102 protein-coding genes and 3 pseudogenes (1 of these 105 only partly in view) are annotated in these 112,425 nt (G+C 70.0%); 48 read left to right on the top strand and 57 right to left on the bottom strand.

Annotation, left to right across the window (positions count from 1 at the left end; genetic code table 11):
* The 5 genes from EEJ31_RS04760 to EEJ31_RS13955 all read right to left on the bottom strand — a co-directional run.
* A protein-coding gene (locus tag EEJ31_RS04760) for an ABC transporter permease (protein ID WP_123045135.1) crosses the window boundary here: on the bottom strand, positions 1-859 show its 5' portion. The gene continues 146 nt to the left of window position 1, outside the view; only the first 859 of its 1,005 coding nucleotides appear in the window; its start codon is at positions 857-859; its stop codon lies beyond the left edge, outside the window.
* Positions 856-2,505: an ABC transporter substrate-binding protein gene (locus EEJ31_RS04755; RefSeq protein ID WP_123045134.1), complete on the bottom strand. Its 1,650-nt coding sequence runs from the start codon at positions 2,503-2,505 to the stop codon at positions 856-858. Before EEJ31_RS04755 ends, EEJ31_RS04760 begins: the two co-directional genes overlap by 4 nt.
* Positions 2,506-2,850: 345 nt before the next feature.
* Positions 2,851-4,212, bottom strand: a complete 1,362-nt coding sequence (locus tag EEJ31_RS04750; protein ID WP_233563736.1) for an MFS transporter — start codon at positions 4,210-4,212, stop codon at positions 2,851-2,853.
* Positions 4,193-6,637 carry an alpha/beta fold hydrolase gene (locus EEJ31_RS14100; protein WP_158603898.1) on the bottom strand — a complete coding sequence of 815 codons (2,445 nt, stop codon included), beginning with the start codon at positions 6,635-6,637 and terminating at the stop codon, positions 4,193-4,195. Before EEJ31_RS14100 ends, EEJ31_RS04750 begins: the two co-directional genes overlap by 20 nt.
* Positions 6,634-6,792, bottom strand: coding sequence for a hypothetical protein (locus EEJ31_RS13955; RefSeq protein WP_199727275.1), 159 nt, complete (start codon positions 6,790-6,792; stop codon positions 6,634-6,636). Before EEJ31_RS13955 ends, EEJ31_RS14100 begins: the two co-directional genes overlap by 4 nt.
* 93 nt (positions 6,793-6,885) lie before the next feature.
* Between EEJ31_RS13955 and EEJ31_RS04740 the strand changes: the two genes are divergently transcribed.
* The 4 genes from EEJ31_RS04740 to EEJ31_RS04725 all read left to right on the top strand — a co-directional run bounded on the left by EEJ31_RS04740 (position 6,886) and on the right by EEJ31_RS04725 (position 11,488).
* On the top strand, positions 6,886-7,971 hold the full coding sequence (locus EEJ31_RS04740; protein ID WP_123045133.1) for an NAD(P)H-dependent flavin oxidoreductase: 1,086 nt from the start codon (positions 6,886-6,888) through the stop codon (positions 7,969-7,971).
* 204 nt (positions 7,972-8,175) lie between these two features.
* On the top strand, positions 8,176-9,741 hold the full coding sequence (locus tag EEJ31_RS04735; protein ID WP_199727274.1) for an FGGY-family carbohydrate kinase: 1,566 nt from the start codon (positions 8,176-8,178) through the stop codon (positions 9,739-9,741).
* Positions 9,742-9,743: 2 nt separating this feature from the next.
* On the top strand, positions 9,744-10,913 hold the full coding sequence (locus EEJ31_RS04730; RefSeq protein ID WP_123045132.1) for an aminopeptidase: 1,170 nt from the start codon (positions 9,744-9,746) through the stop codon (positions 10,911-10,913).
* Positions 10,910-11,488 (top strand): histidine phosphatase family protein, encoded by a 579-nt coding sequence (locus tag EEJ31_RS04725; RefSeq protein ID WP_123045131.1) that lies wholly within the window; start codon positions 10,910-10,912, stop codon positions 11,486-11,488. The genes EEJ31_RS04730 and EEJ31_RS04725 overlap by 4 nt, the downstream gene beginning before the upstream one ends.
* Positions 11,489-11,636: 148 nt before the next feature.
* Here the strand turns inward: EEJ31_RS04725 and EEJ31_RS04720 are convergent, their stop codons facing one another.
* From EEJ31_RS04720 to EEJ31_RS04695, 6 genes are all read right to left on the bottom strand, one after another.
* Positions 11,637-12,245, bottom strand: a complete 609-nt coding sequence (locus EEJ31_RS04720) for a DAK2 domain-containing protein (protein WP_233563735.1) — start codon at positions 12,243-12,245, stop codon at positions 11,637-11,639.
* A 1-nt stretch (position 12,246) separates the two neighbouring features.
* A complete protein-coding gene (locus tag EEJ31_RS04715) occupies positions 12,247-13,248 on the bottom strand; it encodes a dihydroxyacetone kinase subunit DhaK (protein ID WP_123045130.1) in 1,002 nt (333 codons plus the stop codon).
* A gap of 8 nt (positions 13,249-13,256) precedes the next feature.
* Complete coding sequence (locus EEJ31_RS04710) at positions 13,257-14,360, bottom strand: ABC transporter permease (RefSeq protein ID WP_233563734.1); 1,104 nt, start codon at positions 14,358-14,360, stop codon at positions 13,257-13,259.
* On the bottom strand, positions 14,357-15,394 hold the full coding sequence (locus EEJ31_RS04705) for an ABC transporter permease (protein WP_123045129.1): 1,038 nt from the start codon (positions 15,392-15,394) through the stop codon (positions 14,357-14,359). The genes EEJ31_RS04710 and EEJ31_RS04705 overlap by 4 nt, the downstream gene beginning before the upstream one ends.
* Entirely contained in the window at positions 15,391-16,917 is a 1,527-nt protein-coding gene (locus EEJ31_RS04700; RefSeq protein WP_123045128.1) for a sugar ABC transporter ATP-binding protein, read from the bottom strand. Before EEJ31_RS04700 ends, EEJ31_RS04705 begins: the two co-directional genes overlap by 4 nt.
* Before the next feature lie 63 nt (positions 16,918-16,980).
* A complete protein-coding gene (locus EEJ31_RS04695; protein WP_123045127.1) occupies positions 16,981-18,021 on the bottom strand; it encodes an autoinducer 2 ABC transporter substrate-binding protein in 1,041 nt (346 codons plus the stop codon).
* A 175-nt stretch (positions 18,022-18,196) separates the two neighbouring features.
* Between EEJ31_RS04695 and EEJ31_RS04690 the strand changes: the two genes are divergently transcribed.
* From EEJ31_RS04690 to EEJ31_RS04675, 4 genes are all read left to right on the top strand, one after another.
* Positions 18,197-18,973, top strand: a complete 777-nt coding sequence (locus EEJ31_RS04690) for a DeoR/GlpR family DNA-binding transcription regulator (protein ID WP_325049333.1) — start codon at positions 18,197-18,199, stop codon at positions 18,971-18,973.
* Positions 18,974-19,034: 61 nt separating this feature from the next.
* Positions 19,035-19,922 (top strand): NAD(P)-dependent oxidoreductase, encoded by an 888-nt coding sequence (locus EEJ31_RS04685; RefSeq protein ID WP_123045126.1) that lies wholly within the window; start codon positions 19,035-19,037, stop codon positions 19,920-19,922.
* Between the two features lie 151 nt (positions 19,923-20,073).
* On the top strand, positions 20,074-21,336 hold the full coding sequence (locus tag EEJ31_RS04680; protein WP_199727273.1) for an APC family permease: 1,263 nt from the start codon (positions 20,074-20,076) through the stop codon (positions 21,334-21,336).
* Positions 21,337-21,539: 203 nt separating this feature from the next.
* Positions 21,540-22,859 (top strand): HNH endonuclease family protein, encoded by a 1,320-nt coding sequence (locus EEJ31_RS04675; protein WP_233563732.1) that lies wholly within the window; start codon positions 21,540-21,542, stop codon positions 22,857-22,859.
* Between the two features lie 9 nt (positions 22,860-22,868).
* Here the strand turns inward: EEJ31_RS04675 and EEJ31_RS04670 are convergent, their stop codons facing one another.
* The 5 genes from EEJ31_RS04670 to EEJ31_RS04655 form a co-directional block, all read right to left on the bottom strand.
* The gene (locus EEJ31_RS04670) at positions 22,869-24,341 is read right to left on the bottom strand and encodes a bifunctional phosphatase PAP2/diacylglycerol kinase family protein (protein ID WP_233563731.1); all 1,473 of its coding nucleotides are present in this window, start codon (positions 24,339-24,341) and stop codon (positions 22,869-22,871) included.
* An 89-nt stretch (positions 24,342-24,430) separates the two neighbouring features.
* Positions 24,431-24,601, bottom strand: coding sequence for a hypothetical protein (locus tag EEJ31_RS13835; protein ID WP_158603897.1), 171 nt, complete (start codon positions 24,599-24,601; stop codon positions 24,431-24,433).
* Between the two features lie 64 nt (positions 24,602-24,665).
* A complete protein-coding gene (locus tag EEJ31_RS04665) occupies positions 24,666-25,754 on the bottom strand; it encodes a Gfo/Idh/MocA family protein (protein WP_123045125.1) in 1,089 nt (362 codons plus the stop codon).
* A gap of 7 nt (positions 25,755-25,761) precedes the next feature.
* Positions 25,762-26,625, bottom strand: a complete 864-nt coding sequence (locus EEJ31_RS04660; RefSeq protein ID WP_123045124.1) for an ABC transporter permease subunit — start codon at positions 26,623-26,625, stop codon at positions 25,762-25,764.
* Positions 26,622-27,554: an ABC transporter ATP-binding protein gene (locus EEJ31_RS04655; protein ID WP_123045123.1), complete on the bottom strand. Its 933-nt coding sequence runs from the start codon at positions 27,552-27,554 to the stop codon at positions 26,622-26,624. The genes EEJ31_RS04660 and EEJ31_RS04655 overlap by 4 nt, the downstream gene beginning before the upstream one ends.
* A 332-nt stretch (positions 27,555-27,886) precedes the next feature.
* Between EEJ31_RS04655 and EEJ31_RS04650 the strand changes: the two genes are divergently transcribed.
* Positions 27,887-28,891, top strand: coding sequence for an aldo/keto reductase family protein (locus EEJ31_RS04650; protein WP_123045122.1), 1,005 nt, complete (start codon positions 27,887-27,889; stop codon positions 28,889-28,891).
* 145 nt (positions 28,892-29,036) lie between these two features.
* Here the strand turns inward: EEJ31_RS04650 and EEJ31_RS04645 are convergent, their stop codons facing one another.
* Together EEJ31_RS04645 and EEJ31_RS04640 are read right to left on the bottom strand one after the other, a co-directional pair.
* On the bottom strand, positions 29,037-29,843 hold the full coding sequence (locus EEJ31_RS04645) for a nuclease-related domain-containing protein (protein ID WP_158603896.1): 807 nt from the start codon (positions 29,841-29,843) through the stop codon (positions 29,037-29,039).
* Between the two features lie 124 nt (positions 29,844-29,967).
* Positions 29,968-30,621, bottom strand: coding sequence for a cob(I)yrinic acid a,c-diamide adenosyltransferase (locus EEJ31_RS04640; RefSeq protein ID WP_123045120.1), 654 nt, complete (start codon positions 30,619-30,621; stop codon positions 29,968-29,970).
* Between the two features lie 121 nt (positions 30,622-30,742).
* Here EEJ31_RS04640 and EEJ31_RS04635 point away from each other — a divergent pair, with 121 nt between their 5' ends.
* Positions 30,743-32,464, top strand: coding sequence for a BCCT family transporter (locus EEJ31_RS04635; RefSeq protein ID WP_123045119.1), 1,722 nt, complete (start codon positions 30,743-30,745; stop codon positions 32,462-32,464).
* On the top strand, positions 32,433-33,233 hold the full coding sequence (locus EEJ31_RS04630) for an EI24 domain-containing protein (RefSeq protein WP_123045118.1): 801 nt from the start codon (positions 32,433-32,435) through the stop codon (positions 33,231-33,233). Before EEJ31_RS04635 ends, EEJ31_RS04630 begins: the two co-directional genes overlap by 32 nt.
* Here EEJ31_RS04630 and EEJ31_RS04625 read toward each other — a convergent pair.
* From EEJ31_RS04625 to EEJ31_RS04615, 3 genes are read right to left on the bottom strand one after another with little or no spacing between them, the layout of a single operon-like run.
* A complete protein-coding gene (locus EEJ31_RS04625; protein ID WP_123045117.1) occupies positions 33,230-33,997 on the bottom strand; it encodes an SDR family NAD(P)-dependent oxidoreductase in 768 nt (255 codons plus the stop codon). The genes EEJ31_RS04630 and EEJ31_RS04625 overlap by 4 nt on opposite strands.
* On the bottom strand, positions 33,994-34,941 hold the full coding sequence (locus tag EEJ31_RS04620; protein WP_233563730.1) for a Gfo/Idh/MocA family protein: 948 nt from the start codon (positions 34,939-34,941) through the stop codon (positions 33,994-33,996). The genes EEJ31_RS04625 and EEJ31_RS04620 overlap by 4 nt, the downstream gene beginning before the upstream one ends.
* The gene (locus EEJ31_RS04615; protein WP_123045116.1) at positions 34,938-36,119 is read right to left on the bottom strand and encodes an ROK family transcriptional regulator; all 1,182 of its coding nucleotides are present in this window, start codon (positions 36,117-36,119) and stop codon (positions 34,938-34,940) included. The genes EEJ31_RS04620 and EEJ31_RS04615 overlap by 4 nt, the downstream gene beginning before the upstream one ends.
* 249 nt (positions 36,120-36,368) lie before the next feature.
* Between EEJ31_RS04615 and EEJ31_RS04610 the strand changes: the two genes are divergently transcribed.
* From EEJ31_RS04610 to EEJ31_RS04580, 7 genes are read left to right on the top strand one after another with little or no spacing between them, the layout of a single operon-like run.
* On the top strand, positions 36,369-37,097 hold the full coding sequence (locus EEJ31_RS04610) for an amino acid ABC transporter ATP-binding protein (RefSeq protein ID WP_123045185.1): 729 nt from the start codon (positions 36,369-36,371) through the stop codon (positions 37,095-37,097).
* 38 nt (positions 37,098-37,135) lie between these two features.
* The gene (locus tag EEJ31_RS04605) at positions 37,136-38,092 is read left to right on the top strand and encodes a glutamate ABC transporter substrate-binding protein (protein ID WP_123045115.1); all 957 of its coding nucleotides are present in this window, start codon (positions 37,136-37,138) and stop codon (positions 38,090-38,092) included.
* A gap of 47 nt (positions 38,093-38,139) precedes the next feature.
* On the top strand, positions 38,140-38,784 hold the full coding sequence (locus EEJ31_RS04600; protein WP_123045114.1) for an amino acid ABC transporter permease: 645 nt from the start codon (positions 38,140-38,142) through the stop codon (positions 38,782-38,784).
* Positions 38,781-39,665 (top strand): amino acid ABC transporter permease, encoded by an 885-nt coding sequence (locus EEJ31_RS04595; RefSeq protein WP_123045113.1) that lies wholly within the window; start codon positions 38,781-38,783, stop codon positions 39,663-39,665. Before EEJ31_RS04600 ends, EEJ31_RS04595 begins: the two co-directional genes overlap by 4 nt.
* Positions 39,658-40,674 carry an asparaginase gene (locus EEJ31_RS04590; protein WP_123045112.1) on the top strand — a complete coding sequence of 339 codons (1,017 nt, stop codon included), beginning with the start codon at positions 39,658-39,660 and terminating at the stop codon, positions 40,672-40,674. The genes EEJ31_RS04595 and EEJ31_RS04590 overlap by 8 nt, the downstream gene beginning before the upstream one ends.
* Positions 40,671-41,411 carry a copper homeostasis protein CutC gene (locus tag EEJ31_RS04585; protein ID WP_123045111.1) on the top strand — a complete coding sequence of 247 codons (741 nt, stop codon included), beginning with the start codon at positions 40,671-40,673 and terminating at the stop codon, positions 41,409-41,411. The genes EEJ31_RS04590 and EEJ31_RS04585 overlap by 4 nt, the downstream gene beginning before the upstream one ends.
* Positions 41,408-42,343 (top strand): ROK family protein, encoded by a 936-nt coding sequence (locus EEJ31_RS04580; protein WP_123045110.1) that lies wholly within the window; start codon positions 41,408-41,410, stop codon positions 42,341-42,343. Before EEJ31_RS04585 ends, EEJ31_RS04580 begins: the two co-directional genes overlap by 4 nt.
* A 20-nt stretch (positions 42,344-42,363) precedes the next feature.
* On the opposite strand, the gene EEJ31_RS04575 is transcribed toward EEJ31_RS04580, so the two are convergent.
* Together EEJ31_RS04575 and EEJ31_RS04570 are read right to left on the bottom strand one after the other, a co-directional pair.
* Entirely contained in the window at positions 42,364-43,917 is a 1,554-nt protein-coding gene (locus tag EEJ31_RS04575) for a deoxyguanosinetriphosphate triphosphohydrolase family protein (RefSeq protein WP_123045109.1), read from the bottom strand.
* Positions 43,918-43,942: 25 nt separating this feature from the next.
* Positions 43,943-44,410, bottom strand: a complete 468-nt coding sequence (locus EEJ31_RS04570; RefSeq protein WP_233563729.1) for a MarR family transcriptional regulator — start codon at positions 44,408-44,410, stop codon at positions 43,943-43,945.
* Between the two features lie 53 nt (positions 44,411-44,463).
* Here EEJ31_RS04570 and EEJ31_RS04565 point away from each other — a divergent pair, with 53 nt between their 5' ends.
* A complete protein-coding gene (locus EEJ31_RS04565; protein ID WP_233563728.1) occupies positions 44,464-46,635 on the top strand; it encodes an MMPL family transporter in 2,172 nt (723 codons plus the stop codon).
* Positions 46,636-46,716: 81 nt separating this feature from the next.
* Here the strand turns inward: EEJ31_RS04565 and EEJ31_RS04560 are convergent.
* Positions 46,717-47,496 (bottom strand): annotated as a pseudogene (locus EEJ31_RS04560) (LLM class flavin-dependent oxidoreductase); the annotation flags it as partial.
* A 36-nt stretch (positions 47,497-47,532) separates the two neighbouring features.
* Entirely contained in the window at positions 47,533-47,922 is a 390-nt protein-coding gene (locus EEJ31_RS04555; protein ID WP_042529932.1) for a heavy metal-responsive transcriptional regulator, read from the bottom strand.
* 106 nt (positions 47,923-48,028) lie between these two features.
* Between EEJ31_RS04555 and merA the strand changes: the two genes are divergently transcribed.
* A complete protein-coding gene (merA, locus tag EEJ31_RS04550; protein WP_061225165.1) occupies positions 48,029-49,453 on the top strand; it encodes a mercury(II) reductase in 1,425 nt (474 codons plus the stop codon).
* A 49-nt stretch (positions 49,454-49,502) separates the two neighbouring features.
* The gene (locus tag EEJ31_RS04545; RefSeq protein ID WP_081275423.1) at positions 49,503-49,805 is read left to right on the top strand and encodes a hypothetical protein; all 303 of its coding nucleotides are present in this window, start codon (positions 49,503-49,505) and stop codon (positions 49,803-49,805) included.
* A gap of 18 nt (positions 49,806-49,823) precedes the next feature.
* Here the strand turns inward: EEJ31_RS04545 and EEJ31_RS14280 are convergent, their stop codons facing one another.
* The 9 genes and pseudogenes from EEJ31_RS14280 to EEJ31_RS04495 all read right to left on the bottom strand — a co-directional run bounded on the left by EEJ31_RS14280 (position 49,824) and on the right by EEJ31_RS04495 (position 57,061).
* Positions 49,824-50,711 (bottom strand): GumC domain-containing protein, encoded by an 888-nt coding sequence (locus tag EEJ31_RS14280; protein WP_407643200.1) that lies wholly within the window; start codon positions 50,709-50,711, stop codon positions 49,824-49,826.
* A 412-nt stretch (positions 50,712-51,123) separates the two neighbouring features.
* A pseudogene (locus EEJ31_RS14275) lies at positions 51,124-51,585 on the bottom strand (relaxase/mobilization nuclease domain-containing protein); the annotation flags it as partial.
* Positions 51,585-52,172, bottom strand: coding sequence for a hypothetical protein (locus EEJ31_RS04530; protein ID WP_123045104.1), 588 nt, complete (start codon positions 52,170-52,172; stop codon positions 51,585-51,587). The pseudogene EEJ31_RS14275 and the gene EEJ31_RS04530, both read right to left, overlap by 1 nt.
* A complete protein-coding gene (locus tag EEJ31_RS04525; RefSeq protein ID WP_123045103.1) occupies positions 52,169-53,590 on the bottom strand; it encodes a Rep family protein in 1,422 nt (473 codons plus the stop codon). The genes EEJ31_RS04530 and EEJ31_RS04525 overlap by 4 nt, the downstream gene beginning before the upstream one ends.
* A 318-nt stretch (positions 53,591-53,908) precedes the next feature.
* The gene (locus EEJ31_RS04515) at positions 53,909-54,157 is read right to left on the bottom strand and encodes a helix-turn-helix domain-containing protein (RefSeq protein WP_123045102.1); all 249 of its coding nucleotides are present in this window, start codon (positions 54,155-54,157) and stop codon (positions 53,909-53,911) included.
* Positions 54,157-54,369: a hypothetical protein gene (locus EEJ31_RS04510; RefSeq protein ID WP_003780572.1), complete on the bottom strand. Its 213-nt coding sequence runs from the start codon at positions 54,367-54,369 to the stop codon at positions 54,157-54,159. Before EEJ31_RS04510 ends, EEJ31_RS04515 begins: the two co-directional genes overlap by 1 nt.
* Positions 54,370-54,550: 181 nt before the next feature.
* Positions 54,551-55,987, bottom strand: coding sequence for a recombinase family protein (locus tag EEJ31_RS04505; RefSeq protein WP_123045101.1), 1,437 nt, complete (start codon positions 55,985-55,987; stop codon positions 54,551-54,553).
* Positions 55,988-56,032: 45 nt separating this feature from the next.
* A pseudogene (locus EEJ31_RS04500) lies at positions 56,033-56,290 on the bottom strand (LLM class flavin-dependent oxidoreductase); the annotation flags it as partial.
* A 30-nt stretch (positions 56,291-56,320) separates the two neighbouring features.
* Positions 56,321-57,061 carry an endonuclease/exonuclease/phosphatase family protein gene (locus EEJ31_RS04495; protein WP_123045183.1) on the bottom strand — a complete coding sequence of 247 codons (741 nt, stop codon included), beginning with the start codon at positions 57,059-57,061 and terminating at the stop codon, positions 56,321-56,323.
* Positions 57,062-57,178: 117 nt separating this feature from the next.
* Here EEJ31_RS04495 and EEJ31_RS04490 point away from each other — a divergent pair, with 117 nt between their 5' ends.
* Positions 57,179-57,385, top strand: coding sequence for a hypothetical protein (locus EEJ31_RS04490; protein WP_123045100.1), 207 nt, complete (start codon positions 57,179-57,181; stop codon positions 57,383-57,385).
* Positions 57,386-57,387: 2 nt separating this feature from the next.
* Here EEJ31_RS04490 and EEJ31_RS04485 read toward each other — a convergent pair whose 3' ends face one another.
* Positions 57,388-57,750 (bottom strand): DUF1622 domain-containing protein, encoded by a 363-nt coding sequence (locus tag EEJ31_RS04485; RefSeq protein WP_123045182.1) that lies wholly within the window; start codon positions 57,748-57,750, stop codon positions 57,388-57,390.
* A 98-nt stretch (positions 57,751-57,848) separates the two neighbouring features.
* On the opposite strand from EEJ31_RS04485, the gene EEJ31_RS04480 reads away from it, so the two are divergent.
* Positions 57,849-59,267 carry a dihydrolipoyl dehydrogenase family protein gene (locus tag EEJ31_RS04480; protein ID WP_123045099.1) on the top strand — a complete coding sequence of 473 codons (1,419 nt, stop codon included), beginning with the start codon at positions 57,849-57,851 and terminating at the stop codon, positions 59,265-59,267.
* A complete protein-coding gene (locus tag EEJ31_RS04475) occupies positions 59,264-60,049 on the top strand; it encodes an alpha/beta fold hydrolase (protein ID WP_233563726.1) in 786 nt (261 codons plus the stop codon). The genes EEJ31_RS04480 and EEJ31_RS04475 overlap by 4 nt, the downstream gene beginning before the upstream one ends.
* Here EEJ31_RS04475 and EEJ31_RS04470 read toward each other — a convergent pair.
* The gene (locus EEJ31_RS04470; RefSeq protein WP_123045180.1) at positions 60,046-62,841 is read right to left on the bottom strand and encodes an FAD-binding and (Fe-S)-binding domain-containing protein; all 2,796 of its coding nucleotides are present in this window, start codon (positions 62,839-62,841) and stop codon (positions 60,046-60,048) included. The two genes, EEJ31_RS04475 and EEJ31_RS04470, sit on opposite strands and share 4 nt — an antisense overlap.
* 134 nt (positions 62,842-62,975) lie before the next feature.
* Entirely contained in the window at positions 62,976-63,875 is a 900-nt protein-coding gene (locus EEJ31_RS04465) for a MurR/RpiR family transcriptional regulator (RefSeq protein WP_233563725.1), read from the bottom strand.
* A gap of 167 nt (positions 63,876-64,042) precedes the next feature.
* On the opposite strand from EEJ31_RS04465, the gene EEJ31_RS04460 reads away from it, so the two are divergent.
* The 10 genes from EEJ31_RS04460 to EEJ31_RS04415 all read left to right on the top strand — a co-directional run bounded on the left by EEJ31_RS04460 (position 64,043) and on the right by EEJ31_RS04415 (position 75,311).
* A complete protein-coding gene (locus EEJ31_RS04460; protein WP_123045097.1) occupies positions 64,043-65,599 on the top strand; it encodes an ABC transporter substrate-binding protein in 1,557 nt (518 codons plus the stop codon).
* 63 nt (positions 65,600-65,662) lie between these two features.
* Positions 65,663-66,637, top strand: a complete 975-nt coding sequence (locus EEJ31_RS04455) for an ABC transporter permease (protein WP_123045096.1) — start codon at positions 65,663-65,665, stop codon at positions 66,635-66,637.
* A complete protein-coding gene (locus EEJ31_RS04450) occupies positions 66,634-67,521 on the top strand; it encodes an ABC transporter permease (protein ID WP_123045095.1) in 888 nt (295 codons plus the stop codon). Before EEJ31_RS04455 ends, EEJ31_RS04450 begins: the two co-directional genes overlap by 4 nt.
* Positions 67,518-68,441 (top strand): N-acetylmuramic acid 6-phosphate etherase, encoded by a 924-nt coding sequence (gene murQ / locus EEJ31_RS04445; protein WP_123045094.1) that lies wholly within the window; start codon positions 67,518-67,520, stop codon positions 68,439-68,441. The genes EEJ31_RS04450 and murQ overlap by 4 nt, the downstream gene beginning before the upstream one ends.
* The gene (locus EEJ31_RS04440; RefSeq protein ID WP_123045093.1) at positions 68,438-69,637 is read left to right on the top strand and encodes an anhydro-N-acetylmuramic acid kinase; all 1,200 of its coding nucleotides are present in this window, start codon (positions 68,438-68,440) and stop codon (positions 69,635-69,637) included. The genes murQ and EEJ31_RS04440 overlap by 4 nt, the downstream gene beginning before the upstream one ends.
* 8 nt (positions 69,638-69,645) lie before the next feature.
* The gene (locus EEJ31_RS04435; RefSeq protein WP_123045092.1) at positions 69,646-70,194 is read left to right on the top strand and encodes a GNAT family N-acetyltransferase; all 549 of its coding nucleotides are present in this window, start codon (positions 69,646-69,648) and stop codon (positions 70,192-70,194) included.
* Complete coding sequence (locus tag EEJ31_RS04430; RefSeq protein ID WP_123045091.1) at positions 70,191-71,393, top strand: MFS transporter; 1,203 nt, start codon at positions 70,191-70,193, stop codon at positions 71,391-71,393. Before EEJ31_RS04435 ends, EEJ31_RS04430 begins: the two co-directional genes overlap by 4 nt.
* A complete protein-coding gene (locus EEJ31_RS04425; protein ID WP_123045090.1) occupies positions 71,390-72,487 on the top strand; it encodes a dipeptide epimerase in 1,098 nt (365 codons plus the stop codon). The genes EEJ31_RS04430 and EEJ31_RS04425 overlap by 4 nt, the downstream gene beginning before the upstream one ends.
* Positions 72,484-73,635 carry a serine hydrolase domain-containing protein gene (locus EEJ31_RS04420; protein WP_148040125.1) on the top strand — a complete coding sequence of 384 codons (1,152 nt, stop codon included), beginning with the start codon at positions 72,484-72,486 and terminating at the stop codon, positions 73,633-73,635. The genes EEJ31_RS04425 and EEJ31_RS04420 overlap by 4 nt, the downstream gene beginning before the upstream one ends.
* Positions 73,632-75,311 (top strand): ABC transporter ATP-binding protein, encoded by a 1,680-nt coding sequence (locus tag EEJ31_RS04415; protein WP_233563724.1) that lies wholly within the window; start codon positions 73,632-73,634, stop codon positions 75,309-75,311. The genes EEJ31_RS04420 and EEJ31_RS04415 overlap by 4 nt, the downstream gene beginning before the upstream one ends.
* Positions 75,312-75,431: 120 nt before the next feature.
* Here the strand turns inward: EEJ31_RS04415 and EEJ31_RS04410 are convergent, their stop codons facing one another.
* Positions 75,432-77,072, bottom strand: coding sequence for a glycoside hydrolase family 53 protein (locus tag EEJ31_RS04410; protein WP_123045088.1), 1,641 nt, complete (start codon positions 77,070-77,072; stop codon positions 75,432-75,434).
* Between the two features lie 33 nt (positions 77,073-77,105).
* Positions 77,106-79,112 carry a beta-galactosidase gene (locus tag EEJ31_RS04405; protein WP_123045087.1) on the bottom strand — a complete coding sequence of 669 codons (2,007 nt, stop codon included), beginning with the start codon at positions 79,110-79,112 and terminating at the stop codon, positions 77,106-77,108.
* A gap of 202 nt (positions 79,113-79,314) precedes the next feature.
* Between EEJ31_RS04405 and EEJ31_RS04400 the strand changes: the two genes are divergently transcribed.
* The 6 genes from EEJ31_RS04400 to EEJ31_RS14085 are packed head-to-tail and all read left to right on the top strand — an operon-like array spanning position 79,315 to position 84,184.
* Positions 79,315-80,640, top strand: coding sequence for an ABC transporter substrate-binding protein (locus tag EEJ31_RS04400; RefSeq protein ID WP_123045086.1), 1,326 nt, complete (start codon positions 79,315-79,317; stop codon positions 80,638-80,640).
* A gap of 60 nt (positions 80,641-80,700) precedes the next feature.
* Positions 80,701-81,687: a carbohydrate ABC transporter permease gene (locus EEJ31_RS04395; RefSeq protein ID WP_407643199.1), complete on the top strand. Its 987-nt coding sequence runs from the start codon at positions 80,701-80,703 to the stop codon at positions 81,685-81,687.
* Positions 81,688-81,697: 10 nt separating this feature from the next.
* Positions 81,698-82,582 carry a carbohydrate ABC transporter permease gene (locus tag EEJ31_RS04390; protein ID WP_407643198.1) on the top strand — a complete coding sequence of 295 codons (885 nt, stop codon included), beginning with the start codon at positions 81,698-81,700 and terminating at the stop codon, positions 82,580-82,582.
* 26 nt (positions 82,583-82,608) lie between these two features.
* Positions 82,609-83,625: a LacI family DNA-binding transcriptional regulator gene (locus EEJ31_RS04385; protein WP_123045084.1), complete on the top strand. Its 1,017-nt coding sequence runs from the start codon at positions 82,609-82,611 to the stop codon at positions 83,623-83,625.
* 44 nt (positions 83,626-83,669) lie between these two features.
* Positions 83,670-83,879 carry a hypothetical protein gene (locus tag EEJ31_RS14090; RefSeq protein ID WP_123045083.1) on the top strand — a complete coding sequence of 70 codons (210 nt, stop codon included), beginning with the start codon at positions 83,670-83,672 and terminating at the stop codon, positions 83,877-83,879.
* Positions 83,880-83,914: 35 nt separating this feature from the next.
* Entirely contained in the window at positions 83,915-84,184 is a 270-nt protein-coding gene (locus EEJ31_RS14085; protein WP_123045082.1) for an acylphosphatase, read from the top strand.
* 77 nt (positions 84,185-84,261) lie between these two features.
* On the opposite strand, the gene EEJ31_RS04370 is transcribed toward EEJ31_RS14085, so the two are convergent.
* The 5 genes from EEJ31_RS04370 to EEJ31_RS04350 form a co-directional block, all read right to left on the bottom strand.
* On the bottom strand, positions 84,262-85,806 hold the full coding sequence (locus tag EEJ31_RS04370; protein WP_233563723.1) for a DUF7059 domain-containing protein: 1,545 nt from the start codon (positions 85,804-85,806) through the stop codon (positions 84,262-84,264).
* 152 nt (positions 85,807-85,958) lie between these two features.
* Positions 85,959-87,098 carry an FAD-dependent oxidoreductase gene (locus tag EEJ31_RS04365; protein WP_123045081.1) on the bottom strand — a complete coding sequence of 380 codons (1,140 nt, stop codon included), beginning with the start codon at positions 87,096-87,098 and terminating at the stop codon, positions 85,959-85,961.
* Positions 87,091-87,927, bottom strand: a complete 837-nt coding sequence (locus EEJ31_RS04360) for a class I SAM-dependent methyltransferase (protein WP_123045080.1) — start codon at positions 87,925-87,927, stop codon at positions 87,091-87,093. The genes EEJ31_RS04365 and EEJ31_RS04360 overlap by 8 nt, the downstream gene beginning before the upstream one ends.
* Positions 87,928-87,931: 4 nt before the next feature.
* The gene (locus EEJ31_RS04355) at positions 87,932-89,197 is read right to left on the bottom strand and encodes a type III polyketide synthase (RefSeq protein ID WP_123045079.1); all 1,266 of its coding nucleotides are present in this window, start codon (positions 89,195-89,197) and stop codon (positions 87,932-87,934) included.
* Between the two features lie 68 nt (positions 89,198-89,265).
* Positions 89,266-90,102: a phosphatase PAP2 family protein gene (locus tag EEJ31_RS04350; protein ID WP_158603895.1), complete on the bottom strand. Its 837-nt coding sequence runs from the start codon at positions 90,100-90,102 to the stop codon at positions 89,266-89,268.
* Positions 90,103-90,194: 92 nt separating this feature from the next.
* Between EEJ31_RS04350 and nagA the strand changes: the two genes are divergently transcribed.
* Positions 90,195-91,388, top strand: a complete 1,194-nt coding sequence (gene nagA, locus EEJ31_RS04345) for an N-acetylglucosamine-6-phosphate deacetylase (RefSeq protein ID WP_123045077.1) — start codon at positions 90,195-90,197, stop codon at positions 91,386-91,388.
* A gap of 30 nt (positions 91,389-91,418) precedes the next feature.
* Here the strand turns inward: nagA and nagB are convergent, their stop codons facing one another.
* The gene (nagB, locus tag EEJ31_RS04340; RefSeq protein ID WP_123045076.1) at positions 91,419-92,204 is read right to left on the bottom strand and encodes a glucosamine-6-phosphate deaminase; all 786 of its coding nucleotides are present in this window, start codon (positions 92,202-92,204) and stop codon (positions 91,419-91,421) included.
* A 72-nt stretch (positions 92,205-92,276) separates the two neighbouring features.
* Positions 92,277-93,194 (bottom strand): NADP-dependent oxidoreductase, encoded by a 918-nt coding sequence (locus EEJ31_RS04335; protein WP_123045075.1) that lies wholly within the window; start codon positions 93,192-93,194, stop codon positions 92,277-92,279.
* A gap of 185 nt (positions 93,195-93,379) precedes the next feature.
* On the opposite strand from EEJ31_RS04335, the gene EEJ31_RS04330 reads away from it, so the two are divergent.
* On the top strand, positions 93,380-93,832 hold the full coding sequence (locus EEJ31_RS04330; protein ID WP_123045074.1) for an Hsp20/alpha crystallin family protein: 453 nt from the start codon (positions 93,380-93,382) through the stop codon (positions 93,830-93,832).
* Positions 93,833-93,972: 140 nt separating this feature from the next.
* Positions 93,973-94,905 (top strand): phosphodiesterase, encoded by a 933-nt coding sequence (locus tag EEJ31_RS04325; protein ID WP_123045073.1) that lies wholly within the window; start codon positions 93,973-93,975, stop codon positions 94,903-94,905.
* Positions 94,906-95,017: 112 nt separating this feature from the next.
* Here the strand turns inward: EEJ31_RS04325 and EEJ31_RS04320 are convergent, their stop codons facing one another.
* Complete coding sequence (locus EEJ31_RS04320) at positions 95,018-96,655, bottom strand: stealth family protein (protein WP_123045176.1); 1,638 nt, start codon at positions 96,653-96,655, stop codon at positions 95,018-95,020.
* Positions 96,656-96,934: 279 nt separating this feature from the next.
* Positions 96,935-98,815 (bottom strand): thioredoxin domain-containing protein, encoded by a 1,881-nt coding sequence (locus EEJ31_RS04315; RefSeq protein WP_123045072.1) that lies wholly within the window; start codon positions 98,813-98,815, stop codon positions 96,935-96,937.
* Positions 98,816-98,888: 73 nt separating this feature from the next.
* Between EEJ31_RS04315 and EEJ31_RS04310 the strand changes: the two genes are divergently transcribed.
* Positions 98,889-99,950 (top strand): hypothetical protein, encoded by a 1,062-nt coding sequence (locus EEJ31_RS04310; protein WP_148040124.1) that lies wholly within the window; start codon positions 98,889-98,891, stop codon positions 99,948-99,950.
* A gap of 11 nt (positions 99,951-99,961) precedes the next feature.
* Here EEJ31_RS04310 and pnuC read toward each other — a convergent pair whose 3' ends face one another.
* Both pnuC and EEJ31_RS04300 read right to left on the bottom strand, forming a co-directional pair.
* The gene (pnuC, locus tag EEJ31_RS04305; RefSeq protein WP_123045070.1) at positions 99,962-100,642 is read right to left on the bottom strand and encodes a nicotinamide riboside transporter PnuC; all 681 of its coding nucleotides are present in this window, start codon (positions 100,640-100,642) and stop codon (positions 99,962-99,964) included.
* 6 nt (positions 100,643-100,648) lie between these two features.
* A complete protein-coding gene (locus EEJ31_RS04300) occupies positions 100,649-101,482 on the bottom strand; it encodes an aldo/keto reductase (RefSeq protein WP_123045069.1) in 834 nt (277 codons plus the stop codon).
* Between the two features lie 184 nt (positions 101,483-101,666).
* Here EEJ31_RS04300 and EEJ31_RS04295 point away from each other — a divergent pair, with 184 nt between their 5' ends.
* The gene (locus EEJ31_RS04295; protein WP_123045068.1) at positions 101,667-103,118 is read left to right on the top strand and encodes an HNH endonuclease signature motif containing protein; all 1,452 of its coding nucleotides are present in this window, start codon (positions 101,667-101,669) and stop codon (positions 103,116-103,118) included.
* A 64-nt stretch (positions 103,119-103,182) separates the two neighbouring features.
* Here EEJ31_RS04295 and EEJ31_RS04290 read toward each other — a convergent pair whose 3' ends face one another.
* The 4 genes from EEJ31_RS04290 to EEJ31_RS04275 are packed head-to-tail and all read right to left on the bottom strand — an operon-like array spanning position 103,183 to position 105,757.
* Complete coding sequence (locus EEJ31_RS04290) at positions 103,183-103,935, bottom strand: ABC transporter permease (protein WP_123045067.1); 753 nt, start codon at positions 103,933-103,935, stop codon at positions 103,183-103,185.
* Positions 103,932-104,831 carry an ABC transporter ATP-binding protein gene (locus EEJ31_RS04285; protein WP_123045066.1) on the bottom strand — a complete coding sequence of 300 codons (900 nt, stop codon included), beginning with the start codon at positions 104,829-104,831 and terminating at the stop codon, positions 103,932-103,934. The genes EEJ31_RS04290 and EEJ31_RS04285 overlap by 4 nt, the downstream gene beginning before the upstream one ends.
* Entirely contained in the window at positions 104,828-105,124 is a 297-nt protein-coding gene (locus EEJ31_RS04280) for a winged helix-turn-helix domain-containing protein (RefSeq protein ID WP_123045065.1), read from the bottom strand. Before EEJ31_RS04280 ends, EEJ31_RS04285 begins: the two co-directional genes overlap by 4 nt.
* A gap of 3 nt (positions 105,125-105,127) precedes the next feature.
* Entirely contained in the window at positions 105,128-105,757 is a 630-nt protein-coding gene (locus EEJ31_RS04275) for a hypothetical protein (RefSeq protein ID WP_123045064.1), read from the bottom strand.
* A 95-nt stretch (positions 105,758-105,852) separates the two neighbouring features.
* Here EEJ31_RS04275 and EEJ31_RS04270 point away from each other — a divergent pair, with 95 nt between their 5' ends.
* Positions 105,853-106,155 carry a putative quinol monooxygenase gene (locus tag EEJ31_RS04270; RefSeq protein ID WP_123045063.1) on the top strand — a complete coding sequence of 101 codons (303 nt, stop codon included), beginning with the start codon at positions 105,853-105,855 and terminating at the stop codon, positions 106,153-106,155.
* Between the two features lie 26 nt (positions 106,156-106,181).
* Here EEJ31_RS04270 and EEJ31_RS04265 read toward each other — a convergent pair whose 3' ends face one another.
* Entirely contained in the window at positions 106,182-106,670 is a 489-nt protein-coding gene (locus tag EEJ31_RS04265) for a hypothetical protein (protein ID WP_199727270.1), read from the bottom strand.
* Entirely contained in the window at positions 106,667-106,984 is a 318-nt protein-coding gene (locus EEJ31_RS04260) for a DUF2249 domain-containing protein (RefSeq protein ID WP_123045062.1), read from the bottom strand. Before EEJ31_RS04260 ends, EEJ31_RS04265 begins: the two co-directional genes overlap by 4 nt.
* Before the next feature lie 26 nt (positions 106,985-107,010).
* Here EEJ31_RS04260 and EEJ31_RS04255 point away from each other — a divergent pair, with 26 nt between their 5' ends.
* Positions 107,011-107,502 carry a group III truncated hemoglobin gene (locus EEJ31_RS04255; RefSeq protein WP_199727269.1) on the top strand — a complete coding sequence of 164 codons (492 nt, stop codon included), beginning with the start codon at positions 107,011-107,013 and terminating at the stop codon, positions 107,500-107,502.
* A 12-nt stretch (positions 107,503-107,514) separates the two neighbouring features.
* Here the strand turns inward: EEJ31_RS04255 and EEJ31_RS04250 are convergent, their stop codons facing one another.
* Complete coding sequence (locus tag EEJ31_RS04250) at positions 107,515-108,267, bottom strand: helix-turn-helix transcriptional regulator (protein ID WP_123045061.1); 753 nt, start codon at positions 108,265-108,267, stop codon at positions 107,515-107,517.
* Between the two features lie 171 nt (positions 108,268-108,438).
* On the opposite strand from EEJ31_RS04250, the gene hrpA reads away from it, so the two are divergent.
* Positions 108,439-112,284, top strand: a complete 3,846-nt coding sequence (gene hrpA, locus EEJ31_RS04245) for an ATP-dependent RNA helicase HrpA (RefSeq protein ID WP_199727268.1) — start codon at positions 108,439-108,441, stop codon at positions 112,282-112,284.
* Positions 112,285-112,425 lie beyond the last annotated feature (141 nt).

Below are 112,425 nucleotides of genomic sequence, written 5' to 3'. Positions count from 1 at the left end.
CGATGCCGGGGCGGGCGAAAATGACCTCCACCACGACCGCCCCGCTGAACAGGGAGCCGACCGCCCAGCCGGTGAGGGTGACGCCCGGCAGCAGCGCGTGCCGGAGGGCGTGCCCGAGGCGCACGCGCGCCTCCCCGGCGCCGCGGGCCCGCGCGGAGGTGACGAACGGCTGTTTCAGGGCGGTCTCGAACGATTCGCGCATCACCTGGGAGAGGAACCCGGCGATCGGGATGGCGAGGGTGAGGGCGGGCAGGAACAGGCCGGCGAGGCCGTCGCCGCCGGCCACCGGGAACCAGCCGAGCCCGATGGCCAACACCACGAGGAGCATGATGCCGATCCAGAACTGCGGGAGCGACGCCAGCACGATCTCCACCGTGCGGGCCGTGCGCTCCACGAGCGGCCGCCGCCCCGCCGTGGGCACGGTGATGGCGAGCGAGAGCGCCCAGGCGAGCACGACGGCCAGGATCACAAGCTGCACGGTGGCGAGGAGCTGCTCGCCGATCACCTGGGTGACCGGCACCTTCAGCTGGTAGGAGATGCCGAAGTCACCGTGCGCGGCGCCGGCGAGGAAGTGCAGGTACTGCACGAGCACCGGCTGGTCGAGGCCGAACGCGGCGCGGGTCGCGGCGACCACCGCGGCCGAGGGGCTGCCGGAGGTGCCGAGGATGAGCAGCACCGGGTCGCCCGGGATCAGCCGGAGCAGGAAGAAGGTGAGGGTCGCGACCGCCCAGAGCACGACGAGCGCGCCGGCGAGGGCGCCGAGCACCCGACCGGCGACGCCCGCGGCCGGCCGGGGCGCGGAATCCGTTGTCTCAGCCCGTACCGCGGCCGGCGCCGGGGCCGTCGCCTGGAGCGTCATTTCGTCTTCACCCAGGTGTCGTAGAACGAGACCTGGTTGATCGACGGGTCGACGTCGACCCCGCCGAGGCGGGTGTTGTCGAACGCGTACTGGCTCGGGTAGAGGTAGACCGGGAGGGCGACCGCCGCGTCGGAGACGATCTGCTGCGCCTGCCGGTAGAGCCCGGTGCGCTCGGTGGCGTCGGAGGAACGCAGTGCGGTGTCGACCAGCCTGTCGAGCTTCGGGTCGCTGAAGCCCGACCCGTTCGAGTGGTACCCGCCGGTGGAGGGGATGAACGCCGACGAGTACTGGTAGCGCAGCACGTCGGGAGTGTTCGTCACCCAGTACTGGCGGTCGAGGTCGTAGTCCCAGGAGTTGTAGCGGGCAGACTCGGTGCCGGAGTCGAGCTTGTTGATCTGCACGTCGAAGCCGACCTGCTTCTCGATGGCCTGCAGCTGCTCGAGCAGCGAGATCTCCGACGGCTGCACGGAGTCGGCGACGTTCAGCTGCAGGGTGAGGCGCGTGCCGGCCTTGGTGCGGTAGCCGTCGGCGTCGCGGCCGGTCCAGCCCGCGGCATCCAGCAGGCCGTTGGCCTTGGCCGGGTCGTGGGCGTAAACGTCGTCGAAGGCCTTGTCGTAGTCGACGGTGGTCGGGCTGAGCGGGCCGCCGACGGCCTTGTAGGCGCCGAAGTACACGCTGGCGAGGCCCGAGTCGATGTCGGCGCCGAAGCGGAACGCCTGCCGCACCTTCACGTCGTCGAACGGCGCCCGCGTCGTGTTGAACACGTACTGCACCGGGCCGCCGGGGCGCACCTTGTCGATGATCGTGATGTTCGGGTCGGCCTTCGCGACAGCGAAGCTCTCGGGCGGGATCGTCTCGATCACGTCGGCCTCGTGGGTCTGCAGCGCCCCGAAACGGGTCGACGGTTCGGCGATGAAGGCCCAACGGATGCCGTCGGCGTACGCCGGCCCGTCGTGCTCGGCGCTCGCGGGAGCCCAGTCGTAGTCGGGGTTGCGCACGAGCGTCACGTCCTGCTGCTTGTTCCAGCCGGTGACGATGAACGGGCCGCTTCCCACCGGGGAGGAGCAGTTCTCGGCCGCGCCGCGCTTCAAGGCGGTCGGCGACTGGATGCCGAGGAACGACTGCGACAGCACCTGGATGAACGCGGAGTACGGCTTCTTCAGATGCACGACGGCGGTGTGCGGGTCAGGGATGTCGGTGCCCGCGTAGTCGCTCACATAGAGGCTGTCGACGCTCGACTGCGTCGCCGGATCGAGCCAGTACTCGAAGTTCGCCTTCACGGCGGCGGCGTCGAACGGGGTGCCGTCGGAGAAGGTCACGTCGTCGCGCAGGTGGAACGTGTAGGTGAGGCCATCGGGCGAGATGTCCCAGGATTCCGCGAGCCACGGCTCGATGGAGCCGTCGGCCTTCTGGTGCGTGAGGGAGTCGAGGAACGCGCGGGCGATGAGGGACTGCGGCTGGTCGCCGCCGACCGCCGGGTCGAGGCATGTCGGCTCCCGGTCGGTGGCGAACTGGATGGTGCCGCCCGGTGCCGCGGTCGCCGAAGCTGCGGAGGGGCCGGTGCCGTTGGCGCACCCGGTGAGCAGGACGCCGGCCATGGCCACCGAGGCGACTGCGAGAAGACGTCTGCGGAGTGTTGGGGCCATGAGGGTGTCCTTTGCTTGGGGTGACGGTTCGGCCGCTCCCCGGCCAGGAAGAGCCCGGCGGGGAGGGGTGCCTCAACAGAACCAGCGCTGGGCGCGGGGCGCCACGGCCGAGGTAACGGAGCGTCACGGTGGGCGTCACGCGGCGTAACCGAACACCAGCACGACCGCGCGGGGGCGGCGTCATCCGCTCGACAATAAATTTTTATTTTTCGGCGCCGACGCGACATGCCTGCACCGAGGTTGACTGTTCCGGACGAGATTGACCGCCGCGCCGTGCACTCTCGTCCCGAACGGTATATCTCGTGGCAGATGGTGCGGCGCCTGGGCTGGGGCGAGCGGCGCGGGTCAGGCGGGCGCGGGCTCGGGCTCGGCGACAACGGATGCGCGCGGGCTCGCCCCGCCGGAGAGGGCCCAGAGCGCGGCGGAGAGCGCGAAGCACCCGACGAAGGGCCACACTCCCCCGAGGGGAACGAGCGCTGCGAACACGATGGCCGTCAGCGCGATCGACATGGCCGAGCCGATGGCATCCGCTATGGAGATCGCCGAACTCGTGAACCCCTGGTTCGCCGGCGACGACGACTGCAGCGCCATCACCGACGTGCGCGGGTACATGAGTCCCATGCCGCCGCCCGCGAATCCCCAGCCGATGATGAGCAGCGGGGCGGGCAGGCCGGCCGCGGCCGTGATGATCGCCGTGGCGAGCGAGACGCCGAGCAGGGCCAGGCCGATGCGGATGCAGGCGCGGTTGTCGAGCCGGTCTGCGTACCGGCCCTGCACCTGCGAGGCGCTTGCCCAGGCGACGCCGCCGAGGGTGAGCGCGAGCCCAGCCATCGACGCCGAGAGGCCGTACTGGGCGGTCAGCAGGTAGGGCACGTAGATCTCGGCGCCGAAGAACGAGCCGGCAATGAGTCCGCGCAGGAGCACCACGCTCGGCAGCCCGGAGGCCGCCCGCAGCGTGCCGGCGGGCAGCAGCGGGCGCAGCGCGAGCGCGAGCACCGCCAGCGCGGCGAGCGGGAGGACCCAGCGGAGCGCGCCGGCGGCGGTGGTCGAGAGGTTCAGCACGAGCACCGCGACTGCGGCGAGCGCGGACCAGCCGATGCGCACGAGGCTCCAGGGCGGCGCATCCGTTGCCCGCGGCTCGCCGAGCCCGCGCATGCCGGGCACGACCATGGCGAGCGCCGGAACGACGAGGGCGACAACGCCGAGGAACACCCAGCGCCAGCCGAACGCGTCGGCGACGACCCCGGCGAGGAACGGGCCGACCAGCGACGGCACGACCCACGCGGCGGCGAACCCGGCGAAGATGCGCGGCTGCAGCAGCGGCGGGTAGACGCGCGCCACGATCACGTAGAGCGCCACGGTGAGGCCGCCGCTGCCGAAGCCGTGCACGAGCCGGCCGGCGACCAGCACCTCCATGGTCGGCGCGAGGCCCGCCGTGGTGAGCCCGATGACGAACAAGAAAACGGATGCGTACAGCGCCGACCGGGGTCCCCGCCGGTCGGACCACGTGCCGGCGAGCACCATGCCCACGACGCTGACCGCGAGGGGCCCGGCGAACGCGAGCGCGTAGAGGTGCCTGCCGTGCAGGAGGGCGCTGACGCCGGGCATCACGGTGGTCACCGCGAGGGACTCGAAGGCGGCGAGCAGGATGAGCACGCACATGCCGATGCTGATCCAGCGGTAGCGCTCACTCAGCACGCCCGGCATCGCCCACCCCCTCCTGCTCGTACCGTGCCGCGGCCGTGTTCAGCCCTCTGCTCGTCTCAGGCACCGTGTGCCGCGCCAGGAAGCCCTCGACGACGGACGCGAACTCGTCGGGCTTCTCGATCTGCGGCATGTGCCCGGAGTCGCGGAACACGTGGGTCTCGGCGTTCGGGAGCGCGTCCGCGGCCGCGTCGAGGTGCAGGGCCGGCAGGATGCGGTCCCGGTCGCCCCACGCGACGAGGGTGGGGATGCCGAGCACCGCGACCGCCTCGACCAGCTCGGTGCGCCACTCCTCCCGCACGCCGCGGAAGGTGCCCAGGTCGCGAGCGACCTCGAGCATCGTCTGGGCGTGCGCCGGGCGCTGGGCGAGGGTGAACGCGATCGCGACCCGGGCATCTGTTGCCATGGCCTTGTCGTGGAAGATGCCCTGCACGATGCGCCGGGACCCCTTGAGGCCGGGGTGCAGGAGCAGGGCGCTGAGCGGCTTGATGGCGAGGAGCCGCAGCCCGAGAGTCACCTCCTGGCCGAAGCCGGCGCTGTCGGCGAGCACGAGCGCCGCGACCCGGTCGGGGTGCGCGGCGGCGAAGGTCATCGCGACGGCACCGCCGAGGGAGTTGCCGACGACGGGGATCGGCCCGGCGACCCCGACCGCGTCGAGGAAGCCCGGGAGCACACCAGCGAGGGTGGCAAGGGTGGCCGGCCCCGGCATCCGTTCGGAGTAGCCGAACCCGGGCAGGTCGACGCTGTACACGGTGTGGCGGTCGGCGAGCCTGTCGTGCTGCTCGTCCCAGTCCTCGAGGCTCTGGCCGATGCCGTGCAGGAGGAGGACCGGGGCGCCGTCGCCGGTGCGCCGGTAGCGGATGCGCCGCCCCGCCACGCAAACGATGGCCGTCCCCGGCAGCGCGAGTGCGGCATCCGGCACGCCGTCGGCGGCCTCACGCGCGTGACCGAAGCGCACGTCGTCGGTCAGCCGCCCGAAACGAAGCAACAGCGCGTCGCGCACGTAGTTCTGGTGCAACCGCCACGGGGCCTTCGCGCCCTGCTTCGGCAGCTGTGCGGCGCTCCGGCGGATGTAGCCGGACTGCAGGTCGATGAGGGGCACGAGCCCTGTCGCGGCCGCCGACGGGGGCGGCTCGGGCGAGACCGAGTCGTAGCCGTGCCGTTGCATGTGCCGCAGCAGCCGCCCGACATACCGGGCCACGAGGTCGGCCTTCAGCGTCCAGGACGCGTTCGTGTACCCGATCGTGAGGGCGAGGTTCGGCACCCCGGAGAGCATCATGCTCTTGTAGGCGAGGGTCAGGGCGGGGTCGACCGGCCGCCCGTCGACCGTGAGGGTGATGCCGCCGATCACCAGCAGGTTGAGGCCGGTGGCGGTGACGATGATGTCGGCGTCGACGGTTTCACCGGATGCGAGGCGCACGCCCCCAGGGGTCAGCCGGTCGATGCCGCCGGTCACGATGTCGGCCGCGCCCCGGCTGATCGCGCGGTAGAGGTCGGCGTCGGGGATGGCGCAGAGCCGCTGGTCCCACGGGTCGTAGGCCGGGGCGAGGTGGGTGTCGACGTCGAATCCGGCCGGAAGCTTCGCGACCGCCGCGCGGCGGAGGATCGCCTTCATGGCCGCCGGCCACCGCCGGCTGAGCCGGTAGGTGAACATCGAGTAGCCGATGTTCTTCGCCCGCACCAGCCGGTAGGCGAGCCGGGCGGGCAGGCGCTTGCGCAGCCGGTCGGCGAGCGGGTCGCGCGAGGGCACCGGCGCGATGTACGTGGGCGAGCGCTGCAGCATGGTGACGTGCGCCGCGGTCTCGGCCATCGCCGGAACGAGGGTCACAGCCGTGGCGCCGCTGCCGATGATGACGACGCGCTTGCCCGCGTGGTCGAGGTCGGCGGGCCAGTGCTGCGCGTGCACGATCGGGCCGCGGAACGAGCCGGCACCCGGGAGCGCGGGGCGGTAGCCCTCGTCGTAGCGGTAGTAGCCGGAGCAGACCCAGAGAAACGAGCAGGTGAGCGCCACGGTGTCAGCGGATGCGGCATCCGTCGCGGTGGTGACCTCGCCGCCGGTCGTGCGCTGCACGCTGACCGTCCACCGCGCGGTGTCGCTCGACCAGGCGGCGCTCACGACCCGGTGGTTCAGCCGGATGCGCGGTTCGAGGCCTTCGTCGGCGATCGTGCCGGTGATGTAGTCGCGGATGGCGGCGCCGTCGGCGATGGCTTTCGGGTCGGTCCACGGCCGGAACGAGTAGCCGAGGGTGTACATGTCGGAGTCCGACCGCACGCCGGGGTAGCGGAAGAGGTCCCAGGTGCCGCCGACGGCGCCGCGCGACTCGAGGATCAGGAAGGAGCTGCCGGGGCGCTCACGTTTCAGGTGCGCGGCGGCGCCGACGCCGCTGAGGCCCGCACCGACGATCAGCACGTCGACGTGTTCGGTCACGCGGCCACCTCGGCGCCGCAGCGCCAGCACAGGGTCGGCAGCGGCGCCTCCACGAACGCGCCGCACTCGGCGCACACCTGCGGAAGCCAGCAGGCGGGGTCGCCGCTCGGCATGTCGTCGGGTGCGTCGTCGTCGCGACCCGCGTCATCCGTCATGCTGAACCTCCTCGTTCATTATCGTCCGCACGCCGGCCGCGCATCAGCCCTCCCGCGAACGCGACCGGGCGTGAGGAGGAGGACACTGGAGGGGTGAGTACTGACACGAACACCGATTCGTCCTGGCAGCAGACCGACGTCACCCGCCTCCTCGGCCTCGACCTCCCCATCGTGCTGGCGCCGTTCGGCGGCGTCTCCTCGGTCGAGCTCGCGGCCACGGTGAGCAACCGGGGCGGGCTCGGCTCCTACGGCCTCTACGGCTACGGCGCCGACCGCATCGCCGCCACCGCGCGCGAGCTGGCGGCCGCCACCGCGAAGCCGTTCGCGCTGAACCTCTGGCTTCCCCTCGGCGACAGCGAGAACATCCACCCCAGCCAGGAGGAGTTCGACCACTACCTCGCGCCGCTCACGCGCTACTTCGAGGAGCTCGGCCTGCCGCTGCCCGAGCGCCCCGCGGCCTACCTGCCGGCGTTCGAGGAGCAGTTCGAGGCCGTGCTCGAGGCGCGGCCGGCGGTGCTGAGCCTCGTCTTCGGCGCCCCCACAACGGATGTCGTCGAGCGGGCCCATGAACGCGGCATCCGCCTGCTCGGCACCGCCACCACCGTGGAGGAGGCGGTGGCGCTCGACCAGGCGGGCGTCGACGCGATCGTCGCCACCGGGGCGGAGGCGGGCGGCCACCGGGTGTCGTTCCTGCGCTCCGCCGAGGACTCGCTCGTCGGAACGTTCGCGCTCGTTCCCCAGGTCGTCGACGCCGTGTCGGTGCCCGTGATCGCCGCCGGCGGCATCGCCGACGGGCGCGGCCTCGCTGCCGCGCTCGTACTGGGCGCGGGGGCGGCGCAGATCGGGTCGGCGTTCCTGGCGACGCGGCAGTCGGCCGCGGCATCCGTTTACCGCGACGCACTGCGCGGTGACGGCGCGGCGCACACCGTGCTCACGCGCGCCCTCAGCGGGCGGCTCGCGCGCGGCATCCCGAACCGGGTGACCACCGAGGTCGACGAGGTCGCGCCGTTCCCGGTGCAGAACTGGCTCACCGGGCGGTTCCGTCCCACGGCCGGGGAGCGCGGCATCGCCGACCTGATGTCGCTCTGGGCGGGCCAGGGCACGCCGCTCGTGCGCCACGACGACGCGAACGCGCTGATCGACGCCCTCCTCGCCGACGCCGGCGCCCGCCTGGCGTGAACCCGCTCCCCCGCCCTCCGCGTACTCCTCGCGCCCGCCACGCGCCCTCCCCGCCGAGACGTCCCGTTCCGGTCGAAACCGACCGGCGCGCCTGTCGGTCTCGTCCGCAACTGTCTACCTCGGCGGCCGGGCCGCTCAACGCCCCGAAAACGAACAGGGTTGGCTGTTAGATTTGAACATGCAATTGTTTGAAAGTCACAACGGATGAACGGAACGGAGCGCGCCATGCCCCTGCCGACGAGCGGCGCCGACCTCTTCCTCGGTATCGACATCGGCACCTTCGAGACCAAGGGCGTGCTCGTGAACGGCGAGGGCCAGGTGGTCGCGGACGCCCGCCGCCCGCACTCCATGTCCACACCGGCTCCCGGCCACGCGGAGCACGACGCCGACGAGGTGTGGTGGAAGGGCCTCGTCACCGTGGCCCGCGAGCTGATGGCGCAGGTCCCGGCGGACGGCGACGCGCCACGCCTGCGCGCCGTGGGGGTCAGCGCCATCGGGCCCTGCGTGCTGCCGACCGACGCCGACCTCACGCCGCTGCGCCCCGGCATCCTCTATGGCGTCGATACCCGAGCCAGCGAGCAGATAACCGAACTCACCGACCGCCTCGGCGAAGGCGCCATCTTCGCCCGCGGCGGCAACCACCTCACCAGCCAGTCGGCCGGTCCCAAGATCCTCTGGATCAAGCAGAACGAACCCGACGTCTACGACCGCGCCGCCTGGTTCATGACCAGCCAGTCCTACCTGGTCGCCCGGCTCACCGGCGAGGTCGTCATGGATCACGGCACCGCCGGCTACTTCCACCCGCTCTACGACCTCGCGGGCACCCGCTGGGACACGAGCGGCTGCGACGACTTCATCGACACCGCGCGGCTCCCCCGACTCGGCTGGGCAACGGATGTCGCCGGCCCGGTCACCGACGCGGCCGCCGCCGAGACCCTCATCCCGGCCGGCACGCCCGTCATCATCGGCACTGCAGACTCCCCCGCCGAGGCCGTGAGCTCCTCCGTCGTCAACGCCGGCGACATGATGCTTCAGTACGGGTCGTCGACGTACATGATCGAGATGCTCGACGCGCCCGTGCCCCACCCGGTGCTGTGGTCGGCACCCTACGTATTCCCGCAGAGCTATGTGCTCGCCGCGGGCACATCGACGGCGGGCACGCTCACCCACTGGCTGGCCGACATCCTCGACCTGCGGGAGCGGAGCGGGAGCACCGCCGAGATGTTCGGCGCGCTCGTCGCCCTCGCCGAGGAGTCCCCGCCCGGTGCCAACGGCCTCCTCGTGCTGCCGTACTTCAGCGGCGAACGCACGCCCCTGCACGACCCCGACAGCCGCGGCGTCATCGCCGGGCTCACCCTGGGCCACACCCGCGGCGACATCGCCCGCGCCATGATGGAGGCCGTCGGGCACTCCGTCGCCCACGCGCTGGACGTGTACGCGAGCGTCGGACGCCGCCCCCGGCGCATCTTCGCCGTCGGCGGCGGCACGAAGAACACTGTCTTCCTGCACAGCGTCAGCGACATCGCCGACCTCGACCAGACCGTGGCCGACACCGCCGGGGCCGCGTTCGGCGACGCCGCCCTCGCCGCCTACGCTGTCGGGTACCTCCCCACCCGCGAGAACATCCTCGACTGGTGCCGCACCGGGCGCACCGTGCGCCCCGACCCGGCCACCGCCCCGCGACTCCGCGCCGACCACGCGGACTACGTGCGGCTCTACGAGGACACCCGAGACCTGATCCACGCCCGCGCCACCCGAAACCGAGGTTAGACATGCCCGAAGCCGCATACGCACCCGCGACATCGCAGCCCGCCGGTCCCGGCACCCCTGCCGACGACCCGCGCTGGGCGGCCCTCGCCACCCAGATCGCCGACGGCACCCGGGTCGGGAACGGCTCGAAGGTCGGCATCTTCCTCACCGACCCGGAGGGCATGCCCGCCGTCGAGGCCTTCGTCGACGAGGTGTACCGCCGTGGTGGCATCCCGCAGGTCGTCCTCAGCGACGAGCGCTTCGACCGCTCGGCGGTGGCGCACGCATCCACTGAGATGCTCGCCGTCCCCGCCCCGCTGGAGGCCTGGTCGATGGAGTGGGCGGACGTGCACGTGTCGTTCCGGGCGATGGCCGTGCCCGTCGCCGGCCCGGTCGACGAGGAGCGACTCGCCCTGCAGCGAAAGGGCAAGGGCGTCGTCTCGACCCTGCGCTGGCGTGAGACCCGCTGGTGCCTCGTGCGCGTGCCCACGCGGGCGTGGGCCGACCTCATCGGCTGCGACTACGACACGCTGCTCACGCAGTTCTTCGACGGATGCCTCGGCGACTGGGCCGCCCGCCGCGCCGCCTGGGAACGGCTCGCCGCGGAGTTCAACGCCGCAGACACCGTGCGCATCCTCTCCCCCGACACCGACCTCACCCTCGGTGTGGCCGGCCGCACCTGGGTCGCCTTCGCCGGCGAGGCGAACCTCCCCGACGGCGAACTGGCCACCGCCCCCGTCGACGACGCGGTCAACGGCCACATCACCTTCCCCGGCAGGTTCTGGTTCGCGGGCGCCCCCATCGACGACCTGCGGCTCGAATTCCTGAACGGCCTGGTCACCGGCATCAGTGCCGCCACCGGCGAAGGCCTGGCCCGCAAACTGCTCACCACGGATGCCGGTGCCGGCCGGGTGGGCGAGCTCGGCATCGGCACCAACGCGGCCTTCCAGCTCTACACGGGCGACCTGCTGCTCGACGAGAAGATCCTCGGCACGGTGCACATCGCGCTCGGCCGCGCCTACCCGGAGTGCGGCGGCGTGAACCAGTCGTCGCTGCACTGGGACATCGTCAAGGACCTGCGCGACCCGGGCGGCTTTCTCTACGTGGGCGACCGGGCGGTCATCGACGACGGGGTCGCCGACCCGGCGCTGGCCGGCGGCACAGCCCCGGCCGCGACGGGAGCGGCGTCATGACCGTCATCGGACTCGTACGGCACGGGCAGACCGACTGGAACCTCGGGAACCGCATGCAGGGCTCGTCAGATATCCCGCTGAACGACACCGGCCGGGCGCAGGCCGCCGAGGCGGGCGAGCTGCTCGCCAGCGCCGACTGGGCGTTCCCGTGGACCGGCGTGCTCACCTCCCCGCTCGTTCGCGCCGTCGAGACCGGGCAGATCATCGCCGCCCACCTGGGGCTCCCCATGCTCGGCGAGCTGCCGGGCATCGTCGAGCGGCACTACGGCATCGCCGAGGGCATGCCCGTCGACGAGGCGTACGGGCGCTACCCCGACCGCGCCTTCCCCGAGTCCGAGACCGAAGAGCAGGTGACCGAGCGTGCCCTCGCCACCCTCGCCGGGTTGCACGCCGACTACCCGGGCCAGCACCTCCTCGTGGTGGCGCACGGCGGGCTGATACGCAACGTGCTGACCGAGCTGCACGACGAGCCCGTCCCCGGCATCATCAACAGCGCGGCGGCCCTCGTGCGCTGGCGGGGCGACGCCTGGCTCGTCGAGGCCATCAACAACGAGTTGCTCACCCCCGCCCGCTGACCGCCTCGCGCTGTGCGAACATCCGTTGCGCGGGTTGAACGCCAGTACGCGGGTTGAATTCAGCCCGCGGAGCGGCGTTCAACCCGCGCGACGCGATTTGGGGCAGCGGATGCTGCGGGGCGAGGTGTGCGGGGGCGCGGTGCGCGGGTCAGGGGGCCGGCCAGGACTGGAGGAACCGCAGGAACGCGGTCGCGCCCGGGTCCTGCAGGCCGACGCTCCGCTCCTGCAGCCACGAGGCGCGACCCCGCTTCGACTGCAGCTCCCGGGTCTCCCGCACGCCACGCTCGGCGGCCGCGATCGCCGCGCTCAGGCCGGCCGCGGCATCCGGTGCGTCACGCAGCGCCGACACGGCGGGCACCAGCGCGTCGAGGATCGTCTTGTCGCCGACCTCCGACTTGCCGCGCTTGCCGATGCTGTCGGCCGCCGCCTGCATGAAGTCCGCAGCGGATGCCTGGTCCACGTCGGCGCTGTCGGCCCACGTCTTCGACCCGGCCAGCAGCGCCCCGGCCACGAGCGCCGCCATCGTCGACGGGTTCGCGTTCGCGAACGCCTTCGCGCACGCCTTGGCGATGTCCGCCGGCGTCACCTCGTCGCCCAGCTTCCCGATCGCCTCGACGACGGCCTTCGACCCCGACGACACGGTGATGCCGAGGTCGCCGTCGCCGAGCGCCGCGTCGAGGTCGCGCAGTTCGTCGGCGTGCCCGGCCACGGCGGTCATCGCCGCGGTGATCGCCGCCTTCAGTTCAGCCGCGTTCACCTCACACCTCCCGGAAGAACGGCGAGTCCGCCGGGGCGTTCAGAAGGGCGAGCCGCTCGTCGTCGAGCTTCAGCACCGAGATCGACGCGCCCGCCATCTCCAGGCTGGTGGCGTACTCCCCCACGTAGTTCTTCTCGATCGTGACACCCGCGTCGGCGGCGATCTGCGCCACCCGGCGGTACAGCACGTACAGCTCCTCGAGCGGCGTTGCGCCCAGCCCGTTCACGAGCACCGCGACGCGGTCACCGGATGCGAGGCCCAGGTCCTCGAAGATCGGCCCGGTCAGCCGGTCGGCGATCTCGTCGGCGCTCTCCAGGGCCCCGCGGTGGATGCCGGGCTCCCCGTGGATGCCGATGCCGATCTCCATCTCGCCGTCCGGCAGCTCGAAGGTGGGCTTGCCGGCCGCCGGGAGGATCGTCGGCGACAGGCCGATGCCCATCGTGCCGGTGTTGTCGACGGCGGCCTGCGCGATCGCGGCTACCTCGTCGAGGCTGTCGCCGCGTTCCGCGGCGGCCCCGGCGCACTTGTAGGCGAAGAAGATGCCGGCGACACCGCGCCGGTCGGACTTGCGCTCCTTCGGCTGGCTGGCGACGTCGTCGGTGCCGAGCACCGTCTTCGTCTCGATGTCCTCGAGCTCGGCCATGTCGGCGGCGAGGTCGAAGTTCAGCACGTCGCCGCCGTAGTTGCCGTACAGGTAGAGCACGCCCGCGCCGCCGTTCACGGCCTTGGTCGCCTCGAACACCTGCTCCGACGACGGCGACGAGAACACGTTGCCGATCGCGACGCCCGAGCAGAGCCCGGTGCCCACGTAGCCCTTGAAGAGCGGAAGGTGGCCGGAGCCGCCGCCCGTGACGATGCCGACGCGGCCCGCGACCGGGGCATCCGCTCGCACCAGGATTCGGTTGTCGTCGCCCGGCGCCTTCAGCTTGTCGGGATGGGCCAGCAGGATCCCCTCGATGAACTCGTCGACGAACCGGTCGGGATCATTGATGATCTTCTTCATGCTTTTCCTCAGCTCTCAGTGGGGGTGGCCAGCGCATCGCTGATCTTCGGGACGGTCCGTCGCCGGCGCCCGCTGGTGACCTGGTCGATCACCATGATGATGATCAGGATCGCACCCTGGGCGATGGCGTAATCGTATGAGCTCAAGCGGATGATGTTGAAACCGCTCGAGACGATCTGCAGTGTCAGCGTGGCCAGGATCACCCCGAGGACCGTGCCGAACCCGCCGTTGGGGTTCGTGCCGCCGAGCACGGCGATCACGATCACGAGCAGCACGTACGACGACCCGTAGTCGGCGCTGGCGGTGGGGTTGCGGCTGACGAAGAGGATGCCGGCGAGCCCCGCGAGCAGGCCGCTCATGACGTAGGTGCTGGTGAGGGTGCGGTCGGTGCGGATGCCGGAGAACCGGGCTGCGACCGGGTTTGCGCCCTGCAGGCGGATGGTGGCCCCCAGCGCCGTCTTGTTGATCACGACGGCGAGCACGATCGCCGCCGCCACGAGCACAAGGAACAGTGCGGGGATGCCGGCGATCACGGTGCGGCCGAACGTCGTGAGCATCGCCGGGGCGCCGTAGAGCGTCTTGCCGCCGGTCCAGGTGATGGCGATGCCGTTGAAGATCTGCATCGTGCCGAGGGTGGCGAGGATCGGCGTGATCCCGACCCGGCTCACGAGCAGCCCGTTGACGTAGCCGCCCACGGCGCCGACAGCGAGGCCGACCAGCACGATCACGGGGGCCAGCGACTCGGCGAGGCCGGCATCCGTCGCCCCGATCGCCGTGTACAGCGACGAGATGGTGATCGCGGTGAGGTTCGCGATGGCGACGATCGACAGGTCGATACCGCCGGTGAGCATGGTGAGCATGATCGCGAGGGCCAGCAGGCCGATCTCGGGGGCGGCGATGGCGATGTTCTGCAGGTTCAGCGGGTTGAGGAACACCCGCGGCTTGACGGCCGTGAAGATGGCGAAGGCGAGGAGGGTGAGCACCAGCATCCGCACGACGCCGTGCTGGAGGTGGAAGCGGCTGATCGCCCCCATGACGGCGGAGTCGACGCGCCGGTTGGACTCGCGCACCGTGCTGCGGGTGACGGACTCGTCGGTCTTCTGGTCGGTCATGCCGGGGCCACCACTTCTCTGTGTGCGAATACTCGTCGGGACGACCGTCTCGCGCTGATCGCCTGCACGCCCACGCCGATCACGAGCAGGAGTCCGACGGCCGTGCGCTGCCAGGCCGATGGGATGCCCATGAGGATCAGGCTGTTGTTGATCACCTGGATGAGCAGCACGCCGAGCATGGTGCCGAGCACGGAGCCGCGGCCGCCGAAGATGGACGCGCCGCCGAGGACCACGGCCGCGATGGTGTCGAGTTCGGTGCCGAGGAGGTCCTGCGGGTTGGCGCTGCGGGTGAGCGTGACGTGGAGCACCCCGCCGAAGGCCGCGAGCACGCCGGCGACCACGTAGAGGATGACCTGGATGCGCATCACCGAGAACCCGACGCGGCGGGCCGCCTCGGTGTCGTTGCCGATCGCGTAGACGCCACGGCCGAACATGGTGTTGCGAAGCAGGAAGTTCACCAGCAGGCAGAGCACGATCGCCGGGACCACGAGCACGTGCAGCGAGGTGTTCTCGCCGCCCGCGGGCACCGTGAGAAGGCTCTGGGTGGAGAACATCCGCATGCCGAGCGGCAGTTCGGCGATATAGCGCGACCCGACGTAGGCGATCAGGATACCCTTGAAGATGCCCTGGGTGCCAAGGGTGACGATGAGTGTCGGGAGTTTGAACCGGGCGATCAGGCCGCCGTTGACGAGGCCGAGGAGCGCGCCGATGACGAGCGAGACGACCAGCACGAGCACGACGCCCGCGTCGATGCCGCTGCCGCGCATGAGCACGACCGTCGTGTAGGCCGAGAAGATCGCGATCGCCGGGAACGACACGTCGATGCCGCCCGAGATGATCACGATGAGCACGCCGAGGGCGAGCACGGTCGGGACGATCGAGGAGCGGAGGATCGCGAACAGGGTGCCGGCGCTCAGGAAGTCGGAGTTGACGATCGTCATCGCGATGACGAGCACGACGAGGATCAGCGCGAGGACGCCCTCGTTGTTGGAGCCGCGGAGGGCGGCGAGGCGCGAGGTTCCGGTGGCGCTCATGCGGCCATCCCTTCCTGGATCGCTTCGGGGGTGATGTCGTCGCCGGAGTAGGTGGCGCTGATGCGGCCCTGTTGCACCACGAGCACCCGGTTGCACACCGAGACGAGCTCGGGCACGTCGTCGGAGATGACGATGATGCCCATCCCGGCAGCGGCCTGCGCGCGAAGGATGGTGAGGATCTCCTCCTTCGAGCCGACGTCGACGCCGACGGTCGGCCCGTTCAGCATGAGGATCTTCGGGCCGTTGGCGAGCCACTTGGCCAGCACCACCCGTTGCGCGTTGCCGCCGGAGAGGCTGCGCACCGGCGCCTCGACGTTCGGGGCCTTGATGCGCAGCCGCTGGAACTGCTCGGTGATGGTCGCCGCGATCGTGCGTGCGTCGAGCAGCCCGCGGCGGCGGTGCCGCTCGAGTGAGCTCGCGATGACGTTGTCGGCGATGGACTTGTCGAGGAAGAGCCCCTGCGTGAGCCGGTCCTCGGGCACGTAGCCGATGCCGGCGTCGATGGCGTCGCGGATGCCGTGGATGGTCGTCGCCTTCCCGTCCACGATGGTGCGGCCGGACTCGGCGCGCAGCACCCCGAAGAGGGCTTCCGCAATTTCAGACCGGCCGGAGCCGAGCAGGCCCGTGAGTCCGAGGATCTCGCCGGCGTGCAGGTCGAAGCTGATGTTCTCGAAGGCGCCCGGCAGGGTGAGGTCCTGCACGCTGAGCACCGGGTCCCGGTCGTACCGGGGCGGGTTGACGAGGCGTGACTCGTCAACGTCGCGGCCGGTCATGTAGTGCGAGATCGAGCGACGGTCGAAGTCGGTCGCGGGACCGGAGATGATGAGCTCGCCATTGCGCAGGATCGTGACGTCCTGCGCCACCTGCAGCGCCTCCTCCAGTTTGTGGCTGACGAAGACCAGGGCGACACCGCGCGCACGGAGCGTGCTCACGAGCGCGAACAGGCGCTGCACCTCGGAGTGGGTGAGCGCGGTGGTCGGCTCATCCATGATGATGACGCGGGCGTCGTTGATGAGCGCGCGGCAGATCGCGGTGAGCTGCTTGTCGGCGACCGACAGCCGCTCGACCTCCTGGTCGAGGTCGAGCGAGAGTCCGAGGTCGTCGACGATCTGCTGGGCGGCGGGGCGGCTCTGCCGGCGCGAGTAGAGCGTGCGCTTCTCGGCGACCGCCGAGGTGAGCACAATGTTCTCGGCGACCGTGAGGCCGGGGAACAGCGAGAAGTCCTGGTAGATCACCTGGATGCCCTGCTGGATCGCGCCCTTCGGGGTCATGTGCGCGTGGGAAACCCCGTTGATCACGATCTCACCGGAATCGGGGCGCTCGGCACCGCTGATGATCTTGATCAGGGTGGACTTCCCGCATCCGTTTTCACCGGCCAGCGCGTGCACGTGACCCGCGGTGAGCCGCAGGGTGACGCCGTGCAGGGCGGTGACGCCGCCGTAGGTCTTGACGATGTTGCGGGCCTCGAGGATGGGGACGGCGTCACCGGTGCCGCTCGATCCGCTCGCTTCTTCCGAGCTCATGGTGCTCCCTCGCTGAAGGGGGCCCATCGCGTGTCGGCAATGGGCCCCCGATCGACAACGTGCTTAGAAGTTGAAATCGTTGACGTTGTCTTTGTCAACGATCAGGGTGGCTTCACCGCTGAAGGCGTTGGTGGTGCCCTCGATCGGGTTCAGGGACTCGTAGCCCTTCACGCCGAGGTCGGTGCCTTCCTTGATGCTGCCACCCTCGGCGATGATCTTCGCTGCCGAGAGCTGGGCCTCACCGGCGAGGGCCGGGTCCCAGAGGAACGCCTTGTCGATGGAGCCGTCTTCGAGGTACTTCTTCGCGACGGACGGGATGGAGGTTCCCATCACGCAGATGCTGTCCTGCTTGCCGGCCTCCTGCACGGCACGGGCGATACCGGCGACGTCGGTTCCGGCCGAGCCCTGGAACCCCTTGATGTCGGGGTACTTGGCGAGGATCTCCTTGGCGCGGTCGTAGGCCACGCCCTCGTCTTCCTTGGACTCGATCGGGTCGGAGACGCGGGTGATTCCCGGCGCCTTCTCCTTCATGTAGTCGAGGGCCGCGCCGACCCAGTCCATGTGGGTCTTGGCGGTGAGTCCGCCGACGAACGCGGCGTAGGTGCCCTTGCCGCCCATGCACTCGGCGAGGTTCTCACCGATGAGCCGGCCGTAGGAGGCGTTGTCGAACGCTTCGATGTCGGCATCCACATTCTTCATGCCGGCGGCCTCGTGCGAGACGACCACGATGCCCTGGTCGCGCGCCTTGCCGAGCACGTTCTCGAGCGATTCGGGCGAGTTCGGCACCACGGTGATCGCGGTGGGGTTCTGCGGGAGCAGGTCCTGGATGATCTGGATCTGCTTCTCGGGGCTGGCGTCGTCGGCGCCGACCTGGCGGGCGTCGATGCTCGTGCGGTCGGCGAAGTTCTTCACGCCCTCTTCCATGCGGTCGAACCAGCCGACGCCGGTGAGCTTGACCACGGTGACCATGGTCATGTCCTCGGGCTTCACGTCGCCGGGCTTGGCCGAGCCGGCCGAACCGCCGCCGCCCGTGGTGCTGCACGCCGACAGGGCCAGGACAGCCGCACCGGCCAGGGCCAGCGCTTGGTATCCCCTACGTTTCATCTGTGTTCACTCCTTTGTGTGTGCTGCGCCCCGCCCAGTGCCCCTGCAGCGGCCGCAAAATGGGTGCTCCAAATATGTTCCCGTTCTTGCCCGACTGTCAAGTTTTCGTGCAGCGCGGCGCGCACTCGTGCAGAAACGTGCAGTTTTGGCTGATAACTCCCTATACTTGCCAGTGATGCACGGGGAGGTGCCGATGGGGAAGCCGCGACAATCGCAGATCATGACCATGGTGCGCGAGTCGGGGTATCTCGATGTGAGCACGCTGGCCGACAGCTTCGGGGTCGACCAGTCCACCATCCGTCGTGACCTGATGAAGATGGAACGGGCCGGCCTCGTCGCCCGCAACCACGGCGGCGTCTCCGTGCCCGAGCCCGACCTCGCCGGCGACACCGCGTTCAGCGTGAAGGAGCGCCGGTACCACCGGGAGAAGGAGGCGATCGGCGCCGCAATGGCCGAGCGCATCGGCCCCGGGCAGACGGTGCTCCTCGACAGCGGCTCGACCACGCTCGAGGTCGCCCGGCACCTCGCCGGCCACCACGGGTTGACGCTCATCACCAACGACCTCAGAATCGGTGTGGAGATCGCCGGCCACCCGAACGCGCACGTCGTCGTCCTCGGCGGCGAGCTGCTCCCCAACGTCTACACGCTGTGGGGCAACAACGCCATCGCGCAGCTGGGGAAGCTCAAAGTGGATGTCGCGGTGTTCGGCTGCGACGCGGTCAACGCCGACGGCATCACCAACACCAACGGATACGAGGTGGAGTTGAAGCGCACGATGCACGAGGTCGCCGCCGCGTCGTTCCTCGTCGCCGACAGCTCCAAGTTCGAGCGGCAGGCGCTGTTCCCCGTCATTCCCCTCGAAGACATGACGGCGGGAATCACCGACGAGCTGTTCGACCCGATCGTCGCCGCGAGCTACCCCATCCCGATCATCCGGGTGGCCGTGGGCTGACGCGCCCCACCCGATTTTGCCTGACACGTTTCGCCGTTTTTCACACCTTGAGGAGCACTGTATGAGCAGCATCGCCTTTATCGGACTCGGAACCATGGGACGCGGGATGGTGTCGAACCTCCTCGCCGCCGGCCACGAGGTCACCGTCTGGAATCGCACGAAGCCGGCGGCTGACGACCCGCTGCTCGCGGGCGCCGACCACGCCGACACCGCCCAGGCGGCCGTGCAGGGCGCCGACATCGTCATGTACTGCCTGGCCGACGACGTTGCGGTGCAGGAGGTCGTGCTCGCGCCCGGTGGCCTTGCCGAAACCGTGGAGAGCCCGTCGATCGTGATCGACCTGTCGACGATCGACCCGGAGACCAGCGCGGCCGAGGCTGCGGCGTATGCCGGCCGCGGCATCCGTTTTCTCGACGCACCCGTGTTCGGGTCTAAGGGCGAGGCGGAGGGCGGCGGCCTCTGGGTGGTCGCCGGCGGTGACCGGGAGACGTTCGATGCGGTGCGCGACGTGCTCGACGCGCTCAGCGAGACCGTGCACTACATGGGCGGCTCCGGCAACGGCGCGAAGATGAAGCTCGTGGGCAACCTCGCCGTCGCCGCGCAGCTGGAGGCGCTCGGCGAGTCGCTGACGCTCGCGAAGAAGGCCGGGCTCGACCTGGAGGACGTGCTCGGTGTGTTCGCTGTCACGGACTTCAAGTCGCCGATCTTCGACGGCGTGGGCTCCTCGGTGATTCGAGGCGACTACTCCCCCAGCTTCGCACTCAAGCTGATGCGCAAGGACGGCCGCCTGGTGAAGGCCTTCGCCGAGCGCCTCGGCGTGCCGGTGCCGGGAACGGCTGCCACGGTGGCCACCATCGAGCGGGCCGTCGAGGCCGGGTGGGGCGAGGAGAACGCCTCCGCGCTGATCAAGGTACTCGCCGGCGACGCGGGCGTCGACCTGGCCGAGTAGTCCGCAGCCCGCGCCCGTCCCCCTGCGTCGCTGTTCCGTTTGCAGGAGGCGCCCGGCGTGTCGCCGCGGGGGGTGCGGCAGAGTTGGGCACGACACATCTCCGCTCCTGCAAACGGTAGGGGCTGGGGCGGGGTCGAGAGAGGGGCAGCGGATGTCGGTGACCGGTCCGGCGCTCAGCCGCCGGCTGGGCACGGTGGATGCCGTCGCGCTCGGCCTGGGGTCGATGATCGGCGCGGGCATCTTCGCCGCGTTCGCGCCCGCCGCTGCGGCCGCGGGTGCCGGCCTGCTCGTGGGACTCGTGATCGCGGCGGTCATCGCGTTCTGCAACGCCACCTCGTCGGCCCAGCTGGCCGCGCAGTACCCCACCTCCGGCGGCACCTACATCTACGGGCGCGAACAGCTGGGCGAGTGGCCGGGGTTTCTGGCCGGCTGGTGCTTCGTGATCGGCAAGACGGCGAGCTGCGCGGCGATGGCGCTCACGGCGGCCGCCTACGCGGTCCCGGAGGAGTGGGCGAAACCGGTCGGCGTGGCCGCGGTGCTCGTGCTGGCCACGGTCAACTGCTTCGGCGTGACCCGCACGGCCGCGCTCACCAAGCTGATCGTCGTCTTCGTGCTCGCCGTGCTGGTCATCGTGATCGCCGTGGGTCTGCCCACCCCCGCCGGCACCGTGGCGATCGGGAACGTGCTCTCCGGCGGCTGGTACGGCATCCTGCAGTCGGCCGGCCTGCTGTTCTTCGCGTTCGCCGGGTACGCCCGCATCGCGACGATGGGTGAGGAGGTGCGCGACCCCGGCCGCACGATCCCCCGCGCCATCATCATCGCGCTCAGCATCGTCCTGGTGCTCTACGCCCTCGTCGCCGTCGCCCTCGTGTTCACGCTCGGGCCCGTCCCGCTCGCGAGTTCCCGCGCGCCGCTCACCGATCTGCTGGCAGCCCAGGGGGTCACCGCGCCGATTCCCCTCGTGCGCGCCGGGGCAGCCGTCGCCGCGCTCGGCGCCCTGCTCGCACTCGTGGCCGGCATCGGGCGCACGACGCTGGCCATGGCGCGACACAGCGACCTTCCCGCCTGGCTGGGGGCCGTGCATCCGCGCTACCGGGTGCCGCACCACGCCGAAATCGCGCTCGCGCTCGTGGTGAGCGTGCTCGTGCTCACGATCGACCTGCGCGGAGCGATCGGCTTCTCGTCGTTCGGGGTGCTGCTGTACTACTTCGTTGCCAATGTGTCGGCGTTCACGCAGCAGCCGGGCAATCGCCGCTATCCGAAGGCGCTGCAGGTGCTGGGTGCCAGCGGATGCCTCGTGCTCGTCGCGACGCTGCCGCCGGTGTCGATCGTGGCCGGCCTCGTCGTGGTCGCCGCGGGTGTTTTCTACCGGCTCGCGCGCCTGCGCCGACGCCCCGCCCGCCGGAGGGACTGACAGTTCGACCGCGAGAGTGAGCCGTCCGGACGAGAGCGAGCGGCGTGCCGGTCACGCTCGTCCGGAACCGGCACCCTCGGCGAGCGGATGACCGTGGCGGGCTCGCGGACGTCGCCCGACGGCCGCGACTGCCCCGCGTTCTGGGTCTGGCCCCACCCCCGACGCTTCCTTAGCGTTGCAGTGAGCAACATTCAAGGAGCCCCGTGAACCACCCCGTATCCACCGGCGGCTCCCGCAGCCACTTCCGCACCATGATCGCCTGGGTGCTCGCCGCAATTGCCGTCCTGTCCGTCATCGTTGGCACATCCGCCGATGGCGTTCCCGGCTTCCTCCTCGCAGCCGGCCTGATCGGCATGGTCACCGCCGTGTACACGTTGCTGACGGGCCGCCGGTCGTGGGCGAGACTCGCCTCCCGCCGGATCGCGGCCGGAGCGATGGCCATCGGTCTCGTCGCCACCCTCGTTGGCGGATCCCTCGCCGGCTCGGCACGCGCCGCTCAATCCGACGCCGCATTCGCACCGCCCGCGCCCACCGCGAGCGCCACCAGCACGCCAACCCCAGCCACGACGCCGACGACGTCACCGACGCCATCCGTTGCGTTCACCGATGAAGCACCGGTCGACCCGGCCAGTGTCACCGAGCCGGAGCGCCGGCCCGAAGTGGCCGTCGCCGACTCCTCCGTCACCGACCGTACCGCGCTCGCGCTGCTCGCGACGATCCCGGTCAAGGGCAAGGCGCCGAAAACGGGCTATGACCGCACGGGTGACTTCGGCACCGCCTGGCTCGACGTCGACCGCAACGGATGCGACACCCGCAACGACATCCTCGCTCGCGACCTGCACGACATCGTGCGCTCCGGCCCGTGCAGGGTGCTCACCGGCAGCTTCACCGAGCCATACACCGGCAAGGCCGTCCACTTCCTCCGCGGCAACGACACGTCGGCGCTCGTTCAGATCGACCATGTCGTCGCCTTGTCGAACGCCTGGCAGACGGGCGCGCAGAAGCTCTCCGAAGCCCAGCGGATCTCGCTGGCGAACGATCCCCTCAACCTCCTCGCCGCGGACGGGCGGGCGAACATGCAGAAGGGAGACGGCGACGCGGCGACCTGGCTGCCCGCCGCGAAGTCGTTCCGTTGCGCCTATGTGGCTCGGCAGGTCTCGGTCAAGGCCACGTACGGCCTGTGGGTCGCACCGGCCGAGCACGATGCGATCGCCCGCGTGCTCTCGTCGTGCCCGAAGCAGCCGGCGCTGACCTCGGCCTTCGCGCCTGCGGTCGTCGCGCCGGCACCGGCCCCCGCGCCTGCCCCTGCCCCTGCTCCTGCTCCGAAACCGGCACCGGCACCCGCACCGGCACCCGCACCCGCACCGGCACCGGCACCGGCACCGGCACCGGCACCGAAGACGGTGCACCCGGGCTCGTTCTGCGCGCCGTCCGGGGCGACCGGCGTCACCACCAAGGGCACCGCGATGGTCTGCGGCACGACGGCCAACAGCCCCGACCGCGCCCGCTGGCACAAGCAGTAGCGACCCGGCTCAGATGAACGGCCGGTACACCTCAAGGCCGCCGGGAACCACCGTCACCCGGTACGTGTACGCGGTGCCGTGGCTGTGCACCTCCCCATCGTGGGCGAGCGGTTGCGCCTCGCGGGAATGAACACGGATCTCGGTGGCCTCCTGGGTCCGCTCCTCCAGGCCCGTCGAGCCGGGCAGGAGATCCGAGACGACGGAGCCCAGACGCCCTCCGAACGACAGCGACCACACCGCCCGAGCCCGCGACCGGACGCGCAGCACCCGCAGGTCGAGGCTGCCGCCGCCGAGTCGACGGCGGCGTAACGGCGCGGCCCCCGGGGCGTTCCGGCCCACACCGACGAACAGCGACCACACCTCGGTGTCCCGCCCATCGATCGTGACGGCGGCCGGATGCGCGTTCGTCATCACCCGCACGGCCGCGACCACCGAGCCCACCCACTTTCCGACGCGGGCCTCGACCTTCTCGCGCTCCGCGACGAAGTCCGAGTAGACGCCGAGGGATGCCTCGTTGAGCACCGTCTTCGGGTCGCCGTCACCGACGGTCAGCTCCGCAACATCCACGCGCACGCCCTCGCCGGCCAGGAGCCCATCGATGGCGGCGTCGACCGACTCGATGCCGGCGGCTCCCGCGAAGTGATTGAAGGTGCCGCTCGGCAGCACCAGGAGCGGCAGACCCGCGTCGCGCGCCACCTGCGCAATGGCCCCGACGCTGCCATCGCCCCCGGCGACCCCGAGCACCTGCGGCCTGTCGCCGGACTCCAGCGCCCGGCGGGCGACAGCGACGAGGTCCTCGCCGTCGTCGAGCCGGTGCACGGCCGCGCGCGGCAGCCGCGCGCTGAGGGCCTTCATGGGGTCCGGTCGCAGCGTGCTGTTGCCCGAGGCGGGATTCACGACGATGAACGCCCCCTCGCCGTCCGGCAGGGCGGGAAGCCCGACCGGAGTGCCGCCCTGACCGCGGTGGCGCGAGGACGACGACCGCGCAGGCACGATGGCTTTGCCAAGCGCAGCGGTGGCGACGCCGATGACCGAGCCGCCCACGACATCCGAGAACCAGTGCGCGCCGGTGTGCAGGCGCGAGTACGCGACGGCCGCGGCGACCGGCGCCACCGCGAGCCCGAGCCGGGGCGACTCGAGGGCGACACCGGTGGCGAAGGCGGCGGCGCTCGCCGAGTGGCCCGACGGGAACGAGGCCGAGGCCGGCTGCTTCTTCAGCCGCCGCCCCACCGGAATGTCCTTGAGGAGCGGGCGGTCGCCGCCGAACAGCTTCTTGCCCACGAGGTTGGCGAGAATGCTCGCGACGACCAGCGACCCGACGCCGCGCAGCGCCGGCCGGGGTCGGCCGAACAACGCCAGTCCTGCCGCGATGGACACCCAGAGCCGGCTGCGATTGGCCGCGTTCGAGAGGCGCACGTAGCCGCGATCGACCAGCGGATGCACCCGGCGGGCGTTGATTCGCCGGCCGACCACGGCATCCACTTGTCGAACCCAGGCGGGAAGGAGCCGCAGGCGTCGCGCGGCGACCACCGGCCCGGCAGTCCGCCGGTTCACAACAGCACGGCGCGCGCTCACGCGGCGGGAGGGGTGCCCGGCTCGCGCTCCGACTCGGTGATCTTCTGCAGGGGATCAACCTCGCCGGTGGCCGCCGGGTCGTCGTCGGTGCCGTGCTCGCCGTCGGTGGGGCCGTAGTCCGGCAGCGGCGGCAGTTGCTCGTTGTCGGAAGTGGATGCGTCGCTCATGGTGCCTCCTCGTCTGGCCCCACCCTAGGCACGATGCCGACGAGCGGCAAGGAGTCGCGCGGGGCTACTGCGCCCAGGGCTGCGGCTCCGACCGCACCGCTTCGCCGGTGGCGGCCGCCTGTTTCATGAGCAGCGCGAGGTAGTGGTCCTGCGCGGCCTCCGCGAGGCTGTACACCGGTGGGCCGCCTGCGACGTGCGCGTGCATGCGCACCAGGCACTCGGCGATCGCGATCTCGTCGTCGCTCAGCCGCGCCGGCAGGAACGGGTTGAGGTACACCCAGTCGCTGCCGCTGATGAGGCCCCGCAGGAACTTGCCCTCCAGGTTGCCGCCGACGCCCGTCTCGATTCGCGTGATGGTCTCGAACATCGGCGTGCGCACGTCCTTCAGGTATCGCACCCCCAGGTCGACGATCTCGCCGCGGTCGCCGCGCACCACGAGGCGGTTCGCGCGGATCCAGGAGAAATACTGTTCATCGGCGAAATCGTAGACGCCGAGCCGGTCGCCGAAGTCGAAATGCGCGATCGCCTGGTGGGCGGTCACCACCTCCTCGCGCACCGGGTCGCCGTCCCGCGACGGCCCGCGGGTGAGCGGCGACTCGAAGGCGCTCGCCGTGATCCGGGCGTCTTCGAACCCGATCCCCAGCGCACGGCGCATGATGCTCACCCCGTGGTAATCGTGGCACTGGGCCACCTGCACCTGGCTGATCTGGCCGAGCCGCCCCGACCCGGCGATCGACAGCTGCGCGTTCAGCAGCGGCGAGAGGTGGTACTGCTCCGCCACCTGAATGACAGCACCCTGCTCAACAAGCCGGTGCAGCGGCAGCATCGCCGCCACGTCCAGCCCGGGCGGGGTCTCCGTGAGCACCGGCACGCCGTGCTCCACCAGGCGCGCAACGGATGCCGGCGCCGCCTCCCGGGGAACGGACACGACCGCGAACTCCGGCCGGGTCGCCGCCACGACCGCGTCGATGTCCCGATACGTCGGGATTCCCCACTCGGCTTCGATGGCGCGACCGGTGTCGGCGCTCCGGGTGACCAGGCCCACGACCTCGAAGCGCTCCGGCAGGGCCCGGGCGACGCGCAGGAAGAAGGCGCTGCGCCATCCGCTGCCCACGACCGCGAAGCGGATGGGCGTGTCCGAGCGGCTGCGCATGGCCGGCTCAGGCGTCCCGGCGACGGAGTGCGACGGCCCCGAGGGCGAGCGCGACGAGCGCCCAGGCCAGCACGACGAGGCTCGCGACGCCGGGAGGCAGGGCCGCCCCGGGCCCGGCATCGACGCCCGGCGGCAGCTCGACCGGGACGGCGTACATGGCCTGGCCGGCGTTCGAGAGCAGGTTCGGCGTGATCCCGCGCGCCCATTCCGCCACGCTGCCGAGCATCTGCACGAGCACCGGCAGCACGAGCATCACGCCCAAGGCGACAGCGATGCCGCCCGCGCTGCTGCGCACGACCGTGCCGACACCGAGCGCGAAAACGGCGACGAGCCCGAGGTAGACGGCGCCCCCGACCAGGGCGAGCAGCAGCGCTGGGTCGCCGAGGCTGGCGTCGATGCCCCGGCCCGTGCGCACGGGCGCGGTGACCGCGAACACGAGGAACACGGTGACGAGGCCCACGAGCGTTGTGCTGACGAAGAGCACGATCGCCTTCGCCCACAGAACGGGCAGGCGCGTGGGAACGGCAGCGAGGGTCGACTTGATCATGCCTGTCGAGTACTCACCGCTCATCACCAGCACGCCGAGAACGGCGGCGATGAGCTGGCCGACCATGAGCCCGGCCGTGCAGATCGTCACCGTGATGTCCCGAGCGGATGACGCGTCCATTTGCACGGGCTGGCCGGTCGGGTCGAGGCGGCTGAACGTTGATGCCAAGAGCAGCCCGAAGCCGAGCGACAGCAGCACGATGAGCGCGAACGACCACACGGTCGAGCGCAGGCTGGTGAGCTTGATCCACTCGGAGCGCAGAATGCCCCCGAAGGTGAGCTGCGATGCCGCGCGGCGGGTCGGCGTCAGGGTGGTGGCGGTCATCGGCCGGCTCCTTCGATCGCGGGTTCGGCATCCGAACGGTATTCGACCTCGTCCTGGGTCAACGAGAGGTAGGCGTCTTCGAGCGACCCGGTCACCGGGGTCAGTTCGTGCACGGCGACGCCGAGGCTCGCGGCGGCCTCGCCGATGTCCTCGGCGGTGCGCCCGGTGACGAGCACTGACCCGTCGGCGGCCGGCGTGGCCGACACCTCGGGAGCGGCCAGCGCACCCAGCAACCGGTCCATGTCGGCGCTGCGCACCCGCACCGAGCCCGCTCCGCTCATCGCGACGATTTCAGCAACGGATGCGTCGGCCACCACGCGTCCGCGCCCCAGCACGATGATGTGGTCGGCCGTCTGCGCCATCTCGCTCATCAGGTGCGAGGAGAGCAGCACGGTGCGGCCCTCCGCCGCGAGGTGCCGCACGAGGGTGCGCACCCAGCGCACGCCCTCGGGGTCCAGACCGTTGACCGGTTCGTCGAGGATCAGGGTGGCCGGGTCGCCGAGCAGGGCGGCCGCGATGCCGAGCCGCTGCCCCATGCCGAGGGAGAACCCACCGACGCGCTTGCGCGCGACGGACTCGAGGCCGGTCATCGCGATGACCTCGTCGACGCGCTTTCGACCAATGCGGTGCGTGGCGGCCATCGCCCGCAGATGCTTCTCGGCGGTGCGCCCCGTGTGCACGGCCTTGGCGTCGAGAAGCACACCCACCTCCCGAAGCGGCGCAGCGTGGTCGCGGTAGGCGGCGCCGTTCACGGTGACAGTGCCCGCCGTCGGCCGGTCAAGGCCCACGATCATCCGCATGGTGGTGGATTTACCGGCCCCGTTGGGTCCGAGGAACCCGGTCACGAGGCCCGGTTCCACGGTGAAATCGACCCCGTCGACCGCCGTCTTCGAGCCGTACTGTTTCGTCAATGAGCGTGCTTCGATCACGTTTCCCCCGTTCTTCCGCCGGCTGCGGGGCGTTCGCCTCGTCGCAGCACCAGAGTCAGGCTAGGGCATGCGCGGGCGTTTCCGCTGGCTCTGCAGCACACATTGCCACGCGTGCAGGCCCAGGTGCGCACTTACCGATCCGTGGCCGCGCCCACCTCTCGGGCATCGAGCTGGCGCCGCAGATCCCTCAGCTTCGTGATTTGGCGATGGGCCGAGATCGGCGAGAGGACGGCGCACGCCGCGCGAAGTCCGCAGGTGAGCGGGCGTGACGCGGAATCCAGCCGCGCGCATCCGTTTTCCCTGCGTCGAAAGCCGGGCGTAACGTGAAACGCATGGAATTTCGATACCTCGGACACAGCGGACTCAAGATCTCGGAGATCACCTACGGAAACTGGCTGACCCACGGGTCACAGGTGGAGAACGACACGGCAACGAAGTGCGTGCGCGCCGCCCTCGACGCCGGCATCACCACATTCGACACAGCGGATGCCTACGCCAACACCGCGGCGGAGTCGGTGCTCGGCGAGGCACTCAAGAGTGAGCGTCGCGCCTCGCTGGAGATCTTCACCAAGGTGTACTGGCCGACCGGCCCGAAGGGCCACAACGACGTGGGGTTGTCGCGCAAGCACATCCTCGAGTCGATCGACGGGTCGCTCGAGCGGCTGCAGACCGACTACGTCGACCTGTACCAGGCGCACCGCTACGACCACGAGACCCCGCTCGAAGAGACCATGCAAGCGTTCGCCGATGTCGTGCGCTCGGGGAAGGCCCTCTATATCGGTGTGTCTGAGTGGACGGCGGACCAGCTGCGCGACGCCTCCAAGCTCGCGAAGGAGCTCGGGTTCCAGCTGATCTCCAACCAGCCGCAGTACTCCATGCTGTGGCGGGTCATCGAGCAGGAGGTGGTGCCCGCCTCGGAGGAGCTCGGCATCTCGCAGATCGTGTGGTCGCCGGTGGCGCAGGGCGTGCTCACCGGCAAGTACAAGCCGGGGGCGGAAGCACCCGAGGGATCCCGCGCCCGCGACGCGAAGGGCGGCGCCGACACGGTGAAGCGCTTCATGACCGACGGCGTGCTCTCCGCCGTGCAGAAGCTGGCCCCCGTCGCCGACGGCCTCGGACTCACCATGGCGCAACTCGCGATCGCGTGGGTGCTGCAGAACCCGAACGTGGCATCCGCCATCATGGGCGCCTCGCGCCCGGAACAGGTGGCCGACAACGTGAAGGCCAGCGGCGTCGCCCTCGATGCCGCGACCCTCTCCCGCATCGACGACGCCATCGGCGGGATCGCCGAGCGTGACCCCGCGAAGACGGTCTCACCCGAGAAGCGCCCCGCCTGAGCGGTCGCTCCTGCCCGTACGCGAGTGTGCACTTTTTGCGGTTATGACGTCGGACGTCATTCCCGCAGAAACTGCTCACTCGCGTGAGTGGGTGGGTGGGTGAGTGATTGATTGATTGGGTGAGTGACTGCGGGGCAGAGCGCGCTTAGGGGAGCAGGCCACCGGCCATCGACTGCAGCAGCAGCGGCAGCACGCTGACGGATGCCCCCACCAGCGCGAGCATGCCGGCCAGCGTCCACCCTGCGCGCAGGAACCGCGCCGACCGCACCTCGTGGTCGAGCACGGCGAACTTGTCCCACACCTCGGGGTGCACGACGACCGGCGCCGCCTGCCACGTCGACGGCTCGTCGAGGATGTCGACCAGCAGATCGAGCTCGGACTCGTTCATCACCACGACCAGGTTGGTGAGCCAGCTCACGAGGTCACCGGCCTCGATCACCCGCACCTTGCGGGGCCGGGCACGTACGATGACGTGCTTGGCTCCGACGAGGGCGATGACGGGCTGCACCGGCGGAAGCATGGGCATCCGTTCGCGGAGCATGGCGCCCACCCGGGACGCCTCCAATTCGGCGTTGCGGATGTCGTTCGTGCCTCGGCCGGAAATCAGCATGGTGTGCCCGGCGACCCAGACCTCCTGGCCGCTGTAGTGCCTGGTGTTGATCGTGAACACGCCGCCTGGCCCCACGACGAGGTGGTTGATGCCGTACCCGCCGCTGCCGACGGGGAGCGCGTGGAAAACGGTCCACTCGTGCGGCAACCCGGTGAGCAACGACGCGACAGCGAGCTCCCCCTTGGCGCCGCGGTACCACGGCTCGCTCTCGGGGCACAACGGCGAGGCGCCGAACAGCCGACCCAGGAAGGAGCGGGGCGGCCGGGATTCCTGGCAGTGCAAGAGCTCCTCGATGACCGACTGCGCCGCGAATCGTTCGCGCATGGTGATGCTGTCGGTCACGGAGCTCCTCATTGGTCCGATTGAATCTACGGCCGATCCGCCAGCCGGCGGTACTCCCCCAAACGGGTCGCTTTCGCGTGTCGCTGCCACGGATGCCGCGGCCGACACGCTAGGCGGCCCCGCGTCAGGCGATAGCGCCGTCCGAGACCTCGTCCGGCCCGCTCCCGGACTCCTCCTGTGCCATCGCCCGGGCGGATGCCTCGGGCACCCACATGACGTCGCCGTGCTCCTCGTTCGCTTCCCGCGCGAGCACGAACAGGAGGGTCGACAGCCGGTTCAGGTACGTCGCCGTCAACGGGTTGACGAGTCCCGGATACGCCTCGATCACCGCCCACACCGAGATCTCCGCGCGGCGCACGATGCAACGCGCCTGGTAGAGCAGGGAGGCTCCGATGGTTCCCCCGGGCAGCACGAGACCGCCAAGGTCGGTCGCCTCGGCGCCGTAGTGGTCGATCGCCCGCTCCAGGCGTTCGATGTGGGAGGGGTGGATGCGAGCCGGGGACGGCTCCGGATCATCCAGCGGAACGGTCAGATCCGTCACGAGGTCGAACAGGTCGTTCTGCACGCTGGCGAGCGTTGTCGTGACGTGAAGCGGCAGGCCGCCGACCGACATCGCCACGCTCACGCCGGAGTTCGCCTCGTCGCAGGTGCAGTACGCGGCCACCCGGAGATCGGTCTTTGGAACGACACCGTGCCGGCCGAAACGGGTCTCTCCCTCGTCGCCCTCACGGGTGTACCAGGTCACTCCGGCCGGTTGGGACTCCTCAAGCTCTGCCATAGGCGCAACTATAGTAATGAGCCCTGCCCCCGCGTAACGTGTGAAAAAGTCGGGAGTGAGGATCACCGACCGTATGACCCACGTGTGCGAACTAGTCACGGCTCGAACCGCAAGGAGCGATATGACGATCGACCGGCCGACCGAACCGACCGAGACGGAACCCACCGCCGCAGAGACGGGCGCGGCGGAGAACATGTCTTTCAAGGACGGCTGGTCCACCGTCGACAAGACGGTCTTCGGCGTCGCGGCCGGCATCATCATCGTCATCTGCGTGCTCGGCGTGGTCTTCACCGACGCGGTGGGAACCAGCGCCACGGCGGCACTCGGCTGGGTCACCGACAACCTCGGCTGGCTGTTCATCCTCGGCGCGTCGGGCTTCGTCGTCTTCTCGCTGGTGCTCGCCTTCGGGCGGTACGGCAGCATCCCCCTCTCCCGCGAGGGTGAGGGAACCGAGTTCTCCACCCTGTCTTGGGTGTCGATGATGTTCAGCGCCGGCATGGGCATCGGCCTGATGTTCTACGGCGTCTACGAACCCGTCACCCACCTCGCCGATCCGCCGCCGTTCGTCGAGGCCGCCGCCGGCAGCCCGGACGCCGCCCGCGCAGCCATGGCGTACACGTTCTTCCACTGGGGGCTGCACCCGTGGGCCATCTACTCAGTCGTGGGCTTGGCGCTGGCCTACTCCACCTACCGGATGGGCCGCGGCAACCTGATGAGCTCCCCGTTCCAGGCGCTGTTCGGCAAGGAACGCATCGAGGGCAAGGGCTGGGGCAAGCCCATCGACATCCTCGCGATCATCTGCACCAAGTTCGGCTCGGCGACATCCCTGGGCCTCGGCGCCCTGCAGATCGCCGCGGGCATCTCGCTGCTGCGCACCGGAAAATTCGACGAGAACCCCGGCGCCGCGCTGCCGATCATCATCATCTGCGTGCTCACCGTGGGCGTCGTCTTCTCGGCCGCCAGCGGGGTCTCCAAGGGCATCAAGTGGCTGAGCAACACCAACATGGTGCTGTCGGCGTTGCTCGTCGTCTTCGTGTTCGTGGTCGGGCCGACGGTGTTCATCCTCAACCTGCTGCCGTCGTCGATCGGCGCGTACCTCACCGACATCGTGCCGATGAGCTTCCACTCCGGCGTCTTCGGCGGCAGCGACTGGCTGGCCAGCTGGACGATCTTCTACTGGGCCTGGTGGATCTCGTGGACCCCGTTCGTCGGCACCTTCATCGCCCGCATCTCGCGGGGCCGCACCATCCGCGAGTTCGTGCTCGGCGTGCTGCTGGTGCCCACCGGTGTCAGCATTCTCTGGTTCATCGTCTTCGGCGGCGCGGGGCTCAACCTGCAGCTGAACGGCGTCGACATCGCCGGCACCGGCAGCGAGGCGGCGGGCTTCTTCGCCGCCCTGCAGCAGTACCCGTTCTTCATCGGGTCGGCCCTCGTGGTGATGGTGCTGACGGCGGTGTTCTTCATCAGCGGCGCCGACGCCGGCGCCCTCGTGCTCGGCACACTCTCCAGCAGGGGCCGCAAGGAACCCTGGAAGCCGCTCGTCGTCATGTGGGCGGTGCTCACCGGCGCCGTCGCGGCGGTGCTGCTCTACGTCGGCGGTCTCGGCGCGTTGCAGACGTTCACGATCCTCGCGGCGAGCCCGTTCGTGCTCATCATCATCGGGTTGTGCGTGTCGCTCTACGTCGACCTGCGGCGCGACCCGCTGCGACAACGCACGCTCGGCCCGGTGCGCATGGCGACGTCGTCCATCCGCACCGTGCCGTTCACGAATCCGTCGACCGACTCCGCCGACGAGGCGGTCGACGTGACGGATGCGGGTTCCCGCGCCGCTGAAGACCGCTAGCGTGGGGGCGCTGGGCCGGTTCTTCGCCGGCGTCGGCTACCTCGGGCAGGGCTTCCGCCTCTGGGCCCGCTCCCCCCGGCTGATGCTGCTCGGCGCGCTGCCCGCGCTCGTGGTGGGCGCGGTGTACACGGCGGCCCTGGTCGTGTTCGCCCTGAACCTGCCGGCGATCAGCGCGTGGCTGACGCCGTTCGCCTCCGGCTGGGACGACACCTTCCGCGTGACGACGCGGATCATCGCGGGCATCGCCGTGTCGGGGCTCGTGCTCATCGTCGCGCTGTTCACCTACACGGCGATCACCCTCATCGTGGGCGACCCGTTCTACGAGCGCATCTGGCGCCGCGTGGAGGAACGGGTCGGCGACGAGCCCGCCGGCGACCAGCCGTTCTGGGGGTCGCTGGCCCGCGGCATCCGCGACGGCCTTCGCCTGCTCGCAGCGAGCCTGGTCATCGGCCTCGTGCTGTTCGCGCTGGGGTTCATCCCCGTGGTCGGGCAGACGATCGTGCCGGTGCTCGGCGCTTTCGTGGGCGGCTGGTTCCTCGCCGTCGAGCTCACGGGCTTCGCGTTCGACGCGCGCGGGCTCGCGCTGGCCGACCGGCGACGGATGCTGGGCGCCGACCGGGCGGCCACGCTCGGTTTCGGGGTCGCGACCTACTTACTGTTCCTCGTGCCGCTCGGTGCGGTGGTGGTCATGCCGGCGGCGGTCGCGGGCGCGACGCTGCTCAGCCGGGCGGCGCTCACCCGGTCCGGGCACGGCACCGCCGCGGGCTAGAAGAGCGTGAACCCGCCGTCGACCGTGACGATGGAGCCGGTCATGAAGCTCGAGGCGTCGCTCGCGAGGAAGATCGCCACCGGGCCCAGCTCCGCCGGCATCCCGTAACGCCTCATGGCGGCCGGTTCCACGCACCACTCCTGGTACTCCGGCTGGTCAACCGGCGACATCTCGGTGAGGAAGTAGCCCGGGGCCATCGCGTTCACGCGGATGCCGTGCGGCGCCCACTCCGCGGCCAGCGCCTTCGTCAGCTGGTGCACCGCCGCCTTCGACGCCAGGTACGACGCCTGCCAGCGGGGGCGGTTCACGATCTCCGCCGACATCGACCCCACGTTCACGATCACGCCGCCGCCGCGCTCGGCCATGCGCCGGCCGACGGCGCGGCTGCAGTACCAGAGCCCGTCGACGTTGGTGGCGAAGACGTCGTGCCAGGCAGCGTCCGGGGTGTCGAACGCGGCGCCGCCGACGCCGATCCCGGCGTTGTTCAGCAGGATGTCGATGGGCCCGAACTCGGCGCTCACCGCGTCGACCGCCCGTTCGACGTCGTCGACGTCGGTGACCTCGAGCTGCACCGCGTAGGAGCGGATGCCGCGTTCGCGAAGCGCGGCGGCGGCGGCCTGCGCCGCGTCCAGCGTGCGGGCCGTCACCGCGACGGATGCGCCGGCGTCACCGAGCGCTTCCGCCATGGCGCGGCCGAGTCCCCGGCTTCCGCCGGTGACCAGGGCGACCTTGCCGTCGAGGGAGAACCTTGCGAGGGCGTTCATGCGATCCGCACCGTCCCGCCGGTCCGCAACGATTCCCGGGCGGCGAGCGACACGTCCAGGGCCGCGATGGCGGCCTCGGTCGGACAGAAGTCTGGCGGGGTCCCGGCCTGTCTGCAACGGAGGAAGTAGGCGGCCTGGGCGGCGTAGGGCGAGTCGGTCGTGTCGGCGGCCGAGGCCCGGTCGGGCGAGTAGCGGTACTCCTCACGGAGAACGTCGCCACCCTGCACCCCCTCGATCTCGAGGGAGCTCGAGAAGGGAGACCCGGCGGGCATCTCGGAACAGCACACCACCCGCCCGACACCGCCGCCGGCGTACTCGACGGTCGTCTCGATCTCGCCACGCGTGCCGCCGGACCGCGCGGCCGTAACGGCGGTCGGGGTGCCGAGGAACAGGTTCACCTGGTCGAAGTCGTGGATGGCGAAGTCGACGAGAACGCCTCCCGAGGCCGACTCATCATCGAGCCACGACCCCGACGCGCGAGCGACAGAGCGCCGCGATGCCCGGACGGCGCGCACCGAGCCGAGGTGACCGGCCTCGACACTTGCCCGGAGCATCCGGTAGCCGGCGAAGAAGCGCACAACCTGCGCGACCATGAACGTCGCGCCGCTGTCGGCGGCGGCGCGAGCGACGGCGAGGGCGTCCTCACGGGTGAGGGCGATCGGCTTTTCGAGCAGCACGCTCTTGCCCGCGGCGAGCGCGCGGATGGCGATGCCCGCGTGAGAGGGCGTGGGCGTGCAGACGGAGAGGATGTCGACCTCGTCGTCGGCCAGCACGTCGTCGAGCTCGGAGACGAACCGGGCGGCGGGCGCGCCGGCCAGCGGCGGCCGCGGGTGCGGCGTGCAGACGTAACGGATCCGCTCCCCCAATCCGAGCTCCGACCACGCCGCGGCGTGCGCTGCGGACATGGTGCCCTGACCGATAACGGCGATGGTAGGTCGGGTCACCGGAGGCTCCCGTTGACCACGCTCGCGTGGAACAGGTGGTCGAGGATCATGCGGCCCGCCCCGATCACCCCGCCCCGGGTCTTCGTCTGGCTCACCGTGATCTCGAGCTGGTCGGTCGCCAGCGGCAGGCACTCGGTGTATATGGCCGAACGCACGCCGGCCACGAAGGCCTCCGCCTCGCTGAGCGTGCCACCGAGCACGAGTCGTTGCGGGTTGAAGAAGTTGACGATGGTCGCCATGACCCCGCCGGTGCGGGTGCCGGCCTCGCGCAGCGTCTGCGTGGCCAGCGGATGCCCGTCTTCGGCCAGGCCCAACACCTCCCGGGCATCCGCCACGGGCACCCCGGCCGCCCGGAGACTCGCGAGGATGGCAGCGCCTCCGGCCACCGCGTCCAGGCACCCCCAGCGCCCGCAGGAGCAGAGTGTCTGCGGGGCGTTCGGCACCGGAACATGGCTGATGTCGCCGGCCATGCCGCGATGCCCGTGGTACAGCGAGCCGGAGGCGATCACCCCGCAGCCGATGCCGGAGCCGGCCTTGACGAACACCATGTGATCCACGTCATCGCCGAGGCTCACGTGTTCGCCGAGGGCCATCAGGTTGGCGTCGTTGTCGGCCAGAGCGGGAACGCCGCTCAGGCTCTCCAGCAGGGCGCCCGCGTCGACACCGTTCCAGCCGGGCATGCGCGAGGGGGAAACGAGCCGGCCGCCGGGCCTGTCGACAGGCCCCGGGAGGCCCATGCCGATGCCGCGGAGGCGGCGGTCCGGACTGTCGGAGGCGGCCACCATCGCGTTCGCGACCTCGACGACCCAGCCGAGTATGCGATCCGGGCCGTCGGCGATGTCCATCTCGAGCCGGCGTTCGGCGAGCAGGCCGCCGGCCATGTCGAAGAGGGCGAACGAGGCGTGCCGAGCGCCGAGGTCGACGCCGCACACGGCACCGGTGCTCGGGTTGACCTCCAGCTGCCGGGGCCGGCGGCCGCCGTTGGAGCTGCCCCGGCCGGCTTCGCGCAGATAGCCGTTGCTGATCAGCGCCTCCACCCGTGCTGCGACGGTCGACGGTGCCAGGCCGGCCACGCGGGCGATGTCGGCCCGCGACGCGGAGGCTCCGGAGCGGACGAGGTTCAGGATGCCACCCGGCGACGAGTCGTGGCTGGATACGGAAGCGGGGGGCAGGGTCATCGTCGTTGAGCCAATCCACGAGGCGGGTGTTGTGTGACTTTCACCCTACACGCTTTGTGCGAAATTGGACTAAGTAAATCCACTATTGCATGTAAGCGGGAGAACTTAGTACTATGTCGGGATCGGCTGGCCGATGATTCAACTGATCGATGATGATGTGAGGACGACATGGGCACCCGAGCCACTGACGAAGCGACGGACGCGACTCAGGAACGCGACCACACGGCTGCCGCCCGCACGGGAACGGCCATGGTCGGGCTGGAGAGCGTCAACAAGCACTTCGGCGACCTGCACGTTCTGAAGGACATCAGCCTCGAGGTGCAGCCGCGGGAGGTCGTGGTCGTGGTCGGCCCGTCGGGATCGGGCAAGTCGACGCTCTGCCGGGCCATCAACCGCCTGGAGACCATCGACTCCGGTGAGATCCGGATCGACGGCAAGAAACTGCCGGAGGAGGGCGCGGCCCTCGCCGACCTGCGGGCTGACGTCGGCATGGTGTTCCAGTCCTTCAACCTGTTCGCCCACCGCACCGTGCTCGACAACCTGACCCTCGCCCCCACCCGCGTGCGCAAGACGAAGCGGGCCGTCGCCGAAGCCGAGGCCATGGCCCTGCTCGACCGGGTGGGCATCGCCGGGAAGGCGCACCACCTGCCCGCGCAGCTCTCCGGTGGACAGCAGCAGCGCGCGGCGATCGCCCGGGCCCTTGCCATGCACCCGAAGGTCATGCTCTTCGATGAGCCGACGTCGGCGCTCGACCCCGAGATGGTGGGCGAGGTGCTCGAGGTCATGGTCTCCCTCGCGAGCGAGGGCATGACGATGATCGTCGTCACCCACGAGATGGGCTTCGCGCGACGTGCCGCGGACCGCGTCGTCTTCATGGACGCCGGGCAGATCGTCGAGCAGAACACGCCCGCCGAATTCTTCGACTCCCCCCAGACCGAGCGAGCCCGCTCGTTCCTGGCATCCGTCTTGCCCCATTGACCCACCGCACACCCCACACCAGGAAGATAGGAAGAACCATGTCAGTCTCCACATCCATGCGCAGGAAGCTGCCGGTAGCGGGAGCCGTTCTCGCAGCGGTCGCGCTCACCCTCACCGCCTGCTCCAGCGGCTCGGGCAGCGTTCCCGGCGAAACGAGCGGTTCCGGCAGCACCGACGCTGCGACCAGCTCGCTCTTCGACGGCGCCCCTGTCGCCGACGACACGCTGATCCTGCCCGACTCCACCATGGCGAAGATCAAGGAGCGCGGAAAGCTCATCGTCGGCGAAGCCCTCGACGCGCCCCTGCTCTCGCAGCAGGACCCCGCGAACCCCGAGAACGTCACGGGCTTCGATGCCGCGCTGGCCAAGCTGCTGGCGATCTACATCCTCGGCAAGCCCAACGTCGAGATCGTGCCGCCGGCATCCGAGACCCGCGAAGCCCTGCTCGCCAACGGAACCGTCGACGTGGTCTTCAACACGTACACGATCACCGAGGAGCGCGCCAAGCAGATCTCCTTCGCCGGCCCGTACTTCAGCTCGGGCCTGGCCGTCGCCGTCAAGGCGGACAACACCGACATCAAGGGCATCGACGACCTCGGCGGCAAGACCGTGATCGTGGGCGCCAACACCCCGGCCGTGACCGAGGTGCCCAAGCAGCAGCCGACCGCCAAGCTCGTGGACTTCGCCACCGACCCGCAGGCCGTGCAGGCGCTGCTGCAGGGACGCGGCGACGCCTACGTGCAGGACTACACGCTGCTGGCCAGCGATGCCGCCGCGAACGACAAGCTCAAGGTCGTCGGCCAGCCGTTCACCAAGGAGCCGTACGGCATCGGCCTCAAGCACGGTGACGATGACTTCAAGGAGTTCATCAACACCTGGCTGACCACCATCCAGGACAAGGGCCAGTGGGGCCAGGCGTGGAAGACGACCCTCGGCACCGTCGTCGACTCCGAGATCCCGACCCCGCCGGCCATCGGCTCGGTTCCCGGTTCCTGACCGTCGACCACTGACCACCAGGCGGCAGCGCCAGCGAACGGCACGTGATGAATATTCTGAGTGAGAACCTCGGGCTCCTGCTTCAGGCGCTCGGTACGACGGTCATGATGACCGTGGTGGCCGGAATCGGCTCCCTGATTCTCGGGGTGCTGGTGACGGTGGCCCGGGTGAGCCCGATCCCGATCCTGCGGGCGGCCGCCTTCTGCTACGTGCAGTTCTTCATCAACGTGCCCTTGCTGGCGCTGCTGCTGCTGGCGGTGTTCGCCCTCCCCGACGCGGGCCTCATCATGCCGCTGACGCCGACGGCGATCATCGTGCTCACCGTGTACGAGGCGGCCTACGTCGCCGAGGCGGTGCGCAGCGGCGTCAACACCGTCGCGGTCGGCCAGGTGGAGGCCGGGCGCGCGCTCGGCCTCTCCCTCGGCCAGTCCATGCGGCTGGTCGTGATCCCGCAGGCCCTGCGGGCCGTCGTGCAGCCACTCGGCAACGTCATGATCGCCCTCGCGATGAACACGGCACTGGCCGCCGTCGTCGGCGTGGTCGAGCTCACCTCCCGGGTCAACAAGGTCAACCTCGTCTACGCGCAGCCGATCGAGATCTTCACCGCCGCCGGACTCGTCTACATGGCCATCGCCCTGGCCATCGGCCTGGCCGCCGGCCGGGTCGAACGAAAGGTGGCGATCGTCCGATGAGCCGCTCCCCCCACTACGCCGCCAGCTTCCTCTACGAGAAGCCGGGCCCCCGCGGCCGACGCAACATCCTGATCGGCTCGGTCATCAGCGCCCTGGTCCTCGCCGCGATCGTCGGCCTCGGACTCTGGCAGTTCGGCTCCCACGGCCAGCTCGACGCCGACAAGTGGCTGCCGTTCACCGAATGGGCCATCTGGCAGTACCTCTTCGTCGGCCTCGGCGGAACGCTTCTCGCGGCCGCGATCGTCGCCGTGCTCGGCTCACTGTTCGGCGCGGTACTCGCCCTCGGCCGGCTCAGCCGGCTGCGCGTGCTCCGTTGGCTGAGCACCGGCTACATCGAGGTCGCCCGCACCGTCCCGGTGCTGCTTCTGATCTACCTGATGCTGTTCGGCCTGCCGCAGCTCGGCATCAACTTCCCGACACTGTGGAAGCTCGTGATCCCGCTGACCATCGCCAACGCCGCCGTCTTCGCCGAGATCGTGCGCGCCGGCATCCTGAGCCTGCCCGCCGGCCAGTCGGAGGCGGCACTCAGCCTGGGCCTCCGCGGCGGCCAGGCCATGCGACTCGTGGTGCTGCCGCAGGCGCTCCGCAATGTCACCCCGTCGCTCGTGAGCCAGCTGGTCAGCCTGCTGAAAGACACGTCGCTGGGCTACATCGTCGCCTACACGGAGCTGCTCTACCGCGGCCAGGTGCTCTCCGCGTTCAACCACCTGCTGATCCAGACGTTCCTCGTGGTCACCCTGATCTACCTGGTCTTCAACGGCAGCCTCTCCGCCCTGGCCTCCCGCCTGCAGCGCCCCGGCCGCCGTCGGGCGCCCATCGCGGTGCCGCTGCCCGTGCCCGGAGCGTCTGTGCCCCATACCGAGAAAGAAACCCATGCCTGATTCGTCGTCCTCCACCACCGACACCGGCCCCATTCCCGGCTACGCCGAGCTGGCGGAGGTGTGGCGCTCCGGCATGATCGAGAGCCGCCACTTCGGCTCCCTCGTCGCGCTCGACGCCGCCGGGCATGCCGTGCTCGACGTGGGTGCGACGGATGCCGAGATCCTGCCGCGCTCGACCGTCAAGCCCCTGCAGGCCCTCGCCTGCCTCACGGCCGGAGCGCCGCTCGCGGGCGTGGAGCTCGCGATCGCGGCCGGCAGCCACACCGGTGAAGACGAGCACGTGCGAGTGGTCCGAGCGATCCTCGCCCGAGCGGGCCTTGACGAGTCGGCTCTCGGCTGCCCGGCCGACCGGCCCGAGGACGAGGCCACGTTCGAGGCGATGATCCGCGCCGGCGAGGGGCGCTCCCCCATCCGCATGAACTGCTCCGGCAAGCATGCGGCGATGCTGCTGGCCTGCGCCGTGAACGGCTGGTCGACCCACGATTACCTCGACCCGGGGCATCCGCTGCAGCAGCACGTTCGCACCACGATGGCCGAGCTCACCGGCGTGCCGGTGACGCACACGGCGGTCGACGGATGCGGGTTGCCGCTGTTCACGACGACGGTGCGCGGCATCGCGGCCGCGTTCCGCGCGCTCGTGCTGGCCGCGCCCGACGAACCGGCCGGCGCCGTCGCCGCCGCGATGCGCGAGCACCCCTTCTACGTGGGCGGCAGCGGACACCAGAACTCCGAACTGATGTCGGCGCTCCCCGGCGTGCTGGCCAAGGGCGGCGCCGAGGGCGTGATCGGCGTGGCCGGGCCCGACGGCTCGGCCGTGTCGATGAAGATCATCGACGGGAGTCCGCGGGCCACGACCCTCATCGCGCTGCGGGTGCTGGAATTCCTCGGCATCCCGACGGCCGGTGCCGCGTCGCTCAGCGTGCTCCCCGTGCTCGGCGGCGGCGTGCCGGTGGGCGAGGTCGTGCCCGGCAGCGACCTGGTGGCGGCGATCGACGGCGCACGCGCGTGACCGTGCTCGAGGTGTGCCTGGACGACATCCAGGGCGCGGTGATCGCGGAGCGCTGCGGCGCCGACCGCATCGAACTGTGCGCGAACCTGGGCGCCGGCGGCACGACCCCGAGCATCGGCACGGTGAGCACGGTGCTCGGCAACGTGCAGCGGATCGGCGTGCAGGTGCTCGTTCGGCAGCGGGAGGGCGACTTCGTGTACTCGGCCATGGAGGTGGACGCCATGTGCGCCGACATCGAGGCCATCCGCGCGCTCGGGGCCCCGCACGGGGTCGAGGTGGGATTCGTCATCGGCGCGCTCACGCCGGAGGGCACCATCGACCGGGATGCCGTCTCGCGGCTGATGCGGGCGGCCGGCGCGGCATCCGTCACGTTTCACCGGGCGTTCGACCAGGCCCAGCACACGGGCGAGGCCCTCGAGACGCTCATCGACCTCGGCGTGGCGCGCGTGCTCACCTCGGGCGGCGCCCCCACCGCCGAAGCGGGCGTCGGCGCGCTCGCCAGTCTGGTCGAACAGTCCGCGGGCCGGATCACGATTCTCGCCGCAAGCGGCATCCGACCGCACAACGCCGCGTCGATCGTCGCCCGGAGCGGTGTGACCGAGGTGCACCTGCGTGCGGGAGCCGCCACCGCGAGTGCCGGCGCTCCGAACGAGTACGATCCCGGGTCCCGGATGACGACCTCCCCGGAGATGATCGAGGCGATGCTGCGTGCACTCGGCCGGAGGACTGCGCTGTGACCGGGTCGGTCGTGCTGGCCGTCGACCTCGGCGGGTCAGCCATGAAGGGCGCGGTCATCGGCGAGAACGGCGAGGTGATCGCTTCGGAGACGCGCGCCACTCCCCGGCTGCAGCTCATCGACGCTCTCGTCGAGCTGCTCGAGGCGCTCCGGCGCGCGGCCGGCGACCGCGGCTACCGCGTGGTCGCCGCCGGCGTCGTCACGCCGGGAATCGTGGACGAGGACACCGGCGTGGTGCTCTACGCCTCGAACCTGCACTGGCGCGATGTTCCGCTGCGGGGCCTCCTGGCCGAGCGGATGCCGTTCCCGGTCGCGATCGGACACGACGTGCGAGCCGCGGGGCTCGCGGAGCAGCTGCTCGGAGCGGCCCGCGGGAGCGACGACTTCGTGCTCGTGACCATCGGCACGGGAGTGGCGGCCGCGCTCATCACGGCCGGTCACACCATCACCGGGGCGGCCGGCGCGGCGGGCGAGTTCGGCCATATCCCCGTTGTCCCCGGCGGGGAGGTGTGCGCCTGCGGGCAGATCGGCTGCCTCGAGGTGTACGCGTCGGCGGCCGGCGTGACCCGGCGCTATGCGGCGCTCGGCGGCGCCGCACGGTCTTCACGCGAGATCGTCTCGCGCCTCGGATCCGATCCCCTCGCCGACGCGGTCTGGGCCGACGCGACACGGGTGCTGGCACAGGGGCTGGCGATCATGACGCTCCTGCTCGACCCGGCTGTGGTCGTGCTCGGCGGCGGGTTCTCCCAGGCCGGCAGCGCGTTGCTCACCCCGGTCACGGCGGGCCTGGCCGCCGGGCTGGCGTGGCGTGAGGCGCCCGAAGTGCGGCTGTCGCACCTCGGCGGGAACGCCGGGCGCACGGGTGCCGCGATCCTGGCCTTCCGGGCCGCTGGCCGGGGCGCCGTCGTCGACGGATGGCCCCCGGCGGATTAGCAGGCCGTTGGCGCCGGCGACTACAGGCTCCGGCCGTCCTCCCAGAGGCGGTCGGAGGTGCCGCTGACCAGCGCCGCGGCCGACAGGGCCTGCGCGTCGGTGAACGAGGCGATGTAGTCGACGACGGCACGCGCGCGACCGAGCCGGAGCAGGTCGGGCTGCCGGGCACGGCCGCCGAGACCGGGCACGTCCCGGCCCAGCTGCAGGTACTCCTCTGTCGTCGCGGCGACGAAATCGGTGAGCCGGCGCGGCGCGCGGGCGGCGTCATCGGAATCGTTCAGCCACGCCCAGAGCCCATCGACGAGCGACTCGATCACGCGCGCCTGGCCGCGCTGGTAGATGGCGAGGTCGGGGCGGTCGAGCACGAAGCGGGAGTGCACGAACTTCAGCACGACCACGTCATGCCAGGCGTCCTGCGCCAGCCGCACGTGGCCGCTGCGCACATCGGGGTGCCGCTCCAGGCAGATGGAGCCCTTGAGCCGGTTGATCCAGTGCCGGGTGAAGGCGGCGATCGCGTGGTCGGCGGCCATCCCGCCGTCGTAGGGCACCGACAGCAGACCTTCGACGAGGCCTTCCTGCACCCGGATGACGGCGTCCCGGAACGCATCCTGGTGGGCGAGCCAGGCATCCTTCTCCTCCGCCCGCCGCCAGGCGAGCTCGAGGGAGTAGCCGGGTGAGCGGAACGAGGCCTCGAGGTCGTCGATGGAGACCTCGGCCAGGCTCACCTGGTTGGCGAGCCAGCCGTCGAGCTCGGCGGCCACGGTGGTGTGCTGCAGCACCCCGGCCCGGTAGAAGTCGTCGAGGTCGTGCACGGCGTAGGCGATGTCGTCGGCGAGGTCCATCACCGAGCACTCCACCGTCTGCTGGTCGGGAGCGATTGCGGGGTACGCGCGCTTCACGGCGGCCATCTCGGCGGCGTTCAGCGCGTACGCCGAGAACTTCTGGGCGCCCTCGTCGGGGTCGGTCCCCACGCCGCGCGGCAGCAGGCGGGCGGGGCCGGTCAGCTTGCCCTGCCACTGGTCGCGCGTCCACGGGTATTTCAGCACCGCGGCCCGCACCGCGGCCGTGAGGTTCAGCCCGCGCACGGTGGCGTCGCAGGTGTCGAGCGTGGTGAGAATGCGGAAGGTCTGCGCGTTGCCCTCGAAGCCGTCGGGCAGGCCCAGGCGCCCCCGCGCCAGCCGGTCGAGGGTCTGTTCGCCCAAGTGCCCGAACGGCGGGTGCCCGAGGTCGTGCGCGCTCGCCGCGGCCTGCACCACCACGGGATCGCAGCCGCCGAGCTCGGCGAGCAGCGCGCGGGTCTCGCCGGTTCCGGTCTCGAGATCGACGGCGATCGACCGGGCCACGGCCGAAACCTTGAGCGAGTGGGTCAGCCGGTTGTGGATCACCGTGCCGGAGCCGGCCTGCGGGATCACCTGCGTGACGGCGGAGAGCCGGGAGAGATAGGGCGAGAAGCGGATGCGCTCCAGGTCGACCCGGAACTCGTCCTCACCCAGCGTGGCCGCGTCATCCGCCGGCTCGGGCACGAGCCGCTGCCGGGTGGCGTCAACGGGGCTGTGGGACGTGCGGTTCTCCATCCCACCGATTCTGCCCCACGCCGGGCTAGGCACCGTCACGCCCCAGCGTGCGTTGCAGGATCTGCACGGTGCGCGCGAGGTAGTCGGTGATCGCGGCCTGCTCCGCGTCGGTGTAGCGCGACAGGAGCGCGTCGGTCTCCCCGATCATCGGCAGCAGCCGCGCCATCGCCCGCCGCACGGACTCCTCCCGGGGTACGACGAGCAGGCGGCGGCGATCGCTGGGGTGCGGCTGCCGGGTCACGTGGCCCACCTTCACCAGGCGGTCGACGGCCATGGTGGCCGCCGCGGTGGTGATGCCGAGGCGCGCGGCGATCTCGCTCGGGCTGAGCGGCCCCGACTGGATGAGATGCTGCATCGCATCGAAATCGGTCGGGTTCACGTCGAGCTCCTCGGCCAGCTGCTTCTCCACCTCGTCGTTGAGCGTGAGGATGCGGCGCAGCAGCAGCGACGCCTCGTGCATCTCCCGGCGGTCCGCCCGCCCCGCGTCATCCATTGCCCCAGAGTATCGCTTCCCTAACCCACTTGATAGCTAAGGAACTTAACAATATGCTGGCCGCGAGGCGTGACGGGGCGGAGGAGGAACGGATGCGCGGACGACGGATGCGATGGATGCGGGCGGTGGTGCCAGCGCTGCTCATCGTGGTGTGGATCGGGATCGCGGGCGTCGGCGGCCCCTACTTCGGCCGAGTCGCCGAGGTGTCGAGCAACGACCAGACCAGCTACCTGCCGGCGAGTGCGGATGCGACACAGGTGCAGCAGTTGCTGCCCGCGTTCGCGGGGTCGAACCGCATTCCGGCCATCGTGCTCTTCGTGCGCGACGGCGGGCTGACCGGCGACGACCTCGCCGCCATCGCCGCGGCGGCAGGGGACTTCCCGGCGATCGACGGGGTCGGCTCCGATGTGTCGCCGCCCGTGCCATCCGAGGACGGCGAGGCAGCGGAGGTCTTCGTCCCCCTCGACCCCGGCGACACGCTCACCGACACGGTCGAGGAGCTGCGCGCATCCGTCGCCGACGCCGCGCCCGCCGGTGTTACCGCGTACGTCACCGGGCCGGGCGGCTTCACCGCCGACCTGGTGGATGCCTTCAGCGGCATCGACGGCATCCTGCTGCTGGTGGCCCTGGTCGCCGTGTTCGTGATCCTCATCGTCGTGTACCGGTCGCCGCTGCTGCCGCTGATCGTCCTGGCGAGCGCGATGTTCGCGCTGTGCGCGAGCATCCTCACGGTGTGGTGGCTCGCGAAGGCCGGCGCGGTGCAGCTGAACGGGCAGGTGCAGGGCATCCTGTTCATCCTCGTCATCGGAGCCGCCACCGACTACGCCCTGCTCTACGTATCGCGCTACCGCGAGGCGCTCCGCGACCACGAGCACCACTGGGATGCGACCGTCGCCGCGCTCCGCGGGGCCCGCGCTCCGATCCTCGCGTCGGCGGGCACCGTGATCGCCGGCCTGCTCTGCCTGCTGTTCAGCGACCTCAACAGCAACAAGGCACTGGGCCCGGTCGCGTCGATCGGCATCGTCTTCGCCCTGCTGGCGTCCCTCACGTTCCTGCCGGCGGTGATGATGCTGGCCGGTCGGGTGGCGTTCTGGCCGGTGCGGCCCCGCTTCGGCTCCGCCCATCCCGTGCTCACCGGCGCGAACGCCACCGGCCTCTGGCCGCGCCTCGGGCGCGCCGTCGCCCGCCGGCCGCGCACGATCTGGGTCACTTGCACGCTCGTGCTGCTCGCGGCATCAGCCGGCCTGTTGCAGCTGAAAGCCGACGGCGTGCCGCAGAGCGACCTGATTCTCAGCTCCTCCGAGGCGCGGGCCGGGCAGGACGCGCTGGGCCGGCACTTCCCCGGCGGGTCGGGCAGCCCGGCGCTCGTCGTCGGGCCCGCGTCGGACCTCGCCGATATGGCGGCCACCGCGCTCGGCACCGACGGGGTCAGCAGCGCCTCAGTGCTCTCGGAGGGCTCCCCCAGCGGCACCCTGCCGGTGACCGCCGACGGCGTGCAGCCGATTCGACCCGGCGCACCTGCGGGTGAGCCGACGGTCGTCGACGGCCGGGTGATGCTGCAGGTGACGCTGGCGGATGCTGCCGACTCGGCCGCCGCGGAGCACACGGTGGGCGAGCTGCGTGCCGCCTACGGCGACTCATCCGTTCTGCTCGGCGGGGTGACGGCCACCGCCGTCGACTCGAACGCGGCGTCCATTCACGACCGCACCCTGATCATTCCCCTCGTGCTCGTGGTGATCCTGCTGATCCTGATGCTGCTGCTGCGCGCGGTGGTCGCCCCGGTGCTGCTGGTGCTGAGCGTGGTGGTCTCGTTCGCGGCGTCGCTCGGGGTGTCGGCGCTCGTCTTCGACCACCTGTTCCACTTCGCCGGCGCCGACCCGGCCGTGCCGCTGTACGGGTTCGTGTTCCTCGTGGCGCTCGGCATCGACTACAACATCTTCCTTATGACGCGGGTGCGCGAGGAGTCGCTGCAGCACGGCACCCGCACGGGCGTGCTGCGGGGACTCGCCGTCACCGGGTCGGTGATCACGTCGGCGGGTGTCGTGCTGGCGGCGACCTTCGCGGCGCTCGGCGTGATCCCGATCCTGTTCCTCGCACAGATCGCCTTCATCGTCGCCTTTGGCGTGCTGCTCGACGCCCTGCTCGTGCGCTCCCTGCTGGTTCCCGCGCTCTGCTATGACCTCGGCCGCGCGGTCTGGTGGCCGTCGCGGCTCGCCCATCGCTGATTCAGGAGATTCGACTCCGCCGCGCCGCGGACCGCGCAGCTCCTCCTGTTCCTCCTGAACCAGTTGCCCTGGAAAATGTGTCTAGCGCCAGCCGAGCGCGGGGGCGACGTGGGTGAGGATGGCCTCCAGCACGTGCGCGTTGTAGTCCACGCCGAGCTGGTTGGGCACCGTGAGCAGGAGGGTGTCCGCAGCGGCGATCGCCTCGTCGCCACGGAGCTGCTCCACGAGGGCGTCGGGCTCGTCGGCGTAGGAGCGGCCGAAGACCGAGCGGGTGTTGTCGATGAAGCCGACCTGGTCCTCCCGCTCGCCGCTGCCGAGGAAGTACCGGCGGTCCCGGTCGTCGACGATGGCGAAGATCGACCGCGACACCGAGACGCGGGGCGTGAAGCCGTGGTCGTGCTTCGCCCACTCGTCGCGGAACGCCTCGATCTGCTTGCGCTGCTGAACGTGGAAGGGCTCACCGGACTCGTCGTCCTTGAGTGTCGACGACATGAGGTTCATGCCTTTCTCGGCCGCCCAGCGTGCGGTGGCGTCCGAGCCGGCGCCCCACCAGATGCGTTCCCGCAGGCCCTCGGAGTACGGCTCGATCCGGAGCAGGCCCGGCGGGTTCGGGAACATGGGTCGCGGGTTCGGCTGCGCGAACTGCGCACCGGAGAGCACCTCCAGTGCGACGTCGGTGTGCCTGCGCGCCATGTCGGCCTCGGACTCGCCCTCCGCGGGCTCGAAGCCGAAGTACCGCCAGCCGTCGATCACCTGCTCGGGTGACCCCCGGGAGATGCCGAGCTGGAGCCGGCCGCCCGCGATGAGGTCCGCGGCGGCGGCATCCTCGGCGAACGCCAGCGGGTTGGCGTAGCGCATGTTCGTGTTATGGCTCTCGTTTTCTCGGTCCGCGTCCCTCTACAGGTACCGGCAGACCTGGTCTGGGCTGCATGTGTCGGGGTCCGGGTGCGCGGCGTCGTGCCGGAGGTCGGCGATGGTGCCGTGCAGGGCGGTGAGCTGGGCGATCTGCTGCTCGATCTCGGCCAGGCGCGCGTCGAGGAGGTCTCGCACGTGCTCGCAGGGCGCGTGGCCGCTGTCGCGGATGTCGAGGATTTGGCGGATCTGGGCGAGGGTGAGGCCTGCGGCCTGGCCACGGTGAACGAAGTCGATCCGGGCGACGGCGTCGGGCGCGTAGTCGCGGTACCCGGATGGCGTCCGGTCGGCCGGGGGCAGCAGTCCCTGCTCTTCGTAGAACCGGAGCGTCTTCGAGGTGGTGCCCGCGCGTTCGGCGAGTTCTCCGATGCGCATTGCGGCCTCCGATCATTCGGCAGGGGCCACGCTTGACCTTCCCCTGCACTGGAAGGTCCAGTATGGCTGAAACGGAACAGAAGTCCAAGCCTTGACGGGAGCAGCGATGCCTACGAAGTACGATCTCGCCATCATCGGATCGGGCGGCGGAGCGTTCGCCGCCGCGATTCGCGCGACCATGCTCGGGAAGTCGGTGGTGATGATCGAGCGTGGCACGCTCGGCGGCACCTGCGTGAACACGGGCTGCGTGCCGTCGAAGGCCCTCATCGCCGCCGCCGATGCACGGCACGTCGCCGCCGACGCCGCCGACCGGTTCCCGGGGATCGCGACGACGGCAGGCCCAGTGGACATGCCCGCGCTGATCGCCGGGAAGCAGGCGTTGGTCGAGACGATGCGGGGCGAGAAGTACGCCGACGTCGCCGATTCATACGGGTGGCACGTCCGGCGGGGAGACGCCGGGTTCGCGGGCACCCCGGACGCGCCGGTGTTGGAGGTCACCGCCGCAGACGGAGCGGTCGAGACAATCGAGGCCGAGCACTACCTGGTCGCCACCGGTGCGCGGCCGTGGGCTCCGCCGATCGACGGCCTGGACGAGGCCGGGTACCTGACCTCGACCACGGCGATGGACCTGACCGAGGTCCCCGAGTCGATGCTGGTGCTCGGCGGCGGCTACGTCGCCCTGGAGCAGGCGCAGCTGTTCGCCCGCCTCGGCTCCCAGGTCACCGTGCTGGTGCGGTCCCGGCTCGCGTCGAAGGAGGAGCCGGAGGTGTCCCGGACACTGCAGGAGGTGTTCGCCGACGAGGGCATCCGGGTGGTCCGCCGCGCGGTGCCGACCCGGGTGTCCCGGGACGCGGCGACCGGGCAGGTCGTGGTTACCGCGGACGTGTCCGGCGGCTCGCAGGAGTTCCGCGCCGACCAGGTGCTCGTCGCCCTCGGACGCCGTCCCGTCACCGACGGCTTGAACCTCGATGCGGTCGGGGTGAAGACCGGGGACTCCGGCGAGGTGGTCGTCTCCGACCATCTGCAGTCGTCGAACCCGCGGATCTGGGCCGCGGGCGACGTGACCGGGCACCCGGAGTTCGTCTACGTCGCGGCCCACCACGGCACCCTCGTCGCCGAGAACGCGTTCGCCGACGCCGACCGGTCCGTCGACTACTCCCATCTGCCGCGGGTGACGTTCACCGGACCGGCGATCGGCGCGGTCGGGATGACCGAGAAGGAGGTCGTCGCCGCGGGGATCCGCTGCGACTGCCGCGTGCTGCCCCTGGAGTATGTGCCCCGGGCGGTGATCAACCGCGACACCCGCGGGTTCATCAAGATCGTCGTGAACGCCGATACGAGCGAGATCCTCGGCCTCACCGCCGTCGCCAAGGACGCCGGGGAACTCGCCGCCGCAGGCGTCCACGTGCTCGGCAAGACCATCGCCGAAGTCGCCGACGCCTGGGCCCCCTACCTGACCATGACCGAAGGCATCCGGATCGCCGCGAAGTCCTTCACCACCGACCCGTCACTGCTCTCGTGCTGCGCATGAACGGCAACGCATGCAATCGGGGAGATCTCATCCGGAAGAGGTGCAGACGATGAGCGCCGATCACGACCGCGACGAACGGCGCGCCGGTCCCATCGTCGCCGCAGGGACCGGGCTGCTCCTACTGGCATGCTGCGCGCTTCCGTTGCTGCTCTGCTGCGGCCTGCCGCTCATCGCGGCGGGCGGAGCACTCGCAGGCGTCGGAGGGCTCCTCGGCAATCCCTGGATCATCGGTGCCGGGATCGCCGTCGCGATGGCCGTCACGGCCGGGATGCTCGTCAGGCTACGGCGGCGGCACCGAGGCCGCAGGACTGGCTGCTGCGAAAATCCTTCGACTGCTGATCGGAACCGGTAGCTCGATCGGATCCAGCCATCACCGCCAACGGGGCCACTTCGGCATCCCGCGGCCCCTCCAGGTCTCGACGAGGCACGCGACCCAACGGACGGACGCGAAGAGCCCGTAGCCGGCCCCGGTGAGGCCCACGGCAACCACGAGCCAGCGCCCGATGCCGAGCCACAGGCTCCCGTCCACGTCGAGGGCCCACTGAGCGCCTGTGATGAGCCCAGCGATCCCCATCCAGAGCCCAGCGACGACCACGACCACCGGCAAGAGGGCGAGGCACATCGCAGCGGCAGCCGACCAGAGCTGTCGAGCCTCCAGCTTCGCCGTCGCGGCGATGATCCGCTCGGCGCGCTCGTTGGACGCGTCGAGGTTCGCCGTCATCGTGGCCGAGGCCTCCCCGGCGACCTGCTCGACGGCCTTCTCAACCCGTTCTTCGGAGCGCTTCTCGATCCGCTGCACGGCCCCGCCGACCTGGCTCACGAGCTTCTGGTTCGCCGCGGCCTGTGCCTTGAGTCCCTCAATCGCCGAGGCCGTAGCCGCGTGGTTCTTCTGCGCCTCGGCGACCAAACTCTGCGAGGCGGCGCTCAGCCGCTTCCCGTCGAGACTCTGCACGAACTCGCTGAGCGTGCTCTCGATCTCGCTCAGCCTGCTCTCGACGCTCTCGATCTGCGGTGACGTGCTGACGGACGGCTGCGAGGTCGACGCCCGGTCGATGCGCTTGCTCATCTCCTCGTCCATGACCTTCACGAGCCCCGCGAGCTTCTTCTGCTGCTCGGCCAGCCGGTCGAGCCGCGCGTTCTGTGCCTCGACGGCGGCGAGGATCGAGGTCAACGTCTCCATCGTCTCCGGACTGCCGAGCTGCTGCCGCTGCTCGTCCTGCGCGTTCTGCTGCTTCAGCCTGTCGAGCGCTGCGCTCATGGTCCTGCTCCTTCTGCTGCTGGTGATAGTCGAAGAACGCCTGCGCGCCCTCTGGGGTGAAGTCCGCCGAGAGGGCGCTGGTGCGCTTACGGCGCTCGGCGCGCCCGGACTCACCTCGGCGGTCCTCGATGTAGAGCGTCCACGTCTCCTTGCCGACGTTCTTGCCCCGCTTGCTCACGGCGGTGTGCAGGCGCATCCGCGGCACCTGCTTCCCGTCGTCGCCAAGCTGCTGGTTCTGCTCCGCGATCACCGATTCGAGACCGGCCTTGTCCATCGACCGGGGATTGGCCAGAGCGGCGCTCATCCGGTCGCCCATCTCCCGGTCGAGCGACCCCTCGGCGAAGTCCTCGCGGCGCAGCTCCCAGTCCTTCGGCGGGTGCTCCAGCCGCTTTACGACCGAGAGGCCGTGCTCGCGCATCAGCTCGTCGTTTGCCGACTGCACGCCCCGCTGGTTCCCTGCCTTGCGGTCGTGGAACGTGCGGTAGTCCGAGAGCGCCTTCCCGGTGCGGTTGTTGTGGTTGACGACCAAGATGTGGTTGTGCGGCTTGCGGCCACGTCCATCCACATGCGTCACCACGAGGCAGTCCGAGTCCGGGTGCATCCGCTTCGCCAGCAGGTAGCCCAGATCATTCACCCGCTGCACGTCCTCCGGGCTGTTCGGGTCGAACTCCTCGTCGCTGAACGACTGCCGGTAGTGCAGCGCCTCGACGCCGCGCTTCGTGTTTTGCGTGAGCGCGCGGGCGCGGGCCGAGAATGCGCCGGGGCCTCCCGGCACGTCGCACGTGACCGCGGCCCCGCGCTCGTCCTCCTTGCCTCGGATGTAGCGCTCCGTGTCTCCGACGCTCGTGCTCGGGCTGTAGTGCGTGGTGCTCATCACGCCGTCCGGTCCCCGAGCAGCGCCCGGACCTCGCGTAGCAACTCGATCAGCTCGGGCACCTCCGCCGACAGCGCCACCGCCTCACCGGCCCGCGCGCGGCGGTCCAGGTCGTTGACGTTGATCGCCAGCGGGCGCACCTGGGCGGCCAGCTCGCGGGCGTCCGCCGAGGCCTGCACGCGCAACTCGGCTCCGAGCAGGTGCGCGGCCACGGCGGCGTCCAGCTCCTCGCTCCGAGAGGCGTGGAGCGCATCGCGCACGACGGTCCGCACCCACGTGCTCGGAGCCAGCCCGAGCCGCGTCGCACGAGTGCGAAGCGCCCCGAGTGTGGCGTCATCGAAGCGGGTATCGAGCCGCCCGCCGCTGCCACGACGACGCTTCGCGCCGCCGTGACTCTGACGCACAGCCTCCGCATCAGCCCGACCGGTGTTCACCTGGGAGTCGGTCTGCTGCTCCACCTGTACGCCAGAGTGGCAAGCAGTAGGTATGTCGGACACATCGCTGACGCTCGTGTCCTCCATGCCTGCTTGCGAGGGGCCTCCGGCCCCCTCGACCCCCTGGAAGAGCGCGTCCAGTTCGGTGCTCATGCGGCACCTCCGATCAGTGCCAGCGGCACGTCCGGACTCCGCACGGCGAGCCCGCTCAGCAGCTCCGCGACCGCGCCGTCCGCGTCGTGGTCGGCCGAGGTCTCCGGACCGTAGGTCAGTTCCCGCGACCCGGCGTTCCGGTGGTACGCGTTCCCGTACATGCCGGGCGTGTGCGCGGCGGCCGGAACGCTGCACTGATGCCACTCGTAGGGCTCGATCCTTCCGATGTGCTGCACGAGGTAGCGGTTGATCTCGTCGGCACGGTAGACCTTCACGACCGAGGCCAGTCGGCGGATGAACTGGTCCAGCGCCTCGTCCACGTTGCCCTTCTGACGGGCGTAGTAGAAGAACTCGACGGGCTCGATCGTCGCCGTGATGACGATGAGACGCGGGGCCACCTCGCCCTTGTTCTTATAGCGCGCCTTCGCCGGGGAGGCGTTGTACGGATCGAGCAGCAGCAGCCAGTCGTTCGCGTCCATCGCCGAGGCGCGCAGATCGTCGAGCAGCAGCACTTCCTCCCCGCGCCAGTCATCGAGGGGGTTCCCCGTGGCGGCCCGGTAGACCTGCCACCGCTCGCCGTGGGCGTTCGCCGCGTTGATCGCCTCGGTGATGAAGTCCGTGGCGAACCGGGTCTTGCCGATACCGGCATCCCCGTGCACGAATACCACGTGCGTCGAGAACTCACCGGCGCGGAGCTTCGCCGCCGCCCGGTACGCACGGCGTTGACCGTAGGCGGACAGGGCATCGTCGATCTCCCGCTGATGCCGCGAGTAGATGTCGAACAGTTCATCGGTAAGCATGATCTGATCGCGCGTGATCTCGCCCTGGAGCACGCGCTCGCGCATGTCCTCGAAGTTCTCGGCGACGACCTTCTTCTTCACGTGGGCGCGACCCTTGAGCCACGTCTCCCGGCGCTGGGCGTCGATGCCGAGGTAGTCCGGCCCGCGCACCGTGGCGACCTCCGAAGACGCGTACTGGTGCTTGTCCGCGTACTTCACGTGCGTCAGGTACGAGAGCATGTTGTCGAAGGCGTACCGCCCGCGACCGGGCTTCTCGACGTACTGCGGTTCGACGCCGATGCCAAACGCGAGCCGATCCAGAGGCGCGCTCTTCGCGCGGCTGGCGAACTTGATCACCGCGTGCAGGTGATCCGGCTTCGGCTCGACCACGAGGGTCTTCTCGGTGTCGCTCCAGACCTCGCGCTCGTCCTTGTCGTGCACGATGCCGTAGGCCTCGACGACCTCACAGCCGATCGCCTCGAGCCGCTGCACCACGTAGGCGAGGATCGCCCCGGCTCCCTGCTGGAGCAGCGCGGCCCCGTTCGCGTCCTCGGCGGCCCAGGTCCAGTACGACGGATCGAGGTACTGCGTGAGCCCGATGCTCGTCGGGTTGTTCTCCTGCTTAGCCACGGCGACCACCGCCCAGGACGTCGGAAGGAGCGTGCGGCGCCTTAAATGACCCCCTATTGACCCCCAAATGATCCTGCGGGGTCACGCGGTGGAGCGAAGGCGAAACCGGCAGCTGACCAGGCATGTTGTTGCATGGCGCGGCAATCGACAAGCCCTTGCCGCGCCCGTAGGAACGGATGAGGCTTCCAGAACTCTTGGAGTGCGGAGCACGGATGAGGACGGGCATCACGACGACGGGCAGCCCGCCTCCGGCGGATGCCAGGCCAGGCCCATCGGTCGGGCTGGTCAGGTCAGCGGGAGCGGTGGCGCTGGTGCGTTCGGCGGCGTTCATCGGGCACCACCCTTGCGGTAACGCTTGATGACGGCCTGGTGCGTGACGCCGAGGGCGTCGCCGATCTTCGCCCAGGTCACCCCATCGGCGCGGGCGTCGGCGACGGCGATCTCGACGGACTCCTCCAGCACGGAGCGGAGCACGCCGAGGTCGTAGAGACGTGCCTCGGACTCGGCGAGGGAGGGGTCGCCCTGTCGCCAGCGGAAGCCGTTCACGTGGTCGAAGGCGGAGGAGTTGGCGCTCATCAGTGACCACCGCCCATCACGGCGGCGACCGCGGCGCGCTGTCGCGGGGTCAGGGGCGTGCGAGCCAGGCGTTCACCGGCCAGACGACCAGCAGCACGAGCGGCGGCGATGACGGGATCGAGGCCGTCTGCCTGCGGAGAAGGAGTGGAGCCCTGATCGAGGCCAGGGCGGTCGAGCGCGGATGCGCGGGGAACGTCGATAACGACAGACATCGGAAGTCCTCAGACATGAGTATCTTCCGGTTCCCCGCCACGGTAATTGGGCTGTTTGACCGGCTACTCATCCGGGAGCAGAACCCCGCGCTTCTAAGTCGCGGCCCCGGTGGGATCTTCTTGTCTGCAACCATTCTCCCACGAGTCGACTCACCATTGCAATGACGAGTCGACTCATGAGTCAGTCGCGACGCGGCTCTATACGAATGAGGTCGGGGTCGAACTTCACGTGACCGGGCGCGATGGGCTCGATGGTCACCGTCACCAGCTCGTCCACGAGCATCCGGCGGCGGTCCACGTCCAACGTCTTCCACTTCGCCTCGACCACCTCGCGGCGCTCCGCGGTGCCGACCGGCTCGTCCACGTCCGCGAGCAACTTCGCCGCCACCGACACCGAACGGTCGAGCAGCTCCGCGTCGATCTCATCGATGCGGGCCTTCACGTCGTTGATCGCCGCCGTGATCTCCAGGACCGGCTGATGGATGTCACGCAGCAGCGGGCTCAGCTCCTTCACCCGCTCGACCAGGGCGTTCCGCTCCGTCAGCAACTCCTCGTGATCTGGCCCATCGTCCTCCTGCGGCATCACGAGGTTGTGCACATCCACCGAGGACAAGCGGGTGAGCACCGCCTCGGTCACCATCGCATCGACGGGCTCGCGCTGGCGGGTGAGATGGAACTGCTCGCCGCAGCGATACGTCGGCTGCTTGCGGCTGTTCGTCCCAGAGACGAGCGTCGCCCCGCACTTGCCGCACAGGCCGATCGTGGACAGGAGGTACTTCGGCTGGTTACCCTGCCTCGCCGATCTCCGCACGTTGTCCTCCAGCTTCGACACCGCAGCCCGCCACGTCTGCTCACCGACGATGGGCGGGAACGCGTCGCCCTGCACCGGGTACAGCTCGCCCGACGCGTAGTGCTTGATGTAGCCAGCGTAGAGCGGGTTCGCCAGGAGGTAGCGCACGGCATCGACGGAGAACTCCGACCCGCGGGCGGTGAGATGACCGGCACCGTTCAGATCCTCGCGGATTCGCCGGATCGACAGCGACGGCTCGCCGAGGAACGCGGCGAAGGCCCGCCGGACGGCGTCGGCCTCCTCCGGGATCAGCTCGCCCTCTCGCGTCCACCCGAACGCCTTCCAGGCGCTCGTCGGGATGCCCTCGAAGCGTCGGCGCTCGTTCGACCTGATCTGACGCTCCGCCTTACGCCTGGCCTCGAACCGGGCCAGTGCCGCGAGCATCGTCGCTCGGAACTCACCGTCGGCCGTCGAGAGGTCGATCTCGCCGTCCACGGTGACGACCCGCAGCCCCAGGTCAATCAAGGTGTTGAGGTCCTTCGTGCTGCGCAGCAGCCGGTCCATGTCCACGGCGACCACCATCGAGAAGCGGCCCGCGCGGGCGTCGTCCAGCATCTCGGCCCAGCGGGTGCCAGCGCGGCGCTTCTTCGTCGCCGACACGGCGTTGTCCTCGTAGACCTCGACGACGTTCCAGTCCTTGGCCTCGGCCAGCGCCCTGATCTTCCTCAGCTGCGTATCGACCGTCCAGCGGTCGCCCTTGCGGTCCATGGAGGCGCGGACGTACGCGGCCACCTCGTTCGTCTTCCTCAGCGCTACCAGTTCGACCATGCAACCAAGCTTACGGAACGAGTGTCACAACCGCGACATGCTCTAGCGCATGTCGATGACGCCCGTGCCGATGTCGATGCGACTCGTCTTCGCACCCGCCGCAGCCAGCAGCGGGAACGGCGAGCCGAGCTGCCGCGCGAAGTGGTGCACGCGGAAGTAGGCGCCGTCAGCGCCCAGCTCCTCCGCTGCGACGGCGAGGTCGATGCTCTGCAGCAGGGCGTCGCCCGCGGTCTGTGTTTCGGAGTCGGGGTGAGGCGTCCAGTGCCCGAACGACAGGAAGCCGATGTTCTTGCGTGTACTCACTTGGTACTCCCTCGTGCAGCGACCGAACCGTCAGATGGTGAAGTCGTCGGCCGACGACGGGCCTGGCCCCATCGCATCCGTTGCCGAGTAGCCGACACCGACCGAGCTGTACGACGCGGTCACCAGGATCGGCATGTGGTCGGAGGTGCCCCGCGGCAGCGTCTCGACGTTGCCGATGCTGAGGCCCACCGACGTGGCCAGGTCGAAGTGGCCGCGGAAGAACTTGTACCGCGTGTAGGTGCGGCTGTCGCTGAGGCTCAGGTCGTAGCCCGACTCCTTGACGTGCTCGCTCAGGTGCCCCTTGAAGATCGGGTAGTTGTAGTCGCCCACCATGAGGGTGGGCAGGTTCGGGCCCAGCCGGTGCAACGCCTCATGCGCCGAGCTGATCTGGTTGCGGCGCAGCGAGTTCAGGGCCGTGAGCGGGGCGGCGTGGAACGACGCCACCACCAGCTCGCGGTCGTTGGCGAGGTCGACCAGGCGCGTGCCGATCAGCCGTTCATGCGCCGGCCGCAGCAGTCGGTCGTGCATCGACTTCTTCAGCGCGAAGGACTGCGTCTTCACGGCGGTGAAGCGGTCCTTGCGGTAGTAGACGGCCAGGCCCAGTCGGTTGCGGCTGGTGGAGTCGGCGAGGTGCAGCAGCCCCACCTCGGCGGGCAGCGCCTCGGTGTCGCACTCCTGCAGGCACAGAACGTCGGGCTCGAAGCCGTCCGCCAGCTCGACGAGTTCGCCGCTCGCCCGGTTCTTGCGGAGGTTGTAACTGATGACTTTCACGAGCACCCCTGTCCCAGATTCAACACCGACGCATCCACCCTACGTTCGGTTGGCGATTCCGGCAGCGGATGCGACGGGGCAGGTGCGGGCTCGGCCGAACCGGCGCAGACTGGGACCATGCCACGAGACGAGGACAAGTCCACCATCGACGAGCGGCTCACCGGGCAGCGCGACCCGAAGGATCCCGACGGCCTGCTCACCCTCGACGAGGCCGCCCAGCCCCACGACGAGATCCTCGCCGACATGCAGCGGTACGGGCACGCGGAGAGCGACACGCTCGAGCGGGAACGCGAACGGGAGTGGCGGGAGTCGTCCGACTCCTGATGTCACTCCTTGATGCCCTCGGGGACGGCGTCCTCCTTCTGCCACGGCCAGCGACCGGTAATCTCCAGCTCGAGGGAGAAGCTGAGGAACGTCCGGATCAGCACGATGCCGGCCAGGACGCCCACACTTTCGATGGTGGGCGTGATCGCCACCGTGCGGATGATGTCGGCGGCGACGAGGAGCTCCAGCCCGAGCAGGATGGAGCGGCCGAGGAGCCGCCGGTAGGGGCGATAGACGGCGCCCTTCTTGCCCAGCAGCCGAACGAGCGCGTAGACGCTGGCGACAACCACGCCGATCAGCACCGCGGCAACGCCCGACCCGTCGATGATGCGGCCAACGATTTCGATGATCTCCTGGAACGTCACCACCTCGTTATACGCCCGGAGTGCGAGCCTCGGGAGGCCCGAACCGGGGTCGCCCGACAGCGCCGCCCGGGCGCCGACACCTGAGAGAAAGGCAAGACATGACCGACACCGAGTACGACGTCATCATCATCGGAGCGGGCGCCGTGGGCGAGAACGTCGCCGACAATGTGGTACAGGGCGGATTGTCCGCGCTGCTCATCGAATCGGAGCTGGTCGGGGGTGCCTGCTCGTACTGGGCCTGCATGCCGTCCAAGGCGTTGCTGCGCAGCGGGGCCGCCGTGCGGGCGGCTCAGCGGGTCGAGGGCGCGAAAGAGGCGGTGACGGGGTCGACGGATGTCGACGCCACCTTGGCGCGGCGCGACACCTTCACGCACGACTGGGACGACGAGTCGCAGGTGAAGTGGGTGGCGGGCGCCGGCATCGACCTCCTGCGCGGCACGGCGCGCATCACCGGGGTCAAGCAGGTGACGGTGGACGGCACGGTCTACACCGCCCGCCATGCCGTCGCCGTGAGCACGGGGTCCGACCCGAGCCTCCCCGGCATCCCGGGCCTGGCCGACGTGAATCCGTGGCAGACGACCGACGCCACCAGTGCGCACGAGGTCCCGGCCAGCCTCGCCATCATCGGCGGCGGCGTCGCCGGCTGTGAGCTGGCCACCGCGTACGCGGGCTTCGGCACCAAGGTCACCGTCATCGCCCGCAGCGCGCTGTTGGAGAAGGACGAGCCGTTCGCCGGCGAGCTCGTGGCCGACGGGCTGCGCGCCCTCGGTGCCACGATCCTCCTCGGCGTCTCAGCCACGAAGGTGTCGCGTCCCGACACCGCGGTGGTGCTCGACCTCGACGACGGATCCACCGTCACCGCCGATGAGGTGCTGGTGGCCACCGGCCGCAAGCCCGGCACCGACGACCTGGGCCTCGAGAACATCGGCCTCAAGCCGGGCTCCTGGCTCGACGTCGACGACACGCTTCTGGTGAAGGGGTTCGATTGGCTGTACGGCGTGGGTGACGTGAACCACCGCGTGCTGCTCACCCACCAGGGCAAGTACCAGGCCCGCGCCGCGGGGGACGTCATCGTGGCCAGGGCGCTCGGCAAGCCCGTCGACGACGCCCCCTGGGGCACGCATGTGGCCACCGCCGACCACCAGGCGGTGCCGCAGGTGACGTTCACCGACCCGGAAGTGGCATCCATTGGCTTGACCGCCGATGCGGCGAAGAAGGCCGGCTACGAGACCCGCGTCGTCGACTTCGACCTTGGCTCGGTGGCCGGGGCGAGCCTGCAGGCCGACGGGTACACCGGCAAGGCGCGCATGGTCGTCGACGAGAAGCGGAAGGTGCTGCTCGGGGTGACGTTCGTCGGGCAGGACGTGGCCGAGATGTTGCAGGCGGCCACCATCGCCGTCGTCGGCGAGGTGCCCATCGACCGGCTGTGGCATGCCGTGCCCGCCTACCCCACGATGAGCGAGATCTGGCTGCGGCTGCTGGAGGGTTACGGGCGGCCGACGCCCGACGCGGCATGATGCATTTCGAACAGCACGGCATGGGCCGGCCGGTGCTGCTGCTCCACGGGCTGGGCTCGAGCCTGCGCACGTGGGACCTCGTGGTGCCGCACCTCGCGGCCGAGCGCGAGGTGATCGCGGTAGACCTGCCCGGGTTCGGGGCGACGCCGCCGCTGCAAGGCGCGGTGACGATCGCCGCGTTGACGGATGCCGTGGCCGCGTTCATCGCGGACCGCGCCCTCGGGGACGTCGACGTGGTCGGCAGCTCGCTCGGCGCCCGGGTCGCGCTGGAGCTTGCCGCGCGCGGTCATGGCGGAAACGTCGTGGCACTCGCCCCGCTGGGCTTCTGGAGCGACCGGCAGGCGAAGATCTTCAATGCCACCGTGGGCAACTCGATGAAGGCGATGCGGGCCGCGCATTCGCTGTTGTCACTGCTCGGCAACAACCCGATCGGGCGCAGCACGCTGCTCGCGCAGTTCTCGGCACGGCCGTGGGCGCTCGGTGAGGACTTCGTGCTCACCGAACTGCGCGGCTTTAAGACCTCGCCCAGCCTGAACGCGGCCCTCGATGCGCTCGTGAAGGGGCCGAAGCCGGAGGCCGGCACCGCGGCATCCGCTCGCCCGCCGGCCCGCATCACGCTCGGCTGGGGGCGGCAGGACAAGGTGGCGGTGCCGTCTGAGGCGGAGCGGGTCACCGATGTGTTCCCGCAGGCGCGCGTGCGCTGGTTCGAGGACTGCGGGCACTACCCGCAGTGGGACCAGCCGGAGGAGACGGTGAAGCTGATCCTCGACGCGTCCGGTTAGATCGCGCCGGCTGCGTGTGCGGGTTGAGGCCGGGTCGCGCAGGCGAGGAGTTCGAGGATGTGCTGGTATTCCTTGCCGGTCGCGCGAGTCATGCCAAGCTCGCAGGTGCGGTTGGTCGACGCGTACGCGGTGAATTCGCGCTCCCCGATCTCGGCCGCCTCTCGCGCGGTGGCCGAAGCCGTCAATTCCGGATGCAGCAGGCCCCGGTCGCCGGCGAACGCGCAACAGCCCCAATCGACGGGGACGTAGACCTCCTCCGCGATGGTCTCGGCGATAGACGTCATGCTCGCGTTCGTGCCCAACTGGGTGGACGAGCAGGTGTGGTGCAGCGCGATGGACGCGACCGGCGCGGTGACCGTCAGGTCGGCGAGCATCCGCTCGTGCACGAATTCGACCGCGTCGACGAATCGCAGTGCGGAATACTCCCCGGTGGTCGCGGCCTCGGCCAGGCGATGCATCGTGTCGAGGCCTTCTGTGCACGACGCCGCATCGCACACGATCGGCAGCGCTCCCTCGTTGCTCGCCTGCCAGAGCGCCGGCAAGACCCTCTCGGTCATCTCCCGGTAGCCGTTCGCGTATCCCTTTGATTTCCACGGCGTTCCGCAGCACATCGAACCGATGCCCTCGGGGACGACCACCGTCGTGCCGGCCCGCTCGCACAACTCGAGGAACGCATTCGTCACCCCGGAACCGCCGGCAGCCGGCCCGAACATCGTGCCGATGCACGCCGGGAAATACACGGCTTCCGGCGCGGCGTTCTCCACCCCCGTCGTCTGCGCGCGGCGCTTCGTCCCGCCCTTGGGCAGTCCGCCGTCGTACAGGGGCACGTCATCCGTCCCGATCACGGCTCGCGCGAACCCGGTCGCCGTGGTCACCAGCCGCTCCGGCATCGCATCCGCCAGGCTGAGCGCCGTCCCTCCGGCCCGGGTCACGGCATCCCAGTGCCGGCCCGCCAACGTCCAGCCGGCCTGCGCGAGCATGCCCGCGTTCTCCGTGCGCAGCCGCCGGGTGAGGTCGCCGGTGTTGATGTTCACCGGGCACGCGACCTGGCACATGCCGTCGACAGCGCACGTGTCGGTGCCGCCGTAGTCGTAGTCCTCGCGCAGCTCCTCGAGCAGCGCGGTATCGCCGGCCGCCTCTGCCGTGCGCATCTCGCGCCGGATCACGATCCGCTGCCGGGGAGTCGTCGTGACGTCCTTCGACGGACACGCCGGCTCGCAGTACCCGCACTCGACGCAGCGATCGACCTCCGCTTCCACCGTCGGCACCGCCTTGATGTCGCGCAGGTACGAGGTCGGGTCGTCCGAGAGCACTGTTCCGGGGTTCAGGATGCCGGCAGGGTCGAACAGCCGCTTGATCTCCCTCATCACCGCATACAGTTCGTCACCGTACTGCCGGCGCACGAACGGCGCCATGATCCGCCCGGTGCCGTGCTCGGCCTTGAGCGACCCGCCATGGGACAGCACGAGCGCGACCATGTCTTCGGTGAAGCGCTGGTAACGGTCAAGACCGCCCTCGCCGGATGCCGTCGGGTCACCGGCCTGCTCGAACCGCTCGTTCAGCATGAAGTGGATGTTGCCGTCCTTGGCATGGCCGAAGATGACGCTCTCCTCGTAGCCGTGCTTCTCGAACAGCTCGATCAACGTCTCACAGGTGCCCAGCAGGGCGGGCACCGGCACGACGATGTCTTCCAGCAGGGCCGTCGTGCCCGACGGTCGTGCTTCCGCGACGGCGGTGTACAGGCCCTTGCGGATGCGCCACAGGTCGGCGCGTCGTACCGGCTCGGTCGTCATCACGACCGGCGCCACCAGGTTGAGCGTGCCGAAAACCGCCTCACCCTCCGCCTGCTTCTGCCGGAGGTCCGCCGCCGAGCCGGCCTGGTATTCGACGAGCAACGCGGCGTGCGTCGAGACCTGGAGCGCGGCAAGCTCCGGGGGCACCCCGGCTTGTGCGTGCGCGACCTTCAGCGACGCGGCGTCCATCAGCTCGATCGTGGCGAAGCCGGCGGCGACAAGCGAGGGAAGGGCCGCGGCCGCGCTGCTCAAGTCGGGGAAGATGGCGAGCCCGGTCGCCGCGAACGGCAGCACCGGGACGGTCCGGAACACCGTGTCCGCCACGAATCCGAGCGTGCCTTCGCTGCCGATGACGAGGTGCGCGAGGAGGTCCACCGGCCGCTCGAAGTCAAGGAACGCGTTGACGCCGTACCCCATCGTGTTCTTCATCGAGAACTGGCGCCGGATGACATCGACCGAATCCGGGTTGCCCCGAACCCGGTCGCGCAGCGCCTCCAGCCCGGCATACAGTTCTGGCTCACGCTCGAGGAGCCGGTCATCCGCGTCGTCGGACCCCGTGTCGACAACGGTGCCGCTGGCCAGCACGACCACCATCGACTCGATGGTGCGATAGGTGTTCTGCTCCGTGCCGCACGCCATGCCGCTGGAGTTGTTGGCGACCACTCCCCCGATCGTGCAGGCGATCTCGCTCGCCGGGTCCGGGCCGAGCTTGCGCGCATGGCGAGCGAGCCTGGCGTTCACCTGGCGCACCGTCGCGCCCGGCTGCACCTGCACCCGCGCACCGTCGTCCAGCACACGGATGCCACGGAACGAGCGCCGGGTGTCCACCAGCATCCCGTTCGTCACCCCCTGACCGCTCAGGCTCGTGCCCCCGGACCGGAAGGTCAACGGCAGACCCCCGTCGCGGCTCGCTTGGAACAACTGCGCGATCTCATCGACGCCCCGAGGCGCCGCGACCGACTGCGGCACGAGAAGGTAGTGCGACGCGTCATGCGCCATGGCGAACCGGTCGAACGCCCGCTCGCTCACGGCGGGCCCGCCCGGCGTTGCTCCCTGGCCGCTCGGGAACGCTGACGCCGGGACGGCCGCACGGGCGGCGGCGTCCGCGGGCGACGGCCCGATGCGTCGGGCGCTCACGACCTCGCGCCCAATCCTCGGTGCACGGCGGTGTAGGTGCTGCGCAGCGCCGCCATCGACACCTCGTACGACGCCTGCGCCACCCCGATGAACAGGCAGTCGACGACCATGAGTTGCGCAATACGGCTGCCGAGCGCGCCGGAACGGAACCGGGTCTCGCGCGCGGCTGTGGTCAATACGACATCAGCGGTGTCCGCCAGTGCTGACTCGCTGAAGTTCGTGATGGCGATCGTCGCCGCACCGGCCCCGCCGGCGATGGCGAGGAATTCCCCCGTGTCGATCGTCGATCCCGAGTGCGAGATGGCGATCGCGACGCAGGACTCGTCGAGCGTCGCTGCCGAGGTCCACGCCGAGTGCGAGTCCGGCCAGTTCAGCGCCGTGCGACCGATCCGGGAGAGCTTCTGCTGCAGGTCCAATCCCACGAAGGAACTCGCCCCCACTCCGAAGATGTCCACGCGCCGCGCCGAGAGCACGAGCCCGATCGCGCGAGCGAGCTCTTTCGTGTCGAGCATCTTGGCGGTATCGGCGATCGACAGGGTCTCGTTGAGCGCGACTTTCGCAACGATGTCGTCGACCGTGTCATCGCGATTCACGTCGCCGGAAAGCGATGGAAGGTTGGGGTTCTCCAGCTTCTCCCGCATGGCTTCCCGGGTGAGGTCGGTGCGCAGGTCCTGGTAGCGCGCGTAGCCGATGCGCTTGTAGAACCGCACCACCGAGGTGGTGGACGTGCCGCATTCGGTGGCGATCTCCGCGATGGAGAGGCCGGCAGCACCGGCCGGGTCGTCGAGGAAGACCCGGGCGATCCGCTTCTCGGACGGCCGCAGGGCCGGCAGCGCGGCGCGGATGCGCACCAGGACCGTCCGGGAGTCCGGCCGTCCCTCAGATTCGTCGCTCACGCTCATCCTTCCTCAAGATAACGATACGGGAAACAAAGTTACCTGCGATCGATGTTTAGTGTACTTTTGTGACCTAACCGGTCTGGATCAAAGATGCTCGTCGCACCCCGGCACCACGCATCGCTTGCATCCTCGTCACAGAATCGCCCGTTACAAAGGAGAAACGCATGTCACAAGGATCTCGCACCACGCGTGGTGCGCTCGCGGCGATGGGAGTGCTCGCAGCCGTCTCACTGGCCCTCACGGGCTGCTCCCCGTCTGGCACCCCCGCACCGTCGGGCAGCGCGGCCGCCGACGGCGGAAAGCTCGTCATCGGCGTCACGTCCGACCCCGACACCCTCTTCCCCTGGAAGGCCACGCAGTTCCAGGCGGTGCACGTGCTCGAGAACGTGTACGGCACCCTCACGGAGTTCGACAAGGACCTGAACGTCGTGCCCGGCCTCGCCGAATCGTGGGAGGTCTCCGATGACGGGCTGACCGTCACGTTCAAGCTCCGCTCGGGCGTCACCTTCGAAGACGGCAGCAGCTTCGGTTCGGAGGACGTGAAGTCGTCGTTCGACAAGATCATGGACGAGGCCACCGCCGCCGTCTCCGCCGCGTCGCTCGCGTCGGTCACCAAGGTGGAGGCCCCGGATGAGCACACCGTCGTGCTGACCCTCTCCGCGCCGGATGCCGCATTGCCGGCGAATCTCGCGGTGCTCGGTACGGCGATCCTGTCCTCGGACGACACCGAGCAGGCGCTGAACACCGAGCCCAACGGCACCGGGCCGTTCTCGTTCAAGGACCGGGTGGCGAGCCAGTCCCTGACGCTGGTCAAGAACGAGAACTACTGGGGCGACGGCCCGAAGCTCGACAGCATTGAGTTCCGCGTGATCCCGGACGAGTCCTCCATCGTCGCGGCCATGCAGTCCGGCAACGTGCAGTTCGCGGTCTTCGATGACCCGCTGGTGGCGAAGACCGCGGCCGGTGGGAACATCACGGTCTCGAACACACCCCAGCTGAGCTACCACGCCCTGCAGCTGAACGCCCGCAAGGGGGCCCTGACCGATGTGAACGTGCGGCTGGCCATCCAGTGCGCGATCGACCGCCAGCAGGTCCTCGACACCGCGGCCCTCGGCGAGGGCGAGGTCACCGGCCCGATCACGTCGCCCGCGTTCAAGTCCGACCCGAGTGCACGACCGTGCCCCGACCGGGATCTCGACAAGGCGAAGGAATACCTGGCCAAGGCCGGAAAGAGCGACGGCGTCACCGTGCACGCCATCGTCTCCCAGGGCGAGTACGCCACGAGTGTGAACGAGGCCCAGAACGTCAAGTCGCAGCTCGCGGAAGCCGGCATCAACCTCGACATCGAGGTCCTGGAGTCGGGAGCCTACGTGGACCGCTGGATCGCGGCCGACTTCGAAGCGGCCATCGCCCTGAACGGCGGCCGGCCCGACCCCGACGGCATGTACGGCCGCTACTTCACCAGCACCGGCAACCTGAACAAGGTCGCCGGGTACAGCTCCCCCGAGCTGGACAAACTGTTCGCGGAGGGCAAGGCCACGTCCGACCCCGCCGCGCGCAAGGCGATCTACGACAAGGTCTCCCTGGAGCTGGAGAACAACGCCGCCTGGATCTGGATGTTCACCAGCTACACCTACACGGCGACCACCTCGTCAGTGCAGGGCTTCACCCCGATGGCGAACGGTTCGCTGCAGTACCTCCGCACCACGACCGTCAAATAACGAACGAACGGTGGGATGCCGGTCGCGCCAGCGCCGGCATCCCCCTGTTCGCAGGGAACTGCTATGACCTTTCGAACCATCGCGCACAACGCCGTCGTGCGGCGGATCGCCGGAGCGCTGGTGACCCTCCTCGGCGTCGCCGTATTCGTCTTCATCATGCTTCGCGCCATCCCCGGCAACCAGATCACCGCGGGCCTCGGCACGGAGGCCGCTGCCCTCACGCCCGCACAGCAGGCGGCACTGGAGAGGTACTACGGCCTGGACCAGCCGCTGTTCATCCAGTTCTTCTCCTGGCTCGGCAACATCTTCACCGGCAACCTGGGCTTCTCCTCCCGCGCCCAGGAGAGCGTGCTCAACCTCACGGCGCACTCCCTGCCGGTCACCTTCGAACTCGCGGTCCTCTCGATCGTGCTCGCCCTGGTGATCGGCATTCCTCTCGGAATGCTGTCCGCGTCCCGTCCGGACTCTCCCCGGGATGCGTTCGGCCAGTTCGTCGGGCTCGCCGGTCTCTCGATACCCGCCTTCCTCCTCGCCACGACCCTCCTGTCGGTGCTCGCCTCCTCCATCGGCTTCAACCCCAACGGCCAGGGCCACGCGTCGCTGTTCGAGAATCCCGCGCTGAACCTGCAGCAGATGCTCCTGCCCGCGCTCGTGCTCGGCTTCGGCATCGCAGCGCCGATCATGCGCACGACCAGGACCGCGGTGCTTGAGGTGCGCTCCGACGACTTCATCCGAACCGCCCGGGCGAAGGGCGTCCCTCCGCGGAGGTTGCAGGCGCGGCACGTCCTCCGCAATGCGCTCGTGCCGATCGTCACCATGACGGGCCTGCAGTTCGGCTACCTGCTCGGCGGCGCTGTCGTGGTCGAGCAGATCTTCTCCATCCCGGGAATCGGCCGGCAGGTGCTGCTCGGGCTGCAACAGAAGGAGTACGCGCTCGTGCAGAGCACCGTCCTGGTGATCGCGTTGTCGTTCGTGATCGTCAACCTTCTCACCGACCTGCTCTACCGCGTCATCGACCCGAGAGTCCGAGCCTCATGAGCGAAGTCACCCAGGCCGTCAGCCTGCCGCCGAGCACCGGCAAGATCGGTCACCGTTTCCGGGCGCTGCTGCGCAGCCCGAGTGGCCTGACCGGCGCCATCCTCATCGCGGTCCTGCTGGTCCTCACCGTCCTGTCGTTCCTCGACCTACTGCCGTACGGCCCGCTGCACCAGGACCCGCCGTCCCGGCTGCTCGCCCCGAGCGCGGACCACCTGTTCGGCACCGACCAGTTCGGCCGGGACGTGTTCTCCCGCGTGGCCGCCGGCGTCGCCAACTCAGCGTTGATCTCCATCGTCGCCGTGGCTTTCGCGACAGTGATCGGCACCTTCGCCGGCCTCGTCGCCGGGTTCTTCCGCGGGGTGTCCGACGGGGTGATCGGCGGCGTGACGAACGTTCTGTTCGCCTTCCCGCCGCTGCTGCTCGCGCTGGCCCTCGTCTCGGTCTTCGACCGGAACTGGCTGACGATCGCCATCGCGATCGCCATCGTCTACATCCCGATCTTCATCCGCGTCACCCGCGGGCCGGTGCTTTCGCTTCGCGAGATCGAGTACGTCAAGGCGGCCACGAGCACCGGGCAGAGCCGCATGATGGTCATGTTCAAGCATGTACTGCCGAACATCACCTCGATCATCATCATCCAGGTCACCCTGTCGCTGTCCTGGGCGGTTCTCACCGAAGCCTCACTGAGCTTCCTCGGCCTCGGCACGCCGCCGCCTGCCCCGTCGCTCGGCTCGATGATCTTCGAAGCCCGCTCACTCGTCCACGTCGCCCCATGGACCATGGTCTTCCCCGGCCTCGTGGTCGTGGCCCTCGTGGTCGGGTTGAACCTGCTCGGCGACGGCCTGCGCGACGTCCTTGATCCACGAAACCGAGGCAAACGATGAGCCTGACCGACAACGACGCCGAGCGTCTGACCGAACTCTCCACCGAGGCCGCCGACCCGCGGTTCGCCGAGATCGACCGGATGCCAGTGGCCGACCTGGCCGCGATGATGAACGAGGTCGATGCCAGTGTGCCGGCCGCGGTCGCCCGGGAACTCCCCCGCATCACCGCCGCCATCGAGGCGGCCACCGCACGCATGAAGTCCGGCGGCCGGCTCGTCTACGTGGGCGCGGGCACGCCCGGGCGAATCGGCGTCCTCGACGCCTCCGAATGCCCGCCCACCTTCAGCACCCCGCCGGAGCAGGTGTTCGCGATCATCGCCGGTGGGCCCGGAGCCGTCGTCTCTCCCATCGAAGGCGCCGAGGACGACCCGCAAGCCGGCGCATCCGCCATCGACGACGCTGCCATCGGACCACTCGACACGGTCATCGGAATCGCCTCCAGCGGCCGGACGCCGTACGTCGTCGCGGCGGTCCGACGGGCTCGCGAACGCGGCGCCCTCACCGTCGGGCTCTCCTGCAACCCGGACACCCTGCTCAGCGCCGCCGCGGAATACGGCATCGAAGTGCTGGTCGGTCCCGAGCTGATCAGCGGCTCCACCCGTCTCAAGGCGGGCACGGCGCAAAAACTCGTCCTCAACATGTTCTCGACCATCATCATGGTGCAGCTCGGCAAGACCTACGGCAACCTGATGGTCGACGTGAAGGCCACCAACGTGAAACTCCGCGAACGGGCGATCCGCATCGTGCGCAGCATCACCAACACCGACCGGGAGGGCGCGCTCACCGCCCTGCGGTCGGCCGGGTTCAACGTCAAGCGCGCCGTCCTGGCGCTCCGCCTGGGGCTCAGCGACGCGGACGCCCGCGCCGCACTCGACGAAGCCGACGGCAGCCTGCGCGCCGCACTGGAGGAACAACGATGAAGGTCCTCGGCATGATCTCCGGCACCTCGCACGATGGGATCGACACCGCGGTCGTCGACTTCCGCCTCGAGGACGGAGCCCTGTTCGGCACCGTCGAACACGGCGGCAGCATCCCTTACCCGCCCGAGCTGCGCTCCCGGCTGGTCGCCGCGCTCCCGCCGTCGCAGACGACGCTCGCCGAGGTCTGCGAGCTGGACACCCTGATCGGCCAGGCTTTCGCCGAGGCGGCCGCCGCCGCGATCGCACAGACCGGAGGCGTGGACCTGGTCGCCTCGCACGGCCAGACCGTGTTCCACTGGGTCGACGGCGGTCACGCCCTGGGCACCCTGCAGATCGGCCAGCCGGCGTGGATCGCAGAACGCACGGGTGCCCCGGTGGTCTCCGACATCCGCATCCGCGACATCACAGCCGGCGGGCACGGCGCCCCACTGGTCTCCTACCTCGACGTGCTCCTGCTCGCCGGCCTGCCCGGAGTCCCTGCCGCGCTCAACCTCGGCGGCATCGCGAACATGACCGTCGTCCGGGCCGCGACCGACACCTACGCGTACGACATCGGTCCGGCCAATGCGCTCATCGACTCGGTGGTGGTGCAGTCCGGCGCCAACGAACTCGGCTATGACCGCGACGGCGCGATCGCCGCATCCGGACGCGTCGACCGGAAGCTGCTCGACGACCTGCTCGACGACCCGTACTACCGGCTCCCCGCTCCCAAGAGCACGGGCAAGGAACACTTCCACGGCACGTACATCGCCGACGCGATCGCCCGGTGCGGCACCGCGCCCACCACGGCGGACCTCATCGCGACCCTCACCGAGCTCACCGTGCAGACCGTCGCCCGGGACGTCCGGTCCGCCGGCATCGACCGTCTCGTCGTCTCCGGTGGCGGATGCCGCAACCCGGTGATCCTCGGCGGCCTGCGTTCCGCGCTGCCGGGCGTGCGACTGCTGCCGTCGGACGATTTCGGCGCCCCCGCAGATGACAAGGAAGCCATCGCCTTCGCCCTGATTGGCTGGTGCACGGCGCACGGCGTCCCCGCCACCATCCCGTCCGCGACGGGCGCACGCGAGGCACGGGTGCTCGGCACCCTCACGCCCGGCGCCGCGCCTCTCGTGCTGCCGGAGCCGGTGGCCGAACCGCTGACATCGCTCACCCTGACATCCGCCATGGCGCTGAACCGCCCGGCCTCGGGAAGCTGACGATCGCCGTGTCCGTCGCCATCCGCCCCGCCACCGACAGCGATCGGGATGCCATCGTGCGCGTCTTCCTGGCCTGCTGGCGGGAAAGCTACGCCGCGGTCCTGCCGGCGCCACTGGTTGACGGCATGGACGAGCACCGGGCGACCACGCTCTGGGACCGGGTGCTCTCCGAGTCGCAGCCCGGCGAGGTCCTCGTCGCCGAGGATGGAGCGGCCGCGACCGGCCCGGCGGCGGCCGGAGAACTCCTCGGGGTGACCCGGTTCGCGGCGCCGGCCGACGGCGAGGGGATCGTCCATTCGCTGTATGTCGCCCCAGCCGCGCAGGGCCGCGGCGTCGGTTCGCGGCTACTCGGGGCCGCGGCCCGGGCTCTCGCCGACGCCGGCTGCACCCGGGCGACGTTGTGGGTGTTCCGCGCGAACGAACCCTCCATCGGGTTCTACCGGCGACAGGGATGGCTCCCCGACGGCAGGGAGCGGGTGCAGCCCGAGTTCGGCGAACCGGAGCTCCGTCTCGCCCGCGACCTGGTCCCCGGCGTCGGTCAGGCGGCCGGATCATGACGGCGACCCGGCAGGTCCGCTCGCTCGCCGTGGCGTTCGCCGCCCTGGGCGGCACCGCTGCGGTCATCCCCGCCGTGATCCCCGCGATGGCCGACACCCTCGGCACAGCGAGCGTCGCCCTTCTTCCCGCTGTTCCCGTGCTGTTCTTCGGCCTGCTCGCCGGAGTGCTGGCGACACCGCTCATCACGATCAGGCTGCCCCTCGGCACCGTCCTGATCGTCGGCGCCCTCGGCCAGGCGGGAGGCCTCGCAATCGCGGCGGCCGCCGCGACGCCGACCTGGTTCATGGTGGGAGCCGGCATGGCGGGGATCGGCTTCGGCTTCGTCGAAGCCGGCGGAACGGCGGCCGTCCGGATGCACAGCGCCCATGGCGCACCACGCCTGCTCACGAGGCTCACCGTCTTCATTGCGATCGTCGCGACCCTGACCCCGGTCATCGTCCTGGCTGCCGCCGCAGCGGGCCACGCGCGGCTGGTGCCGACCGCCGTGGCGGTCGTGCATGTCGTGGCGGCGGTGGCGCTGCGCGGCACACACCGCGAACCGAGCGACGCCGATGCGATTGCACCGTCGCCGAAGCCGAACACCCTCCGCCACACCGGTTTCCTGGCCGGCGCGCTGTTCTGCTACGTGGGTCTCGAGACCACCATCTCCGGCTGGTCGGCGACGACCGTCGAACAACAGCTCGGCACCACCGCCGCACTGGCCGCGCTCGGCACGAGCGCGTTCTGGCTGCTGATGGGCCTCGGTCGTATCGCCGGCACCGTGCTGATCGACGCCCAGGGAGCCGGCCGCACCGCACTCGCCTGCACCACCGGCATCGCCCTGGCGCTCGTGACGGCCGCCGCGACCGCGGCACTGGATCCACTCGTGCCACTGGTGCTCCTGGCTGCCGCGGTGATCCTGTCCGGGCCCTGCTACGCGCTGCTGCTTGGTGTCGCGGTCAGCCGCATCCGCCCGGCGTACGCCGTGAGCGCCAGCTCATCGCTTGTCGCCGTCGGCGCTGCGGGCGGAGCGCTGATCCCGCTCGCGGCCACGGGTGCGGCCCCCACCCTCGGCCATGTCGCTCCGACGACGATCGCCGCCCTCGCCGCCACGCTCATGCTGCTGTTCTTCCTCGCCGCTCGCGGCTGGCGTCACCGTTCCGTCGACCTCGCGGTGTCCCCACCGGTGGTCGGCCGGGCCGGCGAGGGCGCCTCATGACCGCCACCGTTCGGCGCCTGATCGTCCACACCGTCGACGTTCCCCTGGTTCGCCCGTTCATCACGGCGGTCCGCCGCACCGATGCCATCACCGCCGTGCTCGTCGAGGCGGTCGACAGCGACGGCCGCAGCGGCTGGGGTGAGGCCGCCGCCAGCTGGCGGGTCACCGGGGAAAGCCCCGCGAGCATCCGCGCCGCCGTCATGGGGCCGCTCTCCGATGCGGTGCTCGGCAGCGAACTGGACGACGTCGACCGGCTCGCCGACCACCTCGCCGCCGCCGTCATCCAGAATGCCGCCGCCAGGTGCGCCGTCGAGTGCGCCCTGCACGACCTTGCCGCCGCGGCGTCCGGCGTGCCGCTCTGGGCGCACCTGGGCGGGAGGACCAACAGCGTGACGACCGACATGACGCTTTCCGCCGCGAGCACCAGCGAGCTGATCGAGCTCGCGATCGGGCATCGGGATGCGGGCTTCCGCACACTCAAGCTCAAGGTCGGCGCCGGCCGCGACGACGTGCACTCCGTCGCGGCCGTGCGTGACGCCGTGGGCGCCGATGTCTCGCTCCGGGTGGACGCCAACCAGGGCTGGACGGCCAGGCAGGCGATCGACATCATCCGCGACTGGGAGGACGCATCCGTCGGCATCGAGCTCGTCGAACAGCCCGTGTCGGCGCGAAACCGCGACGACCTCGCCTTCGTCACCGCCCGGGTGCAGACGCCCATCCTCGCCGACGAAGCGGTCTGGACCAGCCACGACCTGTCTGCGATCATCGCCGGCCGCATGGCGGACGCGGTCAACATCAAGCTGGCCAAGAGCGGCGGGCTGACCGAGGCACGACGGATGATCGCCCTTGCGGCGGCGAACGACATCGGCGTGCTGATCGGCTGCATGATGGAGAGCCACGTCGGCATCGCGGCCGCGGCGAGCCTGGCCGCGAGCCTGGGTGACCCCGCACGCGCCCACGACCTCGACGCCGGCCTCTGGCTGGCCGCATCCCCGGTCGATTCCGGGCCGCACTACACCGCCGACTCTGTCGTTCTCTCCCGCGCTGCCGGAACCGGCATCACGGGGCTGTGCGCGAGCGGGGGCCGGCCGTGACCGCCGCCACCCTGCAGCGGACCGCCGATGACCTGGCCGGGCGCGTCCCCGCTGACCTTCCCCCCGGAACCATGCCACCGCCGGGCGTGTCCCTCGCCGTTCGCACACGACGCCTGGCCGACAGCGCCGTTGCCGGCTACCGTGTCGTCCGCCCCGAGACGCGCTCCCCCGATGGCGCCCTGCCGATGACGCCAGGCACCGCGCACGACCTCGCGTCCGTCACCAAGGTCCTCGCCACCACGACCTGCCTGATCCGGCTCGTCTCCGACGGCGCGCTGTCGCTGGAAGACACCGTCGGTCGATTCATCCCGTCCTTCGCCCACGGCGACAAGGCCGACGTCAGCGTGCGCGACCTGCTGCGTCACCGCGGCGGCCTGTGGGAATGGCATCCGTTGTATCTCGCGGCAGGCGACCGGGAGGCGGCGCTCCGCTTCGCCGCGGAAATGCCGCTGCGCTACCGCCCGAACACGGGCAGGCATTACTCCGACCTCGGCTTCATGCTTCTCGGTGAGATCGTCGCCGAGGCCGCCGGGCAGGCGCTCGATGACGCGGTTCGCACCCTCGTGACGGAACCCCTCGGCCTGGCCAGCACCCGGTACCGGCATCCGGCCGGCCCGGATGTCGCGGCGAGCGCCTGCGGCGACCGGGCGGAGATGAGGATGATCGACTCCGGCGACCCGTACCCGGTCCCGTACCGCAGCGGTGACTTCCCGCACTGGCGCACAGGCATCGTGAGCGGGGACGTCAACGACGGCAACGCCTTCCACGCCCTGCGCGGTGTCTCGGGGCATGCGGGCCTGTTCTCGACCGTTCCGGACTTGATCCGTTTCGCCACCGTCCTCGCCGAGTACGCCGACCACGACGCGCTCTGGAAGCCCGCCGTCGCCGAGGAGTTCTTCGCGGAGGGTCCGGACCAGGGCCAGTCGCTGGGATTCCGGCGCTACCCGTTCCGGCTGGGCGCCGAACGGGTGCACCTGCTGGGGCATCCCGGATTCGTCGGCTGCGCCGTCGGGTTCGTCCCGGGCGCCGGGATCGCCGTCGCCATGGCCACCAACCGCCTGCTCACCCCCGGCACGCCGGTGCCGACCGAACAGCTGTGGCGGGCCGTGCTCGCCACGACCGAAGACCTGCTCGAGGAGCACCGATGAACCACACCAGCGAGGAACCCATGAACGACTCCTTCCCCATCCTCTCCATCCGCGACCTGTCCGTCGCGTTCCGCTCCGGCGGCACCGACATCCACGCGGTGCGCAACATCTCGGTCGACGTGCTGCCGGGCCAGACCGTGGCCGTGGTGGGCGAGTCGGGCTCGGGCAAGTCCACGACGGCTGCCGCCATCAACCGGCTGCTCCCGGAGAACGGCCGGATCACCGGCGGACAGGTGTTGTTCGAGGGGCGGGACCTGGCGCGCGCCCACGAGCGGGAGATGCTGACCATCCGCGGTGCCGGCATCGGCCTGGTTCCGCAGGACCCGATGTCCAACCTCAACCCGCTCATGCGGATCGGCGACCAGGTCGCGGAGGCGCTGGAGGTGCACGGCCGGGCGACCGGTTCGGCGGCGAAGGCGGCCGTCATCGAGCTGCTCGAGATGGTCGGCATCCCCGACGCGGAACGCCGGGTCAACCAGTACCCGCATGAATTCTCCGGCGGGATGCGCCAGCGGGTGCTGATCGCGATGGGCCTGGCCTGCCGGCCGAAACTGCTGATCGCCGATGAACCGACATCCGCCCTCGACGTGACCGTGCAACGACGGATCCTCGATCAGCTCGACAAGCTCACCGCGGAGATGGGCACCTCGGTGTTCCTGATCACCCACGACCTCGGTCTGGCCGCCGAGCGAGCCGACACGATAGCCGTGATGAACAAGGGCGAGATCGTCGAGTCCGGCGATGCGGCGCGCATCCTCGGCGATCCGCAGCACGAATACACCAAGCAGTTGCTGCACGCGGCACCCAGCCTGTCGTCGCGGAGCATCGTGCCCACCGCGAAGGCGCGCACCTTCCCGGCCACAGCGGCCTCGGTGCCGGAGATCGGCAACCTGGTGGAGATCGAGGACCTGACGAAGGTCTTCACCATCCGTGCCGCCGGAACCGGCGTCGCCAGCCGCTTCACGGCGGTGGACAGCGTGAGCTTCCGTATTCCCCGCGGTGAGACGGTCTCGATCGTCGGGGAGTCGGGGTCGGGCAAGTCGACCACGGCCAACCTGCTCCTCGGCCTCGACGACATCACGAGTGGCCGCATCCGCTTCGACGGCACCGACCTGGCGTCGCTCGATCGCAGGTCGCTGTTTGCCTTCCGCCGCCGCGTGCAGCCCGTGTTCCAGAACCCGTATGCGTCGCTCGACCCCCGTTACACCGTCGAGCGGTCCATCACCGAGCCGCTCCGGGTGCACCGGATCGGCGACAGCTCGAGCCGGCGGAGGCGGGTGGCCGAGTTGCTCGACCAGGTGGCCCTGCCGGTCGCGATGGCCGGGCGCCTTCCGCACGAACTCTCCGGTGGCCAGCGCCAGCGCGTCGCCATCGCGCGCGCCCTCGCCCTCTCGCCCGAACTCGTCGTGCTCGACGAGGCGGTCTCCGCGCTCGATGTGCTCGTGCAGGCGCAGATCCTCGAACTCCTCGCGTCGCTGCAGAGCGAGCTCGGCCTGAGTTACCTCTTCATCAGCCACGACCTCGCCGTCGTCCGGATGATCTCGCACCAGGTGCACGTCATGCAGGCCGGCCGCATCGTGGAGAGCGGAACACCGGAGCAGATCTTCGACCGGCCCCAGTCCGAGTACACGCAGGAACTGCTCGCTGCCATCCCCGGAGCCAAACTCGCCAGCTGACCCGCCAGGTCCCCCCGGGACGAGCCCGAGCGCCTGAGCCGCAAACAAAGCACCTTCGCCGCGACGACGAAGGTGCTTTGTCCGCAAGCGAGCGATCAGAACGTGAACGGCAGCGACCGCCTACTTTCCAGGGTGTGCGGGCTTGCGCTCTGTGCGGTCGTCCGGCGCGAACGCGGTCACGCTGTCCAGCACGGCGCCGTCATACCCGAACATCGCCTGGTTCTCCCACGCGTTGCCGCTGGAGGCATCCGCGGGGTCCCAGCCGTTGCCGGCAACAGACGTCCACGCCGGCTCCCAGTAGACAGCGCCCAGGCCCCGGCCGCCGGGAGCGGAGGCGACGACATCCTGCACCGCGCGGAAGTTCGCCTGCTGCCCGGCAATCGTCGCCGGGTAACCCCGGGTCAGCTGCGACGAGCGCGCGATGGTGTTCTCCCAGGGGGCATTCTGGTTGTCCTCGAGCGTGAACGGATACGCCGTCTCGACGACGAGCACGTCCCGGTCATACCGCGCCGACAACGTCGACACCGCGTTCTGCAGGTCGGCAAAGGTGCCGTGCCAGTAGCTGTAGTACGAGAGCCCGATGATGTCGAACGGCACGTTCCGGTTGGTCACCTCGTCGAACCACCAAGTGAGGCTGCCGATCCCGTTGTTGATGTTCGTCAGGTGCAGGATGACCTTGGTCGAGGGATCGACGGCCTTGACCGCGTTGGATCCCGCGGTCAGGAACGCCGCGAGGTTGTCCCACTGTGCGCCGGTGACGCCGTCCGCCGGGTGCACATCCCAGGTCTGGCCGAGCGGCCAGAGCATGCCCGGGTTGATCTCGTTGCCCACCTGCACGAAGTCCGCCGTGATCCCGGCCTCCTTCAGCGCTGTCAGCACCGACGTGGTGTGCGCGGCGACGTCCTTCGCCACCTGCTCGGGCGTGTGCCCGGCCCACGCGGCCGGCATGCCCTGGGCACCCGGGTCGGTCCAGCGGTCGGAGTAGTGGAAGTCCACCAGCAGCTTCATTCCCGCCGCTTTGATGCGCTCCGCCATCGCGACGACGTGCTGCTGGTCGTTGTAGCCGTCGACCGGGTCGACCCAGACCTTGAGTCGGCCGATGTTGGCACCGGCGTCGGCGAGGATCGTGACCGGGTCGGAGACCGTGCCATCCTTGGTGAGATAGGCCGCACCGAAGTCCTCGTTCTTCGGCACCTGCGAGAAGTCAGCGCCGCGGTAGGTGCGGTCGACTGTCCCGGTGCGAAGCGACACGGCGTCGATGCTGGCCCAGGAGCCCTGCGCCCCCTCGGTGACGAAGCCGACCCGGCAGTCCTTGCCGCCCGACGCGTAGCCGGAGACCGAGAGCTGCAGCCACGCGTCATCCGTCTCGGTCGAGGGGATGGTAACGGCACCGGCGGAACCGCAGCCTTCGAAGACGAGGTGCGATGCGTCGACGGCGCCGCCGGCTTTGACGGCGGCGGAGAAGGTCCACCAGCCCTTGTGCACGTGCCGGAGGGTCTGCGTGGTCTCCATCCGCCCGGCGGCCGGCAGCCACTGGGTGAGGCGGCTCGCCCCGTCGAAGCCGTGGGTCTCGACGGATGCGACGGTGCCCGTCGAACTGTCGGTCACCCACCCCTCGGCTCCGCTTTCGAACCCGGGGTTCACGATTGTGGGCACCTGCGGATCGGCGTGGGCGCCGGCCGGGATGAGGGCGAGCGGAACCGCGAGGGCCGCTCCGGTCGCCAGGACGGCGGCCCTCCGGAATGACTGGCTGAGTGTCATGCATCCTCCTTGATGTGTTGGTCGAGCGGGGTGTTACAGGATCGGGGTGGTCACCACCCGCACACCGGACGCCGGCACGGTCGAACCCGGTGTGACAGGTTCCCCGGTGAGCGTGTCGGTGCCACCGAGGGAGACCGGCAATGCGGCACCCGTGTGGTTGATGAAGAACGTGAAGCGCTGGGTGTCCGACGCGCGCGACACGACCTCGAGGCCCGCGACCGGCGCCTCGACGTCCACCCCGGCATCCGTCAGCACGGTCTCGACGAGCGAGCCGAGGTCGTCGCCGTCGAGCTTCGTCGAGATGTACCAGGCCCGGCCGGCGCCGTGGCTGTTCCGGGTGACGGCGGGCTTGCCGGCCGCCGGGCCGTCGACATAGGAGACCACCGCTTCGGCACCCGTGAGGACGATGTCGTCGCTCCACGCGCTGCCGGTGCTCCCGTCGGAGAGCTGGGCGGTCTCCCCGGCGTGGAGCGGCAGGAATTCGTGGATCTCCAGGCCGAGCACCTCGCGCAGCGCCCCCGGCGAGGCGCCCGCGGGCACCTCGTCGTTGTCGCCGACGATGCCGGAGAAGTACGAGACCACGAGATTCCCGCCGTCGGCGACGTAGGCGGCGATGTTCGCTGCGTCGCTCTCGGCGAGCAGGTAGAGGCTCGGCGCGAAGACCACGTCGAACCCGGAGAGGTCGTGGCCGGGGTGCACGAAGTCGACGGTCACCCCGAGTTCCCACAGGGCGCCGTAGAAGGCCTCAATGCGCTCACGGTGCGCCAGCTCCACCGACGGCCGCCATTCCAGATCGAGCGCCCAGAACGATTCGATGCTCCAGACGATGGCAACGGATGCGCGCACCCACGACCCGCGCACGGCCTCCAGACCGGCCAGCTCCTGGCCGAGTTGCACGACTTCCCGCCACAGCCGCGTGCCCGTCCCGGCGTGTGGCAGCATCGCGGAGTGGAACTTCTCCGCCCCGTACCGGCTCGCCCGGAACTGGAAGAACATCACCGCGTCCGCGCCGCGCGCGACGTGGGAGAGGCTGTTACGGGCGAGTTCGCCCGCGCGCTTGGCGATGTTGCGCGGCTGCCAGTTGACCGCGGAGGTGGAGTGCTCCATGAGGATCCAGGGCCGCGAACCCGACAGCGACCGCGTGAGGTCCGCATCCATCGCCAGCAGGATGTGGTTGTCGGCGCGCTCGGCGGCCAGGTAGTGGTCGTTGGCGACGATGTCGACCTCGCGGGCCCACGCCCAGTAGTCCACCGCCAGGCAGTTGGTGGCCATGAAGTTCGTGGTCACCGGCGCGGACCTGGTGAAGCGACGGATGGCGTCGCGTTCTGCGATGAAGCACTGCAGCAGGGCATCGGACGTGAAGCGCTGGAAGTCGAGCCGCTGCGACTGGTTGCTGACGCTCGCCGAAACGCGGGGCGCGTCGATCTCGTCCCACTCCGAATACCGCTGGCCCCAGAACATGGTGCCCCACGCCCGGTTGAGCTCGTCGAGCGTGCCGTACCGGGCCTGAAGCCAGCTGCGGAACGCGGCGACGGAGTACTCGTCGTAGCTGTCGCTGATGGGGGCGCCGTACTCGTTGTGCACGTGCCACATGACCACGGCAGGGTGATCGGCGTAGCGGCCGGCGAGCTGCTCGGTGACCGCGACGGCTGCCCTGCGGTATTCCGGCGAGCTCGGGCTCACCATACCGCGTGAGCCGAAGCCGAGGGTGATTCCGTCGCGGGTGACCGGGTGTGCCGCTGGGTACTTCTTCCAGAACCACGCGGGCGGCGCTGCGGTGGGGGTACCGAGGTCGATGTCGATGCCGGCGCCGGTGAGGAGGCCGATGATGTCATCGAGGAACGTGAAGTCGTACTCGCCTTCCCGGGGCTCGATGAGCACCCAGGAAAAGATTCCGATGCTGACCAGGTTCACCCCGGCTTCCTTCATGAGCGCAATGTCTTCCAGCCAGGTCTCGCGGCTCCACTGTTCGGGGTTGTAGTCACCGCCGTAACGAATGGCCTTCGAACCGGGAATCCACGTGGGGCCGTGCTCCGACATGTACTGATCTCCTTCGACTGTGTGCGGTCACAGTTCTATCACAGCATTATCGGGTTAAAGAAGCGGAAAAGTCCGTGTTGACATGGGTTGGATTGTGTGAATTACTAATACCGCTCACAGGTACATCGTCGTTCTCAGTTCGAAAGCCGGCGGTGGACCTACCCTTCACCACAGAGAATTCTGCTTTCGACAAGGAGGACGAATGCGTACATCACTTCGTATGCGAGCGCTGGCGAGCGTTGCCGCGGCAGCACTGCTGCTGAGCGGATGCTCGGCCGGCGCCGGCGGCGACGGCGGCGGCGACAACGGGGGTGACTCCTCCGGCCCCGTCGACCTGAACTACTGGGCGTGGGCGCCGAACCTCGACAAGGTCGTGGACATCTGGAACACGAAGAACCCCGACATCCACGTCACGGTCAACAAGCAGGACGGCGGCGACCCGGCCATCACCAAGCTGCTCACCGCCATCAAGGCCGGCAGCGGCGCCCCCGATATGATCCAGGCGGAATACCAGAAGATCCCGACCCTCGTCGCATCCGATGCCCTCGCCGATCTGTCGGCCGTCGGCGCCAACGACATCAAGGACAAGTTCCCCGACGCCGTCTGGAACTCCGTCACGCTCGGCGGGGACGCCGTGTACTCCATCCCGCAGGACACCGGCCCGATGATGGCCTACTACCGCGAAGACATCCTCAAGGCCAACAACCTGACGGTCCCCACCACCTGGGACGAGTACGCGGAGACCGCGCGCGCCCTGCACAAGGCCGACCCGAAGGTGTACCTCGGCACCTTCTCGGCCAACGACGCAGGTTGGTTCACCGGCCTCTCCCAGCAGGCGGGTGCCTCCTGGTGGTCCATCGACGGTGACGCCTGGGGCGTCGACATCGACGCGGAGGCCACCAACAAGGTCGCGGACTACTGGGGCGGGCTCGTCGAGGAAGGCGTCATCGACAACAAGCCGATGTACACCCCGGCGTGGAACAAGGGACTGAACGACGGCACGCAGGCCGGCTGGGTCAGCTCCGTCTGGGCACCGGGCGTGCTCTCGGGCAACGCCGCCGACACCGCCGGCAAGTGGATCGCCGCTCCCCTCCCGCAGTGGGACGCCTCGAACCCGTCCGACGGCAACTGGGGCGGGTCATCGACCGGCGTCACCACCCAGTCGAAGCATCCGAAGCAGGCCATGGAGTTCATCACCTGGCTGAACACCGACCCGGAAGCGATCCAGGCCCTGATCGACACCTCGGGCATCTACCCGGCCGCCACCGAGGCCGCCGCGGGTGCCCTCACCGAACCGCCGGCGTTCTTCAGCAACCAGCCCGACTTCTATGACGTCGCCGCCAAGGTCGCCCAGACGGTCGCGCCGTTCACCTACGGACCGAACGTCAATGTCGCCTACAGTGCGTACAACGACGAGTTCGCCAAGGCTGCCCAGGCCAAGAAGAAGTCCGCCTTCCTCGACGCTGTCGGCGCCATGCAGGAGATCACGACGGCCGACCTCAAGAAGAGTGGCTTCACCGTCAAGTAATCACCCTGTCGCAGGGAGCACCGCCCGGTGCTCCCTGCGACCTGAACAGCGGAGCACCCCGTGACCCTCCTGGCCCCACCCAAAGCCCCCGCCGACACGGCCGGCTCGCCCCTCGGCACCCGCTCCGGTCGCAGACGCCGCTACGACGTGCGCACCCGCATCATCACCCCCTACCTGATGCTGGCACCCGGCATCATCCTGTTTGCGGCGTTCATGCTCGCGCCCATCCTGTACACCATCTACCTCAGCTTCCAGCGCACGCAGGTGGTCGGCCTCGGGCTCGGTTCCGGCGCACGCAAGCAGGTGTTCGCCGGCGTCGCCAACTACGTCTCCGCACTCACCAACCCGGAGTTCGCCGCCAGTGTCGGCCGCGTGCTCCTGTATGGCCTGATCCTCATCCCCACCATGCTCGGGCTGGCCCTGCTGTTCGCCCTGCTGCTGGACTCCCGGCGCACCCGGGCCGCCGGCTTCTCCCGCATCTCGATCTTCCTGCCCTACGCCGTTCCGGCCGTGATCAGCTCGCTGCTCTGGGGCTTCCTCTACCTGCCGGCCGTCAGCCCGTTCTACTTCGTCTTCGACAAGCTCGGCTGGGACGTGCCCTCGGTGCTCTCCTCGAAGCTCGTTCTCTTCGGCATCGCCAACATCGCGCTCTGGGGTGGCGTCGGCTTCAACATGATCGTCATGTACACGTCGCTGAAGGCCGTGCCGACCGAGATCTACGAGGCGGCCCGGATCGACGGCGCCTCCGAGGTGCAGACCGCCCTGCGCATCAAGATCCCGATCATCGCGCCGGCCCTCGTGATGACTGCCCTGTTCTCGATGATCGCCACACTGCAGGTCTTCGCGGAGCCGACGCTGCTGCGGCCGCTCACCAACAGCCTCTCCACGAGCTGGTCTCCCCTCATGCTCGTGTACCGGGACGCGTTCACCCGCGACAATATCTACTCGGCGGCCGCGACATCCGTTGTCATCGCTGTCGCCACGTTCGCCGTCTCGTTCCTATTCCTTCGCATCGTCCAGAAGCGCGCCTTCGGACAGGAAGACTGACATGACCTCGATGGCCACTCCCCTCCGCACGGCAGGCGGCATCCGCCGCGGCGACAGGTCGAAGCGTGAACGCGTCAGTGTCGCCTCGACCACAATCCTGCTCCTCGGCGCGCTCTACTGCCTCTTCCCGGTGTTCTGGGTGCTCACGGCATCGACGAAGGACGGTTCGGAGCTCTTCTCCACCTTCACGCTCGCCCCCAGCACCCACCTCTGGGACAACATCGTGCAGCTGACCCAGTATCGCGACGGCCTGTTCTGGCGCTGGATGCTGAACACCGCCCTCTACGCCGGCCTCGGCGCCCTGGTCTCCACGTACGTGTCTGCCCTGTCGGGATACGTGCTCGCGAAGTTCACCTTCCCGGGCAAGTCCACCGTCTTCAAGGTGCTGCTCATGGGTGTGCTGGTGCCGGGCGTGATCCTGGCCATCCCGCAGTACTTCCTGATGGCGCAGGTCGGTCTCACGAACACCTACTGGGCCGTCTTCCTGCCGCAGATCATCAGCCCATACGGCATCTACCTGGCCCGCATCTACACGGCGGCGTCGGTTCCGACGGATGTCATCGAAGCGGCCCGCACGGAGGGCGCCGGCGAAATGCACATCTTCTCCCGCATCGCGATGCCGATGATGCTGCCCGGGCTGGTGACGATCTTCCTGTTCCAGTTCGTGGCCGTGTGGAACAACTTCATGCTGCCCTACATCATGCTCGGCGACGACAACCTGTTCCCGATCACGGTGGGCCTGAACGGTCTCCTGAACCAGGGCGCCACGGCACCGGCGCTGTACACGCTCGTCATCACCGGCGCGCTCCTCTCGGTCATCCCGCTCATCGTCCTCTTCCTCCTCCTGCAGCGCTTCTGGCGGGTGGACCTCGCCGCCGGCGCGGTGAAGGCGTGACCCGGCCCGTCCCATATGCTGGGGCCGTGTCCAGCACCATTCCCCGCCGTCGCCCCACCATCGACGACGTCGCCCGCGAGGCGGGCGTCTCCCGGGGCACCGTCTCCCGGGTGCTCAACGGCGGGCACTGGGTCAGCCCTGACTCGCTCACGGCGGTCAACGCGGCGATCAAGAAGACCGGGTACCGCATCAACCCGCATGCCCGGAACCTCGCCACCAGCCGGGCGAATTCGGTGGCGTTCCTGCTCACCGAGTCGCACGACCGCCTGTTCGAGGACCCCAACTTCTCGATCCTGATGCGCGGCGCTGCCCAGGCCCTCGAGGAGCACGACATCCCGCTCGTGCTCCTGATGGCCGGGTCGGAGGCCGAGCAGAAGCGGGTCACCGACTTCATCATCGCCGGGCACGTCGACGGCGTGCTCCTGGTGTCTTCGCACAGCCGCCAGCACGACTTCCTGGCAGACCTCGTGCGGTCGAAGGTGCCGGCGATCGCCTGTGGCATCCCGCTCGGCTTCGAGCGCAAGATCGGGTTCGTCGCCGCCGACGACCGCGACGGCGCGTGCGAGGTCGTCGACTTCCTCCGCGACCAGGGTCGCACCCGCATCGCGACGATCGCCGGCCCGCAGGACACCTCCGGCGGCACCGGCAGACTCGAGGGCTACCGCGAGCGGCTCGGGGAACTCTATGACGAGACGATCGTGGAGATCGGCGACTACAGCCGGGCCAGCGGCGCGAGCGGCATGCGCGCCCTGCTGAAGCGGGACCCGTCCATCGACGCCGTGTTCGCGGCCAACGACCTGATGGCGGCCGGCGCGCTCGACGTGCTTCAGGCATCCGGGCGCCGCGTGCCGGAGGAAATCGCCCTCGTCGGCTTCGACGACTCCCCCGTCGCGACCACGACCACCCCGGAGCTGACCACGATGCGCCAGCCGTTCGACCGGATCAGCCACGAGATGGTGCGGCTGCTGCTGCAGGTCATCGAGGGGCAACCGGCTGCGGCAATGACCCTGCCGACCGAACTGGTGCGGCGCGGCTCCGCGTGAGCGTCGGCTAGCCTCGAGAGGGAACACGGTCGAGGGGATGCCGCATGAAGAGCTGGACGTTCAACACCTGTGCGCTCACCGGCTTCGCCTGCAGCTCGTTCGCCGTGCTGCTGCTCGTGCTCAACGCGATCACCGGCAGCGCGATGATCTCGGTGCTGCTGCCGGCCGCGATCGTCGCCCTCGTCGTCGGCGGTGCGTTCTCGGTGCGGGCGCACCTCTTGTGGATCCGCGGGCGCGGCACGAGCCTCCGCTGAACCGCCCGTCACCCGGCCCGGAGCACAATGGAGGGGTGATTCGGAGGCGAGTGGTCGTGCACGGCGACGTTCAGGGCGTCGGATTCCGCTTCAGCGCCCGGTCCGCCGCCGAACGGCTCGGCGTCGCCGGCTACGCCCGCAACCGTGCCGACGGCACCGTCGAGGTCGAGGTCGAGGGCTCCGAAACCCAGGTGCAGCGGATGCTCGACTGGCTCTCTGAGGGACCGCGCCACGCGCATGTCACCGCGCTGGACATCGTCGAGCTGAGCCCGACCGGCCAAGCGGGTTTCGACATCCGTCGCTGAGCACTCATCACCGCCAAGCCGCCACCCTGGCCCCGGCACGACGCCGACGTGAAGACGAAACGCCCTCGCTCGTGCCGTCAGGAGAGACCCGGCGGCCGCAGGAAGCCGTCGGTCACGAGGTCGCGCACCGCCGGCAGGAGCGCCGCCGTGAGATCGGCGACGGAGGCGTCGAGCAGCTGCGCAAGCGCGGCGATGATCGCGCCCACGGAGAGTTCGCCGTCAGAGGCGCCGACGAGCGCCGCGAGCGCGGTGTCGAGCTGCACCGACCGGCCGAACCCGCCGCCCTGGTGCAGGGTCATCAGAGTGGGGTCGCTCGCCCCCGGCCAGTAGTGGCGTTCCTCCGTCACGTCGGGCGCGACGGTGAGGTGCGCCGCCAGCAGGGAGGCGTCATCCGTTGCCGCCTGCCAGTCCCAGGCACCGAGCGAGTCGGCCAGGTGGCTGCCGAGCCCGGCGTTGTTCTGGCCGAGGGAACCGTGCAGGCGCTCGAACCGGCGAAGCGGCGGCGTCGTGGCGTGCGCGGGGCGCCGGCGCAGCAGCATATAGCCGAATCCCACCCGGTTCACGCCGCGCGCGGCGAAGTCGTCGAGCCACGACGCGTACAGCCGGTCGAACTCCGGCGTGCCGGGGCGGGTGCCGCCGTCGCGAATCCACGTCTCCGCGTACTCCGACGGCTGCTGAACCTCGCGCTCGATGATCCACGCGTCGAGCGAGTCATCGAGCCAGGAGCGCATGCGGTCGAAGGCGTCGCCGTCGCCGCGGTACTCCCAGTTGCCGAGCAGTTGTGCGACCCCGTCGGCGGTGAGATGCTCCGGGATACCGCGGATCACCGCCTCGACCAGGCCGTCGCCCACCATGCCGCCGTCGCGGTACTCATACGCCGGCACGCCCTCGGCGCGCGGCGTGATGACGAACGGCGGGTTCGAGATGATGTGGTCGAAGCGCTCCCCCGCGACCGGTTCGAACAGGCTGCCGAGACGGAATTCGATGCTGCGGATGCCGTTCAACTCGGCGTTGAGCGCGGCCAGCTCGAGCGCCCGCTCCGAGATGTCGGTGGCGACCACGCGGCGGCCGTTGCGGGCGGCGTGCATGGCCTGGATCCCGCATCCGGTGCCGAGGTCGAGCGCCCGCTCGACCTCGATCGGCATGAGCAGGCCGCTGAGCGTGACCGACGCGCCACCGACGCCCAGCACGTGGCTTTCGCCCAGCGGATGCCCCAGCGCGAGTTCGCCGAGGTCAGACGCGATCCACCAGCTGCTGGCGCCGTGCGCGTCGATGAAGCTGTACGGGCGAAGGTCGAGCAGCGGGCGCACCTGGGCGGCCGTCGCGTCGGCGGCGACGAGCCCCAGCTGTCCGGCCCCGTCGACGCCGAGGGTCGGCAGCGCCTCGGCGAGCTCCTCGCGTGCCACGGGCAGGCCGAGCACGAAGAGCCGGGCGAGCGTCGCCGACGGCACAGCGCGACCGAGCGACTCCCGCAGCGCCGCGAGCGCCCGCAGCGCCGGAACCCGCTGGTTGCGGTGCAGCGCGGCATCCGCGTCGACGCCCCACAGCCCGGTGAGCGCGGCGACCGAGAATCCGGCGGCGGTGAGGTCGGAGCGAAGTCGGCCGATCAGTTCAGAGTCCACCCCTCCATTCTCCACAATCGATTCCGGCACCCGGCGTCCACGATCCCCGCGCACGACGTCCGTTCGGCGGAGCGCTACCGCTCCGGCGGGCGCGATCCGCCGATGCGTGGTCAGGCGGCCGAACAGAGCGCGGATGCGAGCGTGCGCGGCAGCTACTGCAGCCAGCGCATGGTGAAGGCGCGGGCGAGCAGCGGCCGGGTCAGCGGGCCGGCCAGCACACGCACCAATCCGTTGCGAACGGCCAGTGACACGCCCGACACCGACCGGCCCATCCACATGTTGAACCCCGCCTGCGCGGCCGCCACCCGGGCGGCACGCCGCCGTCGCACGTCGAACGCGGCGAGCGCCGCCTCCGCGCCGAGCGGATCGCGCACCGCTTCCTCCAGTACCGGCGCGAGCGCCAGCGCGTCGAGCCAGCCGAGGTTCATGCCCTGTCCGCCGATCGGGCTGATCTCGTGCGCCGCGTCTCCCACCAGCACCACGCTCCCGACGGCCATCCGTTCGACCAGGTGCTGCCGGGCCACGAACGGGCTCGGCGCATCGACCGACTCCCCCAGCTCGACACCGGTGCGCGAACGGATGATGCGGGCCAGGTCGGCGGTCGACGCGTCGGTGAGCAGGCGGTCGGTCTTCGCCACCCACCTCCGCCGTCCGCCGGGCAGCGGGAACGACTCGACGACGCCCCCGCGCTCGAAGTAGAGCAGCGCGCTCGCGGCGCCGCCCTCGGCATCTGCCGGGTCGGGGAAGTCCGCCATCAGGTAGCTGCCGGCCGCCCCACGCCGGCGCCCCACCAGACCGGCCGCGGCGCGCACCACGCTCCGGGTGCCGTCTGCGCCCACTACCCACCGGGCGCGCACGGGCGCCTGGCCCGTCATCGTGATCTCGGCGCCGTCCCCCGTCTCACGCACGCCGGTCACGTCGCATCCGCTGTGGAAGGCGCCCGGCCGCAGCTCGTCGAACCGGGCGCGCAGCAGCGCCTCCGTCTCGTACTGCGGCAGCGCGGCCACGAACGGGTAGCGCGGAAACACCTCCTCGAACGACAGCCCGCCAAGCCGCGCGCCGTCGCAGAACACGGCGCCGTCCACGATGCGCACGGCGCCGGCGATCACGGCGTCGGCGACCCCGGCCTCGGCCAGCGCCGCGAGCGACGGCGGGTGGATGCCGATGGCCCGCGCCCGCATCGACGGCTCCGTGCGCCGTTCGTACACCTCCACGTCCACGTTCCGCGCGGCGAGCAGGCAGGCCAGGAACACGCCGACCGGTCCCCCGCCGACGATCGCGACGTCAGGCATCCGTCACCGTCGTGTCGGCACCGGCTCCGGCAGCGGCACCGGCGTCGGCACCAGCGGCAGCGGCAGCGCCGACCGCCGGCGCATCCCAGCGCAGCACCAGCCGCGAGGGCGACCCCGCCTCCACCCACCAGCCAGGCGGCAGCACGGCGCGCAGCTCCTCCGGCGCGTAGCTGCGGCGGATGGAGATGAGCCCGTCGTCCCGAATGAAGGAGCCGCGGAAGAACGGCGCCGTCGCCAGCCCGAACCCGAGGTACGCGAACCGGCTGCGCGCGATGTCGGCGTGCAGCACCCGGGCGGTGCAGAGCCGCTCCGAGTCGTACAGCAGCCCGCCGAGCTCCTGGGGTGTGAGGTGGTGCAGCACGTGGTTCGACACGACGAAGTCGAAGCGGGCGCCCTCCGCGACGAGGTCGGAGCTGAGCGCCCGCCGGAACGACAGCCCCGGCATCGGCGGCAGGCTCGACGCGAAGGCGTGCGCCCGCGCGTCCGGGTCGATGCCGGTCACCTCGAGGCGCAGGCCGTCCCGCGCCGCCCACGCGGCAAGCGAGCGGGAGACGTCGCCGCCGCCGGAACCGACGTCGAGCAGGGTCAGCGGATGCCGCGGCGAGAGCAATGGGCGGATCTCGCGCCGGTACATCCCCCGCCACCCCGAAACGAACGGATTCACGTACCGGAACTGCGCGTAGGTGCGGGCGAGCATCGCCGGGTCGCAGTCGGCCGCGTCCATCGCCTCGCGGGCGTCGTCCGCGCGCTCCCCGAGCGATGCGAGCGCGCGCCGGAGCGGCACCCGGCCGGCCGGCCGGTGCCCCGCCGCCTTCGCGTCCGTGCCCATCCGCTTAGCCGCGGGTCACGCTCATGAGCCCCGACTCGACGGTGAGCCCGGGGCCGAACGCCATCGCGCACACCCGCTCGGCGTCCTGCGCCGACGGATTCTCGAGGATCTCCTTGAGCACGAACAGGATCGTGGCGCTCGACATGTTGCCGTACCGGCGTAGCGTCTCGCGCGACGGCCGCAGCTGCTCCTCGCTCAGGCCGAGCTTCGCCTCGGTCTTGTCGAGGATGCTGCGGCCCCCGGGGTGGATCGCCCAGTGCGCGATGGCCCGGTCGAGCGGCGGCGCGAGCACCGCAACGGATGCCGCCTCCCGCGCCGGAACCGGGCCGCCCGGCAGCGCCTGCTCTGCGCCGGCCGCCGCACCGGCACCCCGGCGGAGTGCGCCGTCGGGTGACACGAGCTCCTGCAGTTCGGCGTCGGCCGCCAGCAGCGGGGCGAGCGCCGACTCGATGTGCTCGTCGATGATGTGCGGCACGTAGGTGCTGAGGATCATCTCGAACCCCTCGTCGCCGATCTTCCACGCCATGTCGCCCTCGCCCACCGGGGTGATCAGGGTCTGGAACCCGTCGAGGGTGAGGGCGGTCTCACCCGGCTGCGGTGGCCGGGCGCTCACGATCCCCGCGGCGGCGCCGTCGCCGAAGAGCGACGAGGCGACGATCGTTTCCGGGTCGCTCGAGGTGCGCAGGTGCAGCGAGCAGAGCTCAGCGCTCACGACGAGCACGACGGCGTCTGGGTCGGCCTGCACGAACTGCTTGGCCGTGCGGAGGGCCGGCATCGACGCGTAGCAGCCCATGAATCCCAGGTGGTACCGCTGGGTGGAGGGCGCGAGTCCGAGCTCCCGCACGAGCATGTAGTCCGGGCCCGGCGCGTAGAAGCCGGTGCAGGAGACGGTGACGACGTGGGTGATGTCCGCCGCGGTCACACCGGGGCAGGCCTCGAGGGCGCGGCGGCCCGCTTCGACGTAGAGCTTCGTGGCCTCGGTGATGTAGAGCTCGTTGCGCACCCGCGTGCTCGGCGCCAGCAGTTCACCGGTCTTCGCGTCGAAGAACCGCGGGTCAGCGGATGTGTCGTTGAGGTTGAGCTCGTCGATGACCGTGTAACGCGTGTCGATGCCCGACGCGTTGAAGGAGGTGGAGACCAGCCGCTGCGCCAGTCGGCTGAGCCCTGGCTGCCCGGCGAAGACGTCCCGCACCTCGTCTTGCACGAGCACGGTATGCGGGACCGCGGTCTGCAGGGAGCGGAGGGTGACGGGGACTGGCGTGGCGGGCATGGGCACAGTGTTTCATGCCGCTCACCGGCGCAACAGTCCTTCTCGGCCGATCCGCAGCCGGGCGGCGGTCAGGGCAGTCGCGCGAACGTGCGGGTGGCCAGGAGCGCGAGCGCGCAGCCGGCGGTCACGATGGCGGCGGCGCCACCGATGTACGCGATGAGGCCGACGACCGATTGGTCGCTGCGGGCGCCGAGGTAGGTGATCAGGAACGCGATGGTCGTGACCACGAGGAAGGGGACCACGATCCACCAGCGCCCGGTGGTGCGCGGTCCAGGCGCCGCGGCGGTCACGGCGGACGGCCGCATGAGCGTGATCACCGCGCCGGCGAGGCAGCCCCAGAAGGCCACGACCAGCAGCGCCGCGATGGCGTCGCTCGGCCGATGCCATCCGTTGGCCAGCGTGGAGAGGCCGGCCAGGATGGTGAAGAGCGTGCCCCAGCCGGCCACGCGGGCGCGGGTCGATGGGCTGGAGACGAGGAACACGGCAAGCGCCGAGGCGGCCGCGACTGTCGTGTGCCCGGAGGGGAATGAGTTGTCGGCGTAGCCATCGACCTGCAAGTCGGGACGGTCGAGGAACACGAGTTTCAGCAGCTGGGTGGTGAGGGCGGCGGCCCCGGCTGCCCCGATGGCGACGAGCGCGGTCCCCCAGTTGCGCCGCGCGATCGTGATGACGACGGTGAGCACCAGCCCGACGAACCCGGCGACGGCCGGCACCGCGTCGAGCAGCGCATTGGCGACCGGGGCGACGCTCCGCTCCCCCACATCCGCGCCGTTGAAGGCGAGCTGGTCCACCAGCTGTCCGCCGTGGGTGCGCACGAACACGAGGTACAGCACGGCAAAGCCCACCGCCGCGATGGCGGCCGAGCCCACGAACTTGAGCACGGTGAGGGTCAGGGCGAGTCGCACACCGCCACCCTCCCACGGGTACCTTTCAAAAACCCGAACGTCGCAGGAGCGTGCGTCGATGGGGGCGCGGGAATCGACGTTATTCTCGCTTCATGACCTTCTCCGCCGGCGTTGTCCACTCGGCCCGCCTGGTTTCCGGCGGCACGATCACGCAAAACGCCTGGGTCGCCTTCGAGGGCGGCGTGGTTTCGGCCACCGGCGTGGGCGATGGCTGGGCGTCCCGCCCGTCGGCCGGTTCCGCCACGGATGCCCGGCCGGGACAATCCGACGACGGTCTCGTCATCGACGCCGCCGGGCGCTGGCTCACCCCCGGATTCATCGACATCCACTGTCACGGTGCCGGGGGCGCCGCGTTCGACGAAGGCGGCGACGCGATCGCGACCGCCCTCGCGGTGCATCGCCGCCATGGCGCCACCCGCACCGTGCTCTCGCTCGTGACCGCCGGGCAGTCGGACCTCGAGGAACGCCTGGCGGCCGCGGCGGCCGCGGCGACGGCAGACCCGCTGATCCTGGGCGCCCACCTCGAGGGACCGTTCCTCGACCACGCGTTCCGGGGCGCGCACGATCCCACCCTGCTGCGCGCGCCCGATGCCGCGTCGATCGACCGGCTCCTCAGCGCCGGCGGAGGACACCTGCGGCAGGTCACGCTCGCCCCGGAGCTGCCCGGAGCCGGTCAGGCGATCGACACACTCGTGGAGGCCGGGGTCGCGGTGGCCGTCGGGCACAGCGCCGCCGACTACGCGACCGCCCTGGCGGCGTTCGACCGGGGCGCCTCGATCCTGACGCATGCCTTCAACGGCATGCGCGGGATCCACCACCGCGCGCCCGGGCCGGTCGCTGCCGCCATGCACGCCTCCCACGTCACCCTTGAAGTCATCAACGACGGCGTGCACGTCCACCCCGACGTCGTCCGGCTGGCCTTCGCCGGCGCGCCCGGTCGGGTGGCCCTTGTCACCGACGCCATGGCGGCCACCGGTGCGGCGGACGGCCCCTACACGCTGGGCAGCCTGTCGCTGACGGTCGCCGACGGTGTCGCCCGGCTCACCGGCGGCGACACGATCGCCGGCTCCACGCTCACGCTGGATGCCGCACTCCGCCGTGCCGTGACGGAAGCCGGCGTGAGTATCGAGAATGCCGTGACGGCGCTCACCGAGACCCCCGCCCGTGCGGTGGGCCGCGCCGGTGACCTGGGCCGGCTGGATCCGGGGTTCGCCGCCGACCTGGTGCTGCTGGGCCCCGCGCTGACCGTCGAGGCGGTCATCACCGCGGGTCGCCGCCTCCGCTGACCCGAGAGCCGCACGCGCCGGAAGGACGGGCTACAGGCCCTGCCACGCCGGCTTGTTCGCCCACACATGGCGGTAGTACGCCGTGTTCGTGAGCTCGCTGGCGGCGGCCTCGTCGATGACGACCGTCACGTGGGGGTGCAGCTGAATGGCCGACCCCGGCTGGCTGGCGGTGACGGGCCCCTCAACGGCCGCCGCCACCGCGTGGGCCTTTGCCGAGCCGAAGGCCAGCAGCACTAGGTGGCGTGCGCGCAGGATGGTGCCGAGACCCTGGGTGATGCAGTGCATGGGCACGTCGTCGGGCGAGTCGAAGAACCGCGCATTGTCGGCCCGTGTGCTCTCCGTGAGCGTCTTCACCCGGGTGAGGGACGCGAAGGACGACCCGGGCTCGTTGAATCCGATGTGCCCGCTTCGGCCGATTCCGAGGATCTGGAGGTCCACTCCACCCGCAGCGATGATCGCATCCTCATACTCGTCGCTGGCGGTCTGGATGGTTGCGAGGTCGCCGTTCGGCACGTGGATTCGCGACGGGGTGAGGCCCAGCGGCTCGACGACCTCGCGCATGATGACCGACCGATAGCTCTCGGGATGCCCGGCGGGCAGGCCGACATACTCGTCCAGGGCGAAGCCGCGAACCCTCGAGACGTCCAGCTGTTCCTGCGCCACGCGCCGCGCCAGTGCGCGGTAGACCGGCAGCGGAGTCGAGCCGGTCGCGAGGCCGAGCACGGCATCCGGACGACCTTCGATCAACGACAGGATCGAACCGGCGATCAGGTCGCCGGCCTCGGACTCGTCCTGCACGATGACAACTTCAGCCACTTTCGACACATCCCATCGACGCCAACCCGGAAGTGACATGCTATCGAAGTTCGAAAGCCCCGCCTCGACGGTCTAGACCAGGGCGAGCACGATCTTGCCGCGCAGGTGCCCGCGCATGAGATGTTCGTAGGCCTCCCGCACCCGCTCCAGCGGGTACACCGTGTCGATGGGGAGCACGATCTCGCCGTCCGCCAGCAGGTCGGCGACGCGCGCCAGGTCGTCGAGGGTCGCCTCGGCTCCCCCGACACCGGCGATCCCGGCATCGGTGCGGTGCCCGCGCGCGGCGATGGTGTTGATGCGGTTCCCGGGAACGCCGAGCTTCAGGGCCACGTCGATCGTGGCCGGCCCGTGGTTGTCGAGCGCCGCGGTGAGCTTCGGCGCGGCCTCCCGCACCCGGTCCACGAGCCCCTCCCCGTAGGCGACCGGGATCACGCCGAGGCTGCGCAGGAAGTCGGCATTGTCGGGGCTCGCCGTGCCGATCACCGTTGCACCGGTACGGCGGGCGAGTTGCGCCGCAAGCACGCCCACGCCACCGGCGGCGGCACTGACCAGCACGGTGTCGCGCGCGGTCAGCTTCAGCGACGAAACCGTGGCCCAGGCCGTGCGCCCCACGATGTCGAGCGCACCCGCCCGGTCGAAGTCCAGTGCCTCCGGCTTGCGGATCACCCTGTCGGCGTCGACGACGACGTAGTCGGCCTGGGCGAACATCCGCTTGCCGCCCAGCACCGCGTCCTCCACCTGCAGCGTCGTCACACCGTCGCCGACCTGGTCGACGACGCCGGCGAAGTCGTTGCCGTTGCCGCACGGCGGCACCCCGTGGTACTGGGCGGCGGCCGGGCCGCCCTTCATGATCTTCCAGTCGACGGGGTTGAGGCCGGCGGCGTGCACCCGCACCCGCACCTGTCCGGGACCGGCCTGCGGCGGTTCGTCCTCGAGGATGTGCAAGACCTCGGGTCCGCCGAAACGGTCAAAGCGTACGTAGCGTGCCATGCGCCCCAGCCTAGGCATAAGCAGCGGATGTCGCGCCCGTCGGGCGCGGCAAAAATCCTCGCGAAGATGCTTGGCACTCTCGAGCAGTGAGTGCTAAATTAATCGCAGTTGAGCGATGACGACTCAACTTACAAAACCAAAAACCACGAAAGCCGGATTTCCGGCCCACTGAAAGGGAGTTGACAATGGCCATGAACTTCGACCCATTCCGCGACCTCGACCGGGTCGCCGGAGCGCTGCTCGACACCCGCGGTCCGCGGCTCATGCCGATGGACCTCTACCGTGACGGCGACGTCTACATCCTGAGTGCCGACATGCCGGGCATCGACCCCGGTTCGGTTGACGTGGATGTCGACGGCCAGCTGCTCACCATCCGTGCCGAACGCACCCTCGCCAACCACGACGGGGTGAAGTGGCTCACCCGGGAGCGGCAGTCGGGTTCCTTCCTCCGCCAGCTGAACCTGGGCCAGGGCATCGACATCGAGGCGATCAGCGCCAGCTACGACAACGGCGTGCTGAGTGTCACGATCCCGGTGAGCGAGAAGGCCAAGCCGCGCAAGGTGCAGGTCACCACGGGCGGCACGGAGCAGCACGACACCATCACAGTCAACGAGCACGAACAACGGATCACGAAGTAGCAGAACCGAAACGGGCCGGGCCCGCCGGGAACCACCCCGGCGAGCCCGGCGTTTCCTTGCTTGCAGCCGTCACCTCTGCGCGTAGCATCGGGAGTGCGTCGGTCGCCCGGCGCGTTGTGCACGCCAAGGATGGGAGCTCCGTGGACAACCGAACGGCAGAGTACCCGAGGCCGGATCATTTCCTCCTCCACGTCAGCGACACCCACCTTCGGGCGGGCAATGGACGACTCTACGAAACGGTCGACGGCGCGGCTCACCTCGAGCGCCTCTTCGACGACCTCGTGGCCTCGGGCCAGCGGCCCGAGTTGATCGTCTTCACCGGCGACCTCGCCGACCGCGGCGAGCCGGGCGCCTACGAGCGACTGCGCACAATCGTCGAACCGGCGGCCGAGCGGGTGGGCGCGGGCGTGCTGTGGGTGATGGGGAACCACGACGACCGCGGCGCGTTCCGCGCGGGCCTCCTCGGCGAGACGCCCCGGCCGGGCCCGATCGACCGGGTCGTCAGCGTCAACGGGCTGCGCGTGATCGCGCTGGACACCACGGTTCCGGGCCACCACCACGGAGAGGTCTCCCCGGCCCAGCTGGAGTGGCTCGCCGCGGAGCTGTCGCAGCCGGCACCCGACGGCACGATCCTCGCCATGCACCACCCGCCGGTGCCGAGCGTGCTCGACCTCGCCGCGAGCGTGGAGCTGCGCGACCAGGCCGCGCTCGCATCCGTGCTCCGCGGTACGGATGTGCGCAGCGTGCTGGCCGGCCACCTGCACTACTCATCGACGGCCATGTTCGCCGGCATCCCGGTATCCGTCGCCTCGGCCACCTGCTACACGCAAGACCTCACTGTGCCCGTGGGCGGCACGCGCGGGCAGGACGGCGCCCGGTCGTTCAACCTCGTGCACCTCTACCCCGACACGGTGCTGCACTCCGTGGTGCCGTTCGGCGACATTCCCGTGCTTGACTACGTCGACGCCGCCGAGTCCAGCCGGCTGCTGGCCGCGTCGGGCACCGAGATCGCGCCCGCGGGCTCACTGCCGGCCTACCGCCAGCCGCCACGGCCCGTGCCCGCCCACCGCTGATCGCGGTCCCCGCGCGCCGGCCGCAGAGCGAATTCCGGCGGCACGACCGCGTTTCGGCGCGGCGCTACCGCTCCAGCGCACGCGCCCGGCCGATCAGGCCGCGCTCCGCCGATCAGGGAGCGCTGGAACCCGGCGAAACGGATGCCTCGGCCCGCCCCGCCCTCTGCTCCTGGTACTCCCGCTCCCACGGCGCGGGGAACGGGAAGTACCGCTGCAGGAACGTCGTCACCGCTTCGGTGCGCGCGTCGTCGGAGATCTCGGGAAAACTGCCGTCGTTCAGGCAGAACATGTCCTGGTCGCGGCGCTTGCCGAGCCGCTTCATCTGCCGCAGCGCCGCACGCAGCGTGGTCTCGATGTAGCGCACCCGGGCCTGAGTCTGCGCCACCGCGTGGCCGGTCATGAGCGCGTAGTAGTGGTACAACGAGTTCGTCACCGAGATGTCGGTCGACGACCGGAAGCGGCTGCCTGCGGTCCGCGCGAAGTCCTCGGGGAACTCCCGCTCCATGTCGAACAGGATGCTCTTGCGCATGGGCGCAGCCGTGTGCTCCAGGTGCCGCGTGGTCACCTTGCCGAACCGCTCCCGGAGCAGCGCCCGGTTCACCCGCGCCGCGTTCTCGAATCCGCTGCGGGCCGGGTCGTTCTCGCCCAGACCGATGCGGGTGGACGCCTCGATGAACTTGGTGACGCCGCCGGGCGAGAAGAACAGCTCCGGTCCGAGCGGGCGACCGAAGAACATGTCGTCGTTGGAGTAGAGGAAGTGCTCGGCCAGGCCCGGAATGTGGTGCAGCTGGCTCTCCACCGCGTGTGAGTTGTGGGTGGGCAGCGTGCTGGTGTCGGCGAAGAAGTCTTCGCTGCGCATGATGGTGACGCGCGGGTGGTCGACGAGCCACGACGGTGCCGGCGAATCCGTTGCGATGAAGATGCGGCGCACCCAGGGCGCGAACAGGTAGACGCTGCGGAGCGCGTACTTGAGCTCATCGATCTGGCGGTAGCGGGCCTCGGAGTCGTCGCCCTCCCCCACCACATAGCCGGCCATGCGCGCGGCGCGCTCGGCCTGGTACTCCTTCGACGAGCCGTCGACCCAGGAGAAGACCATGTCGATGTCGAAGCTGATGTCGCTCGCGAGGTCGTCGAACATGTTCTGCAGGGTGCGCCAGCTGCGGTTGTACAGCTCGACCGTCGTCTCGCGGGCCTCCGAGCGCGGCAGGCGCCGGCGCATGAGCGCGTTCGGCACCGGGGCGACAATCTCGTCGTCGCCGAATCGCCACAGTTCGAGCTGGAACGCCGTGTCGGCGCCGTAGCGGAGCCGGCCGATCGGCTCGATGCGCGGGCGATAGATGCGGAAGACCGTGTCGTCGTGCGCGGCAAGTGCCCCGTCGGCCAGCAGGGCGGGCAGACCCGGCTTGCCGATCGCGCCGGACTTCTTGATGCGCACCGGTCGCAGGTAGAACGGCTCGTTCCCGAACGATTCGGCGAGCACCTGGCTGAGCTGCTCGCGCCTCGTGTCCTCCACGGCGATCACCGGGCGCCCGGCGTCGCCGCGCACGAGCAGGAAGTCGACGCCGGCGCGCTCCAACGCGTCGCGCACGGCGAGGAGGTCCTTGACCATCGACTCAGCGGGGGTGAAATGGCCGTTGATGAGCGAGATCTCGCCCTTGCGCACGACGACGTCGTCGCGGTCGAACCGCCGTGTCCGCGCCGGGGTCACCAGCACCGGTTCGGGCTCGCGGCTGAGCGAGATGATCGGCATGGCCGCGGTGTTCGTCGTCAGGCTGCTCGCCGCACTGACAGCGGATGCCGCGTCCACCACCGGTCCGTGCAGCTCACGGCTGAGCGCGCGAGCATCCAGCTCAGCGCCGGCAGCGACCTCCGGGGTTCGGAGGACGCCTTCCGGCGCATCGATTCGATCGTTGCCGCCCATGGTCCTCCTGTCTGCTCATTCCGTAGTCTACGGGCGCGCGTGGCGTGGGCACTCAGCAGGCGAAACCGTACTCGTGGTCGTTGTGCGCGCTTTCGGAGCGACAACGACTCACGACTCGCGAAGCGCCCGGACCAGTTCCTCCGCGTCGGTGAGCGGAAGCCGGCACACGAAATCGTGGCAGAGGTAGGCGGTGGGCCGGCCCTCGCGGGAGCGTCGCTCGGCGAACAGGCCGAACCCGGCCGCGGCGAACGCATCCGCCTGCTCGTCGGTGACGGATGCGACGATGCCGGCCTGAGCGCGGCGCGCCTGGTCGAGAACGGATGCCCCCGTCGCGGAGGCGCCGGCATCACCCGCGGGCATGGCGGTCGACACCACCACGAGCTGCTGCACCGGTGAGGCGAGCGCCGCCATCAGCCGCAGGGCGCCGCCGAACGCGATGGGCCGCTCGGGCGCGAGCGACGCCACGGGTCCGAGCGCCCGGGACGCCGCATCCACGTAGCGCCGGTCGCCGGTGAGGAGATAGAGCAGGTGGGCGGCATCCGCTGTGGCCGTCACGCCCGACGGATACGCACCCTCGGACGGGTCGGCGCCGAGGGCGATGCCCTGCGCCGCGAGTACCGGGTCGGCGCCGCCGGGAACCGTGAACGCGGCGTCCTGCCCGGGTGTCATCGTGCTGTCGACCAGCTCGCGCGCGGCAGACGCGTAACGGGGCTCCCCGGCGGAAAGCGAGAGCTCGAGGAGGCCGGCGGCGAACATCCCGTAATCCTCGAGAGTCGCCGGGGCGCTTGAGGTGCGCCCGCCGACCGAGGCCCGCAGCAGGGTGCCGTCGGGGCGGCGGTGGCGCTCGAGGAGGACGTCGGCGGCGGTGCCGGCGGCCGCAATGAACGCGGGAGTGCCGAGGGCGAAGCCCGCCCGGGCGAGGGCGCCGATGGCCAGGCCGTTCCAGCCGGTCAGCACCTTCTCGTCCCGCGCGGGGGGCGTCTCGAGTGCCCGGTCCTCCTCCGAGAGCGCGTAGTAGCCGCCTTCGGTGCGCTGCCCGTCCACGGTGCTCTCCGAGTCCTGGGCGCTGGCGAACCCGCCGCCGACCAGCTGCATCCGTTCGACCAGGAACCGGGCGACGCCCTCGGCGACCGTGCGCGCCCAGCCGTCACCGGTGAGTTGCCACGCTGTCGTGTACAGGTCGAGCAGTTGCGCGTTGTCGTAGAGCATCCGCTCGTAATGCGGTTCGCTCCAGTCGCGGTGCACGGCGTAGCGGAAGAAGCCGCCCTCGACCGGGTCGCGAAGCGGCGATGCGCCCATGCGCTTGAGCGTGCGCAGCGCGAGCGGACGGCTGTCGGCGCTGGCCAGCAGGAAGCCGAGCACGGGTGCAACCGGGAACTTCGGCGCGGTGCCGAAGCCGCCGTAGGTTGTGTCCTCGTAGCCGGCGAGAGTGCCGCGGGCATCGGCGAAGGCTGCCTCGCCCGGCAGGCCGTTCCCGTCGTCGCGTGCCGACACCGCTGCGGCGAGAGCCGCCCCGACCTGGTCGGCGGTCTCGAGCACGGCGTCCCGCCGGGTGGCCCACGCGTCGGAGACGGCGTCGAGCACCTGCCCGAACGACGGATGCCCGGGGATCGGCTGCGGCGGCGAATAGGTGCCCGCGAAGAACGCCTTGCCCTCCGGCGTCACGAACACGTTGAGCGGCCAACCCAGATTCTGGGTGAAGGCGCTGGCGGCGGCCAGGTAGCTGGCGTCGACGTCGGGATGCTCCTCCCGGTCGACCTTGATGCTCACGAACCGCTCGTTGAGCGATGCCGCGAGCCCCGGGTCGCTGAAGCTCTCCCTGGCCATCACATGGCACCAGTGGCAGGTGGCGTACCCGATCGAGACGAGCACCGGCACGTCGCGGGCCTTGGCCTCGGCGAACGCCTCCGGTCCCCACGCGTACCATTCGACGGGATTGTCGGCGTGGGAGCGCAGGTAGGGACTGATGGCGTCCGAGAGGCGGTTCATGCCCCTATTGTGCCCCGGTGCGCCATGCCCCGGGATCGCTAGAGTTGAGCCAGCCCAGACGGAAGGGGTGCAGGTGGACGCCTCGAAGCTCGCGGAGAGTCTCGCCGCAAAGTCCCGCACGGATGCCGGCCTGCTCACCGAGTTGCGTCGCGCCTGGCGGGGAACGCTCGACGTGCGGGATGCGCTGTGGTGGCATGCGCACCCGATGACACCTACGCCCGAGGGCCAGCCCGATCCGGCGAGTGAGCTCGGGCACCTCAAGACTGCCGTCTACTCCCGGGCTGCCGCAGCCGAGCCGGTCCTTGAGACGACAGACCCGTCCACCGGGGAGACCGTCCGTTCCACCGCCCCCGAGCGCGCGCTGCAGGCGGCCCTGCGCCGACAGGCCCAGAACGCGGATGCGATGGCGAACCTCCTCGAGCACTTCCGATCCGGCCATGCACCCGTGCCGGCACCGCCTCCGGAACCGGACATCGAAGCAGCGGAGCCGGCGGGCACGGTGGAACTCCCGGGCCGCTACAAAGGCCGCGGCCTCCCACCTCGACGCGCACGCGACATCCTCCTGCTGACAGCGGGCGTTGCCGCCGGAGTCCTCGGCATCCTGGCGGTGCAGGCACTGGGGCAACGACCCATGGCACCGGATGCCGCACTCATCGCGTCTGCCTCGTCGACGCCGTCCCCGACCCCGACCACTGAGGCCGTGGACGCGCTGATTGGCGACGCTCGTGACGTGGGATTCGACGCAGCATCCGGCTGGGTCATGGTGCCACCCGACGCGGCAGAACCCGACCCGTTCTGGATTTTCGATGAACCCGCCACACTGCGTTCTGCTTCAGAAGCGCAGGACCTCGGGCCGGACATCGTGCCGTCGTCGATCCGGACCCTCGCATCGACCGGGCAGTACGCGGTCTATGTCGCCCAGAACCGCTCCGACGAGTACTGCCTCATCGTGCGAGACGCCGGGCAGACCGGCTGGGTGAGCGGGTGCAGTGACGACGACCACATCCGTTCGTCCGGCCTGTGGATCAGCGTGCCGGTCGCGAACGCGGGCGCCTCGAGCGGAACCACCGACTTCGACGCGACGTGGGGCCCTGACGGCTCATTCAGATTCGAGCCGTCGACGACCGTCCGGTAGTCACCGGCGGCTCAGGCGGTGCCCCTCAACTCCGCCTCGACGAGCCCGCGCCGCCGGCGTTGCACGCGCATCCACACGACGAAGCCGGTCAGCGTGAACACGCCATAGAAGAGGTACAGCACAGCGGATGCGTAGTACCCGGCACTCACGAGCAGCGGCACGCCGACGACGTCGACGGCGACCCAGATGAGCCAGAACTCCGTCCAGCCCTTCGCCATGCCGTAGGTGGCGAGCAGGGAGCCCATGAAGATCCACGCATCCGCCCACACCGGCTCGAACGAGCCCAGCGCGCGGAATATGGGCGTGAGGATCAAGGTGCCGGCGACCATACCGAGCCCGAGGAACACCCGCACCCGGTTCGTCGCCCAGTGCGGGGCGACGGCGACGTGCGCCTGCGAGTTGCGGGCCGCACGCCACTGGTACCAGCCATACACGGAGACCGCGATGAACATCAGCTGCCGGCCGGCCTGGCCGTAGAGGTTGATCGGGTTCGGCGTGTGGAACACCGCCCCGAGGAATACCGTGAACAGTAGGGCGTTGCCGAGGATGCCGACCGGCCACGCCCATACCTTGCGGCGCATACCGCCCAGGGCGCTCGCCAGCCCGAACAGGTTGCCGATCACCTCACGCCACAGGATCACCTGGTCGCCGATGTGCAGCTGGGCGTCGAAGAGCCACTGGATGGGGTTCATCCGCGGTCAGTTCACGTCGTCGGGGTGCGACGCGACGCGCCCCTCGCGCTCCAGCGCGGTGATCGCCTGCTCCTCGGCGCCCGTCAGCGCGAAGTCGAAGACGTCGAAGTTCTCCGCCATCCGCTGCTTGCTGTTGGACTTGGGGAAGACGATGTTGCCGCGCTGCAGGTGCCAGCGGATGACGACCTGCGCCGGGCTCTTGGCGTGCGCATGCGCCGCCCGGGTGACGGCGGGCTCCTCGAACAGTGGGTACTTCCCCTGCCCGAGCGGTCCCCACGCCTCGATCTGGATGCCGCTCTTGTGCGCGAAGGCGGTCGTCTCCGGCTGCTGGTGGGCCGGGTGCAGCTCGATCTGGTCCACCGCCGGCACGATGTCGGTCTCCTCCATCAGCCGGGTGAGGTGCGGCACCAGGAAATTGGACACGCCGATGGAGCGAGCGCGGCCGGATTCGCGGATCTTCTCCAGCGCCTTCCAGCTCTCCACGTAGCGGTCGTTCTTCGCGGCCGGCCAGTGGATGAGGTAGAGGTCGACTTCCTCGAGTCCGAGCTTCTCCAGGCTCTCCTCGAAGGCGTCGAAGGCCGACTGGGTGCCCTGCCGGTCGTTCCAGAGCTTCGTGGTGATGAACAGCTCGTCGCGGGCGATGCCGGAGTCGGCAATGGCGTCGCCGACGCCCTTCTCGTTGCCATAGATCGCGGCCGTGTCGATGTGCCGGTAGCCCACCTTGAGCGCGTCGGTGACGATGCGAGTGGTCTCGGCCGGGTCGACCTTGAAGACGCCGAAACCGAGCTGCGGGATGGTGTGGCCGTCGTTGAGCGCGAGGCGGGGCACGGTATCAGTCATTCCTCCACCCTATTCCGCAGCGGATGCCGACGGTCGCCTCGTTGTCTGAGGTGCGTCGAATACTGGCGCGTGCAGAAAATAAGCTCAGAATTCCTCGAGATTCTCTCGCATTCTTCTCCTATCCTTGCTACACTTGAGGCATGTTCACCAACGTAGGTTTGTTCTCGGACAGGTTCCGGGTGCGATGACGCTCCTGGCCTCGAATCCCGACGTCGATCAGCCCGATGAGGTTGATCCGATCCGGGTGTTGGAGGCCACGACCGCGACGCTGCTGGAGACGGTTCCGGTGGGGACACCCGGCAAGTTGGATGACGAGCGGGCGTTGCGGTGGGCGGCAGCGGCGGAGACGCTCGGCCGTTACGCCGACGCGTTGCGGGTCGCGGCCGCGTCGGATATCAGCCACCGGTCCCGTCCGGAGCTTCTGGAGAAGAAGCTCTCCACGAGGAAGGGCTGCCGCAACGAGGTCGAACTCCTCGAGCGGGTGACGCTGGTCTCCGGGGCGACGGTGCGGCGAAGGCTCCGGCTCGGCAAGAACTTCCGGCGCGGGATGACGCTGACCGGGGAACCGATCCCGGCCGCGTTCCCCGTCATCGCCGCGGCGGTCGCGGCGGGGGCGCTGGGGTTGGATGGGGCGGATGCGATCATCACCGTGCTGACCCCGGCACTGCCGCGCGTGCACCCCGACCAGCTCGGCCTGGCCGAGGCGGCCCTCGTCGCCGCCGCGACCGGCACCAGCGGGGAAGACAGCGGGGTGCCGGTGTCCGCGGACCTCTCCCGCGTCCAGGCGGGCCTCTGGCTAGCGCACCTCAACCCCGACGGCGCAGAGCCCCGCGAAGTACAGGCCATGCAGAACCGGGGCCTGCGCTTCGGACGCGAACAAGGCGGGCTCATCCCGGTGACGGGGATGCTGATGCCTGAGACCGCCGCTGCCGCCAAACGCGTCATCGACGCGTATATGAGCCCGCGCACTGCGCCGGTCGCGTTCATCGACGAAGAACTCGCCGCCCGCGGTGAGACCCACGACCCCAGCGACACGCGCACGCCCGACCAGAAGCGGCACGACATCTTCGCCGTCATCGTCGCCACCGCCGCGAAAGCCGCCGACACCCCCACCATCGCCGGAGACGCCCCGACCGTGTTGGTCAGCGTCCGCCAGGAAGACCTCGAACAGGGCACCGGTGTCGGGCACATCGACGGGGTGGAGACACCCATCTCGATGGACGCGGTGCGGCAGATGATCTGCGCCGGCGGACTCCAAAAAGTCGTCCTCAAGAAAAACGGCAAGATCGTCGAACTCGGCACCAAGGAACGCACCTTCAACCGGGCCCAGCGCCGCGCGATCATGCTCCGCGACGGCGGCTGCATCATCCCCGGCTGTGACATCCCCGCCGCGTGGACCGAAATCCACCACGTCTGGCCCGACCGGGACGGCGGACCCACCCACACGAGCAAAGGCGTGTGTTTGTGCTGGTTCCACCACCGCACCATCGAAACATCCGGGTGGGAAATCCGCATGATCGACGGGTCACCACAGATCAAAGCACCACCCTGGATCGACAGAACCGGACGATGGCGACCCGCCACCAAATCACCCACCCGACTCACCGACCAACTCGAACAGACCCACGGCAAGTAGCTCAGGGGTTCGACCGCGGTCGAGGGTGTGGCGTGTGAGTGCGGCCGCTGCGCGGCATCCGCTGTCATCGATACCGGCGGCCCTCATCGCGACGGAACAGCACGAGCGCCAGGGCGAACGTTGCCGCGATCCAGGCCAGGATGCCGATCCAGGTCCACGGTTCCAGCGTGCCGCCCTGCACCGCCCAGATCACCAGTTCGCGCGCCTCACGCGACGGAAGGAATCTCGACAGCGTGTCCAGCCAGTCCGCGAACAGCATCGGCGGCAGGAACAGGCCGCCGGTGAAGGCGAGGGCGAACATGACGATCTGCACGACCGCGATCGCCGCCTTCGATGACAGCGCGTATCCGATGCCGATGCCGATGAACATGAACGGCAGCGACGAGACGGCGAGCGCGACGAACCCGGCCACAATGCGGAACGGCGACGCCTCCGCCGCGGTGAACAGGCCGCCGATCACGGCCACAGGAATGATCGCGGCGACCCCCATGGTGCCGGTGGAGAGCACCTGCGCCAGCACGCGGGCCGTTCCGGGAGCGGGCAGGGTGCGGAGGTACGGGTCCCACGGCTTCTCCCGGTTCTCGGAGATGGTCAGCCCAAAGCTGAACAGGGAGTTCGACATCACGGCGAACACGCTGAGCGAGATCACCGCCTGGGTCGCGAACAGCGCGTTGTCGGCGACCGTGCGCTGCGGCACCACGAAGAACAGCAGCGCGAGCGACGGGAACACGAGCGAACCGATCAGTGCAACCGGCACGCGGGAGGTCTCGAGCAGGTTGTACTTGGCGTGCAGCAGGGTGAGGCCGGCGGTGCTCATCGGACAACCTCCAACTCGTCGTGGGCGGTGAGGGTGAGGAAGGCCTCCTCGAGGGTGGCCCCGCGCACGGTCAGACCGGCGAAGCGGATGCCGGCGCGCACGAGGTCGACGATCAGGGCATCGGAGTCCTGCACGTAGAAGGTGGTCGTTCCGTCGTCGGACGCTTCCTGGCTCGCCACTCCGGGCAGGGCCGCGATGCGGCCGGGCTCGGGGGTGGACAGCCGCACCTGACGGAGCGCGACGCGGTCGAGCACGGCCGGCAGCGTGTCATCGGCGATCACGCGCCCGTGCCCCATGACGACGACGCGTTGGGCGAGCGCCTCGATCTCCTCGAGGTAGTGGCTCGTGACGACCACGGTCGCGCCGTTCTCGTGCTGGCAGCGCAGCGCGTCCCAGAGTGTGCGGCGCGCATCGACGTCGAGGCCCGTGGTGGGCTCGTCGAGCAGCACCAGCTTCGGCCGGCCGACGAAGGCCAGCGCCACGCTCAACCGGCGCTTCTGGCCACCGGAAAGGGAGCCGGTCTGCCGTTTCAACACGTCGCCCAGCCCGAACTCGCCGGCGACGGCATCCGTTGTCATGGGCGCGTCGAAATGCCGGCCGACGAAGTCGATGACCTCCCCGACCCTGAGAGTGGCCGGCAGAGCGGTCTCCTGCGGGGTGCTGCCGAGGGCCTGGCGTGTGCGGTGGTCGCGGGGCGAACCGCCGAACAGCTCGACGGTGCCGCTGCTCGGGCGCCGGAGCCCCTCGAGCAGGGAGATCAGGGTCGTCTTGCCGGCGCCGTTCGGGCCGAGGAGCCCCAGAATCGTGCCGGAGTCGATGTCGAGGCTGACGTCATCGACGGCCAGAACGTCGCCGAATCGTCGCGAGACGTTCTGCAGCCGGGCGAGGGTGGTCATACGGATTCTCCCAACAGGCCCCGCAGGGCCTCCATATAGTCTTCGAATGCGCGCCGCCCCGTGCGGGTCAGCGCAAGCCAGGTCACCGGAGTGCGTCCCTGGTGGGTCTTCACGGCCTCGACGTAACCGGCATCCTCGAGTTTCCGCAGATGTGTGGAGAGGTTGCCGGCGGTCATGCCGAGCAGTTCCTGCAGCCGGGCGAAGGCGATGCGGTCGCCGGCAGCGAGCGTGGCAAGGCTTGCCGTGATCTTCAGCCGCGCGGCGGCGTGGATGACGGGGTCGAGTTCGTCCACGCGTCACCGGCCCCGCGTGGGGTTCTTCGCGACCACGACAGCGGCGGCAAGGAAGGTTCCGCCGGCGGCCAGTGCCATGAAGAGGTTGTTGCCCGGAGCGCCGAAGTACGGCGCAATAGCCCCGACGGCCAGGAGCGCGATCGCCACGGCAAGCTGTCCGCCGTCGCGCCAGAGCGCCGCCCCGCCGAGGTAGAGGGCCCCGCACATCAGCGCGTATGCGGACGGGAAGTAGATGCTGGCGAGCTCGCTGGACATGCCGTTGGCGATCAGCCCGGTGCCGACGAGGGCGAACGCCGTTCCGCAGAGCGGCCAGGAGAGGCCGTAGACGACGCCGCCGAACGTTGAGGTTCCTCGCACACCGCGGTTGATCCGTGATCCGATGATCGCCGAGGCGACCACGGACGAGGTGATAAGTGCCCCGAACACGCCCGCAGCGAGGGGGCCGGGCACCGTGAACCAGGGGTTCCCAGCCGGGCTCGTCGACCACAGGGCGAGGAAGCCCACAAGCCAGGCGACACCCCACGTGCCGTAGAGCCATGGGACCGGGGCGAGCTGGGCGCGCTCGACATGTCGCTGCTGCTCGCCCAGGAGCTGGAGCATCCGCTGCGGGCTCAGGTCCTCGTGTTCTTCCATGGGAACTTTGTAACACAAACTACTCTGCGGCCGCAACAGATGGTTGCCCTCCCGCAGGTTTGGCCTCACCGCCGGTGATGATCGAGAATCGACGGATGACACATGCTCGCTTGGGGACCCTCGGGACGAAACCCGGTCGACGGGACGAGCTGGTCGCTCTTCTCACGAGACGAGGCGACGAGCTCGCGCAGGCCGGCTGCCTCTTGTATGAGGTCGGCATCCGTGACGACGAAGCCGACACGGTGTTCGTCGCCGAGTTGTGGGAAACCGAGGAGGCGCACCGGGCGTCTCTCGACCTCGAATCGGTGCGAGCCGGCATAGCCGAGGCCATGCCACTGCTCTCCGGGCAGATGACGAGCCACTATTTCGACGTGGTCGGCTCGCCGCTCCGCGATTGAGGCTGCCCGTGCGCGCAAGGCTTTCGCTATGCCGCGCGCAGGTGGGCCAGCACGAGCCCGATCGGAATGCTCACCAGCACGATGACCAGCAGCAGCCGGTACGTCCAGAGCGCCCACCCCGGGCCGGCGGCCTTGCCGTGCACGGTGGCGATCATCATGGCGAGGGCGATGACCAGCAGGAGCCCGCCCGCGTCGACGATGAGCGGGAGGCGCATCAGCGTTCCGCCGATGACAGCTGCGCTCCCGGCGTTCCACGCCACGAGTTCGCCGACGACGGCGGCCCGCGAGGGCTTTGCGGCGAGTGCCGCCTGCGACGCCCCGAGCGCGATCTGCGCCACGCCGTTCACCAGCACGAGGTAGGCGGCCGCCCACGACCCGTGGGCCAGCTGCAGCGGCGAGGTCACCGCTGCGACGAGGCCGCCGACAATGATGGATGCCGTGCCGAAGATCGAGCAGGCGCCCGGCCGGGGTCGGTCGCCGACCGGCGCCGGGGCCGGCACCACCTCGGCGCTCACTGCCGCACGGGAAGCGGGCGCACGAAGAGCAGGCGCCAGGCCTCCGGGACGCGCTCGAGGTAGCTCACGGCGAAGCGGCCCGGCATACGGTCCTCAATCTGGGCGAGGAGCGGCAGCGGGTCGTGCGGCGCCACCAGGATGAGTCCGCCGCCGACGGCGATTGACTCGAGGGCGCCGAAGACGGTCGCGTGCCGGATAGCGTGCGGCACTGGGCGCACGTCGAAGGCGGGATAGTCGGGCTCGTCGAGGATGCCGCACTCGCAGCTATGTCCGGGGCGCGCCGAGGCATCCGTCAACTCAATGGGCTGCTTCATGGATTAAACGTAACATCATCCGTTTTATGTTGGATATCGTTGAGGGCATGGATGCGACGCTCCCCGACCTGCAGAACCGCGACGACGTCTACGGCCTGGTGAAGGAGTTCTACCGGCGCGCATTCGCGGACGAGCTCCTGGGGCCGATCTTCACCGAGATCGCGCACATGGACCTCGACCACCACATGCCGATCATGTGCGACTTCTGGGAGACCGTGCTGTTCCGCGCTGGACTGTACCGCAGGAACACCCTGGCGCTGCATCTCAACCTGAACAAGAAGGTGCTGCTGACCGGCGAGCACTTCGACCGCTGGCTGTCGATCTGGGTTCGGAACGTCGACGAACACTTCGCCGGGGAGAAGGCGGAGCTCGCGAAGCTGCAGGCGCGACGCATCGCCGGGTCGATCCATCGCCGGCTGCAGGGCCAGTCGGGCAGCGAATTCGGTTCGATCCACTCGCGGTCGGCCTACGCTGCCATGGGGACCGGGCCGGTGCGGGCTGCGGATGCGCCCGCGTAGCCGGGCCGGCAGCTAGCGCCAGTCGCCGTTCACGTCGACGACACACAGCTCGGGCTCGACGAACGGGCGGAGTCCGGTGTCGTCCGGGTCGTGGCCGAGCGCGCGGGACGCCCCGCGCAGGAGCCCGAGGTGCACCGAGCATACGACGCCGGGTTTGCGCCGGGCCGCGTCCCGGAACGGGCATGCGTGCAGTTCGATCGAGCGGGTCGCCTCCAGGCTCGCCGCTCGATCCTCGACCGCTGCCTCCTCGACGGTCGAGAGTTGCGGGTCGAAGCCGAGCGTGTCGAGAAGCGCCACAAGGGATGCCGCGGCGCCGCCTTCCGCCGCTGCCTCGGTCAATGTCGGCTCGAACTGCTCCGACCACGCCTCACCCGCCCGGATGGCCCTGCCCCGGCCGCCGTCAGCGTCGTCGCTTAGGGCGCTGACGAGCGCGTCGGTCAAGTCGCGCTGGGCACCCTCCACGCGAGCGGACGGCGCTGGCGCGAACACCACGCGCGGGCGTCCGCGAGATCCGACGCGCTCCACCGACCGCCGGATCAGCACCGCGCGCTCGAGCTGATCCAGGTGGAACCGCACAGTTGTGACATGCAGGCCCAGCTGCGCAGCCACTCCCGCGGCGTCGATCGGGCCGACGGATTGCAGCACCGTATCGAGCACACGCCCGCGCATGCCCGCCACCGGCGTCGCCAGGTTCGCGGCCGGTTCGATGCGCCGCGCTCCCGGCGTCAGCTCAGTGCGCTGCGCCCCCGGTAGCTCTCGATCCATCCTTTGAGCGTAACATTCTCCGCTTAATCGCTGTCGCTCCCACTTTTGACTTCACGATCATCGGGGCAGCGCCGGTCAGCGACAACGAAAACGCGGCACCATCCTCCGGGCGCAGCAGTCGGCGCAGCACGCGGCCGGGAGCAGGGCGAGGCGCAATAGGATGGAGGGCTCATGATTCCCGCGCAGATCACCTTCCCCCCGGAGCTTCCGGTCAGCCAGAAGCGCGCTGACATCGCCGAGGCGATCCGCGACAACCAGGTCGTCATCGTCGCCGGGGCCACGGGCTCGGGCAAGACCACGCAGCTGCCCAAGATCTGCCTCGAGCTCGGCCGCGAGAGCATCGGCCACACCCAACCGCGCCGCCTCGCCGCCCGCACTATCGCCGAGCGCATCGCCGACGAGCTCGGCCAGGAAGTCGGCCAGCTCGTCGGCTACCAGGTGCGCTTCACCGATAAGGTCGGCGCCGACACCCGCATCAAGCTGATGACCGACGGCATCCTGCTCAACGAGATGCACCGCGACAAGCTGCTGCGCAAATACGACACCATCATCATCGACGAGGCCCACGAGCGCACCCTCAACATCGACTTCCTGCTCGGCTACCTCCGTCAGCTCCTCCCCCAGCGCCCCGACCTCAAGGTCATCATCACCTCTGCGACCATCGACCCGCAGAGCTTCGCCGCGCACTTCGCGAAACCCGACGGCACCCCTGCGCCCATCATCGAGGTGTCCGGCCGCACCTACCCGGTCGAGATCCGCTATCGGCCGCTCGTCGCCGAGGCCGAGACCGACGACGACAGCGACGAAACGGATGCCGGTGGCCCGGCCACGGCATCCGTCGACCGCGACTACATCGAGGGCATCAGCGCCGCCCTCGACGAGCTGGAACGCGAATCCACCGGCGACGTGCTCGTGTTCCTCTCCGGTGAGAATGAGATCCGTGACGCCGCCGACGCACTGAACGGCAAGTTCGCCTCCGCCGGCCGCACCGCCCCAACAGAGGTGCTCCCGCTCTACGGCCGCCTCTCCGCCGCCGACCAGCACAAGGTTTTCCAGCCGTCGACGATCGCCGGCGTGCGCCGCCGCATCGTGCTGGCCACGAACGTCGCCGAGACCAGCCTCACCGTGCCCGGCATCAAGTACGTGATCGACGCCGGCACCGCCCGCATCAGCCGCTACAGCGCGCGCTCCAAGGTGCAGCGGCTGCCGATCGAGGCGATCTCACAGGCCTCCGCCAACCAGCGCTCGGGCCGCAGCGGCCGCACCAGCAACGGCATCGCGATCCGCCTGTACTCCGAGGAGGACTTCAACCGCCGCCCGGAGTACACCGAGCCGGAGGTCCTCCGCACCAACCTCGCAGCCGTCATCCTGCAGATGATCTCCCTCGGCCTCGGCGACATCGCCGCCTTTCCGTTCCTCACCCCGCCCGACTCCCGCGGCATCAAAGACGGCCTCGACCTCCTCGCCGAGCTCGGCGCGATCGAGAACCGGGATGCGAAGTCCACGGCGGTCAGCCGCCTCACCCGGGTGGGTCACCAGCTCGCCAAGCTCCCCATCGACCCGCGCTTCGGACGCATGGTCGTCGAGTCGAAGGCGCAGGGCACCAGCCGCGAGGTGCTCGCCATCGTCGCCGGCCTCACCATCCAGGACCCGCGGGAGCGCCCGTTGGAGCGCCGGCAGCAGGCCGACGAACGCCACGCCCGGTTCGTCGACCCCACGAGCGACTTCCTCACCCTGTTGAACCTCTGGAACTACCTTGAGGAGAAGCAGAAGGAGCTCGGCTCCAGCGCCTTCCGCAGGCTGTGCAAGAACGAGTTCCTCAACTACCTGCGCGTGCGCGAATGGCAGGACGTCTACCGGCAGCTCCGCCAGCTCGCCAAGCCGCTCGGCCTGCACCTGGGTGAACCGGCGGTCAACCCCGACGGCATCCACCGGTCACTGCTCGCCGGCCTGCTCTCCCACCTCGGCCTGAAAGACACCGCCAAGCGCGATTACATCGGAGCCCGGCAACAGCGCTTCGTCCTGTTCCCCGGTTCCGCGCTGGCGAAGAAGCAGCCCAACGCGGTCATGAGCGCCGAGCTCGTCGAGACGAGCCGGCTGTTCGCCCGCATGAACGCCGCGATCGACCCCGCCTGGGCCGAACCGCTGGCCGGCTCCCTCTGCAAGCGCAGCTACTCCGAGCCGCACTGGGAGAAGAAGCAGGGCTCCGTCGTCGCCTATGAGCGCGTGACCCTCTACGGCGTGCCGATCATTCCCCGCCGACGGATCCAGTTCTCCCGCGTCGACCCCGAATACGCACGCGACCTGTTCATCCGTCACGCCCTCGTGCAGGGCGAGTGGGACATCGAGCGCCTCGACCGGCGGCTGAGCGCGTTCGACACGGCCAACCGCGCCCTTCGTGAGGAGCTCGCACAGCTCGAGGAGCGCACCCGGCGCCGCGACATCCTCTTCGACGACGAGGCGGTGTTCGAGTTCTACCACCGGCGCATTCCCGCCGACGTCTCCTCCACCCGGTCGTTCGAGACCTGGTGGCGCACGGCGCGCCAGGAGACGCCCGACCTGCTCACGATGACGGCCGAGACGCTCCTCCCCGAGGATGCGCCCGATGTCGACGAGACGCTCTTTCCGCCCGTGTGGCGGCAAGCGGACCAGCAGTTCGCGCTCAGCTACCGCTTCGAACCGGGTTCCGAGGACGACGGCGTCACCGTGCAGGTGCCACTCCCACTCCTGGCCCGGCTCTCCCCCACCGGGTTCGACTGGCAGGTGCCCGGGTTCCGCGCCGACCTCGTCACCGCCCTGATCAAGTCCCTGCCGAAGGCCATCCGCCGCAACGTCGTGCCGGCGGCCGACTGGGCGGCCCGGTTGCTCGCCGAGCTCCCGCCCGAGCCCGACCTCGACGTGCCGTTCACCGATACGATCGCCACGCTCATCCAGCGGCTCACGCACGTGCGCGTGACCTCCGCCGACTTCGACCTCGCCCGCATTCCCGCCCACCTGCGCATGTCGTTCCGCGTGGTCGACGAGCGTGGCCGCTCCGTCGCTGACGGCAAGGACCTCCGCGACCTGCAGCGGCGACTCGGCAGCCTGGCGCGCGAAAGCGTGGCGGCGGCATCCGTTGCCAGCGCCCCGCACGCGATCGAGCGCACCGGCCTCACCACCTGGGACTTCGGCGAGCTCCCCCGCTTCATCGACACCGAACAGGCCGGCGCCGGGCAGGCGAAGAACGTCATCCGCGCCTACCCGACCCTCATCGACGAGGGCGATTCTGTCGCCATCCGGCTGATGAGCACCGAGGCGGAGCAGGCGCGCACCCTCCCGGCCGGTGTTCGCCGGCTGCTGCTCCTGGCCACGCCATCGCCGGTCGCCTACGTGCAGCAGCACCTCACCGGCGCCGAGAAGCTGAGCCTCGCCACCAGCCCCTACCGCTCAACGCAGGCCCTCTTCGACGACTGCCTCGCCGCATGTGTCGACGACGTGCTGCAGCGGGTGAAGCCGGGCGGGCAGGTGTTCATGCGCGCCGAGTTCGAGAGCATCCGCGACCGGGTGTCGGGCGTCGTCATGGACGCCATGTTCGAGACCGTCGGGCTCGTCGCCCGCATCCTCACCGCCGCGCGCGCCGCCGACAAGTCGCTCAAGGGCGCGACGAGCATGGCCCTGCTTCCCGCGTTGACGGATGCCCGTGCCCAGCTGGACGCGCTGGTCTACCCCGGGTTCGTCAGCGCCACCGGCCTCGCCCAGCTGCGGCACCTGCCGCGCTACCTCGCCGGCATCACCGCCCGGGTGGGCAAGCTGGAGGGGAACCCCGGCCGGGACCGGGTGTGGATGAACGAGGCACAGGCCGCGCTCGCGCGCTTCACCGACGCCGGCGGCACGCTGCCGCTGCCGGCATCCGCTGCCCCCAACCTGACGCGGGCGCGCTGGATGATCGAGGAACTGCGCATCAGCCTGTTCGCGCAGGAGTTGCGCGCCGCGGAGAGTGTCTCGCTGCAGCGCATCCAGAAGGTGCTCACCACGTGAGGGGCCAACTCTCCCTAGGAGGCTGCTGAACAATTCGGCGGTTTAAGGCGCGCCTCTGGGGTGGTCGGTTGGTTGGGTTAAGACTTGTTTCATGCAGGGTCGTGATGATGGTCAGCGTCAGCTTCTGGATGTCGAGTCCCT

This window comes from Cryobacterium tepidiphilum (genome assembly GCF_003716325.1).
In the GTDB taxonomy this organism is placed as follows: domain Bacteria; phylum Actinomycetota; class Actinomycetes; order Actinomycetales; family Microbacteriaceae; genus Cryobacterium; species Cryobacterium tepidiphilum.
Note: the sequence above shows the minus strand (reverse complement) of the source record. Positions and strands in the feature narration are given on the sequence as shown.

Bases quoted from the DNA above. Each gene is read 5' to 3' on its own strand.
- EEJ31_RS04755 (WP_123045134.1), bottom strand. From the start codon at position 2,505: ATGGCCCCAACACTCCGCAGACGTCTTCTCGCAGTCGCCTCGGTGGCC.
- EEJ31_RS04750 (WP_233563736.1), bottom strand. From the start codon at position 4,212: ATGCCGGGCGTGCTGAGTGAGCGCTACCGCTGGATCAGCATCGGCATG.
- EEJ31_RS13955 (WP_199727275.1), bottom strand. From the start codon at position 6,792: ATGACGGATGACGCGGGTCGCGACGACGACGCACCCGACGACATGCCG.
- EEJ31_RS04735 (WP_199727274.1), top strand. From the start codon at position 8,176: ATGAACGGAACGGAGCGCGCCATGCCCCTGCCGACGAGCGGCGCCGAC.
- EEJ31_RS04730 (WP_123045132.1), top strand. From the start codon at position 9,744: ATGCCCGAAGCCGCATACGCACCCGCGACATCGCAGCCCGCCGGTCCC.
- EEJ31_RS04725 (WP_123045131.1), top strand. From the start codon at position 10,910: ATGACCGTCATCGGACTCGTACGGCACGGGCAGACCGACTGGAACCTC.
- EEJ31_RS04715 (WP_123045130.1), bottom strand. From the start codon at position 13,248: ATGAAGAAGATCATCAATGATCCCGACCGGTTCGTCGACGAGTTCATC.
- EEJ31_RS04710 (WP_233563734.1), bottom strand. From the start codon at position 14,360: ATGACCGACCAGAAGACCGACGAGTCCGTCACCCGCAGCACGGTGCGC.
- EEJ31_RS04705 (WP_123045129.1), bottom strand. From the start codon at position 15,394: ATGAGCGCCACCGGAACCTCGCGCCTCGCCGCCCTCCGCGGCTCCAAC.
- EEJ31_RS04700 (WP_123045128.1), bottom strand. From the start codon at position 16,917: ATGAGCTCGGAAGAAGCGAGCGGATCGAGCGGCACCGGTGACGCCGTC.
- EEJ31_RS04695 (WP_123045127.1), bottom strand. From the start codon at position 18,021: ATGAAACGTAGGGGATACCAAGCGCTGGCCCTGGCCGGTGCGGCTGTC.
- EEJ31_RS04690 (WP_325049333.1), top strand. From the start codon at position 18,197: ATGCACGGGGAGGTGCCGATGGGGAAGCCGCGACAATCGCAGATCATG.
- EEJ31_RS04685 (WP_123045126.1), top strand. From the start codon at position 19,035: ATGAGCAGCATCGCCTTTATCGGACTCGGAACCATGGGACGCGGGATG.
- EEJ31_RS04680 (WP_199727273.1), top strand. From the start codon at position 20,074: ATGTCGGTGACCGGTCCGGCGCTCAGCCGCCGGCTGGGCACGGTGGAT.
- EEJ31_RS13835 (WP_158603897.1), bottom strand. From the start codon at position 24,601: ATGAGCGACGCATCCACTTCCGACAACGAGCAACTGCCGCCGCTGCCG.
- EEJ31_RS04665 (WP_123045125.1), bottom strand. From the start codon at position 25,754: ATGCGCAGCCGCTCGGACACGCCCATCCGCTTCGCGGTCGTGGGCAGC.
- EEJ31_RS04660 (WP_123045124.1), bottom strand. From the start codon at position 26,625: ATGACCGCCACCACCCTGACGCCGACCCGCCGCGCGGCATCGCAGCTC.
- EEJ31_RS04650 (WP_123045122.1), top strand. From the start codon at position 27,887: ATGGAATTTCGATACCTCGGACACAGCGGACTCAAGATCTCGGAGATC.
- EEJ31_RS04640 (WP_123045120.1), bottom strand. From the start codon at position 30,621: ATGGCAGAGCTTGAGGAGTCCCAACCGGCCGGAGTGACCTGGTACACC.
- EEJ31_RS04635 (WP_123045119.1), top strand. From the start codon at position 30,743: ATGACGATCGACCGGCCGACCGAACCGACCGAGACGGAACCCACCGCC.
- EEJ31_RS04630 (WP_123045118.1), top strand. From the start codon at position 32,433: ATGCGGGTTCCCGCGCCGCTGAAGACCGCTAGCGTGGGGGCGCTGGGC.
- EEJ31_RS04625 (WP_123045117.1), bottom strand. From the start codon at position 33,997: ATGAACGCCCTCGCAAGGTTCTCCCTCGACGGCAAGGTCGCCCTGGTC.
- EEJ31_RS04615 (WP_123045116.1), bottom strand. From the start codon at position 36,119: ATGACCCTGCCCCCCGCTTCCGTATCCAGCCACGACTCGTCGCCGGGT.
- EEJ31_RS04610 (WP_123045185.1), top strand. From the start codon at position 36,369: ATGGTCGGGCTGGAGAGCGTCAACAAGCACTTCGGCGACCTGCACGTT.
- EEJ31_RS04605 (WP_123045115.1), top strand. From the start codon at position 37,136: ATGTCAGTCTCCACATCCATGCGCAGGAAGCTGCCGGTAGCGGGAGCC.
- EEJ31_RS04600 (WP_123045114.1), top strand. From the start codon at position 38,140: ATGAATATTCTGAGTGAGAACCTCGGGCTCCTGCTTCAGGCGCTCGGT.
- EEJ31_RS04595 (WP_123045113.1), top strand. From the start codon at position 38,781: ATGAGCCGCTCCCCCCACTACGCCGCCAGCTTCCTCTACGAGAAGCCG.
- EEJ31_RS04590 (WP_123045112.1), top strand. From the start codon at position 39,658: ATGCCTGATTCGTCGTCCTCCACCACCGACACCGGCCCCATTCCCGGC.
- EEJ31_RS04575 (WP_123045109.1), bottom strand. From the start codon at position 43,917: ATGGAGAACCGCACGTCCCACAGCCCCGTTGACGCCACCCGGCAGCGG.
- EEJ31_RS04570 (WP_233563729.1), bottom strand. From the start codon at position 44,410: ATGGATGACGCGGGGCGGGCGGACCGCCGGGAGATGCACGAGGCGTCG.
- EEJ31_RS04565 (WP_233563728.1), top strand. From the start codon at position 44,464: ATGCTGGCCGCGAGGCGTGACGGGGCGGAGGAGGAACGGATGCGCGGA.
- EEJ31_RS04555 (WP_042529932.1), bottom strand. From the start codon at position 47,922: ATGCGCATCGGAGAACTCGCCGAACGCGCGGGCACCACCTCGAAGACG.
- merA (WP_061225165.1), top strand. From the start codon at position 48,029: ATGCCTACGAAGTACGATCTCGCCATCATCGGATCGGGCGGCGGAGCG.
- EEJ31_RS04545 (WP_081275423.1), top strand. From the start codon at position 49,503: ATGAGCGCCGATCACGACCGCGACGAACGGCGCGCCGGTCCCATCGTC.
- EEJ31_RS14280 (WP_407643200.1), bottom strand. From the start codon at position 50,711: ATGAGCGCAGCGCTCGACAGGCTGAAGCAGCAGAACGCGCAGGACGAG.
- EEJ31_RS04530 (WP_123045104.1), bottom strand. From the start codon at position 52,172: ATGAGCACCGAACTGGACGCGCTCTTCCAGGGGGTCGAGGGGGCCGGA.
- EEJ31_RS04515 (WP_123045102.1), bottom strand. From the start codon at position 54,157: ATGAGCGCCAACTCCTCCGCCTTCGACCACGTGAACGGCTTCCGCTGG.
- EEJ31_RS04510 (WP_003780572.1), bottom strand. From the start codon at position 54,369: ATGTCTGTCGTTATCGACGTTCCCCGCGCATCCGCGCTCGACCGCCCT.
- EEJ31_RS04505 (WP_123045101.1), bottom strand. From the start codon at position 55,987: ATGGTCGAACTGGTAGCGCTGAGGAAGACGAACGAGGTGGCCGCGTAC.
- EEJ31_RS04490 (WP_123045100.1), top strand. From the start codon at position 57,179: ATGCCACGAGACGAGGACAAGTCCACCATCGACGAGCGGCTCACCGGG.
- EEJ31_RS04480 (WP_123045099.1), top strand. From the start codon at position 57,849: ATGACCGACACCGAGTACGACGTCATCATCATCGGAGCGGGCGCCGTG.
- EEJ31_RS04475 (WP_233563726.1), top strand. From the start codon at position 59,264: ATGATGCATTTCGAACAGCACGGCATGGGCCGGCCGGTGCTGCTGCTC.
- EEJ31_RS04470 (WP_123045180.1), bottom strand. From the start codon at position 62,841: ATGGCGCATGACGCGTCGCACTACCTTCTCGTGCCGCAGTCGGTCGCG.
- EEJ31_RS04460 (WP_123045097.1), top strand. From the start codon at position 64,043: ATGTCACAAGGATCTCGCACCACGCGTGGTGCGCTCGCGGCGATGGGA.
- EEJ31_RS04455 (WP_123045096.1), top strand. From the start codon at position 65,663: ATGACCTTTCGAACCATCGCGCACAACGCCGTCGTGCGGCGGATCGCC.
- EEJ31_RS04450 (WP_123045095.1), top strand. From the start codon at position 66,634: ATGAGCGAAGTCACCCAGGCCGTCAGCCTGCCGCCGAGCACCGGCAAG.
- murQ (WP_123045094.1), top strand. From the start codon at position 67,518: ATGAGCCTGACCGACAACGACGCCGAGCGTCTGACCGAACTCTCCACC.
- EEJ31_RS04440 (WP_123045093.1), top strand. From the start codon at position 68,438: ATGAAGGTCCTCGGCATGATCTCCGGCACCTCGCACGATGGGATCGAC.
- EEJ31_RS04430 (WP_123045091.1), top strand. From the start codon at position 70,191: ATGACGGCGACCCGGCAGGTCCGCTCGCTCGCCGTGGCGTTCGCCGCC.
- EEJ31_RS04425 (WP_123045090.1), top strand. From the start codon at position 71,390: ATGACCGCCACCGTTCGGCGCCTGATCGTCCACACCGTCGACGTTCCC.
- EEJ31_RS04415 (WP_233563724.1), top strand. From the start codon at position 73,632: ATGAACCACACCAGCGAGGAACCCATGAACGACTCCTTCCCCATCCTC.
- EEJ31_RS04410 (WP_123045088.1), bottom strand. From the start codon at position 77,072: ATGACACTCAGCCAGTCATTCCGGAGGGCCGCCGTCCTGGCGACCGGA.
- EEJ31_RS04405 (WP_123045087.1), bottom strand. From the start codon at position 79,112: ATGTCGGAGCACGGCCCCACGTGGATTCCCGGTTCGAAGGCCATTCGT.
- EEJ31_RS04400 (WP_123045086.1), top strand. From the start codon at position 79,315: ATGCGTACATCACTTCGTATGCGAGCGCTGGCGAGCGTTGCCGCGGCA.
- EEJ31_RS04390 (WP_407643198.1), top strand. From the start codon at position 81,698: ATGGCCACTCCCCTCCGCACGGCAGGCGGCATCCGCCGCGGCGACAGG.
- EEJ31_RS14090 (WP_123045083.1), top strand. From the start codon at position 83,670: ATGAAGAGCTGGACGTTCAACACCTGTGCGCTCACCGGCTTCGCCTGC.
- EEJ31_RS04365 (WP_123045081.1), bottom strand. From the start codon at position 87,098: ATGCCTGACGTCGCGATCGTCGGCGGGGGACCGGTCGGCGTGTTCCTG.
- EEJ31_RS04360 (WP_123045080.1), bottom strand. From the start codon at position 87,927: ATGGGCACGGACGCGAAGGCGGCGGGGCACCGGCCGGCCGGCCGGGTG.
- EEJ31_RS04355 (WP_123045079.1), bottom strand. From the start codon at position 89,197: ATGCCCGCCACGCCAGTCCCCGTCACCCTCCGCTCCCTGCAGACCGCG.
- nagA (WP_123045077.1), top strand. From the start codon at position 90,195: ATGACCTTCTCCGCCGGCGTTGTCCACTCGGCCCGCCTGGTTTCCGGC.
- EEJ31_RS04335 (WP_123045075.1), bottom strand. From the start codon at position 93,194: ATGGCACGCTACGTACGCTTTGACCGTTTCGGCGGACCCGAGGTCTTG.
- EEJ31_RS04330 (WP_123045074.1), top strand. From the start codon at position 93,380: ATGGCCATGAACTTCGACCCATTCCGCGACCTCGACCGGGTCGCCGGA.
- EEJ31_RS04320 (WP_123045176.1), bottom strand. From the start codon at position 96,655: ATGCCGATCATCTCGCTCAGCCGCGAGCCCGAACCGGTGCTGGTGACC.
- EEJ31_RS04315 (WP_123045072.1), bottom strand. From the start codon at position 98,815: ATGAACCGCCTCTCGGACGCCATCAGTCCCTACCTGCGCTCCCACGCC.
- pnuC (WP_123045070.1), bottom strand. From the start codon at position 100,642: ATGAACCCCATCCAGTGGCTCTTCGACGCCCAGCTGCACATCGGCGAC.
- EEJ31_RS04300 (WP_123045069.1), bottom strand. From the start codon at position 101,482: ATGACTGATACCGTGCCCCGCCTCGCGCTCAACGACGGCCACACCATC.
- EEJ31_RS04295 (WP_123045068.1), top strand. From the start codon at position 101,667: ATGACGCTCCTGGCCTCGAATCCCGACGTCGATCAGCCCGATGAGGTT.
- EEJ31_RS04290 (WP_123045067.1), bottom strand. From the start codon at position 103,935: ATGAGCACCGCCGGCCTCACCCTGCTGCACGCCAAGTACAACCTGCTC.
- EEJ31_RS04285 (WP_123045066.1), bottom strand. From the start codon at position 104,831: ATGACCACCCTCGCCCGGCTGCAGAACGTCTCGCGACGATTCGGCGAC.
- EEJ31_RS04275 (WP_123045064.1), bottom strand. From the start codon at position 105,757: ATGGAAGAACACGAGGACCTGAGCCCGCAGCGGATGCTCCAGCTCCTG.
- EEJ31_RS04270 (WP_123045063.1), top strand. From the start codon at position 105,853: ATGACACATGCTCGCTTGGGGACCCTCGGGACGAAACCCGGTCGACGG.
- EEJ31_RS04260 (WP_123045062.1), bottom strand. From the start codon at position 106,984: ATGAAGCAGCCCATTGAGTTGACGGATGCCTCGGCGCGCCCCGGACAT.
- EEJ31_RS04255 (WP_199727269.1), top strand. From the start codon at position 107,011: ATGTTGGATATCGTTGAGGGCATGGATGCGACGCTCCCCGACCTGCAG.
- EEJ31_RS04250 (WP_123045061.1), bottom strand. From the start codon at position 108,267: ATGGATCGAGAGCTACCGGGGGCGCAGCGCACTGAGCTGACGCCGGGA.
- hrpA (WP_199727268.1), top strand. From the start codon at position 108,439: ATGATTCCCGCGCAGATCACCTTCCCCCCGGAGCTTCCGGTCAGCCAG.